Origin of the sequence: Alcanivorax sp. 1008, from assembly GCF_020667895.1 — a bacterium.
In the GTDB taxonomy this organism is placed as follows: domain Bacteria; phylum Pseudomonadota; class Gammaproteobacteria; order Pseudomonadales; family Alcanivoracaceae; genus PGZG01.
This window is the reverse complement of record NZ_JAFMPS010000001.1, coordinates 171,591-286,180: the sequence shown is the minus strand read 5'-3', so window position 1 is coordinate 286,180 and position 114,590 is coordinate 171,591. Positions and strand designations below refer to the sequence as shown.

The following is a 114,590-nucleotide window of genomic DNA, read 5'->3' as shown; positions in this document are numbered from 1 at the left end:
ATCCTTCTGATTGTTAAAAAAGTGTGAAGCAGGCGTCATTATGACATCACTGACAGGTGCACAATCTCGCGCGGCTTAACCCCTGATACCTGCGGGCAGTGGTTTTCAGGGACACTCAATAATGGATTACGGAGTATTCATGGCGTCTGAGCCATCCCTGTCGGCACTGCCGCAATGGCCGGCCTTTGCCGGTATCGCCAACGCCTCAATGTCATCCCTGAGTCGTATCAGCGGAGCTATGCAGTGGCTGCTGGCCGAGCCCAGCGAGCCGCACCAGGCTCGTGTGCTGCTATGTAGTGGTGAAGGGCCACTGGAGACTGGCAGCCAGCTGCCTCGCCCTGTGAGCCCAGTGCAACCACTGGGTAATGGCACCCTGATCAGCCTGCCTCTGGGTAACGACCGTGAACCAAAGGGCTATCTGGGCATCTGGCACATCGATATGGAAGGTAGTCAGGATGCTTTTTTCCCATTGCTTGAGGCCAAAGCCGGGCTTTTCAGCGCCCTGCTGGACGAACTGCAACGCAGCCGCGCATTGTTGGCCGAGCTGGAACGGGCTCGTCTGGATGCGGAAACTGACGTACTTACCGGGCTGCTCAACCGGCGCGGCTGGAATCGCCAACTAGCTCGTGAAGAAGCCCGTTGCCAGCGCTATGGCCACATTTGCACCCTGCTGGTCGTGGATCTGGACGACCTCAAGACGGTCAATGACGACAGCGGTCACTGCGCGGGCGACAGACTGATCAGGCACATCGGTCGCCTGCTGGCAGACACCGTACGCCAGCCGGATATCGTTGCCCGGATTGGCGGGGACGAGTTCGCCATCCTGCTTGTTAACACCGATGCACTGAATGCCCGTGGCTTCGAAAAGCGTCTGGCCCAGGCATTCGCCGAGTCCGGCATCCAAGCCTCCACGGGCCGGGCCAGCTGGCAGCCGGGAGAGGCCCTGCAGGACACCCTATGCAGGGCGGGTCGCGCAATGTACGCCAACAAGCCGGTGCACCGCACAAGTCAGGCCTGAACCCTTGTTGAATTGTTGTCTTCACGCTGTTGATGCATTCTTCACCAACAAGCGGTCATGATCTGGCCATTCACGTGGAGAGGATCAACATGGCTCAGTCCCTGCAAAATCTGTCACTGCTACTGGTGGAAGACCATCGCCAGCTAGCCCAGAGCGTTCTGGAGTTTCTCGAACAGCAAGGTGCCAGCGTGGATTACGCCGGCGATGGCCGACTGGCGAGAGAGTTACTACGTGAGCATCACTACGACCTGATCCTGCTGGATATCATGCTCCCCGGCGAAGATGGGTACTCTGTTTGCCAGTATTTGCGCAAAGAGTTGACCCTCACCACGCCGGTCATATTCCTGACCGCCCGTGACCATCTGGATGACAAACTCGAAGGCTTCTCTCAAGGTGGCGACGACTATCTGGTCAAGCCATTCGCCTTGCCGGAGCTGTTAGCACGTGTACAGGCTCAGGTACGGCGTAACCGTGGAGAAGTAGCTCCACATGTGCTCAGCGTTGCTGATCTGGAGCTGGACCCATCACGTCAGGAAGTGCGACGCGAAGGACAGGTCCTGAAGCTATCACCCACCGCTTTCCGCATCCTGCGCATTCTGATGCGCGAATCTCCAAAGGTTGTTAGCCGCGAGCAGTTGGAAAAAGAGTTGTGGGGTGATCTGGTGCCAGATTCAGATGCCCTGCGCAGCCATCTGTATAATCTGCGCAAGGTCATCGACAAGCCGTTCTCGCTGCCCTTGCTGGAAACCTTGCCTGGAGTTGGCTTTGCCGTCAGGCAGCCGGGAAAGGCCGCCTGATAAAGTCTTTTAGTGGCGTTGCCAGAAGGGGAACGTCACTCTTACGCTGGTGCCCTGTCCAAGGGCGCTGGCCACTTCAAGCTTCCACCGACAACGCTCACATAAGCGCTGCACAATGGCCAAGCCAAGCCCGTGGCCGCTTTCCCCCATGGTCTGACCTCGCTCGAATGGCTGCATCAAACGCTGTAGTTGTGACGGATCCATCCCCGGGCCCGTGTCTTGCACCACTAACGACCCCGCATCGATTGATATGGTCACATGGCCGGAGCCGGTGTAGTTGATGGCATTGCGAATAAGATTGGTGAGCACCATAGTCAGCACAGTCTCCGGTGCCCTGAGCATCAACAGAACACTTTGCTCAACCCGCACACCAACATTTTTTCGCTGGGCCAGCGCCTCCAGACGTTCAACCAGATTACACACCAGATCGTTAACAATAAGCTCCTCGTCCGGCAGCTCACGGCTCTCACTGCGGGCCAGCAATAACAGCGTTTCAATCAGCGCTTCCATATCGCCGACCGTATCTTCGATACGGCGCAACGCCTCCGGGCTGACCTGACGCCCGGATAGCAGCTCAAGATTGGCGCGAATCACCGCCAGCGGTGTGCGCAGCTCATGACTGGCATCCCGAGTAAACTGTCGCTCACGCTCGACAAAACCAACCAGTCGATTTGCATAGGCCTCAAGTGCTACTACCAGCACTGCCACCTCACTGTCCGCTTCTGCTTCTACCACAGACAAATCGGGGCGCGCGGCGCGCGGATCATTCACCGGAGTACGGCGCAGTAACTCTGCCAGCTGCACCAAAGGCGACACCAGCTTGCGTGATTTCCGCCAGGTCATAAACGAGCCGATATAAATTACCAGCAGTACGCCACTAAGCGGCAGAATGCCAAACACAAACGCCAACATGGAAACACGCTGCTCATCAAAAATCAGATACAGGGTTTCCTGACCGCGCCGCTCCGCATAAACAATAGGATGATTACCATCCAGCTCAACCCGGACAAACTCCCCAGGTGACAAGCCACGCAATGCCTGGGGAATAGCATCCCCACCGGGCCCATCGATCAGGCCGAGAAGATGTCGTGTATTAGGGCGCTGAATATCAGGTTGCTGTTCTCTGGCATCCCAGAAGTGCTCCGCCTCCATCACCAGAGCCTGTCGCACCAGCACCCGCTCGATAATCTGGGCTGTCACCCACACACCAAACAGGGTGGCAAAGCTGATCAACACCATCTGCAGCAGGTAGGCTCTGGTCAGGCGGTACTGAAGACCGGCGCGACGCATAATAAATTCCCGAACTATTATTCAGCGGCAAAAAGATAGTGGCCAACGAACCACTCTGTACCATCACCATAGCCGAACAACTCAGAGCAGGCCATGAAAAACATGCGCCAGCGCTGCAGCCATAGCTTCGCTTCAGCCTCGCCATAGGTGGCAGTCAGCACCGGCATAATCTGGCCCCTGCGAGCGTCCGTGTTATCTAGCCACGCTTCCAGAGTACGCGAGTAATGTTTGCCATTCACCTGCCAGGCCTGTTCAAGTTGATACCAGTCCTGACTGCGATCTAACAGGTCAAATGAGGGCATCACGCCGCCGGTAAAAAAGTAGCGGCCCATCCAGTTCTTCTCGCCTTCCACTTCAAACGGGTAGAACAGCTCTCGATGGCAAAAAATATGCACAAATAGCTTTCCACCCGGCTCCAACCAGGAATGGATTCGACGCATCAACTCACGGTGATTGCGCATGTGCTCAAACATCTCCACAGATACCACTCGATCAAACTTGCCGGGCGCAGCAAGTCCAGATACATCCGCAGTAATCACCGTCAAATTTTTCAGCCCGCGCGCCTTGGCTTGCTGATCAATCCAGTCTTTCTGGGAGGCAGAGTTAGAGACTGATACAAACGAGCTCTGCGGATAATGCTCAGCCATCCATAGAGACAAAGAGCCCCAACCGCAACCGAGCTCCAGCACCCGCTGCCCGTCCTTCAGTTCCGCCCGCTCACAAGTTAGCGCCAGCATGGCTGCTTCCGCTTCTTCCAAAGTACGGACACCCTCTCCCCAGTAGCCACTGCTATATTTCAAGTGCGGCCCCAGTGCCAACTGATAGAACTGGGCTGGCACTTCATAGTGCTGGTCATTGGCCTCTTGTTGAGCAACCGCCACAGGCCCGGACGCCAGCTCCGCCATCAGGCCCAGCTTACGCTCCTCAATGCTCTGCAACGCAGCACCATATTCACCGGCCAAACGCTGCTTCAGCAATCGCCGGATGCCGAAGCGGATCAGGCTGTCTGGAGCAATTCCATGCTCGGCAAGGGCAATCATCATGACTTTGATCTCCATGGAATAAATACGCTAGTTGAACGCTGATAATCGCGGTAATCCTCTCCGCGACTCTTCAATGCCTGCCGTTCGGTGTAAGGAATTCCTGTAACGAACCACAGAAACAAAAACATCATTATTGGCGCCAGCCACAACCACTGGGCACCAGCGGCACCAACCGCCATCAGTGGATAACTGAACCAATGAAGCCACTCAAAAAAGTAGTTGGGATGCCGCGAGTATCGCCACAGACCCTCACGGCAAGTTTTGCCACGATTAGAAGGGTTAGTACGAAACTTATGAAGCTGGCGATCTGCTAGCGCTTCACCCATCAGCGCCATCACACCAATAAGAAATCCAAGCCACAAAAAGAAAGTACTCCCGCCAGGATGGCTAGATAGTAGCCAATGGGGCAGCGCGAAAAGCCACGCCAGCAGCCCCTGGGAAAGAAAGAAGAATAAATGGAAGGCATTTACACGCTCACCAAAATGTTCGCGAATGGCTCGATACCGTCCCTCCTCTTCAGCCCCATGCACACGGCGCCAGATATGAGTGCCAAGTCGCACCGACCAGACGCCAATCAACAATGCGGCAAGCACGCGGTGCAAAAGGTCACCATCTGCCGGAAGCACCAGCAAATAAAACAATGCCGCCCCACCAACACCGAAGGTCCATATAACATCGACATGGCCAGCATTCCTGGTCACCGTCTGTCGCCACCATCCGGCCAGACAAACCACTGCTAACAGCACTGCAGATATAACCAGAGAATTCATGACTCCACCTGCACCGTCTGCTGGCGAGATTCATCTGCCAGCCACGCCAGAAATGGCACCAGCACACTCCAACCCAGCCCATAGGCTAACAGCAAGGGCAGCGTGCCCATGGGTGGCTGCGCAGCGCCAAAGCGCAACCCTGCATACATAGACATCACGCTTCCAATACCTCCAAACAGCGACGCCAGCACGAGTCGCTTGCGCATCCAGGCCATCGAGTAGAGAAAGCTCTGTGCGAAACCAGCCCACAGGCACAATATCCACAGTGGTGGCATATGCTGCCACCACTGTAGCTCGTAACGAATTAGTCCGCTGGACAGTAGCAGCACCTCAAACACCATACCGGTTGCCAGTCCGATCATCACCAGGCGGAGGTCGGCACGCAAGCACCCACCGGATAGCCGCGTCCATCCCAGAAGCGCCACTAACGCCAAAGGCGCTGGCCAGTGCAAGCCAGCCGCAGCGCCCAGCACCGCGGCGAACCAGAGCGCCTGGAATAGAACAAAGTTGCCGATAACGGCTGAAGCAGGGGAGTTTAGTTTCATCCGCCTACGTTAAGGATGTAGCTGTGAAACCATTGTGACGGGCAGCTTCACGCCTGATTGATTACCAATCCGCCATCTTGGCTCCCGTCAACAGGGAATTCTTACCAATGAAACAGTTCGCCGCCCTTTTCCTTTTATCGCTTGCCAGCATGCTGGCTGGTTGCGCCTCACACAAAGCAATCAGCTACGTAGATTCCTATGAGGAAGCTTTAATCCGTTTCCCGGGCAGCCCTGTTAGCAGCCGCCAGGTGGCGGAAGGCTTCAGCTCGCTGTATGCCAGTCTCAAAGGGCCGGATTTAGCTCGGCGGGTTGATGAGGTATATGCAGAGGATTTGTTTTTTGGCGACACCCTGCACACCTACCACTCTCGAGAGGAGTTACGGGATTACCTGCTGCTAACCGCGGAGCGGGTCGAAAATATCGAGGTAGATGTTCGCCATGTGCTGGTCGACGGTAATGATGTGTGGCTCAACTGGGGCATGAAAACCAGCGCAAAGGCGCTGGGCAGAACGATGCATGCTGAAACCATTGGCATGACTCACCTGCGCTTCAACTCTCGAGGCCAAGTGGTACTGCATCAGGACTATTGGGACAGCAGTGAGGGTGTGCTGATCCATATCCCATTTATCGGAGGCCTGGTCCGCTGGACCAGGAATCAATTATGAGAAGCCTGCTCCTTTCAGCTGTGCTAGTGCTGTTCTGTGGTCATGTGGGCGCTTCCAGCCAGCATCCGTCCACACTGGATACCGGCATCCGTCTTGACCAGTGTGGTTCCGCACCAGTTCAGGCCCTGCGCTTCATTGAGGTGGGTGTTGCCTCCCTTTGGCGTGATGGCTGTGGCCAACAGACCCGGTCGTTAACACCACCCTTACTGCTCGAGTTCACCTACCAACGCGAAGTCCCCGGCTCAGCGTTTAGCCGCTCAGCCACCGCCATGATCGAACGTAATGTGGGCGCCGCCACTTTCGCAAATCTGCAGCAGCGGGTGGAGGCCTTTAACAGTCACTACAGAGATATTGGCGACGGAGACAGCTACCAACTGCGCTATCTCAGCGATGGGCGCCTTGAACTGCTACTAAACAATGAGTTGCTCGTCAGCGAGCAGGGACATGAATTTGCCAATGCATACCTGCAAATATGGTTCGGCCCCAAGCCCTACTCAGAGCGTCTCAAGGAGCAGTTGCTGGCACTTAGGCCTTAGCCAGTGCCTGTCCCGCACGTCAAGCGTTAAACGTATAAAGACTGCCACAATTTTCTGCACCATAATCCGTTACCTTGGCGGCTAGCCGGGGTAAACTGTGCCCCGACAAGGAGCACCACACCATGCGCTTTTCTGACCGTCTTGCCACCGACAATGCCCTGACTCTGGTTCGCAGCATCGCCCGGCTGGTATTCGCTTTAATCACTTTTTTATATCTGTATCAGAGCGGCATCGACGTTGGCTCCTGGCTTTCTGCTGCAATCCTCGCCGGTTATGTTGTGCTACACGGTATGCTCATATGGCACGGCGCACTCTTCGCTGAGGTAGGGGGAATTCTGCTGGACATTGCCGCCATCGCGGTGGCCGTATGGCTTGATCCATCACCTATGCCTCCCGCTCTACTGCTATTTCTGGTTATGGTATTGAGTGGTGGGCTACTTCACGGACCAGCCCGTTTCAACGTGCTACTGGTTCTGAGCGCATTAACAGTGGCAGGCTTAATAAGCCTGGGAGAACGCCGCGTCGGTGCCGATCTGTCGGCCATGTGGTTTGCCGGCACCATTATGCTGGCTTGCGCGGTTTACGCCGGCATCCTGCTGTATCGTAATCAGGCCCACGAAAGGCTCGCCCGGGAAGCTACCTGGCGCGATCCACAAACGGGCCTTATCAGCCACCAGGCACTGATTTCCACCGCCGGCTGGCTATTGCCACTTCACGACCGGCTGGCATCCCACCTGACTCTGGTGCTGGTGCAGACTGGCCCAGATGAGAAGTTACCCGCACTGGCCGAAGCACTGTCCCAGCGACTCAGACGTAGCGATGTGGCAGCCCGCTATGGCGACAATACTCTGGCCCTGATGCTGCCGTGCACCACCGTTACCGCAGCTGAGAACTTACTCACTGATTTGCGTCAGCAGGGCTCTGATTTCCGTGCATCATTGAGCGGTGTGAGCAGCAGCACACAAAGTCTTGAGTCAGTGTTGCATCATCTTGAACAACAACTACAACGCGCCACCGATAGCAGCGGGCACTGGATGGTGCACGCCCCCACACTGCCCTGAGGCCATCCACTTAGCCAAGAGTCTTCAGTATGAAAATCCGCTACCTGCTGTTACTACCACTGACCACTATGAGCTTGGCCACAGAGGTGACGCCGAAAATCGTTGGCGGCGAGGATGCGGTTCAGGACTACCCTTGGATGGCAGGGCTGCACGAATATATTCCGGCAACCGGGGAGTATTACGTCGAGCCCTTTTGCGGCGGCAGCCTGATTGCCCCAGGCTGGGTTGTCAGTGCTGCCCATTGTTTTACCGACCCAGGCAGCGGCGGCAACCCAAGCAGCTATTCGCCACCCGCCGACGAACTGATTGTCCGCCTCGACAGCCCGGATCTGAGCGATGATCCGGAACATCTAGTGCAGCGCATAATCGCCCATCCTCAATATGGGGTAGCCGATGGCAGTGATGACTCCGATATCGTTCTAATACAGCTTTCCAGCAAAACTGTTTTTGATACCGTCAGTCTGGCCAATAACGCCATCATGAGCGAACTGGAAAGCTCCAGTTTGCTTGATGACGTGGTTCAAGCCATCGGCTGGGGAGTCTACGATGGTGAAGGCTTCACTGTTATAAAAGGCGCGGCCTCGGGCGACCAGCCAGACTTCCTGCAAATCGTGGCACTGGATTATCTGCCATTCAGTGAAAAAAAATGCCGCACTGCCTGGGATGGCCTGACAACGAACATGATCTGCGCATGGGAGCCACAGCCCGATGCAGATGATACCTTTGGTGAAGATGCCTGCTTTGGTGATAGCGGCGGCCCGCTGCTACTCCCGGAAAACACTCTGCTGTCCTCTGGGCGCACCAGCCATGAGTGGCTATTAGGCGCAACCAGTTTTGGCTCGGTAGCCTGCAACAGCATTAAAACTCCCGGCATTTATACCAGAATGGCCAGTTTTGAGAGCTGGATTGAAGGCACCACTGCAAACGCGGGTGATGCACTGGTGGACGTAGTGGCAACACTGGATCAGCCCGCCGCAGCGAGGCCGGCACAGGCATTCAATTTTGATGTTGGAATTGCCAATAACAGTAAACTGAACAGCGCCAGCGATGCCATCTTCGAAGTGACCGCCGCCAACACCACGTTAACGCCAGTAAATGCCACAGGCTGTAGCAACATTGCCAACGGCTGGCGCTGCAATGTGGCAACCCTGACTGCCGGACAACAGGTTCAGCGCACGTTTACCGCCACCTGGCTGGGCGCTGATGACAGCAGCTTGCAGACAGACCTGCAGGTTTTCGCCAATCAGGATGACTATCGCATCGGCAATAACACTGTCAGCGCCACCACCGACGTAACCTTCCTGCCGGACCCATTCCTGACAGCACCAGTAGTCAACCGCAACCGGGATGGCCGCGCCAGTATCACAGTTACCGCCGGCAACCTGTCGTCGATAAACAGCGTGACGGACGCAACCGTAATCGTTGAACTGCCCAATGACCTGGGCGCTACCGGCTATCCACCCTGCGAACTGGCAGAGGCCCCATCCCGGTTTATCTGTGACCTCGGCACACTGGACCCTGAAGATGAAGTCCTGCTCGACTTCGACCTGAAGGGCGTCGGCACTTTCCTGCTACCCATTACCCTGCAAAGCACCGGCGACATCCATCCGGGCGACACCAGCAAGACCCTGGAGATTACCCTGAAACGCAGCTCCGACAGCGGTAGCGCTTTACCATTGGTGGCACTCATGCTGCTGCTTTATCGACGCCGCAACTGGCGTAACCAGCCCAGCAATTGATCGCCATCTGATAGTGTCGCCCGGTAGGCCAGATGGCCATCCGGGCGCATCAGCCACAGTGCCGCCCCGCCGCCATAGCGGGCTGCAAACTCTCCGTTATGGTCGCTCAGCACGGACACATCAAAATCAGCCAGCTCCCGTAAACTTTCCACAGGCTCTGGGCCACTGATTACAATAGTGCTAACCCAGTCGGAAAATTCGGAGGGCACCCGGTCTGCCAATGCATAGGCGGTCAAAAGTTGCTGGGGGTCCGGCTCGGCGTCGAGCTGTATAAGCAAGTAGTGACGTGGGTCCTGCAACAAATCCACTAACGCCACTTCATCGCTGCCGAGCAAATGTGCATCCGGCATACGCTCTCCAGGCACAGGCCCATCCTTGCCACTTAACCAGCCACTTGGTCCCTGTGCCACCAGCGGGGAATCACGGTAAGCGATATCCAGCTGGCTGATACGACGCAACAAACCCGACGCCATTTTGGGGTGGCCATTGAGAAACTTCAGTACCCAGTCACGCCCCGTACGTAGCAGTAAGTTACGGGCAAAGGAGGAGCGCGACAGTATATCCACGGAGTAGAGCATCGCCCGAGCCACTGGCCGGCGTTCGCGCTCATAGCTATCGAGCAGCTGGCCTCCGCCTATGCCACGCAGGAACAGGGCAACTTTCCAAGCCAGATTAAAGGCGTCCGCAATACCGGTATTCATCCCCTGGGCACCCAGTGGGCTCTGGATATGGCAGGCATCGCCAGACAGCAGCACCCGGTTTTTGCGGTAATGGCTGGCCAGCCGGCGGTGAATAGTAAAGCGCGTCAGCCAGCGTGGCTCACCAAGCGGCGGACACTCACCCAGAGCTGCACTGAGCCGCTCACGGAAGGGCTCCAGTGTCACCTCCCCCTGCGTGTCTTCGCTGGCCGACTGATTAATCACCAAGCGCCAGCAATCCGGCATGGGCAACGCAATCAGACTGCCCTCGGGCAGCAGAAAACCATGGGAGCTGGTTGCCGAAAGGGACCAGCCAATGGCTAGATCAGCAATCAGAAAGTGATCCTTCTCAGTCACACCATCAAAACCGATACCTAGCTCATCACGAACCAGAGAGTGAGCGCCATCACAGCCCACCAGCAGCTCACACTGCAGCTGATGGCGCTCCCCGGCAACCCCCAAGTGGGCCTCCACACTATCACCCTGCTGAGTTAACGACTGCAGCGTAACTCCCCGCCAGATGCGCCCACCAAGCTCCTCAAAACGCTGGGCCAGAGCAGCTTCCACCTCGGTCTGGGGGCAGGACAATACCCATGGAAAGGGGGCGTCAAGTGTCGTCAAGTCGAGCGACAGCAGCGGGCCCTGATCATTGTGGATCATGACTCCAGTTTGCACGGTGCTACGTCGTCGTATGTCAGTTAACACGCCAAGCCCATGAAATATCTCCATGGTGCGAGCGTGCAAGCCCAGCGCCCGAGACCAGGGCATGGCCTCAGCCAGCTGATCAATCACCAGACAATCCACCCCCATCTGGCGCAACCGTATTGCTAAAGTCAGACCTGTGGGACCCGCACCGACGATTAAAACCGCCGAACGACGCGGCATCAGATTCATTCAACACTCCCTGCTATGATTGCCACCGGTACTTGGAATTTTTGCCTGCTTACAAGGCTAGCCAAAGCATGGCCACGACACCATCACGAAAAATCATCCATGTAGACTGCGACTGCTTTTATGCCGCAGTCGAAGTGCGTGACAACCCGTCATTACGGGGGCGCCCGGTGGCCGTGGGCGGCGACCCTGGCCGTCGCGGAGTTATCGCCACCTGCAACTATGTGGCTCGCCGTGATGGCGTGCGCTCGGCCATGGCCTCCGCTCACGCCCTGCGCATCTGTCCCGACCTGATCATTGTCAAACCGGACTTCGACAAATACCGGCGAGTATCCGAGCAAATCCACACCATTTTCAAACGTTTTACTGACCGAATCGAGCCGCTTTCCCTTGATGAAGCCTTTCTTGATGTCAGTGATTGCGAGCAGTTCCAGAACAGTGCCACCCGCATAGCCGAAGCGCTGCGTCAGCAAGTTCGAGGAGAAGTGGGTATTACCGTATCTGCGGGAGTGGCGCCGAACAAATTTCTTGCCAAGATCGCTAGTGACTGGCGCAAACCGGATGGCTTGTTCGTTATCCGCCCAGAGCAAGTCAATGATTTTATCGGCGCTCTGCCGGTGGAGAAGATCTTTGGCGTAGGCCGGGTCACCGCCGACAAGATGCATCAGCTTGGTGCGCGCCATTGCGCCGACCTGCAAACCCTGTCACGCTTGGAACTGGGCCAGCATTTCGGTAGTTTCGGTGAGCGCCTGTGGCACCTATGCCGCGGAGAGGACGACCGTCCGGTGCATAACAACCGGCGACGCAAATCCGTCAGTGTCGAGCGCACCTTCGAGGAAAACCTGCCAGCCCTGCACCACTGGCTAGCGGTCCTGCCAGCACTGGAAGAGGCCCTGACCCGACGCCTGACAAATCTGGATAATCACTATCTGGTTAATGGTCTGTATATCAAGGTGCGCTATGAAGACTTTACCAGCGCCACCTGTGAAACACCCGGCGGCATGGCAGATCGAGAGGTATTTGAAAATCTGATTCGCTCTCAGTGGCAACGGCGCCCGGGAGCGATTCGGTTACTGGGGATAGGCCTGCGCCTGAAGGACGCCCTGCCGGCGCGCCAGCAGGACCTGTTTCCGGAGGAAAAGCGGGCGGCGCTCGCGTTACAGCGCGCCAGCCGCCCGTGACATGTGCACCTGACTGCTGCGAGCAGACATCCAACTGGCGGCCCATAGGTCAAAGTCATCTGGCAAAAGGTGCTCCATAATCTCAAAGCCCTTTCGCTGCACCGGCTCCACCTGACCTGCCAAGTAGTCCTGCAGCACCGCCACGCAATCCATACAACGACCAACGGACTCATTATCCTGAGTCAATCGGGCGCGCTGTACAGCCCGGTCGAGATCGTTCAAATACTTGATCAGCATGACAAGCCCCTCTTTTCTGTTGACGCCAGACACCTTAAGTAACGGTGATTTGCCGAAACATGTCGGCAATACGGATGACCATAGCAATAAGCAGATGACAGGCGTAACCACGGGACGAAACGAAATTGTGACAAATTAATATGGAAAAGCAGAATGCCGGGGTGCGAGCCCCGGCATTCCAATAAAAAACAATAAAATCAATAAGATAGAATTATCGAGGCTGCATCCGAATAGCACCATCGATACGGATGGTTTCACCGTTAAGGAAACGGTTTTCAATCATATGGCAAACCAGTGCAGCATATTCCGGCGGGTGGCCAAGGCGCTTGGGGAACTGGGTCATATCGATCAGCGGCTGCTTGACCTTGTCCGGAGCTGCATTCATCAGTGGGGTATTAAAAATACCCGGAGCGATGGTATTACAGCGGATCCCTAACGGAGCCAGATCGCGGGCAATCGGCAAGGTCATGCCAACCACACCACCTTTTGTGGCCGCATAAGCCACCTGGCCCACCTGACCATCAAATGCCGCCACCGAGGCAGTATTAACGATTACACCACGCTCACCATCGTCATTGCCTTCGTTGCTGGCCATGGCCGCTGCGGCCAGACGCAGCACATTGAAAGTGCCAATCAGATTGATTTTGACCACCGTCTCGAACACGCCCAGATTATGCGGAACATTCTCGCGACCAACCGTCTTCATCGCGGAACCAACCCCTGCGCAGTTAACACAGACATTGATTGCACCAAACTTCTCCACGGTACGGGCAATGGCTGCCTGAACCGAATCTTCCTGAGTAACGTCCGTTTCTACGAAGGCGGCGTTAGCACCAAGCTCGGCAACAGTTTCTGCCCCACGCTGGGCATCACGGTCCAGAATCATGACCTTGCCACCCCGGGCTACAATGGCCTCTGCCGTAGCACGCCCCAATCCCGATGCTCCACCGGTAATAACTGCAACAACCTGACTGATTTCCATGATGACTCCCGTCTCGCCCAAACACTCATGAGGGCCGGGAGTATAGCAACCCCCTGCTGGCCAACGTCCATTACCGAAACGCTCAGTCGGTGCCGCTGACGGTCACCCGGAGAGCTAAATGGAATCCAAACCGATACCAATTGGCCATGGATATAATCAGGCGACCTTCTTATACTCGGTCACTTCGAAGACATTGCTCCGACAATCAGGGGGGAAGCAATGCTGGAAATGATCAGTGCCGCGCTGCGGCGCAAAAGACCACCCACACACAGTCTGTTCGATACGGTCTCAATGGAGTTCCGGGTTGGCCTGTTCGATATTGACCTGAACATGCACCTGAACAACGCCAAGTATCTCAAGTTTATGGATCGGGCCAGACTGGAGCATGCGGTGTCCACTGGCCTGCTCGACAAGATGCTGCAGGCCCGCTGTAACGTGGTGGTAGCGAATACTGAAATCGCTTACGTGCGTGAACTGCGTCCCTATCAGCAGTTTTCTCTTGAAACACGGGTATTGGGCTGGGATGACAAGTATCTGTACTTTGACCAGCGATTCATGTCACAGGGGAAATTGCACACCCATGCCCTGCTGCGCGTGGTACACCAGTACGGCGGCAAGCCAATCAGCCCGCAAGCCGTTCAGGAAATGACTGGCATGAACCTGCAATCACCAGCCTTGCCCGAATATGTAGAACAGTGGAAAAAGCTGTTAATGACCAAAAAGCGCTATACGGAAAACTGATCCACATAGCAGAAAAAGGGGCCTTTAGGCCCCTTTTTGGTTTGCTATTTCTTGGCTACTGGCAGCGGCTCATCAGGGCGCTCTTCCGGGAAAGTAAAGAACGGCGCCCAACGCGGCTCTTCATAGGATTCTCCCCCGTAATACAATCCCATTTCATCAAGGCGCAGATTTTTCAACTCACGCATTGCCACAGCTTCCGGCACCTGCTGCAGAGGTCCAGCCTGCATATACTGATCCGCATCAACTACCAGCTCTTCCAGTACCAGGGGCTTGTCTTCCGAGTAACGGAAGTAATAAACCTTACCGCCTTCAACCTCCATCGGTATCTGGAAAATGGTTTTCAGAAAAAGCATGCTGAGCGGTCGACGGGCGTAAAAGTCATAGCGACCACCGTGCACTTCCAGCCAGGAGTAAGCACCGCTCTTCAAACCGAAAATCTGGGTGCTGTCGATAAAGAAAGTCGGCGCCTGAATCTCTTCATAGCCCCACTGATTGGTAGGTCGGTACACATAGATCATCGCATTACGAGGATCAAGCGTATCCATCGGCTCGAACACCTTACCCTCGGCGGCCGCGAGAAAAGCTCCACTGGTGGTAGGCACACCAATCTTGACTCCCGCGCATGCGGATAGCATGAATAGTGCAGACACGGAAAGGACACCAAGGAAACGGGGTAACATCTTGTTTTCTCCGACTTTATTCTTATGGACCCCGGCGAGCGTGGTCAGGCGCTTACTATCGCCCATTTACCCCCGCGACTCAATGGCCGACAATCCACAACATATCCTAAATTCTTCCAGACACAGACCTGCGTCATGACCCTGAAACCCGTTGGCACCCCCTGCATTGGCGTCTGCTCCACAACCTTCGGCGACACTGTCTGCCGAGGCTGCAAACGCTTTCTGCACGAGGTGGTGGACTGGAACCGCTATCAGGACAGTGAAAAACGTACTGTCTGGCGGCGTCTGGACCAGCTGCTCTGTGTGGTGGTGGATAACTATCTGGAGGTCCGAGACGCAACGCTTCTACGTCAGCAAATGACCTACCAGAACCTGCGCCTGCAGCCTGAACTCTCTCCTCCGGGGTGGGTGCCCGAGCTACTCAAGGCGGCAGGCAGCAGGCAACTGGACTGGAACGCCTTTGGCCTGCAGCCGCGCCGTCAAGCTCAGGATCTGTCAGCGCGGCAGCTGTACGACCTGATCAGCGCCGAGTTTCACGCACTGTCCTGCGCTCATCACGAGCGCGCTCATCTGCGCATCAATAGCGAGGCCTCCTGACGGCTCAGGGGGCCACCACCAGCAGGCCATCCAGTGCGCTCAGCTGGTCTGCTGTCAGCACACCTGCCTGATAATAGAGGTTCAGCAAGTTGATCAGAAAGGCGAAACGGGAGCTGGCATAGTTGCGCTTGGCATCGGCCAGTCGGCTTTCTGCGTCGAGGACATCAAGAATGGTGCGTGTGCCCGCATCATAGCCATTGCTGGTGGCCACTCGCGCCAGCGCGGCAGATTCCACCGCCATGCCGAGCGCCTCCGCCTGTAACCTGTCCGCTTCAACCTCGCGATATAGCTGACGAATGCTGCGCTCGGTTTCCAAATCCAACCGCGCCAGCTGTGCCCGGGCTGCCTCATACTGGTACGACGCTTGGCGACTACGGGCACGCATCATGCCACCATTGACTAGCGGCACATTCAGCTCAAGGCCGACAACGGTATCGGTGCGTTCCTGTCCATCATCAAAATCGGTGGTGTCGTTGTACTGATATCTGGCTACCGCATCCAGGGTCGGAGAGTACGCTGAGCGACTGCTACTCAGCACAGACTTACTCACCTTCACATTCTCTCTGGCCTCACGCAGCACCAGGCTTTTGTCCCGAGCCAGCACAACCCACTCATCCTCAGAGACAGGATCGAGCTGAGGTAATACCGCGTCACTGCGTAACCGTGGCAAAGGCGCCTGACCATTGTTGGTAAGCTCATGCAACGCAGCACGGGCTGAAGTCAGGGCCACCTCAGCGCGCATGGTCTGAGCCCGGGCGAGATCGAAACGGGCCTGCGCCTCGCGCAGATCAGTTTCCGCCACCACGCCGGCCTGATGCCGGTTGCGGGTATCTTCCAGCGCCTTGGCCATGGACTCGCGCTCGGATAGCGCCAGCTCCAGATTCTCGATTTCCCGCAGCACACCGAAGTAGCGGTCTGCCAGACGCAGCACCAGAAGCTGAATACGATCCTGCTTGCCCACTTCCGCCAGCTCATCCAGCGCCTTGCCCTGCCGGCCTAACGCCAACCAGTCCCGGCGAAACAGGGGCTGACGTGCTTCCACCCCATAGGCGTACTGAGTACCGCTACTTTCCCCGGCACCGAACCCGGGAATATTACTGTCGTATTCGCTTTCACCATGATAGGCCCGCCCATAGGCATTCAGCTGCAGCAAGCGCTGTCCGGCCACCTGGCCGGAGTCATAGCGCTGAGCGTTGTAAATCGCCAGCGACTGCGGAATAGCAGGATCATGCTGAATAGCACGCTGGAAGGCGTCGGACAGGGTCATGGCAGCGGCTGGACCAGCCACGAACATCAGACTAACGGCTAACAAGGAAAACAGACTGCGCATACGGGTTCCTAGACGGCAAAGCATGGCTGGCCCGTAATAATGCAGAAAGTTAGCCGAGATGAGAATGACCGTCGGTTACCACTTGCTTGTGAAAAAGACAGTTAAAGCAGGAAGGGGGGGGTTATTTAAATGGTGCGCCAGGAGGGACTTGAACCCCCACGCCTCTCGGCACCAGAACCTAAATCTGGCGTGTCTGCCAATTTCACCACTGGCGCGCGGGTCGCATTGTAAGCACGGAGGCTGCCCATGACCAGCCCTTAAGGCGCAATGAAAAGGAAAATCAGCGGCCCATTTCCAGCATCCGGTACAGACTGCGGATATCGTTACTGGTCCGCTCCATACGTGCTTCAATTTCAGCAAGTCTGTCACGGCTGTCCATTTCACTGAGCGAACCGCTCATAGCTTCAACCTGGGGAGTCAGGGTCGCCAGCAAATTCTGTTGACTGGAGGTCACGCCCTCCACTTTGGCTGTGCGCGACTGCAGCGCAGCAAGCGCCTCTCGAACGGCGCTAAACTCCTCCTGCAAACGGACTGCCTCAATGTCCAGCTTACGCAATCTGGCATTGGCCTGAGCCAGCGCAGTTTGGCTAACGCTGTCACTACGCCCGCCCTCAGACACAACCACTGGCTGCTGCCCTAACTCCGCCAGGGTGTCAGCGAAACCCGCCAGCTGGCTCTCCAGTGACGCCATTCTGGCCTCCACTGGTGCCATATCAGCAGCCGGACCAAGCCCCGCAATCTCATCCTGCAGAGCATCGACACGCTCTTGCATCTTCAACAATGTCAGCGATACCACTCCAAGCAGTACCAGCATGACCACTGCCAAGCCTCCTAGCGCTAACGCAATACGGCCGCTACGGCCGGGAGCGTTAATACCCTGTAACGGGTCAGCCGCAGCGGCCCCCTGGCCAGAGCGCGGCACGCGAATGGAGTCCCGGGCCTGACTGGATGTCTGCGACACAGCCAATACATCCTGGTTGAGTGACATCAGACGCTTTTGCTTGTTTTCAGGAATATCGTTATTGCTCATCTTTACTCACCACTGCGGCAGCAAATGCTCAGGGAGCACCACCATCAAGCCGGTCCAGGCGAACATTCACCTGGCGCCTATGAGCATCAATCGCATTGATCGCTGCTTCTATTTCCGCCAACCGGTTGGCCAACCCCCCGCCGGCACTTTCTACCCTGACTAGTGACTGCATGGCAGGCAAAAGCTTGTTAAACGCTTCAACCTGCTTTTGCTGAGTGGCCACTCGGCTTTCAAGCTGCTTGACTGTTTCAGTCTGAACGCCAATCTGAGTCTGTAGCTGATTTTTCGCCACCGTCATCTGATCAGTGGATTTCTTCAGCGTGGCCAGCTCTGTTTTAAGCGACTCGATTGCCTTGTTTAGCTCGGCTCTCTGCTTGCCCAGCTGAGCAATATCTGCCTGATTTTTCTGGATCCAATCCCGATTACGCTTGTTGGAAACATCCCACAGTTTGCGTATTTCACTGTCATGGGTTGCCAGTGTTTCCTTGACCTGACCAGAAGACTGGGTGACGGACTCATCCGTTGCAGAAAGCTGTGACGCCAGCGAACCAAGCTGTTCTGTAGATTGCTCGAGACGATTATCAACCACCGCCTGGAGACTGCTGAGCTGACGAAAGAACCACGCACCCAGCACCAATATCAGCACCAACAAAAATGCGGTGGTCGCCATCCACACGCCGCTACCGCCGGTGTCTGCCGGCTTCCTGGCAACTGACTCTGGGAGCGGTCTATCAGCGATCTGATCCTGATCAGCAGAACCCCGTGGCTTCACTGCCATAGCCGGGTCAGCGTCCACATCCAGATCCTTGATATTGCCCAGCTTCAACTCGCGTTCGTCGTTCATGGTCCGCCGTAAGCCCCCTAAAAACGGCAAGTGTAGCAGCCTCGGGCCATCTCTGAATAACCCCCCATCGACATCACCACACGGGTTCGGTCTAATGCCACTTTTAAAAAGGAAGGGAGGACAATATGGGACGCTGGCTATTGCTGATATTACTGGCACCCGCCGTTTGCGTGGCCGATATACGCATGGAGAGCATGCTGCAGCAGGGTCTGAGCGCCTACGAAGCCGAGCACTACGATCAAGCCATGGCACACTTTAGCGCTGCCCTGACCCACAGTCTGGCCAACGACGAAAGCCCCATGTACCCGGCAGCCTACCTCTGTGCAATCTGGTACTTCGGCCGGGGAGTCAGCCCCGATGCTCAACGGGCATCGAATGCCTGTAAAGTGGTTCAGGGGCAGAAAAGCCGCTTCCAAACAAGCCTGTTCCAACAAGTGCTGGAAAGTAACAGCAACACCGATGCGGTGTTCCCGTTCCGCAAGGGCATGGCCGATGCGGCGAAGGCACTAGCCTGGTATCTGCAACAGACAGCGCCACGCAAATAGCTTGGTTACTTGGTCGCCAGCGGCGGGAAGATAGCTTCTTCCGACTTTTGGTAAACCAGTTCACCAAGAGCGTAATGGCCAGGCTTCTGCTCAATAAGGGGCTGGAACATGAGCCATGGACCGCGCCTGCGGTGGTCCACCGCCGCCCACACTCCGAAAATCACCTCACCATCTTTTGAAGTTGCCTGAAATGGCTTCAGGACAACCGCGGTACTGACATCGCTGTTATTTTCGGCCAGCTGACGTACTTCCAGAAATAGCGCCACGGCGAAGTCTTCTGCCTTCGGTCTGGCCTTGGGGTCACCGCGATAACCAACCACCTCCACCTGTTCATTCGCCTCGTTATACACCAGCGCGAATGGGTAGAAACGGCCACTTTTCTGGAGAAGCTGCAGGGCTTGCTGGATACCATTACTGGCCAAGGTTTCCATCTGAGTGATAGCCGGATCTTTGACTTTTTGTTGTTCTTGCTCTGCGTGCAGAGCCAATGGAAAGGTCACTAGCAGCATTATCAGGAATTTCTTCATCTGCTCCCCCCAGGGCTAAATAAAAAAGGGTGCCAGCATCATGCTGACACCCTTTCTGCGACCACAATCAGGCTGCGAAGTTCTTTGCCGCAAACTCCCAGTTGGCTAGCGCCCAGAAGCCTTCCAGATACTTCGGACGGGCATTGCGGTAATCAATGTAGTAAGCGTGCTCCCACACATCGCAGGTCAGCAGCGCAGTCTGGCCCGGGTTGGTTACGGTGGTGCCCGCGTCATCGGTATTCACGATGTCCAGGGAGCCATCGGCCAACTTCACCAACCAAGTCCAGCCAGAACCAAAGTTACCAACAGCTTTACCGTTGAAAGCTTCCTTGAACTTGTCAAAGGAGCCCCACTTGGCATTGATCGCATTGGCCAAGTCACCAGTGGGCTGGCCACCACCGTTTGGGCTCAGGCTGTGCCAATAAAAAGTGTGATTCCAGACCTGAGCAGCCTGATTGAACAGTACCCCCGGGCCTGCGGTTTTGATGATCTCTTCCAGTGACTGCTTTTCCATGTCGGTGCCAGCAATCAGCTCGTTGAGCTTGACCAGATAAGCGTTGTGGTGCTTGCCGTGATGGAACTCCAAAGTCTCGGCAGAAATATGCGGCTCGAGGGCATTTTTCGCATATGGAAGAGCGGGCAGTTCAAAAGCCATGATGGTTCCCCTGACGGTGACAGATTCAAAAAACAGGGCCCAGCGCATACCTGCGACGGGCGATGAACAGGCCCCGGATGATAGCAAGGGCGCCGCGGACCTGCCACCGAGGTTCGCCGATACCCTGTCATCACAGCGTGACTGTCATCAACTGCCGGCTGAGGTACAATGCGCGCCTTTTCTGTCCGCGCCAACAGGCGCCCGTACCGAGGGTTGAAGCATGAGCCAGGATCCAGTCGTCATCGTCAACGGTGCCCGTACCGCCATGGGCGGTTTCCAGGGCAGCCTGTCTGGTCTGACCGCAGCACAGCTCGGCGCAGCTGCCATCCGCGCTGCCGTAGAGCGTGCCGGCATCAAAGCAGATCAGGTCGAAGATGTAATCATGGGCTGCGTGCTACCGGCGGGCCTAAAGCAGGGGCCGGCTCGTCAGGCCATGCGTCTGGCCGGACTCCCTGACGCCACCGGCGCGGTCACCATCAACAAGCTTTGCGGTTCAGGCATGCGTGCCACCATGTTTGCCCATGACCAAATCGTGGCTGGTAGTAGCGAGATCATGGTAGCTGGCGGCATGGAATCTATGACCAACGCCCCCTACATCTTGGACAAATACCGCAATGGCGCCCGAATGGGGCACGGCAAGGTGTTTGATCATATGTTTCTGGATGGTCTCGAAGATGCGGAGACCGGCCGCTTGATGGGCTCTTTTGCCCAGGAAGTATCTGATCAGAAAGGTATTACCCGTGAACAAATGGATGACTTCGCCATTGAGTCTCTGAAGCGTGCCAATACGGCCATCAACAATGGCTGGTTCAAGAACGAAATCGTCCCGGTAAGCGTACCATCACGCAAAGGCGAACAAATTGTCGACACTGATGAGCAGCCCGGCAATGCCAATGTGGAAAAGATTCCGCAGCTGAAGCCGGCGTTTGCCAAAGACGGCACCGTCACCGCTGCCAACGCCAGCTCGATTTCCGACGGCGCTTCCGCCCTGGTATTGATGAAATCCAGTAAAGCTGCAGAGCTGGGTCTCGCTCCTCTGGCCCGCATCGTTGGTCACAGCACTAACAGCCAGCACCCGAGCGAGTTCACTCTGGCGCCCTGCGGCGCGATCAGCAAAATCCTGACGAAAACCGGCTGGACCGTGGCAGATGTGGACCTGTGGGAAATCAACGAAGCCTTCGCCATGGTAGCCATGCTGCCAATCATGGAGCTCGGCATTGACCACAGTAAGGTGAATATCCACGGCGGCGCCTGCGCGCTCGGTCACCCTATCGGCTCCACCGGCTCACGCATTATCCTGTCACTGATTCATGCACTGAAGCGTACCGGTGGCAAAAAAGGTATCGCCAGCCTGTGCATTGGTGGCGGCGAAGCCACTGCCGTGGCCCTTGAACTGCTGTGACCTGAGTTAACCGACAAGAAGGAGCCGTGCAAACGGCCCCTTCTTGCCTATCCCGCCCCTCTCAATTTCCAGCCTGCCTACCAGTCGATGCGGCGTACCAGAATATCTTTGAACATGACGAAATCACCAGCCAGGCTATAAAACGGATATTTAAAAGTTGCCGGTCGATTTTTCTCAAATACATAGTGGCCCACCCAGGCGAAACCGTAGCCCACCACCGGCAACGCCAGCAGCCACCAGCTGCTAGCACCACCTATCACTGCTGCAACAATGGTCAGCACAAATAGGGTGCCAAAGAAGTGCAATCTGCGGCAAGTCGGATTGCCGTGCTCCTGCAAATAGTACGGATAGAACTCTGCAAAGCTCTGGAAGTCAGCCTGTTTAATAGTATTCATCTTGTCCTCCGATATTGAGAGCGTATTCCAGCATAACCCAAGCAGCCGCTCTTTGGATGGCATGCTAGGCCAGATCAAAACCCAAGCCTTGTACGGAAATGACGACAGAATGCCCGGTTGGCCTTGTTATCGCTGCTATTGTCCCGACCAGTCATTGACCCATTTTTTCTGAAGCGCACAATCAGTTGCATCTTTTAGCTATGGAATACCTCATGCCAGCCTTGCCACTGCCGCGCCGTTTCCTGACACCGTCTCTTATTCCCCTGCCCAAGCGCCTGAGTGAAATCAGCGATCGCGGCAATGAGGCTCCGCCAGCAGCAGCAGGCATGCGTGAAGAGCAGGTAACCGCCATCTGGCGTTCCATGAAGAACCTGTATGCCACCGGGATGAGCCCTGGCATTGCCCTGTCGCTACGTCGCGGTGGCGAGCATTTCTTTGAGCGGACTCTTGGCTATGCCAGCCTGGAAGACCGTCAAGCACTCAGCGTAGACACTCCGATATGCCTTTTTTCTGCATCAAAAAGCGTTACCGCCATGCTCATTCACCATCTGGTAGAACGCGGAGAGCTGGAGCTCGGCAAGCCTGTCTGCCATTACTTGCCGGAGTACGGCTGTGAAGGCAAGGAACGTACTACCCTGATGCACCTGCTGACCCACCGAGGCGGCGTGCCACGCATTAATGACCCGGTAAGTACGGAAGACCTGTTCAATCCGGCACGGATTACCGAACTGATGCAAAAGGCGGTACCGCAAAACCCTGGCCGCAGACAAGCCTACCATGCCGCCACTGCAGGCTTTGTCCTCGGTGCGGTTATTGAGAGAGTGACCGGCCAGACTGTCAACGATCTCCTTGATGAAGTGATTCGCAAGCCCATGGGAATGCGCTATTTCCGCTTTGGTATGCAAGATGGCTCGCCGGCGAAAAACTATTCCACGGGCCTCTCTCTCGCTCCCGTCAATGCGTTTATAAAATATGCGGTAGGTGCCAACTTGCAAGAAGTCGTGGATGTGTCCAATGACCCACGCTTTCTCGACATTACCCTGCCCGCCGGCAACTTATACGCTACAGCAGAAGAAGCCAGTCGTTTTTTCCAGATGCTGCTTAATGGTGGCAGCTGGAATGGCAAACAGATTTTCCGCGCAGACACTGTGCGTCGTGCAATTTCCCCTATTGGTAAAGGCAGTCGGCTTGACCGCACCCTCATGATTCCGATGGAGTACTCACCAGGATTTATGCTTGGAGCCCGCACCCTCAGTCTATTCGGCCCGGGCACACAGCGCGCCTATGGCCATTTGGGCTTTATCAGCATCTATTGCTGGGCTGATCCACAGCGCGATCTTTCAGGCGCACTGCTGACCACAGGAAAAGGCGTTATTGGCCCGCACCTCCCGGCATTGGTAGCGCTGCAGATGCAGATCAACCGTCAAACCCTGAGTCGTTAAAAGTACAGCGCGAAGAAACACAGGCATAAAAAAGCCCCGGCGATTAACTCGCCGGGGCTTTTTTATGCTGATCACATATTGCCGAGAATCGCGTCCTTCACCGACGAAATATTGGCATCAATGGTCACCATGCGGCTATCGCCGCACTGCTTGATAGCAGTATCCGGATCTTTAAGGCCGTTACCGGTCAGGGTGCAGACGATGGTCGAGCCTTCCGGAATGCGGCCTGTCTTGATATCGCGCATGGCGCCACCAATGGAGGCAGCAGATGCCGGCTCACAGAAGATACCTTCGCGCTGGGCCAGCAGCTTCTGGGCAGCCAGAATCTCTTCATCGGCAAGCTCGTCGAACCAGCCACCGGACTCTTCCTTTACTTTCCATGCACGATCCCAGCTCTGCGGGTTGCCGATACGGATCGCCGTGGCAACGGTTTCCGGATTCTTCACCGCTTCGCCGCGAACAAAAGGCGCAGAGCCAGCTGCCTGATAACCAATCATAGCTGGCCGATTACCACCAATAATCGGGCCGCCTGCGTAGCGGCAATTGCCATCGCAGAACGCGCAAGACTCCGTCACCTTGGTACCTTTTTGCGCGGAATACTCGCAGTAACCAATCCAGTGCGCGGTGATGTTTCCGGCATTACCCACCGGCAAGCAGTGGTAATCGGGAGCACGACCCAGCTCTTCAACAATTTCAAAAGCAGCAGTCTTTTGACCCTGCAGGCGATACGGATTGACCGAGTTAACGATGGTCACCGGTGCCTGAAGTGCCACTTGCTTGACCAGCTCCATGCCTTCGTCGAAGTTGCCACGAATCTGGATTGTAACCGCGCCATACATCATCGCCTGAGCCAACTTACCCATGGCGATTTTGCCTTCGGGAATCAGCACGAACGCAGTGATACCAGCACGCGCTGCGTATGCGGCTGCAGCTGCCGAAGTATTCCCGGTAGAGGCACAGATAATGGCATTACTGCCCTCTTCCACCGCCTTGGTAACGGCCATAGTCATACCGCGGTCCTTGAAAGAACCAGTCGGGTTCAGACCTTCATACTTGACGTAAATTTCAACGTCCTTGCCAAGTAGTTTCGGAATATTTTTCAACCGGATCAGCGGCGTATTCCCTTCGCCCAAACTAATGATTCGGGTATCGTCGCTCACCGGCAGATGGTCACGGTAGCGGTTAATCAGGCCGGTATAGCGGTCGCGAAATGGCATGGCAGACTCTCTTGTTACGCTTTCAAAAGTTCAACACGAATACGGACGATATCGCCAAGCACAGTATCCAGTGCCGCGATTTCCGCCAGCGCATCATTAATATCACGCTCAAGTACCGAATGGGTCATCAGCATGATCGGCACCGGCTGATCGTCATCTACATCTTTCTGGAACATGGCTTCGATGCTAATACGATGCTGCGACAGGATGCGGGTAATATCCGCCAACACGCCAGTGCGGTCTTGCACAAGCAGTCTGATATAGAACGGACACACCACCCCATCAATGGGCAGTACAGGGTGGTCGGACAACACATCAGTATGAAAACCGAGATATGGCACCCGAAGCTCATGATCAATGGTCAGCGAGCGGCCCATTTCGATGATATCGGCAACTACCGCGCTACCTGTTGGGCCAGCGCCAGCGCCAGCACCATAGAAAAGCGTGGGCCCCACCGCATCACCATCAACCATCACCGCATTCATCACGCCATTCACCGAGGCCAGCAGCACCTCCTGCGGAATCAGGGTCGGATGAACACGCAGCTCAATGCCATTGCCGGTGTCTTTGGCGATACCAAGATGCTTGATGCGGTAGCCAAACTGCTCCGCCGCAGCAATGTCCTCACGAGTCAAACGACTAATACCCTCGGTGTAAACCCGGGAAAACTGCAGCGGGATACCAAAGGCAATAGAAGCCAGGATTGTCAGCTTGTGGGCAGCATCAATCCCTTCCACGTCGAAGGTCGGATCTGCCTCTGCATAGCCCAGCGCCTGTGCTTCTTTGAGCACATCAGCAAAGTCTCGACCCTTGTCGCGCATCTCGGTGAGAATAAAGTTACCGGTGCCGTTAATGATCCCCGCCACCCACTTGATGCGGTTGGCCGCCAGACCTTCACCGAGCGCTTTCAGAATAGGGACGCCACCGGCCACCGCAGCTTCAAAGGCCACATCGACGCCCTTGGCATGGGCTGCGGAAAAAATCTCGTTGCCATGCTCAGCAATCAGCGCCTTGTTAGCGGTGACCACATGCTTGCCATTGGCAATCGCCGCCAGCACTAGCTCACGGGCGGTAGTAGTGCCACCAATCAGCTCCACAACAATATCAATTTGTGGATCACGGGCGACATCCATCACATCACGGGAAACGCGGATACCTCTGGTATCGCAAGCCGGGTTATCACGCCGGGCACCGATATGAGCAATTTCAATCGGCCGGCCGACACGACGGGCAATCTCATCGGCATTACTGCGCAGAATATTGACCGTTCCAGAACCTACGGTGCCAAGACCGGCGATACCCACCTTAACTGGATTCACGACAACCTCACTTACAGCAACGGGCGGGGAATTCGGGACGGCACACCTTACTGACGGTGCCCCGCAACGTCAATCCGCTATCACCAGCCCGAGAGCCTTGGCCATGCGCGACGGCGCCAAATAGCCTCCAAGCTGGTCACCTTCTGTGGTGAACACGGCTGGGGTGCCCCGCACGCCAAACTGCTCGCCCAGCTCATACTGACTGGCCACCGGGCTATCACAAGCCTGGGGAGTCTGGCTGAGCGGTTTCTCCAGTTTGGCCTCTGTCATTGCCAGCTGACGATTCTCCGAGCACCAAATGTCGTCCATCACTCGCCCCGCAGCCGATGCCATGCCGCCGCGAGGGAAGGCCAGATAGTGGATAGTAATACCCAGACTATTGTAGTCAGCGACCTGCCGATGCAGCTGACGGCAGTAACCGCAGGAGACATCGGTGAACACATAGATTTCCGCCTGCTGCTGCTTGGCCGGGAAGGTAATCATCTGCGCTGGGTCCAGTGCCTGCAAGGCTGGCACCCGGACAGCCTTCTGGCGCTCCTCAATCAGGCTGACGGCACCCTCATTATCGCGCAACTCGAATACCTCTCCAGCAAAGACGAAGCGACCGTCTGCGGTGACATGCAGCCAGTCACCCTGCACCTGAATCATAAACATGCCAGGCACGATGGAGGGCTCAACAGCGGCCACAGGCATCCCGGGAAAGGCCTGTTGCAGTTTTTCCATGGCCAGAGAGCTGTCACCTGGCACGACTACAGGCTGGGCTTCTTTAGCAGCAGGTGGAGTCTGGTCGGCACAGGCCACATTCATCATCAATGCCATCATTACGACAATAAAACGCATGTTCATCTCCTCGATTCAGTTCCCCTTCGAACCCTCATCAGGCCGGTCAGTTCCGGCCCGCGGATGATGCTGGGCGTGAAGTTCGTGCAGCCGCTGACGGGCTACATGTGTGTAAATCTGCGTGGTGGAAAGATCGCTGTGACCAAGCAACATCTGCACCACTCTCAGATCAGCGCCATGATTCAGCAGATGTGTGGCAAAGGCGTGGCGCAGTGTATGGGGAGAAAGCGGTTTTTGCACCCCGGCGGTTAATGCCATCTGGCGGATCCTGTGCCAAAAGGTCTGGCGGGTCATGGGTTGACGACGCTGACTGGGAAAAACGATATCGTCTCCCTCGCCATCAATCAGCAGTGGCCTGCCGTCACGCAGGTAGCGCACCAGCCAGTCCTGAGCTTCCTCACCGAGCGGTACCAGCCTCTCCTTATTGCCCTTGCCCACAATCCTTACCAGACCCTGACGCAGGTTGATTTGTGACAGGGTCAGACCAACCAGCTCGGACACCCGCAGCCCGGAGGCATACAGCACCTCAAGCATTGCCCTGTCGCGCAACCCGAGAGTGGTATCCACGTCCGGCGCTGCCAGTAATGCATCCACGTCGGCCTCAGTCAGTGATTTTGGCAGGGGCCGACCGATTTTAGGTCGCGACACCAGCAACGTGGGATCCTCTGCCAGCAGCCTGTCCTGCAAAGCCCAGCGATAGAAACCGCGCAGGGCTGACATTTTACGGGCCACCGAGCGAGCGCTAAGCCCCCGCTGCATCAGAGCCCCCAGCCACTCCAGCACAGCAATGCGATCGACCTGCAGCAAGGCACTGCGCTGCTGCTGCAGCCACAGCGCAAATTGCTCCAGATCACTGCGATAGCTGGCCAGGGTTTTATCCCCCAAGCCCTTTTCCATCCAGATATGATCCAGCCAGCGCTCCAGCAGCGCCAGTTCACTGGTCGGCACAATGGCCTCGTTCATGCGGCTACACTTTGTTATCCGTGGTGCACAACATTAGACTGCAGACAGTAGCAGTTCGCCAGCAGAGACCCGGATGCAGCGCTTTTTAAGCAAGCTTAGCGACCAGACCGGTCGCCAACTGAACGCCTCGGAGGCCCGTCGTAGCGCCGTGGTGTGCTGGGTTGCGGCACCGGTTTTCGGTCTGCTGGGCCTGTGGGCACTGGTCAGCCACTTTGTCATCAAGGATCAGCAACTCTTCAACCACGCCATGATGCTACCCACCGCTGCCTACTCATTCGGTTGTGTGGCGCTGTGGCTAGCCCTTGGCAAGTACGGGCTATGGCTCGATCAGCGTCAGCAAGTATCACCGGTCTATACCAACATTACCCTGTGGGTCTATGCGATCACCTCAATTACGGCGTGCTATCTGATTGGTACCCTGAACGTGGTCACCGGACTGGTAATGATGGGCGCACCAATGCTCGGCCTTATCCTGTTCAGTATCCGTCAGGTGCTACTGATTTTTGTCGCCGGCCTCGCCATGATGCTGGCGCTAAGCCTGCTATCTGCACTGCAGGTTATTCCCTATGCACCGATACTTAATCAGCAGCAGGCAGCCTCCGCGCACCTGAATCTTTACTGGACCCTGTGCCTGATGCTGGCGGCCGGTTTCTATGTGGCTTATCAAACTGTGATTATGAGCGCCATGGTCAAGGCGTGGCACAGCCGCGAAGAGGACATCCGCGCCCTGTCTCAGACCGATGCCTTGACCGGCGTGGCCAACCGCCGCCATATTCTCGCGACCCTTGACCTGATTCTGTCAAATAGTCGAAAGGGTAATTTCCCGCTATCCGTGCTGATGGTAGATATCGACCACTTCAAGCAGATCAATGACGACCACGGCCACCTGATCGGCGACCGGGCGCTGCATGCGGCGGCCCATGCGTTACGGGACTGCCTGCGTCAGGAAGAAATCATCGGCCGCTACGGTGGTGAAGAGTTTCTGATTCTGTTGCCCGGAGCACAAAGCCATCACGCCATGGAAATTGCCGAACGCTGTAGACGGGCAATCGGCTCTCTGGTGATTGATGCCAAAGGCGTAGCCCTGCCGCTCTCTGCCAGCGTCGGCGTAAGCAGCCGGGTGCGCAGTGACATCAATGATAGCGACCACATCATTCATCTTGCCGATGAAGCGATGTACCAAGCAAAGCGCGCGGGTCGCAACCGGGTAGTATCTGCCTGAATCAACCTAATTGAGAGCAGCCCTGGACCTGCATCAGCGAGTGACGTTGTGGGACACCGCATCGGCCCGATAGGCGGCGCTGCGCTCTCGCTCGTAGTTACGCGCCGCTACTGCTACCGAGCCCGGGTCACCACTTTCCAGCCAGCGACGCAGCCGCCCTGCATCACCCACAGGGGTACGAGTCCCCAAAGAGTCGAGCAAAACCAGAACTGTCTGCTCACCGTTGATTTTCGACACCATGACCAGACAACGGCCGGCTTCAGACAAGTAGCCGGTTTTGCTCAATGCCACGTCCCAGCGCGAACTGCGCACCAGTGGATTGGTATTACCGTACTGCAGTGAATAACGCGGTTTGCGAAATGTCACCTGATGATAGGTTGAAGTGGTGACATCACGAATCAAGTCATACTGGTACGCGGCGCGCACCATCTTCACCAGATCCGCTGCCGTAGAAACATTACTTGGCGACAGGCCGGCCGGGTCAAAGAACACCGTATCCCGCATGCCTAATTCCGTGGCTTTGCTGTTCATTGCCTTAACAAAGGCTGGCAGCCCCCCCGGAAAATGTCGCGCCAAGACATCACAGGCAATATTCTCTGACGACATCAGGGCAATATGTAGCAAGTCTCTGCGCTTTGCCTGTGAGGCATTGCGCATACGCGTCCAGGCGGTCTTACCAAGCTGTTGCTGGCGCGGCTGAACAGTTAACCATTCATTCAGATCCTGCTGGGCATCGAGCACCACCATAGCAGTCATCAGTTTGGTAATTGAGGCAATGGGCACCTGTCGGTCAGCATGCTTGGCGACCTGCAACTCACCATCTGCCAGCCGAGCAACCGCAGCGTGCACAGATGCCAACTGGACGTCACCGGTCTGCCCAAGACTATGACCACTGGCACACAACAAAACGGCAGCCAGCCAAGGGGCCAGTCGTCGGATATTCATAATCTGCTTCCTTATCTGCACCGTCCCGGAGCGGTGCACTGACGTATAAATGGCATGGTACCCTGCTCCGCTGATATGAACAAAGCGTGCCTGTCAGTGGCATGACCTGCGTCACAGCCGCTATCCTTGCCCACCTGAATGAGCACACCCACCGGAGAAACCGCATGAGCCAGACCCTCACCCTGACCCGCCCGGATGACTGGCACCTGCATTTTCGCGATGGCGAACAATTACGCGGCACGGTGCCCGCCACTGCCGCAACATTCCGCCGGGCCATTGTCATGCCCAACCTGACGCCGCCGGTAACCACCGCCGAGCGAGCTCTGGCCTACCGCCAGCGAATTATGGCGGCGGCGCCGGCAGAGGCTGATTTCGAACCCCTGATGGTGATTTACCTGACCGATGCCACCAGTCCGGCTGACATCGCCGAGGCTGCCGCCAGTGGCATTGTTTATGGCGCCAAGTTGTACCCTGCCGGCGCAACGACTAATTCTGACAGCGGTGTAAGGGATCCGGCAGCCATCTATCACTTGTATGAAGCGCTGGAAAAACACGACCTGCCACTACTGCTGCACGGCGAAGTCACGGAATCAGAAATTGACATCTTTGATCGGGAAAAGGTGTTTATAGATCGTTACCTGAACGATATCCGGGAAAAATTCCCGGCCCTGCGTATCGTTCTGGAGCACGTTACCACCCGTGACGGCATCGAGTTTGTTCAGGCCCATCAGCGCCTGACCGCGGCAACTGTAACGCCGCAGCATTTAATGATGAATCGCAACGACCTGCTGGTTGGTGGTGTGCGACCACACAACTACTGCCTGCCAATTCTAAAGCGCCGCGAGCATCAACTGGCAATCCAGCAGGCTGTGCTCAGCGGTGACTCACGTTTTTTTCTAGGCACAGATTCGGCCCCTCATGCACAAGATAAAAAGGAGGCCGCCTGCGGCTGTGCCGGCTGCTACTCGGCTCCAGCAGCCCTGCCGCTGTATGCCACCTTTTTTGACCAGCACAACGCACTGGACAAACTGGAGGCGTTTGCCAGTTTCTTCGGACCGGACTTTTACCGACTGCCACGCAATAGCGATAGCGTCACGCTGATACGCGAGAGCTGGATTATTCCAGCGCACGTTGATGTGGGCGGAGTAACCATGGTGCCCTGGCAGGCAGGCATCGAGGTACCTTGGAAAATGGCAGACTGACTATTCAACGGCCTCTTCCTGCTGCTGCCGCCACAACCCGGCATAAACACGGTTGTTGCGCAGTAGCGTAGCGTGATCACCGGATTCGACAATCTGCCCCTGATCTAGCACCAGAATCTGCTCGGCATCACGGATCGTCGATAGCCTGTGAGCGATGACCAGTGTAGTTCTTTTCCGGGCAACTTCATTAAGAGCAGCCAGCACTGCCTGCTCAGCATGAGAGTCCAGCGACGAGGTTGCTTCATCCAACAACAGTATCGGAGGGTCCTTGAGTAACACCCGGGCAATGGCGATACGCTGCTTTTCCCCGCCAGAGACCTTCAAGCCCCGCTCACCCACCTTGGACTGAAAGCCATCCGGCAGCGCCGCAATAAAATCATCCAGATGGGCCAGTGAAGCGGCTCGCCGAATTTCCTCATCACTGGCATCCGGTCGCCCATAAGCGATGTTATTCCAGATGGTATCGTTGAATAGAACCGTGTCCTGTGGCACCACGCCAATGGCGGCACGCAGGCTGCTTTGGGTCAGATCGCGGATATTGATACCATTGATACGCACTGCGCCATCGGTGACATCAAAGAACCGGAATAGTAACCGGCCGATGGTCGACTTCCCGGCGCCGCTGCGGCCTACCACTGCCACCTTATGCCCCGCCGGCACGGTGAAGCTGACGTTTTTCAGTATTGGCCTAGCCTCCTGATAGCCGAATCCCACCGCATCGAACTCCAAGGCGGCAGGGCCTGCAGCCAAAGTTTGCGCATCGGGACTATCGACGATCATGGCCTTCTGCCCCAACAGACTGAACATGCGTTCGATATTGACCAGCGACTGACGTATCTCGCGGTAAATAAAGCCCAGTGCATTGAGAGGAATAAACAACTGGATTAAATAAGCGTTGATCATGGTCAGGTCACCCAGCGTCATGCTGCCACGCTGAACATCCGTGACGGCCATCCACATCATGGCCGTCATAGTCACTGCAATAATAAAAGCCTGCCCGGAGTTAAGCGCTGCCAGTGACAGACGATTCTTCATCCGTGCTGACTCCCAGCGCTTAAGGTCCTGATCATAACGCTGCGATTCGAACTCCTCATTGCCGAAATATTTTACCGTTTCAAAATTCAGCAGGCTGTCCACCGCACGGGTGTTAGATTGATTGTCCATCTCATTGGATTCGCGCACATAGCGGGTGCGCCATTCTGTCACCCGCACCGAAAACAGCACGTAGACCAATACGGCGACCACCACCAGCAACACATAGCCCGGGCGAAAAGCCGCCAGCAGGATCAGCGCCACCAGCAGAATTTCCAGCAGAGTGGGAACAATATTGAACAACATAAAGCGCAGCAGAAAGCTGACCCCGGTGGTGCCCCGTTCAATATCCCGGGACAGCGCCCCCGTGCGACGTGACAGGTGAAAGCCCAGCTCCAGCCGATGCAGGTGCTGAAAAACCTTCAGTGACACGCGACGCATGGCGCGCTCCGCCACTCGGGCGAAGACCGCATCACGCAACTCACCAAATAAAGTAGAAGCCAGCCGCAGGGCGCCGTAGGCCAGTACCAGTAGTAGCGGCGTCCACAATAACACCTCACTGCCACGGGCTTGCTCAACCGTATCAACGATGTACTTGAGAGCCAGTGGCATAGCCACCGTGGCCAACTTGGCGGCCACCAATAGCGCCAGGGATAACACCACCCTGCCGGGAAACTCGGTCAGATAGGGCCATAGGGAAGCAATAATGCGCCAGTTAGGGCGCTGATCCGGTGAGTAGTCGATCTGGCCGAGATTGCGCAAGGCAGGCTCCGTACTGGCAGGGGCGCCAAGAATAGCAGGCTGGCAGGCCAGATGGAGCAGTTGACAGCCACCGGGGCAACGTCATATTTTGTACTACATTAAATCAGAGGCCGGATAAAGCATGCCCTCCAAGACAGACAAAGCACCCCGCGGGCGCAAACCGGCGGCGGAAGACGAGCGCAAGGACCGGGTCATCCAGACGCGAGTGCCAAAGGATCTGGAAAGCACTTTGAAAGAGGCGGCCGAGCAGAAACGCATGACCGTGTCGCACCTGATCCGCAATGTGCTGGAAGACACCTTCAATCTGGTCGATGGCATCGTCGCCGACTCCAGTGCGCTGGTGGAGCATGTTACCCGCGATGCTCGCAAACTGGCCGCTACTGCTCGGGGAGAAACTCCGAGCAAGCCGCTGACGCCGGCAAAGCAGGGTGGTGCGCTGGCAAGTCAGCTTTTGGACAGCGTCGATGCCTGGCAAGACGTGATCGTTAACAAGCCCGGACAATGCATCGAGTGCGGCAAAGATCTATCACGGGGCGAGCGAGCTTTTCGCGGCCTGACCAGTTCAGCGGAAATACCCGCTGTCTGGCTATGCAACAACTGTATTAGCACGCTGTAGCAACAGCGTCAGCCGCGAGCCGGTAGCAGGCAGATTGTCGTTACCGGTTTTTTTATAAGCAAAAGTGTACTACAAAAAATGACAACCACTTTGAGGAGCACCACTATGCCGGCGACCCAAATCTCTGCCGTCACTCAATCCGAGCCACGTCAGGCAGCACGCCGCAACAACGGCTTGAAAACCTGGCTTACGGTGATGAATGCCACCCTTGGCGCCATTGAACAGACTGTCTGGCAGGGCCGTGAGCTGGCAGAAAAAGCACTGCGCGCCTGGCGCGAGATGCAAGCGGGCGCCGAGCTTGCCCGCGAAGAGTATGAGGCAATCGCTCAGGAAGCAGCGCAGTGGCCAGAACGTCTCAAGCGACTGTCCAAAACCGGCTGGATGCTGACCAGACTCACTACCAGCTATCGACTGTGGGGTACCCGCTCTGCATTTATGTCCCGTAGTCGCATGGCCAGCGCATTAGACGAGCTGCATCGTAAAAATGCACAACGCTTTGTAGAAACCTCACTACAGCAAGGCGGCGCCTTTCTGAAAATCGGCCAGCTGCTTTCCGCCCGCGGCGATATTCTCCCACAACCGTGGGTCGATGAACTAAAAGTGCTGCAGGATCGCGCTCATCCTGAAAATTTCTCAGCCATTCGCGAGGTGATTGAATCAAGCCTGCAGCAACCACTGGAAAAACTGTTTCTCGAATTCGATCCACAACCAATCGCTGCAGCAAGCATCGGCCAGGTACATAAGGCGGTGATGCATGATGGCCGCTGCGTTGCGGTCAAGGTGCAACGCCCAGGACTGTCCGAGGTCATTGACCTGGATATGGCTTTATTAAAGCTGTTTGTCGGTAGCATTGAATCACTACTGCCTCCCACGGACCTGGATACGATTACCGCAGAGATAGAACGAACCCTGCTCGAAGAGCTGGACTATCGCAATGAAGCACGCTGGATGAGCGATATTCGCTCCCGTCTGTCCGACGTCAGTGGCATCAAGGTGCCGCAATTGATTGCCTCCCATAGCAATAAGAAATTGTTGGTCAGCGAGTTTATCGAGGGGCGTAACTTTGGTAGCGAGTTAGAACAACGACGTGAGGCCGGAGATCATGCTGGCGTATCAGAATTACTCGGTCGTCTACTTGACCTCTACCTTCGTCAAGTACTGCAATTCGGTGTATTCCAGGCGGACCCCCATCCAGGTAACTTTCTCGTCACCGATAGCAACGAGCTGGTAATGCTGGATTTTGGCTGCACCATGGAACTTTCAAAGGCGTTTCGTAATGGCTACCAAAAGGTTCTCGGCGCCGCACTGGTAGACGACAGCGAAGCTATCGCCAACGCTCTGACGGAGCTGGGCTTCCGCACCCGCAGTGGCAAGCCAGATACTTTGCTGGCATTTTCCAATGCCTTGCTCAACCAAATCCGTAATGCCGCCATGAATATGGGCAGCGGCCGTATGATATGGCCCTCTACAGAAGACATGCTCGCTGAAGGAGAACGCCTTTTCCGTATGGCTGAGCAGGACCCAGTAGACAAGCTGCCGGCGGAGTTCATTATGTTGGCCCGGGTATTTACCACTCTTGGCGGCCTATTTGTTCACTACAAGCCAGATATGGACGTAAACCGCTATCTACTACCCCACCTGATTGGCCCTGCTTTTCAGGCAGTTCGCTAGACTGGTGGCAAGACAAAAAAGGGCGCCAAACAAGGCGCCCTTTTTTTATCAACCAACATGTGCAGGGTGACTATCACCAGGATTGATGATGTCCTGCTTCTTATCTCCCCACATGCTGCGTAAGGCCGCTAATTGTGCCTTGCGCCCTTCCCTCTCCAAGCGTCTTTTCAGCAGTGGATTAAAACGCTGCGCCGTATAGCCCAGAAAGCGAGGCCCCATAGTCAGCAGCGGAAACCAGGGCAGAATATTGCTTGGCAGGCCCAGCTTTTTCATCTGCTTGCGATTGAGGAAAAGACTGCTATTGCTCAGGTGCTTGTGATAGAACAACTTGCGCCAGACGTCCTGTAGCAATGGCACATACTTGCCCACGGGAAATTCGCGCTGCAGCGGCTCTTCTGCCAACGCTCGACCCAGTTCTGCGCTGGTCCAGTCTGCCCGGCTCTGGGTCAAAAATGTCTGATATAGCCGAACCAGACCGTCTCGCTCACCATCAACCAGCCATTTGTTATCCACCCCCATGGCCCAGGCTGCATATTTCCAAAGATGCATTACTGCTTTCGATTCATGGGGTGTCACAGGGATTCCCATGGCGCGCATACCCACCAGCATGATGGGGCCGAAGGCCAAATATGTAGCCAGCATATCCGTCTGATTTACCGGCAGGCCCCACTCGTTATTATCCCACTCTGGCCGAGTAGGCAGATGACGACGCACCATACCGTGCACCATTCGCACCCTCAAGGTGGTTTTGAAGCCAGCGCCAAATCGATTCAAACCACCGTGCTCGGTACAGTCGATCCACCACTTTCCTGTTTCCGCTATGCGTTGACCCGCGCCCCGATTCAACGCCCCAGTCATCACCAGTGCATGATTAAAACCGGAAAGCAGGTACCCGCCCATCAAGGCGAAATCCCGCAACACATACGGGCCAGCCAGCCCGGTGCGATGGATAAAGGAAACACCTTCTTCAATCAGCTGATGATCCACCCACGAGGGCGTGCGCTCTACCAAAGCAAAAAAATCGCGCAGCGGCTGAGGGGCGTCGTCAACACTGGCTATGCCCTGTTCTACCGCCTGCTCATAAAGCTTGCGACCTTCTCGCGGACCATACTCATACATCCAGTCAAGCAGAGCATCCATCGGCGCATCGCCCTGCCATAGTGCCGCCACGAGAGAGTTGTACTCATCTCGAGAGGGCGAGGGGTCACGCCCCATCATCACCTTCATAAAAGGCGTACGACGCAGCTGCGTGCCTTCAAAGGGGCGAACTCGTGTAGGTGCAGGTCGGACTTCAGCATTCATCGAACAGCTTCCGGTTGAGGCAACAGATGCTCACCATAGAAGTCAGCCCACGACCCGGCAATGACATAAGGTGACGCCCCAATGACACTCGCCATCAGGAAACAAAACACCCCCTTAATGGGTCCTGTCGGTAGAACAACATCAGCTGTTCGTATACCTGTGGCCAATGCTCAAACAACGATTCAGGCTGCATAAAGAAATGTTCGCTGAGCACCGAAAAAAACTCGCCGGGCTTCTCCAGCCCATAGCTATCGATGGGCACCGGGCGACCATGGCTTTGAGCTTTATGCGCCCACTCCCACGCCTCAGTCATAACCTCATGCCAACGGGCGGGCGACATACTGCGATGGAATGGCGGGGCACCATTGGCAGCACCACTGCGCATATCCAGCTTATGCGCAACCTCATGGATCACCACATTGTGAGCGCCGTGCCCCGGGCTAATGACATCTTCCCAGGAAAAAATAACCGGACCGCGCAATCAGGCTTCGCCACTCAGAACACGACGGCTATGGCTGACCAGGCCTGACTCATCCCGTTGCGCAAACGGAGGAATAAATGCCGTTTCATAGACAACAATGCTGTCCCAGTCGTCATACCAATGCAGACCGAGAGCTAGTACTGGCAGGGTGGCCTGAGCGGAAATACGCAGGCGCACTTCATCGGAAATAACAAACCCCGCCCCGGAATAGAAGTTCTTACGCAACAGAAAGCGCAACGTCATGTCCCGCCAGCGCTGTGTCATGACCGGTGCCAGCTGGGCTGCCGATGGGTAAGCCATGGCCTGCTGCCATTGCTGCTCAGACAGTTGAATCTTGGCAATCTGGCGATTCTCTCGCCATGCACGCCAGCGCCTTAACATGCTTCCAGCTTGGCCTTCAGGTTCGCTAGCGCCAGTGCGGATAGGCCACGCATACGTGGCTTCAGCAACCACGGCTCAATCAACTGCATTGCGCCTCGCACCTCATACTGAAGGCGACGATGGAACAATGTGCCGCCCCCCTGCGCCTTGAAGTCGTAATGAATGGTCAGTGCTCCATCGCGGGTTTCACCCCGGGCCTCCCACACTACCCCTGGCTCTGATAGCAGCACCATATAACGAGTCTGGCGTTCTACGGTCAGCGGCAGCGGAGACAATGGCTGTAGCTGAATCACCTCATCGAAATGATCTCCCACCGTCAGGACATCAACTTTTGCCTGCGCACTGCGAGAGCTTGGATGCCATTCATGCCAACACCAGGGCTGGGTGACATAGGCAAATACCTGCTCCGGTGGACAAGCGATAACAACGCTATTTTCCATCACCCGGGTAATCATGCCCTACTCCCCTTAGGTCGCCCATAAACTGCACTCTACGCTAATCATAACAATGGCGTCGGACGCGGTCAGCTTGCCGGGAAGCGTCCGGGATAGGGATAATGCCGCCTTCTTATCCGCCGGGTGCTGCATGAGCAAGAAAACAGACCGTCTTCGTCGCCAGCTGATCATCGGCCTGATGCGCCAGTTTCATCTGGAGCGCATGGAAAAACGGCTGCCGCCGGGGATGGCACTAGCCCTGTTCAACTTTTTCAACAGTGGCTTGAGTATCGGTCTGATCGCCGTGATCGCCCTGATCACCAAAGAGGCATTTATTTTCCCCTCTCTGGGCGCCACCGCCTTCATTCTCTTCTACCTGCCAATGACAGAGGTTGCCTCGCCACGCAACGTACTGAGCAGTCATCTGGTCGGTGCTCTGTGCGGCTGGGGAGTGCTTTGGATGTTCGGGCTGAATGATGCACCTAGTGCAATGGCCGCAGGAATGGATTGGCCGCACGCCTTTTCAGCAGCCCTGTCGATGGCGTCTACCGCCAGCTTGATGGCGCTGCTGCGCATTGCCCACCCTCCGGCAGCAGCCACCTCACTGATTGTGTCACTGGGCCTGATGCCACACCTGAATCAGATTCCGATCCTGATGACTGGCGTTCTGGTACTGCTGACTCAGGCCTTTGTACTTAACCGATTAGCGGGCATTCCCTACCCGCTTTGGTCTCTAAAACAGACATCCCGGAAACTGTAAATCCCTTCACTGTACGCGGCCAAATATTTCGAAAGAGGCCGCGTTGAGCCACAGGTGCATCAACACGCTGGCGATATAACCAAGCAAAATTACTGGCGCCCAACGCAGGTGGCCCATAAAGGTATAGTGCCCGCGCGCAGCCCCCATCAATGCAACGCCTGCCGCAGAGCCGATGGAAAGCAGGCTACCGCCCACACCCGCCGTAAGGGTGATCAACAGCCAGTGCCCATGAGACATTTCTGGCTGCATGGTCAGCACCGCGAACATCACCGGAATATTATCGACCACTGCCGAAATCATACCCAGAAAAATATTGGCTGAAGTGGCATCCCACTGCGTATACAGGGTGTGCGACATGAGTTGCAGATAACCCATAAAGCCAAGACCGCCAACGCACATCACCACCCCATAGAAAAACAACAGCGTGTCCCACTCTGCCCGCGCAACCCGGTTAAAAACGTCGAACGGCACCACCCCGCCAAGCCGGCGAAGTGCTTCTTCATCGCCGCGCTGCTGCGCCAGAGTACGCTTCTTTGCCAATGAACTTGGCAGGGTTTGACGCAGGAAATAACCAAAAAATTGCAGGTAGCCCAAACCAGTCATCATTCCCAGCACTGGAGGAAGGTGCAGGAACGAGTGACAAGCCACTGCGGAGGCCACGGTCAGCAGGAAAAGCACCAGAATACGACGCGCGCCGCGCTTCATTTCCACTTCTTCATAGACCACGCTGGGAGCACGATCCTCGACGAAGAAGCTCATGATGACTGCTGGTACGGCAAAATTGACGATAGCCGGGATTAGCAGCTCAAAGAACTCGTAGAACTTGATCATACCGGCCTGCCACACCATCAGTGTGGTGATATCCCCGAACGGACTAAAAGCCCCCCCCGCATTGGCGGCAACAACGATATTGATACAGCACAGGTTAATAAACCGGCTGTCGCCCTCTCCAACCTTGGTGACCACCGCACACATCAACAGGGCAGTAGTCAGGTTGTCGGCTATCGGGGAGATCACAAATGCCAGAATACCCGTCAACCAGAACAGCGTCTTATAACGAAAGCCACGCTGCAGCATCCATGCACGCAGGGCATCAAAAACCCCACGCTCATCCAATGCGTTGATATAGGTCATTGCCACCAGCAGGAACAGCATCAGCTCGGCAAACTCGAGCAGGGTCTCTCGGAAAGCCTCTTCGGACGGCCCGGGCATACCGTGATTGGCATAAACGATACCAATAATGACCCAGATAATACCTGCCGCCACCAGCACCGGTTTCGACTTGCGCAGGTGCAGCTTCTCCTCGCCCATCACCAGGATGTAGGCAAGGATAAACAGCGACAGGGCGATCATACCGGCGATGGAACTGGTCATGTCAATCGGGCCAGTGGCCGCCAGAGCAGGCGTGGACAACAACAGGCCAGGGAGTAGTACAGACAGAAAAAGTAGCAGCACGCGCATGTCAGGCTCATCCGCAGTGGAGTGGGAGAATCGGCGCGGATGCTACCAGATATCTTCTGTCATAGAGGACTCCACCTGCAATTTTATTGATTCATATCAGAGAACTCTCTTGGACTCGCCAGTCACGGACCTAACACCGCCTTCCCAACACCTTCCGGGAGCACGGCAACGCAGCGGGTTGTTTGCTATGATGGGGGGCCATGTTGTCCCCGAATCACCTCGGCAGTCATAGCTATGCGTCTTATTACCGGTGGTTTTCTATTGCTTGTGCTATCGTCGGCCGCCGCCGAGCAGGACAACGGCGCCCTGCTTGAGGAAGAGCTGCATGATGCGGCCAGTCGCCAGCATGAGGAGTTGCGCTCCAGAGAGGCCGCACTTGCCGAGCAAACCGAAACTGCTCAACAGCTTCTGCAACGCCAACAGCAATATATTGAACAACTTGAGGCGCAGATCCGTGCCCTGCAGAAATCCCCGGACAGCGATGACTGAGATACCGAGATGCTGAAGCAGGTCCTCCGTCTGTTCAGGCGCTCGAAGTCAGCCCATGCCGAGCCTACCGCCGCCATTGCTGCCGCTGCACATCCGACATCCGTTGCCAGCCCCGCGGCGGATGACGGCTTCTGCCTGCCTTTCGAGATACGCCCGATGCAACCAGGCGACGCAGCGGTGCTACGTAAGCTGTTCAAACAATCAATTGAACAAATCGGTGCGAAGCACTATGACGCTGAAGCCATTGCCGCCTGGTCTGCCAGTGCCGACCAAGACGATTTCATCCCCGGGCTTGAACAGGGCCTGACTCTGGTCGCCACCTTACATGGCGAACATGCCGGCTTTGCCCAGCTCCACCCGGCCAGTCACATTGAAATGCTTTATCTGTCACCGGATGCCAGCGGTCTGGGTATTGCCAGCCTGCTCTATCAATACCTTGAGGATGAGGCGCGTATGGCCGGCTGCCGGACTCTGACCACTGCGAGCAGCCTGACAGCACAGAGGTTTTTCGAGAGCGTGGGCTTCCAAGTAAGCAAAGAAGAGGTGGTAAAGCGCGGCAAGACAGCCATTAAGCGCCTGCGTATGCAGAAGATACTGGTCGCTGACTAAGCCAACAACCAGCCAATTATCAGCGAATCATGAACAGGCTTAACGACGGCACATAGGTAATCAGCAACAAAACCACCAACAGCACTAACATAAACGGGATGGTGGCACGGAACAGCTCGGTAATCGGCTTATGGAACCTGTAGCTGGCAATAAACAGGTTCATCCCAACCGGCGGAGTAATGTAGCCAATCTGCATATTGGCCACAAAAATAATGCCCAAATGAACCGGATCTATGCCATACCCCAAAGCCACTGGCAGAATTAGCGGCACCATAATGACTAGCGCAGCAAAGATATCTAACAGCGCACCCAATGCCAGCAAAACCAGATTCAACAATAGTAAAAAGGCCAGCTTACTTTCCACATGCTGCTGAATAAACGCAAACAGGGTTTCCGGGACACCGGCAAACACCAGATAATCCGAGAACGCCAGTGCCACGGCCAGAATAAGCAGAATGCCGCCTACCATCACCATCGATTCACGCATGATTTTAGGTAGCTTTCGTAACGGAATATCACGGTAAAGAAAGACTTCAGCGATGAGCACATACAAAGCGGTCACTGCGGCCGCCTCACTAATTACTAATACCCCTGAAAAAATACCCCCCAACACCACAAATGGCAGAGGCATCTCCCAACGAGCCTGCCACAAGGCTGCGCGCAATTCGGCAAAAGAGAATGCTTGCTTCGGCACCGGCTGCTTGCGCATGGCCCACAAACAATACAGGTACAAAGCAACCACCATCAGCAGCGCCGGAAGCAACCCAGCCAGATACAGATCAGTGATTTCCACCGATGGCATATCCAACTGCTGCGACATCTGCTGGGCAATGATGCCGTACACCAGCAACGGCACCGATGGCACCAGCAACAAGCCAAGACTCCCCGATGAGGTCATCAGGCCAAGATTAAACTTTTCCTGATACCCCGCTTTCGCCAGTGCGGGCAGTAACAACGCGCCAAGCGCAACGATGGTCACACCACTACCACCGGTCAGAGCAGTAAAGAATGCACAGGCAACCAACGCTACCAATGCCATACCACCAGGCAGCCAACCAAAGGCAGCCTGACTGAGACGCATCATCCGGTCCGCGGTTTTAGCCTCGCTGAGCAGAAAACCTGCGAAGGTAAATAGAGGCAAGGCCATCAGCACAACAGAGTCGGTGAGCTGATAGATGGTGATATGAAGCACCGCTAGCGGCGTTTCCATGGTAAGAAAGCCGATCGCCGCAGCGCCTAGAATAATCGCGAACAGGGGTGCACCAAATAGTGCCAGAACCAGCAGCAAAACTATTGCAGCCCAGATCATGCATGCGGCTCCTTCATGGGAGGACGCAGATGCATCAGATCAAGGAAAAACATTATCAAGTAACGCAATGAAATAACTGAAAAACCGACCGGGATCATGCTTTGTAAAATCCACGAAGGCATGCCCGGAAAAGCATTGCCGCCACCTTCCATCTCATCGAACAGAAATATCATGCTATGCCAGGCTACCAGCGCACAGATACCGCAGGTAAAAAGGTCTACGACCATGGCCAACCAACGCCGGCCGGCAGGCTTAAGATAATTATTCAGCAGGTCAATACGAATATGCTCGTCACGGCGGGAAGCAATCATGGCGCCGAGCAAACCGATCCACAGCACAGCATTTTGTAGAAGCGGCTCAACCCAGACCAGACTGCTGCTAAATACATTGCGCAGCACAATCTGATACACCGCCAGACCAATCATCATCAATAAAATGAAGACGATTAATCCGTCTTCAAAATGATTCAACCAACGAGCAAGACGGCGCATCAGCTGCTGCTGCCACGAAACTCGGTCAGCAGGCCATGCAATTGATCCAGTATTGCCTTGCTGATTTCGCCGTCCTCCACCAGCTGGGTGGTAGCCTTATCAGCGTATGAGCGCCACTCGGCCAACTGCTCATCCGTTGGTGCCACCATATTAAGGTTTTGCTGAATGGCCTGATAGGCCTGCAGGTTTTCCTCACGGCTGTCGCGGTCCATTTTGGCAAACGCATCACCGAGAATCTGCTCCACCGCTTGCTGATCGGCTGGTGTTAACGATGAGAAATACTTATTGCTGATACCAAGCATGCCATAGGTATAAAGCAGGGGAACTTCAGACATGTGCTTGACACGTGAGTGCCACTGCAGAGTCAGTGCCGCAACAGGCGGTGCCGCAAAAGCATCAATAGCTCCGGTCTGCAAAGAGGTCAGCACGGTCCCAACACTAAGCATGATTGGCGAGACACCAAATACTCTGGCCGCCTTTTCCGAGCCACTGTCATTGGCTGGCAACCACAATTTCTGCTGTCGCAGGGCATCTACGGAATCAACCTTGTTCTGGCTCATGACATAGGCGAAGCCGCCATCTACGGGACCGAAAACCACCCAGCCGTTATCGCGAAACCCTTTGCGGATTACCGGGTCCAGAGCTTTGCGGACATAGTCCACTTCATCATAGGAACGAAAGGCAATTGGCAGGTTGAGAACCTGGCTGTCACGATAGAAACGACTAAAGGCTCCACCCTGAGCCAAGGCACCGTGCAACTGACCAATACTTATCTTGCGCTGTACGGCACGATCGTCACCCATCACACCACCGGGGAAGATCCGCAGCGACACACGCCCCTCCGTCTGCTTCTCAATCTCGTCACTGGCCGCCCGCAATGCGGAAACCACGCTGGTGCCTTCCGGATAGAGGGTAGAAATACGCAACGTCATGGCCGAGGCCAACGCCGGCAAGCACAGTACGATGAGCCATACAATTCGCAGCATCTTTTCAATCCTTAATCGGAAAAACCAGCTTTAAAAAACGTCATTCAAAATAGTCCGCAGAGTCGTCACGCAAACGCCGGGCATCTCGCTGAGCCACAGTATTCTGCAGAGTCAAACCATGGACCTCAGGGTCCGCGGCGAGCACCTCGTCAAGCAGCCTGTCATGTAACTGCTGATCAAAAACCAGGCGCGCATAGCGTTCAGCATAGAGTGTCTGGGCCATGAGATTCTTTCCCTTGGACAACTTGATGGCTTGCTCAAAATGGAACTTGGCCTTCTCCGGTTGCCCTCCCAGAGATTCTGGCAGGATGCTATTAAGCACGCCCAGATACATATGGGCCTGCCCTTTTTGGTAACTTTCGTCTAGCTCAACCACTCGCTGCATAATCGCATCGACCCGACCCAACTCGCCCACCGCGCCCCAGTCCGCGCTGTTCAGCTGAATGTAGCCTGCCCAGGTAGTACCCAAGGTGAACAACACCGGCACCCGCTTGCCACCCAACTTTTGCAACCGCGACTCAAACTCGTCAATTGGCATACTACGCAGATCGCATAGCTGGCCATCCGCCGCACAGGCGGCGCGGAAAGCATAATCCAGAGCCCGCCCAGACAACTTGCGGGCGCGCTCAGCATCACTTACGAACAAGCCGGCGTAGGCGGAATACAGACTAGCACCACTACTGAGCAATGACTCACTCTCTGGCCAGTTCTCGATCAAGCCATCCACCATCAGCAGGTAAGTAGGCAGACCATCGCCAACCAAAGTGAGGTCATCATGATTAAGAACCCCGTAGGGCAGATTGTCCCCAACCCGGGTAACAGCACAGCCGGCCAGAGCGAGCAGGCATATAGAAACAGTCAGTAGGCGAACAAAAGCAGGCACAGAGCGCTCATTTATTGTGATTAATGGAACAGGGGCAAGCCGCAGCGGCATACAAGGCTTTATAACAGGCAGGCCGAGGCAACTCAAACCTCAGCGAGCATGCATTCGTCGCCATAGCCCGGTAAGCGCCCCCAGCAAACAGCCGGATAACAAGCCGGCAAAATGGGCTTCATTGGCAACAATATCTGTTAGCCCCACCCAGCAGATCACTAGCCAGGCAAGCATCAGGACCACCACAGGACGGGGTATGCCATAGCCAGCTGCGGGGTTCACCCGGCCGTACAGCCACAGATAGCCGAGCAGCCCATAAACCACCCCTGACAAACCACCGAAATTGGGACCACTGGCGACGAACTGGGCGTAGTTCGACAGCGCTGCAGTAACCAGCGTCACCGCCACAAGCTGGGCGGATGACTGGAACCGCTCAATAATGCCGCCCAGAGTTTGCCACCAGAGCAGATTGAAAATGATGTGCAGCAGACCGAAGTGTAACAACATCGGGGTAAACAAACGCCAGGGCTGCTGGGCCAGCACAGCACTGTCTGAAGCGAACATCAACGCCTCGTAGACACTGCCCTGCAAGACAATTGGCGACAGAAATACTGCCACACAGGCAGCGAAGACCACTTTGACCACAGGCCCAAGACCGCGCCACCAGCTACTCAGCAGGCCTCCCTGAGAGCGATCAGTGCGTATCGAGAAACTGGCACCGGAACGCCACGCAGAGGCCTGAAAGCGAGCGGCCAGAGGGTTACGGCCAAACTCCTCGAGCAGATCACGGGCCTCCTGAAAGCGTTCTGGATCAAGCAACAGCAAGGCCACCTCCTGCTGCTGCTCTCGCAGTTCGCTGGCTATGCCCTGATCGCGCAGCACCTGGGCAAATAATCTGGCGATCTGCATATGAGGAAAGCGGGTCAGCTCAATCATTCAGTCTCTCGGTAATGGCGGCTCGCTGTTCCGGCGAAAGCCGCGCCAGTTTCTTTACTTGCCGCCAGAAGCATGGCCAATTGCCGCCACACTCCAGCAGCGCCGCATCAAACAGCGGCACCTGATCATAATAATCACTGACCATATTTAGCTGAGCATTGTTCAATGGCCCGGCAAACCACTGCTGATAAACCGCCAAAGCCGGGGTCTGTTGCAGGGCTGTCTGGTACTCTTGACGAAGGCTGGCAAGGATTTGCTCCCTTGCCTGACGCATCTGCGCCGCCGGAAGACCGGAAGCATACAGGGCTTCGAGGCGCTGACGAGCGCTACCAACCAATACCAGAAACACTCTTTGGGCCTGATCACGCTGCTCCAGCACACGGACCTGAGCCGGGTCACCATGGGCCGCCAGCCAGCGCCGCACTCCCTCACGGGCAACCGCCGTGGCCAAACTCTCATTAAAGCGGGTATCGCCTTTGAGGTAATAGCGCCGGTGCACCAGCTCGTGAAAGATTAACTCGGCAAACCACACGTCATCGCCATCCAACATGGCGCTGGTCAGCGGATCGCTGAACCAACCCAGAGTTGAATAGGCGATTGCCCCAGCGCCAAATACCTGCAGCCCCTTTTCTTCCAACCGCTGCTTGTCTCGCTGGGCGCGAGTGGCGGAAAAGTAACCTCGGTAGCCAGCGCAGCCAATCAGCGGATAACACCACTGATGGGGCTGCAGAGAAAACTCCTCGGCGGCAAACAGATTCCAGACCACCCAGGCCTCAGGCAAGGCAACGTAGTGGCGATAGACCTTTTCAGTGGGCAGTGCCAACCGCTCATTTGCGAAGCTGAGCAACGCCTGACTAAGCTGCAACTGATGACGCTGGTGCTCAGTCAGAAGGTCGCCAGCCAGTGCCTCCTCAAGTGGTTGCCGGTGCCCCATCAGGCCCAAATGACCACCCACAAGGTGGGCGTAATAGCCAGCTTGGCAGCCGCCGAGAGAAAGTAGACAGAGCAGGAAAAAGAGCCTCATGGGCACTGAGTGCATGCCGCCTTCAGGTTGCAGGCTATTGCCATAACAGGCCTCCGCATAGTTGCCGCGATGCTACCGGACTACACAGATGGCGGAAAGCTAACTGCCCAACATGGCCAGAACAGCTCCGTGAGCCTGCCGGGCGAGCTGGTCACGATCTCCATTGGCGGCCATGGGCTCCCCCCAGCTGAGCCGCACAACAACCTGATCACGACGCAGCATCTGCCACAGATGCAGATGAAACTCATCATCACCAACGAAGGCCAATGCGGGATCAAGCTGGCCGTTGCTATCGAGATAGCGCAGCGCCAAGGGCTGGATTGGCACATCGGCCAACGTCGGCGCAGCAAACAACTGAGAAAAGAAGCGCTTTACCGAGCGGCCGTCCGTGGTAGTACCCTCCGGGAACACCAGAATAGTGCGACCAAGCTTCAGATGCTGCGCTATCTCAACACTTTTGCTTTGTGACTCACCACTGCCCCGACGAATAAACAAGGTGCCCACCGCCCGAGCCAACAGGCCAATCAGCGGCCAGTCACGTACCTCAGCCTTGGACAGAAAGTGCACCGACCGCTGCACTCCAATGAGCGGAATATCCAGCCAGGAAACATGGTTGCTAACCAGAAAAGCCGTTCCCTGCTGTGGCACGCCGTTGACCTCCATGCGCACAGCCAGAATATCCAGCAAACAGCGCAACCAGTGGCTGGTAGCTCGCTGCACCAGTGGCCGGTAAGGCCGCCAGAACGCGCCAATCACTGTGGCCAGTAGTAGCCCATAAAAAATATGCAGAACGATGCGCAACAGTCGCCAAAGCCGGCGTAGTTCCGGCCAGATGGCGAAGGCCTGAGGCGCAACCAGGGCGACCATCAGAGCGCCATCTTACTGGCCGGCGCGGGCTGCAGAAAATGCTGCACATACCGGGCGGGCAGATCAGTCACCGATAGCAAAATAAAGAAGTCGATGCAGTTGAAGTCCGGGTCCCAGCAAGGCTCGCCACACACCTGTGCGCCCATGCGCAGATAGGCCTTTAGCAAAGCAGGCATACGCTCTGAGCTATCGTCGCTAGCGCTCAACTGCCGCAGAGGCAAACGTGGTGTCACTCGGAGGCCCGGAGCACTGAGATACCGCTGACCAATCCGGGCGACCATGGCGCCAACATCGTAGCCCTCGTTCAACGCAACACTGGCACATCCAATCAGATGGTCGATTTGCTCCTCAATCATAAACTGCGCCAGCCTTGACCAAAGCACGGCAATTACCGCACCACCCCGATACGCAGGATGAATACAGGTGCGGCCAATCTCAGCCACTTGGCCCGGCAGCCGCGCCAGCATGGCCAAATCAAACTCGCTGGCAGAGTAGAAGCCACCCGCTCGACGGCTAGCTTGCAAGGTCAGTACCCGGGTATAACCAACCAGCTCCCCAGTCCGGGTATCCCAAACCAGCAAATGCAGGCAGTGCTTATCGAAGCGATCCCGATCCAGCCCAAATGGAGCCTTGATACTGGCCCCATACTCCTCAGAGAATATCCGGTAGCGCAGGCGCTGGGCACGGATGATATCGCGCCGCGAACGGCTAAACTCGGCTACAAATCGACTACCACTCTCTGAGACCGCTGGATCTTTTCCCTGAATCTGTAACTTTTCCGCACTGACCACAAACGGTCGAGCCAGAACACTGTTGAGTGCTTTGATCTTTTCCGCTGCCTGAGCAAGCATGCACTACTCCACATCCCCGTTTTCAGCAGTCTGTAAGGACATAGTTGCACCACGGTGAAGTTTGCATGACAGTTCGAGGACAGCCGCCGTTCAGGAGAGAACACCATGAGCCCAGACAGGATGGATAAACCGAAAGTCGCCAGTCGCACCCCCTTTCCTCTGGAAGTTGAGAAGGGTAAAGCCTATTTCTGGTGCAGCTGTGGCCTGAGCGGCAACCAGCCATTCTGTGATGGCAGCCATCAGGGCACGGGCAGAAGCCCGGTCAAATACACCGCTGAAAGAGATAAGATTGTGTTCTTCTGCGGCTGCAAACAGTCGCCCAACGGGCCGCTATGTGATGGCAGCCACAGCCGCCTGCCGCCCGATTCAGACCACTGAGGCACTACCGTGAGCCACTCTCAACGCCATCTCTGGGAAAACCCGTTTCGCCGTCAGGATCCTGCCACGGCAACTCTGGATGCGTGGCGCAACACGCCGTTACTCAGCGACATACCTGCCTCCGTCTGCAACAAGCTGGTCGAACGCACACACCTGCGTCACTACCAGCCGGGCGAGTACCTGTTCCGCGAGGGAGAAGCTGGCGTGTCTGCTGCGGTGATTATTTCCGGCAATATCGCCATCGAGAGCGATGAAAAACGCATTGCTGAACTGCAGCCCGGCGATTTTTTTGGCGAAAGTGCGCTGCTCCAGGATGCACCACGCTCAGCCAGCGCCATTGCTCTTAGCGAGGCCACGGTCTCTTTCCTGGTGCGGTTCCAGCTGGAAGAATTTGTCCGTCACCGCCCTGGAGCGGGCCTGGAAATAATGACAAATCTGGCCCGTCTTCTGGTAGCCCGATTACATCGCGGCAATCGCGGCACTGGAAAAATCAGCAGCGAGGGCGCTGATCAATGAAGCCATGGCTAACGCGCATGGCAATTGGCGTATTCATGGTCGCGGTTGCAGGATACCTGCTAATGCCACTATGGATTGCGGCGTTACTGTGCATCCTTTTCTACTTGATACTGGAGCCCATAGTTGCCAGCCTTCAAGCAGCCGGCGTGCGCAAAGATCTCGCCATTGCCACTGCATTATTGCCACCGCTCATTGCCCTGACTTACTTCGCAGTACATCTTGCGGATGTTGGCAGAGAGTACCTGCCACAACTGGGCCCAGACATTGAACAGTTGCAGCAGGGAATTACCCGCACCGTTGCCAGCTTTGACATACATCTTGAGTCAGCACTAGGCGTACAGCTGCAACTCGCTAATCAGGTTGCAGCGCTGGATTTACGCGGATGGATCCAACCGGAAAGACTACTCGCATCAACCTCCTGGCTAGCCAATGTATTGCTCAACCTGGTGCTAGTGCCTCCACTGGCCTGGTTTTTTCTGCGCGACTACCGAAGCTGGCGTGATCAGGCTCTAAGCCTGCTGCCTAATCACCAGTTCGAGCTGGGCTGGCTGATGTATCACCGAGTGTGCAACCGGCTGCAGGCTTACCTGCGCGGACTGGTACTACAGGCACTAATTCTGGCCAGTATCACTTCAGTTGGCTTCTGGCTGATTGGCATGCCATCACCAATGCTGCTGGGAGCATTAACTGGCATCGCCGGACTAGTACCCTATCTGGGGCCATTGCTGGCAATGATTGCACCGGTGATGATGATGATAGCCGGCCCTGGACTGGACCCCGGTACACTGATGGAAATTATTCTGGTGCTGGCCGTGGGCTTCGCTTTCGACAACGCCGTGGTCATTCCCTTCCTGCTCGCTGGCAGCGTCAATCTGCACCCTGCTGTGGCTATGGTGGCGGTGGTGGTTGCCGGTCATGTGGGCGGCATCACCGGCATGGTGCTGGTGATACCACTACTGGGAATGGTGCGAATCATTGTTGAGACCACATACCGTGGGCTGCAAAGCCCTTAAGGCCCGGCACGGCGCACACTACTGTGCCAGCCAAACTGATCGCCTTTCGCAGTAAGCAGGAAACACATTTGTCACTGTTGTATTGGCATCCGCCAGTGCTCTCTTGCCGCATCGACTGAGCCCACAGGCGGTGCGGTCAAGAGGTTATTGCTCAGCCCGCGCATAATCCGGGACGTTTTATCCACCCAGAGGACTAACCAATGGCCAAAGATGCAGTCGGCTACGCGCTCAGCTCCCTGAACAAGCTGGCCAGCTCCGGAGTACTGGACCGGATCGGTCTACGAAAGTTTGTCGAGCGGATGGCCTACACCCTGACCAAAACCGGGTTCCGCGTGATCACCACCAGCGCCCGCACTTTCAAGGCGTCGAAAAAACTCGACAAGCCGGAGCGGCTGACCGCGCCGGGACACACCACTGACCTGTTCGATCTGAACATCACCGAAGAGCAGCAAATGATCCGCGACTCGGTGCAAGCCTTTGCCCGCGACATGCTGCGCCCGGCCGGAGAAAAGGCCGATATGGCCAGCGCCACCAGCGACGAAACGCTGGCTGCTGCACTGGAGTTGGGGCTCAACTTCTTTGCCGTGCCCGAGTCACTGGGCGGAGCTGCCGGCGAGCGCTCTACTGTTACCGGCATGCTTGTAGCGGAAGATCTGGCCCATGGAGACATGGGGCAAGCAGTAGCCATTCTGGCGCCCATTGGTGTTGCTAACGCCCTCACCGCCTGGGGCAGCGCTGATCAGCAAGCCCGCTACTTGCCCGCCTTCACCGAAGACAAGCCACCCAAAGCGGCAATTGCAGTGGCAGAGCCAAGCCCTCTGTTTGACCCGGCCCAACTGGCCACCACGGCGAGCAAAGATGGCGACGACTACGTGCTCAATGGCAAAAAATCATTGGTACCCCTCGCCGCTGAGGCCGAGCTATTCCTTGTTGCTGCGCAGACCGATGATGGCCCCGCCGTATTTATCGTCGAGGGCGGCACCGCAGGACTGAGCTGCGGCGAAGATCCAACCATGGGGATTCGCGCTGCGGGCTGCCGACCCTTGCTGCTTGAGAATGTGCGCGTACCAGCAAGCAACCGACTGGGCGATACGGATTTTGATTACCGTGCGTTTATCGACTTGGGGACGCTGGCCTGGTGTGCGCTGGCTATCGGCGCCTGTCAGGGAGTGATGGATTATGTGATTCCCTACTGTAACGAGCGCAAAGCCTTTGGTGAGCCAATCAGCTACCGTCAGGCGGTGGCCTTTATCATCGCCGATATGGCCATCGAAATTGATTCCATGCGCATGCTCACCTACCGCGCAGCCTGTCGCGCAGAACAAGGCAAGTCGTTCCAGCGCGAAGCCTACCTGGCCCGCACCCTGGTAAAAGACAAAGCAATGAAAATCGGCACGGACGGCGTTCAACTGCTCGGTGGACATGGCTTTACCCATGAGTATCCAGTAGAGCGCTGGTATCGCGATCTGCGTGTGCTTGGTGTCGCCTTCGGCGGCTTGCACCTTTAATCACGGGAGACAGACGACATGAATATCGAAATCCCGAAGAAATTTCGCCCGATCATCAACAATGCCCATCAAGTGGCATTGAGTGTATTCCGGCCCATCTCGCGCAAATATGATCGAGCCGAGCACGAATACCCGAAAGAGCTGGATATGCTCGCCTCGGTACTTGATGGCTTCAACGAGGGAGACCCGGAATCCAGTGCTGGCGCCAGTCAGACTGGTAAGGGCCGAATCGCCGACGATGGTTCGGTAAAAAATGGTGCCAATATGAGCACCTGCCTTGGGGCACTGGAGCTCGCCTATGGCGATACTGGTTTCCTGCTGGCCATGCCCCGTCAGGGCCTCGGTAATGCTGCAATTGCAGCGGTGGCAAACGACGAGCAGCTTGAGCGCTTCAAGGGCAAGTGGGCGGCCATGGCAATCACCGAACCAGGCTGCGGCTCAGACTCAGCTGCCATTCGCACCACCGCAATCAAGGACGGCGATCACTATGTCCTGAATGGCGAAAAAATTTATGTCACCTCCGGTCAGCGCGCTGACTGCGTGGTGGTCTGGGCAACACTGGATCCATCACTGGGTCGTGCGGCGATCAAGTCCTTTGTCGTCGAGTGGGGCACCGAGGGTATGGAACTGGCCCGTCTTGAACACAAGCTGGGCATCCGTGCTTCCGATACTGCGGCTATTAACTTCACTGATTGCCGTGTGCCAGCGGAAAATCTGCTCGGCAACCCGGAAATTGATGTGGCCAAGGGTTTTGCCGGTGTCATGGAAACCTTTGACAACACCAGACCACTGGTCGCCTGCTTCGCGCTCGGCTGCTCCCGTGCGTCACTCGACCGCATCCGCGAACTGCTCAAGGAGCATGTCACGCTGAACTATGGCGCGCCGGTGGATAACACCAGTGCCATTGAGGCTGAGATCTACAAAATGGAAGCGGATTGGGAAGCCACCTACTGGTTGGCCGTCAAGGCAGCCTGGATGGCGGACAACAAAAAATCCAACTCCCTGGAAGCGTCAATCTCGAAAGCAAAAGCCGGCCGGGTGGGCAATTACATCACCCTGCGCTGTGTCGAGCTGGCCGGAACCATCGGCTATGGCGAAGATGAACTGCTGGAGAAATGGGCTCGCGACTCAAAGATTCTCGACATCTTTGAAGGCACCCAACAGATCCAGCAGCTGATTATTGCCCGTCGCCTGCTTGGCCTGTCGTCAAAAGAGCTGAAATAACAGCTTGTCTGAGCCGGGAGGGCGAGAGCCTTCCCGGTTTTTTGCCCGGCTTATAAGGCGACCCCTTCAAAAATAACGCACCCGAACCCGGATTGAGATATTTGTCATCCTTTCTTCTGTGATGAATCTGCCGCAGTTATTCTGCACAATGCCCTCGATAAAGCATTTCCCGAAGTCATGGAGAACAATAACAATGCGTTTGCCCCGCCGTACCATGCTATCAGCTTGGTTGATTCCTGCCTTGCTTAGCATGTCAGCGACTCTTTATGCCGCAGAAGGCACCGTAATCATTGCTCGCGACTGCGACTACGTGCTGCTTGACTCTCCAGAGGGACAGATCCTGATCAAGATGATCAAGGGTGAGCGCCCGAAGGCCGGAGATAAGCTGGCCGGCAAGCTGGAGCGCGGCTTTAGCGAGCTAACCAATAAGCGCACCTCCGAGACCATGAAAGTGTGGGTCGATCAAGTGGACCCCAGCGGCAGCAAGGCGTTAATGCACTACAGCCAGTACTGCGACAACTGACAAGATAAGTCGGCCATGGCAAAAATCCGCGCAAATAGAGCAGAACAGTGTCGCCACAATCAGCTGAGTTCGTCGTAATCAGTAAATCGGCGAGCTTGGAACTGTGCAGATCGTTTCGTCATACCAGCCTGCACGGCTTCAATCTGATTAGCCGATCCCAACAGCTTTTTCTGCAGCTCCTCCTCCAGCTCCAGTCCTTCCAGTGCTGCACCATGACGACTGTGCTCAAGTAAGTATTTGGCCAGGCTAACTGCCTCCGGATTACGCCCGGCAATTTCTCTAGCCATGGCCATGGCATCAGCTACCGGGTCCTCGCTAATCCGGGTAATCAAGCCAATACGGGCAGCTTCTTCCGCCTCGACAATCCGGCCTGTGAAAGTAAGCTCCTTGGCCACATCAAGACGGACCAGATCACGCAAGGTCTGCGAGCCTGACATATCCGGTATTAGCCCCCATTTAATTTCCATTACGGACATACGGGTATCCGGCGCTGCAATTCGTATATCTGCACCAAGTGCGATCTGAATTCCGCCGCCAAAAACCACTCCATGAAGCGCGCAGATCACCGGCACCGGCACCTGCTTCCACAGATAGCCCGGTTGCTGGTAATAGTTTGGCCAGAAGCCTGCCTTTTCGCCGTCAAAAAAGGCATTAATGAAATCCGGGCTGGAGAAGTTAGCCAGATCCAGACCTGCACAAAAACCACGCCCATTACCGGAAATGACCACTGCGCGCACTTCACGGTTCTGTTTCAGGGAGCTCGCAGCGGCAATAATGGCCTCAAACATGGCTGGACTAAGGGCATTCATTTTGTCAGGGCGATTCAGCACCACATGGGCAACATGATCTTCAATGGAAATCTGCACCAGCTCAGACATCGGTAACACTCCGGGTATGTCAGTTGCAGGCAAGTATGCCGCCGGCGCGAGATATAGGCATTGACCCGCCCCCTGACCGGAATGATCAGCGCCAGATACCAGCCCTCTGTTTAACGCCTTGATCCACATTCCGTTGTACAATGCCGCGTTTCAATGACTGGCGAGATTCTGATGAGCGCACAGGTGGCAGTAGTAATGGGCTCCCGCTCCGACTGGGAAACCATGAAGGAAGCAGTAGAAGCCCTGAAAACCTTTGGGATTTCCTACCATGCAGAGGTAGTAAGTGCCCACAGAACGCCTGAGCGTCTGTTCGAGTTCAGCCGCAGCGCCCATGGTGACGGCTATCAGGTAATTATCGCCGGCGCCGGCGGTGCTGCCCACCTGCCGGGCATGATCGCCTCCATGACACCACTGCCGGTTTTGGGCGTGCCGGTGCAGAGTAAAGCCCTGTCCGGCCTGGATAGCCTGCTGTCCATCGTCCAGATGCCCAAGGGCGTGGCTGTGGGTACCTTGGCTATCGGCTCCGCCGGCGCCTTTAATGCCGGCCTGCTTGCCGTACAGATTCTGGCTGCGACCGATCCAGTGTTACAGCAGAGTCTGGTGAACTGGAAACAGGCCCGCAATGACGAGGTGCGGGCCAACTGCTCGCTGGAAGATATCTAATGCACGTGTTGGTTATTGGCGCTGGCCAGCTCAGTCTGATGCTGGCCGAAGCAGGCTCACGGCTTGGCATTCAGGTGGACAGGCTCGACCCGTTTAGCGGTGACCTGCGCCATGGCACCAGCCTGGATGTGGCCAACTACGACCTTGACACCCTACTGGCCCGCGCCGACATCCTGACCGCTGAAATCGAGCATCTTCCAGATAATGCTCTGGTTCAGAAGCTGATGTCAGCACCGCGCTTTCCCGGGGCCCGAGCCCTGCGCCTGATCGCTGACCGACTGCCACAAAAACAACTGCTTGATGAGCTGGAAGTGCCAAGCGCTCCCTGGTTGAACTGCGACAGCGCCAGCGCGCTGGACCAAGCCACTGAAAGATTCAACGGCGAGATGGTGCTAAAGCGCCGTCGTGGCGGCTACGATGGCCGCGGTACTCTGTTGTGCGACTCTGACACACCACGCCCGGGCGATGACTGGATCGGCGATACCATTGTTGAGCAGCGCATTCCTTTTCTGCGCGAGCTATCCATCGTCGGTGCGCGCAACAACAAAGGCGAGTGTGTCTTCTACCCGCTCACCGAAAACCTGCATCGTAACGGCATCCTGCGCCTGAGCCTGGCGCCGGTGGCGGTACCCGAAGTCATGCAGCGCAGTGCAGAGGATTCACTGCGAAAGATCATGTCTGCACTCGACTATGTCGGCGTCATGGCGCTGGAGTGTTTCGATACCGGCGATCAGCTGCTCGCCAACGAAGTGGCACCACGGGTGCACAACTCTGGCCACTGGACTCAAGCAGGCACCGATATTTGTCAGTTTGCCCTGCATCTGCGAGCCCTTACCGGTTTACCGATGCCAACACCCACGGTGTTTGGTCCACACGCCATGGTTAACCTGATCGGCACCAGCTTTACCGATGCACTGCAGTATTCAGCTGGACACCGCCTGCATTGGTACGGCAAGGAACCAAGACCGGGCAGAAAGGTTGGCCATATCAATATGGAAAACCACAGTGCCGACGCATTGCGCCAGCACGCTCATGCGCTTTTGAATGAATTGCTTGAGCAAGACTGAAAATTAGAGGATTTTCCCGTCTGCGGGTCAGGGCTTGGCGGGAGATTCAAAAAACGTCCGCAGGCGCTCGCGCATTTTTGGATCAATGGCACAGAACATCTGCCGCCCTTGGCGGCTGGTGGTAATCAGCCCTGCATCCACCAGCTCCTTGATGTGGTGCGATACCGTGGGCGCACCAATATTCAGGCGTTTAATCCCCTCCGCCAGTAAGCAGCCCGCCGGGACTTGATCAACGGACGCCTCCCGTCCCTGCTCCCAGTAGCTGACGAACTCATGATAGATCGCCAGTCGGTTAGGGTGGGACAGCGCCTTGAAAGCCCGTGCCAGAGTATCGGAATCAGTCATGCAAGCCTCAGGTGGTTCAAATCTCGGTGGTCTGTCCGGGCCAATTACGGGCAAACCCCCACTTACGCCAGAATTTTAGTTTGACGGTTATCGAACGATAATATAGTTTGATCGTTATCGAATAGAATCCTACCCCCGCGCACCGCGTCGGGTAAACCACCAAGGAGACTAAAATGTCATTTGCTGAAACTCTGGGCCAACCCCTCACCCTACCCTGTGGCGTAACCCTGCCAAACCGTTTCGGCAAATCTGCCATGAGTGAAACCCTTGGCACCATCGACAATCACGCCACTGAAGAACTGGTGCGCCTGTATGGCCGCTGGGCGGACGGAGGCACAGGCCTGGTGATTACCGGCAACATCATGATCGATCAGCGTCACCTCGGTGAGCCGCACAATGTGGTGGTCGAGGATGAGCGTGATATGCAGATACTCAAGCGCTGGGCTGAGGCTGGCACACGCCAGGGGAATCAGCTTTGGGTGCAGCTCAATCATCCCGGTAAGCAGATTCCGAAAATGCTCGCCACCGGTGACACCCTAAGCCCATCGGCGATTCCATTTCGCAAGGAACTAAGCCCCCATTTCAAAGCTCCCCGAGCACTCACTGAAGAGGAAATCCTCGACATCATCGCTCGCTTCGCGCGCAGCGCCGCAATCATTAAGAAAGCGGGCTTCACCGGTGTGCAGATTCACGGCGCCCATGGCTATCTGGTCAGCCAGTTTCTATCCGGGCATCACAATCAGCGCCAGGATCGCTGGGGCGGTTCGCTGGAAAACCGGATGCGCTTTCCGCTGGAAATATATCGCGCCATTCGCGCTGAGGTAGGCAAAGACTACCCGATCAGTATCAAGCTCAACTCTGCGGATTTTCAGCGCGGTGGCTTTACGGAAGAAGAGTCCATGACTGTTGCCGAAACTCTGGCGAAGGAAGGTCTGGACCTGCTGGAAATTTCCGGTGGCACCTATGAGGCGCCCACCATGTCCGGAAAAGATGTGCGTGACTCCACTTTGCAGCGGGAGGCATATTTTCTGGAATATGCGGAAAAAATTCGCGCACGAGTATCCATTCCACTGATGGTCACCGGCGGCTTCCGCACGTCGGAGGGCATGGGTGCTGCGCTAGAAAGTGGCGCTACGGATATCGTCGGCCTGGCCCGACCACTGGCAGTGGAACCGGATCTGCCGAAACGAATTCTTGCCGGCGAGTCAGTACATAGTGTGGTGACGCCGCGACGCACTGGCATCAAGGCAATTGATGATATGGCCATGATGGAAGTGATCTGGTTTGCCCGTCAGCTACATCGCATGGGCAAGGGCAAGGAGCCTATTCGTAACGAAAGCGTGCTGATGGCCATGATCCGTAGCATGGTCATGGTAGCCATTCGCTCATCGCGGACCAAACGGATGCGGTTACGGGCCAATTGACAGTCTGCCGGTGCCCCTGACGGGGCATCGGCCTGACACTCACTTGCTTTGGTCTCTACTGATTAAAGGCTTGCGGCAAGTTCAGATCCCTGACGAATAGCACGTTTGGCATCCAGTTCTGCGGCCAGCTCAGCACCACCAATCAGATGATACTTTGTCTTGCCGTCGCTGTTCTCGCGATATAACTCACGCAGAGACTCCTGACCAGCGCAAATGACCACGTTATCCACTTCCAGCAACTGCGACTCACCACCTACCGTGATGTGCAGCCCCTGATCGTCGATGCGGTCATAGCTGACACCGCCAATCATTTCCACGCCCTTCATTTTCAGCACAGCGCGGTGCACCCAACCCGAGGTGCGCCCCAGATCCTTGCCCAGTGCAGAGGCCTTGCGCTGCAACAGATAAAGTTTGCGCGCTGATGGATGGGGCTCACCACGCTCCAGACCACCGGGTTGGTCGGAATGGAAACTAACCCCCCACTCCTGCATCCAGTCTTCCAGAGGTTGTGGCTGAGACTCGGTGGCGTCATGGGCAAGAAACTCACCCACATCAAAACCGATACCGCCGGCACCGATCAGCGCCACCCGATTACCGACGCTACGCTTGCCCAGTAATACATCGGTATACAGCATCACCATCGGATGATCGACGCCGGGAATGCCCGGACGTCGCGGGGTGACACCGGTGGCAACGATCACATCTTCAAAACCTTCCTTCTCCAGCTCGCCGTCGTTGATACGACGGTTTAACACCAGCTTGACCCCGGTCTTCTCGATACGTTTGCCAAAGTAGCGAATGGTTTCCCAGAACTCCTCCTTGCCAGGAATGCGCGCGGCCATATTGAACTGACCGCCAATACGATCACTGGCATCGAACAAAGTAACATCATGGCCACGCTCCGCCGCCACCGTGGCCGCTGCCAGACCCGCGGGACCAGCCCCCACCACGGCAATTTTTTTCGGCTTGCGCGCTTTCAGATAAACCAGTTCGGTTTCATGACAAGCCTGTGGATTAACCAGACAGGACGCACGCTTGAGACTAAAGGTGTGGTCAAGGCATGCCTGGTTGCAGGCAATACAGGTGTTGATTTCATCTACCCGACCTTCCGCGGCCTTGTTCACCCAATGGGCGTCAGCAAGCATGGGGCGCGCCATGGACACCATATCTGCTTTACCGTCGGCAAGAATCTGCTCCGCCACATCCGGCATATTAATCCGGTTCGAAGCAATCACCGGAATCGATACCACCTCCTTGACCTGCGCGGTGACATCGACGAATGCCGCACGTGGCACCGAGGTAACAATGGTCGGCACCCGTGCTTCGTGCCAGCCAATACCCGTATTAAGAATATTAACGCCTGCCTTCTCCAGCTCCTTGGCCAGCGACAGCACTTCCTCGCGGGTGGAGCCTTCCGGCACCAGATCAATCATCGACATGCGGAAAACAACGATAAAATCCTTACCACAGGCCTTCCGTACAGCTTCAACAATTTCAACTGGAAAGCGGCGGCGATTTTCACTGCTGCCACCATATTCATCCGTCCGCTTGTTGGAGCGTGGCGCGGTAAACTGGTTAATCAGATAGCCTTCGCTACCCATCAACTCGACACCGTCATAGCCCGCTTTTTTGGCAAGCTTTGCCGCATTGGCGAAATCCTTCACCGTCTGTTTCACCTGTTTGGTGGTCAACGCTTTTGGCTTGAACGGGTTGATCGGCGATTTGATCGACGAGGCAGACTTGGACCATGGCACATAGCTGTACCGTCCGGCATGCAGCAACTGCAAACAGATCTTGCCACCTGCGTCATGTACCGCCTTGGTCACCGGCCGATGACTGAGCGCGTCGGCCAGATTAATCATGCTGCCGGAAAATGGATAGAACCAGCCGCTGCGGTTCGGGTTAAAACCGCCAGTAATGATCAGGCCAACACCGCCACGGGCGCGCTCGGCAAAATATTCCGCCAGTTTACCGCGATGCCAGATACGGTCCTCCAGGCCAGTGTGCATAGAGCCCATCACTACCCGGTTTTTAAGGGTGGTAAAACCAAGATCAAGCGGAGCAAGCAGGTGTGGGAACGCGGTCATGAGCATCTCCATAACAGGTAACGTGGCCCGAGCCGGGCATCTGGACAGCGTCAAGATAGGAGGGTATCTTGACGCTGTCAAGTTTCATTGCCCAGCCACAGGAGTCCGCATGGCCAACCACAGCCCCTATCACCATGGCGACCTGCGCAGCGCCCTGCTGCAGGAAGCCAACGTGATGCTCAGGGAAAGTGGCATCGACGGCCTGTCCCTGCGTCAGCTGGCAGAGCGGGTTGGGGTATCGCGGATGGCGCCTTACCACCACTTCAAGGACAAACACGAGCTGCTCTGTGCGCTGGCCGCTGAGGGATTTCGCGAGCTGGACAAACTCATTGAGCAGGCCGCCCCGGCCAGCTCTTTAGAAACACAGGAGTTACACACCACATTGGCTAGGTTTGTCCGCGACTATGTGCATTTTGCGGTGGACAACCCGGACCGCTACGAGCTGATGTTTGGTCGACCGATCTGGAAAGGCGCCAACCCCAGCGCAGAACTGAAAGAAACCGCGTTTGCCTGTTTTCGCCATTATGCCGAGCGCATCGGCACCTTGATTGGCGAGCAGCGCCTGCCCAAGGGCAGCAAGCCGCTGCGCCTGGCTCAGGCCAGCTGGGCAACGCTGCACGGCCTGTGCCGCCTGATGATTGACGGCATCTATGTTAATCAGACCGATATGGAGGAAGTCAGCCATGAAGCGGTCAGGCTGATGCTCGCCGTACTGACGCCGAACCGGGGCTGAGGCTTTACCAGAGTATCCCGTGCACTGCACAATCGATCGATAGTCTCTCTGGAAGAAAAATGAAGCGACCCATACTGGCTCTACTGATTTTTGGCCTGCTTTTAGCTGCCTCGCTAAGCTGGTGGTACCGTCCCTGGGCAACCTACTCCCCTAACGTTATGACCCGCCTACTGGCCCCTGAATACCGGCTACACAACTTCCGCAAGATGGAGAGTGTATTTCCATTCCGGACGATTCCCGCCAGCAACGAACCTTTCACCTTCCCGAGTGGACAAGCCTCATTGCCACAGCAGTTCGTCCACGATGGACGGATGGTTGATACATTCGAGTTCATGCTGCGCACTCAAACCACCGGCCTGATGGTGCTGCATCAAGGCACCAATATGTTCGAGCAGTATTATCTTGAAGCCACTCAAAAGGATCGCTTCACTTCCTGGTCGGTAGCCAAGTCTGTTGTCGGCACACTGACGGCCATTGCTCTGAAGGACGGCCATATTGCCAGTCTCGACGATCAGGTGAAGCAGTATGTCAGTGAGCTGGATGGCGCCGCCTGGGGAGAGGTCCCCATCCGCGACTTGCTGCGCATGGCCAGCGGCATTCAGTTTGATGAAATCTACGATGAAAAATTTTCAGACATCAACATGTTGTTCTATCGCACCTTCCTGCTTGGCGAGGGAGTACGCGACGTCATTGCCGACCTGCCTGCAGAGGGACCGTCTGGAGAATCTTTTCACTACATCAGTCCGAACTCGCAGATTCTTGGCTGGGTGCTGGAGAGTGCCGTTGGCAAGCCCGTTAGTGAGTATGCAGCTGAGGCCCTTTGGCAACCTCTGGGCATGCAGGACGAAGCCATCTGGAATCTGGATCAGGGCGGTGTGGAGCTGGCCTTCTGCTGCCTCAACATGACGCTGCGCGACTACAGCAAACTTGGCCAGCTCTACCTGCAACAGGGCGTCTGGAAAGGCAAGCAGTTACTGCCCGAAGGTTGGGTCCAGCAAGCCAGTCATCGCCCGGAACCGTGGCTGGCCGCAGGTAATGGCTACCCGGAACGGGGCTATGGCTATCACCTGTGGGTGCCGAAAAATCCCGATGAGGAATTTTTCTTTAACGGCGTCTGGGGGCAGACCGTATGGGTGTCGGAAAAACACCATATCGTGATTACCAAGACCAGCGTTGACCCGCTATTTCGCGAACATATGGCAGAGGTGATTTCTTTTATGCGGGCGGTGAGCCAACACGTGTCGGGACAGGCAGAAGGGGGTCCCGGCTGACCCCCCTTAAACGATTGCTATAGACCGAACTGCAGCTCAGCCAGACGCGCATACAGCGGGTTGCTATGTAGTAATTCTGCGTGCGTGCCTACCGCCTGCACCCTGCCCTGATCCATTACTGCGATCCGCCCTGCCCCCGTCACTGTGGCAAGACGATGGGCAATCACCAGCGTGGTACGACCTTCCATCAAACGGTCCATGGCCTGCTGCACCAGATGCTCACTTTGAGCATCAAGGGCACTGGTTGCCTCATCCAATAAAAGAATCGGCGCATCCGCCAACACTGCCCGAGCGATAGCGATACGTTGCTTCTGGCCACCGGAAAGGCCGATGCCACCATCTCCTATGCGAGTCTGATAACCCTGCGGCAGCTGCTGAATAAATTCTTCTGCATTGGCAGCACGGGCGGCATCTTCAATTTCCGCCATGCTGGCCTCTGGCCGGCCATAGCGAAGATTATCTTCAATGCTGCCGTAAAAAAGAGCGGGCTGCTGCGGCACCATGGCGAAGCAGCGCCGCAAGTCTGCCGGGTTCAGCGTGCGGATATCCACACCATCAAGCAAAATCTGACCCTGCTGGGGATCAGCAAAACGCAGCAGCAAATCAAACAAGGTGGTTTTGCCCGCTCCGGAAGGACCGACCAAAGCCAGCGTTTCACCGGGCAATACCTTCAAGCTGACAGCATCCAACGCTGCCTGATCCGGTCGCCCGGGATAGAAAAAAGTCACCTGATCAAGCTGCAGACCTCCCTCAATTTCTGCTGGAAGATGTTGCAGATTCTGCGCCGGCGGGGCAATTTCACTACGCGATTGAAGCAGCTCGACAATGCGCTCTGCAGCGCCTGCAGCTCGCTGCAACTCACCAATCACTTCACTGATAGAGCCCACCGCAGAACCAACAATCACCGCGTAAAAAACAAACGCTGCCAGCTCACCTCCACTGATGCGCCCTTCAATCACGTCCATGCCGCCCACCCACAGCATGACGCCGACAGCCCCCAACACCAATACAATGACCACCACAATGAGCAGCGAGCGCTGCACGATACGGCGTCGTGCCACCGCAAAAGCGTCTTCAACCACGCCTGCAAACCGAGCCCGGTCATAGGGCTCATGATTAAACGCCTGAACGGTTTTAATCTGGCCAAGCATTTCACCAACGTAGCTGCCCACATCGGCCAAACGATCCTGACTACTACGGGAAAGACCTCGCACCCGGCGACCAAAAATAATGATCGGTGCCACCACCAGCGGCACGGAAACCATAACAATCAGGGTCAACTTAAGATTGGTGATAAACAGCCAGATAATGCCACCGACCATCATCAATGTGTTGCGCAGTGCCATCGATACAGAAGAACCGATCACCGATTGCAGCAAGGTGGTATCTGCGGTGAGTCGAGACTGAATTTCCAGACCACGATTCTGATCGAAAAAGCCGGGATGCAGAGTCAGCAAATGGTCAAACACCCGGCGACGTATATCTGCCACCACGCGCTCACCAAGCCAGGACACCAGATAGAAACGTGCAAAGGTACCGATGGCCAGAGCCACCACCAAAGCGAAAAAGATCAGCACAGCCTGATTGAGCTGGTCTGGGCGACCCGCTGCCAGGCCGTCGTCGATCAGCAGCCGCAGCCCCTGACCAATAGACAAGGTGATGGTGGCAGTAAACAGTAGCGCCAGCGAGGCACCGGCCACCGCCCAGTGATAGGGGGCTAGCCACTGCAGGGCGAAGCGGAACAGGCTCAACGGAGGAGTACGGGACTCAGGCATCTTCTTCAGGCTTATTCAGGGAGGCGAATTATGCCGCAATCAGGTCGAAATCGCGTGATCTTTTCCCCTGAAATTAAAAGGCCGGGCAAAGCCCGGCCTTTTAATAGCTGTGGGTGAGAAGGGATTACTTCTCAACGATCGCTGTCACGCCCTGACCGCCGGCGGCGCAAATCGAGATCAGCACCCGTCCTTTACCGGCTTCGTTGACCAGCTTGGCGGCATTAGCGAGGATCCGGCCACCGGTAGCAGCAAACGGATGGCCCGCTGCCAGCGAGCTGCCCTTGACGTTCAGCTTGCTGCGATCAATGGAACCCAGCGGCTTGTCACGGCCCAGACGCCCCTTGCAGAAGCTCTCGTCTTCCCAGGCTTTCAGGGTGGACAGTACCTGCGAAGCAAAGGCTTCATGGATCTCGTAGTAGTCAAAGTCCTGCAGGGTGATACCAGCCTTATCCAGCATGCGCGGCACAGCGTAGGCAGGAGCCAGCAGCAGGCCCTCTTTTTTCTTCAGGAAGTCTACAGCGGCAGCTTCACCGAAGGTCAGGTAAGCCAGTACCGGCAGACCCTTTTCCTTGGCCCACTCTTCCGAAGCCAGCAGCACTGCAGAAGCCCCGTCGGTCAGCGGAGTGGAGTTGGCGGCGGTCATGGTGCCACCTTCGCCGCCAAATACCGGCTTCAGAGTAGCCAGCTTTTCCAGAGTGGAATCACCGCGCATGTTGTTGTCGCGATCCAGTCCCTTGAATGGCGTGATCAGATCATCCTGCCAGCCCTCTGCATAGGACTTGGCCAGATTCTGGTGCGACTGCCAGGCCAGCTTGTCCTGCTCTGCGCGGGGAATGCCCCACTCGGCCGCAGTAATGGCCTGATGCTCACCCATGGATAGGCCAGTACGCGGCTCACCATTTTTCGGCACATCAGGCATAAACCACTTCGGGTTCAGCAGCTTCACCGCAAGCTTGGCTTTTTCACCGTTGGTTTTGGCCTTATTGATGGCCATGAAAATCTTGCGCTTCTCTTCATTGACACCGATTGGTGCATCCGACGTGGTGTCCACGCCACAGGCCACGGCACACTCTATCTGGCCAAGTGCGATCTTGTTTGCCACCAGAATAGCGGCCTCCAGGCCGGTACCACAGGCCTGCTGGACATCATAGGCGGGGGTTTCCGGCGCCAGTTTTGACCCCAGCACGCACTCGCGCACCAGGTTGAAATCACGGGAATGCTTCATTACCGCGCCACCAGCCACTTCCCCAAGAACTTCGCCCTTCAGGTTGAAGCGGTCTACCAGGCCGTCAATGGCGGCGGTCAGCATTTCCTGATTAGAGACGCCAAAGTACGCGGTATTGGAGCGGGCAAATGGAATACGGTTACCACCGATGATGGCTACCCTGCGAACACTTTTTCCTGCCAGCATGTCTTTTCTCCTGTGATGGGCGGCGTAAAATTGATCGCCAACTATACATTAAACGGCGGCAGTCTAGCGGCATCTGCCAAGGCGCCGGTTGGCTGTTCAGACGAGAGCGTGAAGGCCATCGGTCAATAACCGTTCAGCGCAGCAATGTTTCAATACGCGCCACTCGGGATGCTACAGTGCACCCCCCAACCCTCCTACACCGACTCAAGCCAGAGGTCATGAATATGAGCGACGTCTATCAGGCCATTGCCAATTCTTCTGTGGGCAACAAGATCTTAAGCTCGCTGAACCTGCCAATCCCGGCAATTCTCGACCGCTACGCGCCAGACCAGACCTCCTTCATCAAGGGCGATGTAATTGTGGGTGCCGCACCAGGCAGCAAGGCCATCACCACCGTACTGGCCACCCTGAAGGGGGCAACGGAAGCCAACCTGCACACCCTGGCCGGCCTTGCCGCCGAGGCTGACGTGCAAAAGGCGGCAGGCACTGCCGGTGTCAGCGTCAGCAACTACACGGCCAACAAGGAAGACTCACAAAGATTCAAAGGTCTGGTTTTTGACGCTACCGGCGTCAGCAACACCGCAGAGCTGCGCGCCCTGTATGACTTTTTCCATCCGCTGACCCGCAAGCTGGGCAGCTGCGGCCGGGTTGTCATTATTGGTCGCATCCCAGAGAACTGCTCGCTGGAGCAGCGCATTGCCCAGCGCGGCCTTGAAGGCCTGATCAAGAGCCTTGGCAAGGAAATCAAGAAAGCCTCAATTGCCAACCTGATCTATGTGGATGATGGCGCCGAGACCCAGATTGCTTCGCCGCTGCAATTCTTCCTGTCGCCCAAATCAGCCTATGTGTCTGGACAGGTAGTGCGCGTTGGTGCCGCTGATTTTGCCGCTGACGGCTTTAACTGGAACAAACCACTGACCGGCAAGACCGCACTGGTTACCGGTGCCGCTCGCGGCATTGGCGCTTCGATCGCTGAAGTGCTGGCCCGTGATGGTGCCAAGGTTATCGTGCTTGATATTCCACCCATGGCCGAGGACCTCAAAAAGGTAGCCAGTCAGATCGGAGGCATCGCACTGGAAGGTGACATTACCGCCGCCGATGCACCGACAAAAATTTCCGCTGCTGCCATGGAGCATGGCGGTCTGGATATCATAGTCCACAACGCCGGCGTCACCCGCGACAAGACCATGGCTGGCATGCCGGACAAGTTCTGGGACATGGTGATTGATATCAACATCGGCTCGGAAGAGCGTATCAATGCCCAGTTGCTCAAGGATGGTAGTCTGAAAGACGGCGGCCGCATCGTTTGCGTCAGCTCCATTTCCGGCATCGCCGGCAACATGGGCCAGACCAACTATGCCACCTCCAAGGCAGCGGTGATTGGTATGGTGCAGGGCATGGCTGCGGATCTGCTGGGCCGCAATATCACCATTAACGCAGTAGCACCAGGCTTTATCGAAACCCAAATGACCGCAGCGATTCCCTTTGCCATCCGCGAAGCAGGTCGTCGCATGAACTCCATGAGCCAGGGCGGTCAGCCGGTGGATGTGGCAGAGACGATTTCCTTCTTCGCCAGCCCCGCCTCGCAGGGCATGACCGGCAATATCGTTCGGGTTTGTGGCCAGAGTCTGATCGGCGCCTGATCATCATTAGGGCATAAAAAACGGGCGCCTCGGCGCCCGTTTTTGTTAGCAGACCCTGATCGGTCAGCTGCCAACCAGCTCAATACGATCATCTTGAATAACAATTCTGCCCTGCTTGTATAAGCCACCTATGGCCTTCTTGAAATTGCCCTTGCTAACACCAAACATGGCACTGATTTTCTCCGGCGGGCTTTTGTCGTTAAGGTGTAGCACCCCGTCATGCTCACGCAATTTAGCCAGAATCTGATCGGCCAGACTGCTCGCTGCCTGCTCACCAACCGCCTGCAAGCTCAAGCTGATCTTGCCATCGACCCGCAACTCCTTAATAAAACCGGGCTCGCGCATGCCACTACGAACAAACTTGAACAGCTCATTCTTGTGGATCAGCCCCCAGTGACGATTGTTGATAATCGCCTTGAAACCCATCTCTGTGGCGCTAACCAGCAGCAAATCCACCTGCTGGCCGACCCGGTAGCGTGCAGGCTCCTGATCCAGATGGCGGTCCAGCCGAGCGGTGGCGGTAATCCGACCTTTGCGCTTGTCGAGGAATACATAGACGACACAGTAGTCCCCCACCTGAAGCGGACGCTGCTCCTCCGAGTGAGGCAACAACAGGTCCTTGGGTAGGCCCCAATCCAAAAACAGGCCAACCGAATTGATATCCACCACCTTCAGACTGGCAAACTCGCCAACCTGCACTTTGGGAGTTTCAGTGGTTGCCACCAGACGGTCTTCGCTATCGAAGTAGACGAACACATCAAGCGAATCACCTGGCGCACAGGGCTGATCATTGGGGATATAGCGGGATGGCAGCAGAATAGAGCTGTCGTCATCACCAGCAAGGAACAGACCAAAGTCACTGCGCCTGATAACCTGCAAGCGATTCATTCGTCCAACGGCAACCATGATAATCTCTCCGCAGCGGGGCGACAGTTTAACCAGAATATTCGGCGATTACCCAATGACATACACATCGGTGCAGACAGAAAAATGCCCGTGCCAAGTCAGATCATGCGCTTCGTTACGTATCTTGCTAGAGTCTTAATCTGTGCAAAAGGCATTATGCACCCCTTTTCGGCAAGATAGAGATCAGAAACTGTCAGGAGCTGTACACAATGATTGAGGCCGTCTGGCTGACTTTCGCCTTTACTATGGGCATGTTGGTGCGAGCAGTTGGCCTGCCACCGCTGGTTGGCTATTTAGCGGCTGGGTTTGCACTCGCCGCAGCCGGACAATTTATTGATGTGCCGCTGGAAAACGGCAAGATTCTTCAGCACATTGCTCACCTCGGCGTATTGCTACTGCTGTTTACCGTCGGCCTGAAGTTAAAGCTGAAAAGTCTGATTAGTGCCGAAGTTATTGGCGGCGGCCTGCTCCACTTCACTATCACCACCGCCATATTCACCCCGGCACTTTGGCTGCTGGCAGATCTGGACCTGCGCACCAGCATACTGCTGGGTATCGCACTATCTTTCTCAAGCACGGTACTAGCCGCCAAGGTGTTGGAAGCAAAGCGAGAACTACGCGCGTTTCACGGCCGCGTAGCCATTGGCATCCTTATTGTTCAGGACCTGATCGCCCTGCTGGTTATGAGTATCGCCGGAGGGGCAACTCCCTCTGCCTGGGCACTGTTGGTATTTCTAATCCCTCTTCTACGGCCACTGCTATACCGCCTGCTGGACTCCAGCGGCCACGAGGAACTGATGCTGCTGTTCGGTCTGTTGCTTGCGCTGGCAGCCGGCGGCTATGGCTTTGAGTCAGTGGGCCTGAGTTCTGAGCTTGGCGCCCTGCTATTTGGCGCACTACTGGCAAATCACCCTCGGGCCAAAGAACTGTCAGACTCTCTGTGGGGAATCAAGGAAGTTTTTCTAGTTGGCTTTTTCCTGCAAATTGGCATGGGTGGCCTGCCCGATGGCAAGGCCATGATCATGGCACTGGCCTTTGCTCTGGTGCTGCCATTGAAAGGCATATTGTTCTTTTTCCTGCTGCTGTTCTTCCGGCTGCGTTCGCGCAGCGCCTTTCTGAGCAGCCTCACCCTGACCAACTACAGCGAATTTGGCCTCATTGTTGCCAGTGTCGTATTACCTGAATGGATGGTTCCTCTGGCCCTGACAGTAGCTCTGTCATTTATGGTGTCGGCGCCCTTAAATCGTATTGCCCACCCACTGTATGAGTCTCTGGCAGATCGACTTTCACCCTTTGAACGCAACCTGCATCACCCCGACGAACAGCCAATCTCACTGCCCAATACCAGAGTGCTGATTATGGGTATGGGGCGCACCGGTAGCGCCGCCTATGACCACATCAAGGAACTGGAGCCACGGCTTATGGGGCTCGATTCAGACCCTTCAAAAATGCAAACACATGAAGATAACGGCAGAGATGTTTTCTTTGCCGATGCGGAAGACCCGGTATTCTGGGAGCGACTGAGCATGCCGCAGGTGGAAGCGGTCATTTTGGCAATGAGCGATATCGAAGCCAAGGTGATTGCCGCACGTAAATTACGCGAATGTGGCTTCAAGGGCTTGATCGTTGCCCATACCATGTTTCCCGATGAAGCAGAGGCTATTCGTCATGCCGGTGCTGATCATGCCTACCTGACTTTCAGCGAAGCTGGCGTTGGTTTGGCCGAGCGGGTACGTTACCAAATCGAATCCAATGTTCAGAACTCGGGCAGCGCAACATGACATCACTCTATTTGAGCGATATTCACTTCCACGCCATTCTGATCACTGCGCTATGCACTATCGCCACCGTGCTGGCCCATTACGAAACGCTAATTGCACTGATCAAGCGGGGCCGCTTATTCAGTAACTACGGAAGACGGCATATTCTGACGTTGGTGTTCGGCCTGCTTGCCTCCCACCTTGTTGGTATGGCCATTTTTGGTGTCGGCATATTTGCTTTACTGCAGTTCCCGGAAGCCGGGTTCCTCATGGGTGCCCAAGACCAATCACTGATGGAATGCATTTACTTTGCAGCCATTAGCTACTCCACCCTTGGTTATGGAGATGTCACCCCTCAGGGACCAGTCAGGCTGATTGCTTCAATCACTTCCCTGACTGGCTTTATGATGATCACCTGGTCTGCCTCTGCCACTTTTCTGGAAATGCAGCGACGTTGGTGACGACTTGCAGACTACTGACTATCGAACCGTCAGCCCCTGATCACCGATGTCCTGAGGATCCAGCAAGGACAGAAACTTGACCACATCCAGTTTGCTACCCTTGAGCTGCACATCACCACTGGCGATGCCACGTAACAGACCAGCCTCTCCGGCCAGGACACGATCCAGGAATGCTTTTTCCATACTCAAGGTGGCACTCACGGGCAGCTCCTCCGCCACATTTTCATGCACCTGAGCGACACCACGGCGCACCTCCACCGCGTGATAGGCATTGATATCGGTAAATTCAAAAGCCACCACCAACTCGGTATCTTCTGCCTTATCAGCATCCAGATGCAGCGCCATGCCGTTCAGCCATACCATCGGCGGGAAGTTCTGCATCATGGTGATCGACATAAATGGTCGTTTCATACCTTCTGCCAACGCAGCCACGTCCAGCTCGCCTTCAAGCTCCATGGCCGAAGTCAGATACCAGTTGCGCCAGTTGATATTCATGCTGGCATAACCAAGCTTACGCAGGGCTGCGGCCTTGATCCGCCGCGCTTCCATATCATCGTGATTAATCCGCACCACAGGTGTCAGCAGCTCCGCAGCCCACTGGTAATCGCCCGCAGAAAATGCGTCATTGGCAGCCTGCATCACTTGATCCCGGCCGCCCATCATGGCCACCATGCGTTGCGCTTTTTCCAGTGGCGGAGTGGGGTCAAGCGTGGTTGGATCACCATCGAACCAACCCAGATAGCCATTGTATATCTGCCGCACAGCATGCTTCACCGTGCCGTAGTACTCACGCAGGTAGGGACCGTAATCACGCAGATGGGGAGGGAACTTCACCAATTCGACCAGCTCGTCGGGGGTGTAGCCCTTGTTCATATAGCGAATGGTCTGATCATGGATATAGGCAATGCCATCGCGGGTCATGCGCAATACTTCTTCAACTTTTTCTGCGCCGATGACAGGCTGGCCATGGGCAGGCACCATCGCCTCTGCACGGAAACTGCGCAAAGTGTCCAATGCCTTCACCCACTGCACCGGATCACGGAACTTTGTTCCGCGCAGGGTATGTATGTTCGGTAGAGTCGGCCCCTGGATGACCTCCGCAGACAACAGGATGTTCTCCTCCGGCAGCCAGATGGCAATTTCATCCTCCGCCTCTGAGGGCACATGCACCATCTGCATCAGCACGCCAGCGATGCGTAGCTCAACCTCGTCAGAGAAAGTGCGGGTTGGCGGAATAAAGGTAGAACCGGGATCATTTTCCAGATCCACTACCGGCGTTGGACCAATACCGCCATTCATGCCCACCATTTCATCCGGGCTCTCGATTGCCAAAGCGACGCCGAACGAATAGCCAGAACGTAGCGACAGGATCGGCCCAACCGTAGCGCCCTGCATCACCACATGCTCCACCAGACTTTCGTGGGCAATGATCTCAACTTCGCCACGCTCGACCTGCTCCGCAGAGACAAAAGCAGCGGTGCCGTTAATATGGTCCGGGTGGTGGTGGGTGTAGATAATCGCCTTCACCGGCTTATCGGTAATACGCCGGAACTCTGCCATGACCTGCTCAGACTGGGGTGTGGACTCGCCCACATCAATAATGATCAGACCATCGTCGCCCTCGATCATGATGGTGTTGGCAAGGTTCCAGCCAACCGCGGAATAGATTCGCTCGCCGATCTGATATACCTGCTTATCAAAATGACGTGTATGTTCCGCCAGCTCCGGGTGCAGCTGGTATTCCTGAGATATCGGCGGCGGTGCCTGATCGCAGCCGGACAGGGCAGTAGCAGCCATCAAGGTGATGAGCAGTGAGCGTGTCATGACAGTGTCTCCAATAATGTCTCTGCACAGTCTGTACCCATTGCCACCCAGTCATCCAATGCATTATTTGTTTACTTTTAATGCGTAATGCGCATTATAAAGTGATGGATACCCGCCAACTTCAGCACTTTCTTGCCCTGCTCGAACACAGCAACTTCGCCCGCGCGGCGGATGCGGTACACCTGTCGCAGCCAGCCTTCAGCCGCAGCATCCAGCAACTGGAGCAGCAACTTGGCGTCAGTCTGTTTGACCGCGGCCGCCATGGCGCCTCTCCAACCGTGTATGCCCGCGCCGCCCTGCCCCATGTGCGCGCCCTGTTTGCCGCGCGAGAAGCATTGATGCAGGAGATTCAGGCAGTACAGGGACTGGAAACCGGCGAGCTGGCAGTGGGTACCGGCCCCTACCCCGCCATCGGCCTGATGGACCATATTGCCGCTGGATTTGTCGACCGCTACCCGGGGATTCGTTTACGACTACATACCGCCAACTGGGAAGCATTACGCCACGACCTGCTGGCCCATGAGATCGAACTGTTTGTTGCCGACACCCGTGAACTCAGCGAGGACCCGGCGCTGACCATCACTCCCCTACCTCAACCCGCCGGGGTCATATTCTGTCGCCACGATCACCCGCTAGCCGGGCGAGGTAACCTGCAGTGGTCTGCCCTACTGCAGTTCCCGTTCGCGTTGACCCGGCTGCCGGATGCCATCGAAGCAACCCTGCAACAATTAAGCGCACCCCACGGCGGTCTGACCCGGCGCATCGAATGTGACAACGTCGCCATGCTGGTGGCCATGGTGGCTGGCAGTGACGCCATCAGCATGGCCCCGGTCAACGTCATCCGCACACAACTGGCGGCGGGCTCACTGATTGACTTGCCAGTACAGGGAGTTGAGCAGATACAAACCCGTTACGGCCTGGTCCACAGGCGCGAGCGCCAGCTGTCGCCAGCCGCCTCGGCATTCAGGCAGTTATTACTGCAGGCCGCCACAGACACGGCGGCCTGAGATCACTTCACGTCCTCGTCGGACTTCAGCTTGCGATACTCAATCGGCGTCATGCCGACCCAGCGTTTGAAAGCACGATAAAACGTGCTCGGCTCGGAAAAGCCAGTCAGATATACGATCTCATCAATATTTTCATCTGTGCCCGCCAACAGCCGCTTGGCCAACTTGCAACGATACTCCGCCACCAACTGGTTAAAGTTGGTACCGGCATCCGCCAGACGGGTACGCAGCTGACGCGGCTTGATGCCCAGACGCGCGGCGACCTCTTCCAGATTGGCATGGCCACTTTCAAGCAACTCGGCTACAAGTCGACTGACCTGGTAAACCAGATCCTGCTTTTCCAGCCGCGCCATCTGCTCGCTGGCCAGCCGCTCATGCAGCTGCAGCAACTCAGGCTCATGATGCGCGGATGGCAGATCCATTAACTTGCGATCAAAGAAAATACCCACATCCCGCATTTCAAATTTAACCGGGCAGCCGAACACCCGCTCGTACTCACGCTGGTCAGCATGTCGTGGATGACTAAAGTGCACTTCGATGGGAATGAAGGCGCCATCGGTGACAAAGCTGAAAAACTTGATTACGCCGACAGATGCACATTCGTTCAGATGGGCCAGCTTTCTGCTCCACAGCATTTGCTTGAGGAACATCCGCTCGCCGTGATCCACCAATTCTGCGTTGGCCGCATCAGATAGCAGACGCTGATAATCCAGCGCCCGCTTAAGCCCCTCGCCAAAGGTGGGGCTGGACAGAAACAGATACTCCAGCACCTGACCTTTAAAGATCGGCATATGCGGGCCGATATGCAGGCCCACATGGGGGTCTCCGGAAACTTCTTCCATGGCCTGCCAGAACCACTCCTGCGCATCATGGGGGGTGCGCAGCTCCGGCAGGGTCAGAATGGATTTGTCGAGGCCTACCTTGGCCAGAACTGCATCCGCGTCGACGCCCGCATTCTGCATCGCCTTATAAGCCATGCGCAGCAGCACACCGGAGTCAGTCAGAGTGGTCATCGGCAGGTGGTTTCCCGAGGTATACAAGAGCGCCGAATGTATCACAGGGCACCCCCGCACCGGAACCGCAGGGCGCGCCGGCCAATCGCCTTCTCAGGATGCCTGACTATACTTTGCGCCAATCTACTGCAGGGGAGCTGCCTCCATGACCGAACTCGCTATCCGTGACCTGCGCAATGCGCCATCCATGCTGCCGCTATTTGCCAAGGCGGTAATTCGCGCCGGCGTCAAGCCAGGCAAGAACCCGGAGCTGCCGGCGATCGGCGCCAGACTGAGTGACCTTGTGCTGGACCCGAAACATTTGGCTGCCTATCGCAAGGTGTGCGGCTTCAACAGCAAGGGCACTTTGCCGATCACCTATCCGCACATGCATGCCCACCCACTGTTTATGACCCTGCTACTGGATGAACGCTTCCCGTTCCCAGCCATGGGGCTGGTTCATGTGCGTAACCGCATCACTCAGTTCCGTCCAATCCAGGAACGTGAGCAACTGGACGTGGAATGCCGCTTCGGCGCTTTGGAGAAACGGGAGTCCGGTTACGAGTTTTCCATTCTCACCAGCGTCAGCACTGCCGGTGAACAGGTCTGGGAAAGCGAGTCCTTCATGTTGTTCCGCACTGGTGGCGGTGGCAGCAGCAAGAAAAAGGACACACCTCAGGCTGAGCCAGTTACCGGCGCCAAGGAATGGTCTGTGCCTGGTGATGTGGGTCGTCGCTATGGGGCCGTATCCGGTGACCGCAACCCGATCCACCTGTACCCGCTAACCGCCAAGCTGTTCGGCTTCAAGCGCCAGATTGCCCACGGCATGTGGTCAAAGGCGCGCTGCCTGGCAGAGCTGGAAGCACAGTTCCCGCAAACTGCTTTTAGCGTCGACGTCAGCTTCAAGCTGCCGCTATTTATTCCCGCCAAGGTGAAGTTTGCGCAACAGGAAGTCGCCGACGGCATGGACTTCCGTCTGCTCGGCGCAGATGGCATCAAGCCACATCTGGCCGGTGAGATCCGCACCATCGAAAACTGATTTTCATTATGCTGAAACCGGACTTGCGCCGGCCTCTGCACAAACAAAAACAGCGGCGCTGTCAGCAGCGCCGCTGTTTTTTGTCAGCATGATGCCTGTAGCAATCAGCTCTGGTCAGATTTCTTCACAGTTTCACGGGCGTCTTCCGCCACATCCATGACGTCATCGGCAAAACCGCCTATCTCAGCAGTAATATCACGCACCAGCTGATAGATGGTGTCACGATCCACTTCCTTGTCCTCCTGCTCAATAAACCCGCGAGCATAGTCCACGACCATATTATGAATATTCTCAACCCGCACCGTGCCTGACTTCACTGTACTTTCCAGCACGCTACGCACGGTATCGATTATCTTGATCATTCTGCTCTCCGGTCAGGCTGTTGCCAGCTCCGCTTTCGGCTTGCCATTCGGCAATGACAGACGCATTACCTTACGCAGCACCGAACCGAACTGACGGTGTAACGGCTTGCTGTTGTAAGGCAAACCATACTTTTTACAGATGGCCTGCACCTCAGCGGATGCCTCAGCATACCGGTTGCTGGGCATGTCTGGAAACAGGTGATGCTCCATCTGGTGGCTAAGGTTACCGCTCATGATATGCATCAGCTTGCCACCGGAGATATTGGCCGAGCCCAGCAGCTGGCGCAGATACCAGTGCGCCTTGTCCTCGTTCTCCACATCTTCCGGCAGGAAGTCCTCGACACCGTCCGGGAAGTGGCCACAGAAGATAATCATGTAAGCCCACAGGTTACGGATCAGGTTGGCAGTAATGTTGCCCGTCAATACCGGCAGGAAGAAGGGGCCGGCCAGCAGCGGGAACAGGACATAGTCCTTTACCACCTGCTTGCGAACTTTCTTACCGATATGTTTCAGCTGACCCCACGCTTCCTTGACGCTTTTTTCGCCCGTGCGCACACGCTCGAACTCCACATCATGAAGAGCAACCCCCCACTGAAAGAAAGTGGCCAGCATGGCGTTGGTCACCGGCTGAGCCAGATGGGCGGGATGCCAAGGCTGCTTCTCGCTCATCCGCAAAATGCCGTAACCCACGTCGCGATCCATACCCACCACGTTGGTCCACTTGTGGTGCATATAGTTATGGGAATGCTGCCACTGGTCAGACGGGCAAACATTGTCCCACTCCCAAGTAGAAGAATGGATCTGCGGATCACGCATCCAGTCCCACTGACCGTGGATAACGTTATGACCAATTTCCATGTTTTCCAGAATCTTGGCCACCCCCAGCATGGCCGTGCCAGCCAACCAGGCTGGCGGCAGAATGCCGGCAAATAGCAGGCCGCGACCACCTACTTCAAGGGCACGCTGTACCTTGATCATACGGCGAATATAACGGGCATCGTTTTCGCCCAGACTATCCATAATTTTCTTGCGAACCGCCTCAATCTCGGCGCCAAACTGCTGCACCTGAGCATCAGTCAGGTCCACCGGCAAACGGCGTGCACGAGCTTTCTCAATCAGGCTGGAATCGATTTTCATTGCTGCAGTCATGATGGCTCTCCTTACAATTCGAGGGTAACGTTGCCGGCTGCGGCACAAACACAAATGCGCACCATATCGCCGCTTTCTCCAAATACTTCGCCGCTGGTCAGATCACGCACCTGGCCTTCTTTCAGGGTCACCAGACAACCCTGACAAATGCCCATGCGGCAGCCATGCTTGGGCATTAAGCCGGCCTGTTCGGCCACCTCCAGCAGAGGCTTGTCGCCGGCGCCTTCGGCAACCCGTTCGCTATTCCAAAAACGCACTTCGCCGCCAGCGCCGGCAGCAACTGTTTTCAGCACCGGGCGGAAATTCTCCTGCTTTAGCTGGTCTGCCAGACCGGCTTGCTGCCAATGGGCCGCCGTCGCATCCATCAATGCTGCGGGGCCGCAGGCATAGGCCAGACGCTCTGCCCAATCCGGGCACAGCGCATCAAGCTGCGCTGCGGAAAAATGCTGATCACCACGGCTGCGGGTAAGCTGGTCCAGTGTTTTCCAACCGTGAGCCAGAGACAGGCCACGGCGCTCCTCGGCAAACAGATTGTGGGCGTCATCCGGGCTGTAGTGCAGATGCACTACATCTGCCATCTGACCGCTGGCCGCCATGGCCCGCAGCATGCCCATTACCGGGGTAATGCCACTGCCGGCAGTGACAAACAGCAGCTTGGGCAGCTCCCCCTGCGGCAAAACAAAGTCACCAGCCGCCTGGTCAAGCATGACCACCATGCCCACCTGAGCATTGCAGTTCAGCCAGGTGGACACCTGTCCACCATCAATCGCATTAACGGTGATCGTGAATGTATCGTTGCGACCGGCCTTAGCCGAGCTCACCGAGTAGCAGCGCCAGTGACGCACACCATCCACATCGATGCCGAGACGAACATACTGGCCAGGACGCGCGCCCTGCCATTGGTGATTTGGCCGGATTTCCAGTGAAACAGCCCGATCAGACTCGCGAACCAGACGCTCAATACGACCACGCAGACCAGCGCCAAGCAGCGGATTAATTAGCTCAAGATAGGATTCCGGCAGCACAGGAGTGGCTATCCAGTGGCCGATTCGGGTCAGTGGTCGAAGCGCTGAAATCATCGTCTTGTCACCATGAAAGTTAACATGTGTGCACAATAATGCCCGACCACATATAAAGTCAACGACTGTTCACAAAATATATATATATCTTTGTAATTCATTGGGTTGCAGGAATGGCAGAGAATTTCACTGTGGTTACAGCTGTGTTTTCCGGTACAATCACCCACAATTTGAGGCTATCGGACATGGGCATGACCAGAGTGACCCGGCGTCGCAGCCGCCATGAAGAAGAAGAAAACGACACCGGACGCCGGGACATGCGCAAGCAGCGTACCCGTCGTGCCCTGCTGGATGCTGCCCTGGAGCTAATGCAAGGTGAGCAGAGCTTCAATAGCATCAGCCTGCGGGAAGTCGCCAGAAATGCCGGCGTCGTACCCACCGCCTTCTATCGCCACTTCCGCGATATGGACGAGCTGGGACTGACTTTGGTGGAGGAAGCCCTGCGCGCCCTGCGCCAGATGATGCGCGAAGCCCGCAGCGCGCCTCTGCCGGCCACCAGTTTGATCAACCGTTCGGTGCAGACCTATATCGGCTACGTTCAGGCCAATCGTGACTACTTCCAGTTTCTTGCCAAGGAACGCTTCGGTGGCAGCCGCGCCCTGCGCACCGCTGTTCGTCAGGGCACGGCACTGTTTATCAGTGAACTCGCCACCGATCTGGCGCGCTTCCCGACAGCCAACCGGCTGAGCACCGAAGAGTTGCAGATGATCTCTTCACTGATCGTCAACATCATGATCTCCACCACTGAGCAGCTGCTCGACCTGCCTCCGGACAATGACGCCGAGGTAGACTGGTTGCACGATCAGGCGGCCCAGCAGATGCGCCTTGTATTCCTCGGTTCCATGCAGTGGAAACCGAAGAGTGAACGGGAAAAGCAAAAGGCACTGGCGCAAGGCTGATACTTCTTGATGCAACGAATCACCGATTACCGTCGTCTTTTTCTTGACCAGGTGCCCATGCTGGATGTGCGTGCTCCAGTTGAATTTTCCGGTGGTGCCTTCCCCTATAGCGATAACATCGCTCTGCTCAATGACGACGAACGCCACCGCATTGGCATTTGCTACAAACAGCATGGCCAGCAAGCGGCAATAGAGCTAGGCCAGCAACTGGTTGGCGGTCAGGTCCGTGAAGCCCGAGTATCCGCCTGGAAGGAGTGGATCAAGCAGCACCCCGATGGCGTGCTGTACTGTTTTCGCGGCGGCCTGCGTTCCCAGACAGTGCAGCAGTGGTTACATGACGATGGCGTTGATATCCCGCTGGTTCACGGTGGCTATAAAGCAATGCGGCGCTTTTTGCTGACCGAGCTGGACAACCAGATCAAACAATTGCCTTTGCTGGTTCTGTGCGGCCCAACCGGCAGTGGCAAAACCCGAGTCATTGAGAAACTGGATAACAGTATTGACCTGGAAGGCATTGCCCATCATCGCGGCTCCGCTTTTGGCCGTCGCCCGGGGGGGCAACCGGCTCAGATCGACTTTGAAAACACCCTGTCCGCAATCATGCTGAAGCAGTCCATCGCCAACCATCGCCAAATCATCCTCGAGGATGAGAGCAGACTGATTGGCCGTTGTTACTTGCCACTCCCCCTGCAAGAACGCATTCGTGATGGCGCCAGAGTACTGATTGAAGAGTCCCTGGACAGCCGGGTAGAAGTCACTCTGGAAGATTATGTGCTTGGCCCATTGGCGGAGTATCGCCATTGGTTTGCTGATCAGGCCGAAGAAAAGCTTGGCACAGAACTACTCGATAGCATTGACCGTATCCGCCGCCGTCTGGGTGGCGCCCGCCACCAACAGTTGCGCGGCCTGCTGGTAGAGGCGCTAAAGCAACAGCAGAGCAAAGACGATACCAGCCTCCACCGGCTGTGGATTAAGCCGCTACTACGCGACTATTACGACCCGATGTATGACTATATGCTGCAGCAACGGACCGGCCAGATTTTGTTTCAGGGCAGCCGGGAAGACGTGCAGCAGTGGTTACAGGCAGCACACTAGAAGCATCATCCGCCCCATGTCTTGCCGGACACATGGAATCAGGCGGCACAGTCCGGTGTTTCTCCCCATTGAACGGAGAGCAATATGAACAAGCGATTTATGGCCGCCATGGTGGTCCTGTGTACAGCATTTTCCATTGCAGCCTGCAGCCCCTCCAGCGAAGAAAAGCCGGTGCTGGTTTTCAGCGCCATACCGGATCAGGACGAGGCACGCCTGATGACTCGCTTCAATAAAGTGGCGAACTACCTGAGTGATGCCCTGGAAATTGAAGTGCGCTACGTCCCGGTTAAATCCTACTCTGCTTCTGTTACTGCATTTCGCAATAACGAAATTCAGTTAGCCTGGTTTGGCGGACTATCGGGCGTTCAAGCCACACAGCTGGTACCTGGCAGCTATGCCATCGCTCAAGGCGTGGAAGATCCTCAGTACGTCAGCTACTTTATTGCCCACGCAGACACCGGGTTACAGCCCAGTGAGGGCTTCCCCGAGGGTATAGAGGGACGCAGCTTCACTTTTGGCTCCAAAAGCTCTACTTCCGGCCGGTTGATGCCAGAGTTTTTCTTGCGTGAGCAATACGGCAAATCGCCAGAGGAAATTTTCAGCCGGGTAGGTTTCAGCGGAGACCACAGCGCCACCATCGCATTGGTGCAAAGTGGTGCCTATGAGGTGGGTGCACTGAGCTATCAGGTATGGGACAGGGAGCTGGCCGAAGGCAAGGTCGACCCGGATAAAGTACGTGTTATCTGGACCACGCCTCCCTATCCGGATTATCACTGGGTAATTCGCGGCGATGTCGAGCAGAAATTCGGCGAAGGGTTTGCTGACAAGGTCCGTCAGGCCCTGCTTGATCTGGATGATCGCGATGTACTGGACAGTTTTCCAAGAGAAAAATTTATTCCGGCCAGCAATGAGGACTTTCTTCCCATTCTGGAAACCGCCCGCAGTCTTGGCCTAATGGATTAATTGGCGGAGACGTTAACGTGTTTCAGTTTAATCAGCACACCCTGCAAAGACAGGGTGTGACTGTACTGCAATCACTTAACCTGACTATTCAGCAAGGTGAAAAAGTCGCCTTGCTGGGTGTCAGTGGCGCGGGCAAGTCCACCCTGCTGGAAGCGCTGCGCCTGCAACAGCCAGATCAGGTTGCCTGGTGCCCACAGCAGGGCGCTCTGGTCCCCATGCTTAGTGTGTTTCACAACATTTATATGGGCGCACTGGAACGTCATGCCGCCGTGTATAACCTGATTAATCTGATTCGACCGCTGCGCCGCGAGCTTGAAGCCGTGACACAGCTGGCAGCTGAGTTGGGCATCAGTGAAAAGTTACGTACTAGTGTCGACCGCCTGTCCGGTGGCCAGGCACAGCGTACTGCACTGGGCCGTGCGCTATTCAGCCAACGTCCTGTGCTGCTGGCTGACGAGCCGGTTTCCAGCGTCGATGAACACCATGCACAGTCACTGCTCATGCTGGCGCTGGCACGCCACGACACCGCCGTGGTTGCTCTGCATGATCGTCAGCTGGCGCTGAATTGCTGCGATCGAATTATTGGCTTGAAAAGCGGCCAGATTGTTATCGATGGCGCCAGCAACCAGTTGTCGAAGCATGATCTCGACATACTTTACCAACGCCGATGAACACCACTGCCAGTGGTTTTCGTCGCACCACCTTATGGCTTGGACTGGCAGGCCTGCTGGCTCTCTTTGTTGCAGATATCAGCATCACTACCCGCGACCCGGGCATGGAGCTGGGCCGTATCAGCAGCGGCTTTCTCAGTCCTGACTTTTTTGCTACCGAGCAAATTGGTAGTGCGCTTGGCTATACCCTTTCGTTTGCTGTTCAGGGTGTGACGCTGGGTTTTGTCAGCGGCTTTTTACTGGCTCTACTATGGCGCTGGCGAATGATTCGCGCCTTCAGCGCTACTATCCGGGCCGTTCATGAGTTGTTTTGGGGACTGCTTTTTCTACAGGTTTTTGGGCTTTCCGCCCTAACCGGCCTATTGGCAATTGCCATTCCCTATAGCGGCATTTTTGCCAAAGTCTTCGGCGAGTTCCTTGAAGAAGCAGATCGCGCTCCTGCCCTCGCCCTGACGCCCCGCAGCGATGCCTTCAGCGTATTCCTGTACGCCCGATTGCCTCTGGTCTGGCAGCATATGAAAACCTACGGTGCCTATCGACTGGAGTGTGCCGTTCGAGCATCGGCGATTCTTGGCTTTATCGGCTTGCCCACCATCGGCTTTCACCTGGAGACCGCCTTTCGACAGGGTGATTACAGCAGTGGAGCCGCACTACTGTATTTGTTTCTTGGCATAATTCTGTCCATACGCTGGTGGTTCAGACCATCACTTCTCCCCCTGTGGATAGCCGCCGCTCTGCTCTGGGCGCCACCGCGGGCAAACTACACCGAAGGCGCACTGAGTCGATTTCTCACTGAAGATATTATTCCCGCACCAATGCGTCAGAATGACTGGCAATGGCATCAGCTGACTGACTGGCTATTAATGCTCGCCCGGGAACAGATTCTGCCGGGGCTGGGCAATACTCTGATACTGGGCATGGCGGCCATGTTGATGACTGGCATCATCGCCCTGTTGCTGTTCCCGTTGATTTCATCCCAGTTCGGTAACCGGTTTAGCCGTGCCGGTGGCCATGGACTATTGGTGATCTTCCGCACCTTGCCGGAGTTTCTGCTGGCTTTTGTCTTTGTACTACTGCTTGGCCCGTCCATGTTGCCCGGCATCCTGGCTCTTGCTCTGCATACTGGCGCCATCGTCGCCCACCTCAGTGGCCGCTTCACAGACAGCCTGACTTTACGCAGCGACGCCAGTGGCGGCTTGAATCGTTATGCATTCGAGGTGCTACCAAGAATCTACCCCAATTTTCTTGCATTTTTGCTTTACCGCTGGGAAATCATCATGCGCGAAACCGCAATCCTCGGCATTCTTGGCATAACCACACTGGGATTTTACATTGACTCCGCCTTTAGCGAGCTACGGACCGACCGAGCCGTGGTGCTGATTGCCGCTGGCGTGGCTCTCAACCTTCTGGTTGACGGAATTTCCCGCCGCCTGCGCAGCCACCTGCGACTGCGTAATGGACTTGCTGATCAAAACTGAGGAACCCTTTCTTGCTACCGTCGTCGAACCGGCAACTACTAACCCAGCAATCTGGATTAAACATCATGCGTAATGCTCTGAGTCTGGCCCTGTGTCTGACTAGCTTTGCCACACCCTTGAGCGCTACCGAATTAGCCGATGAAGACGATGTCAGTCTGGCGGTTCCAGCGCTGGAACAGCCGGTGGCTGTCAGCGACGCCATTCCGCTGGAGTTACGGGGAGCGCTGGAGCTTCTTGGTGGCGAAGTGTTACCGGGAGAGTTCGGCACGCTTTATTGGAGGCCAGTGCAGTCCTTCCAAAGCATCGACACGCCGGTGCCGGTACTGGTGGCCCACGGCGAGAGTCCCGGCCCCCGGGTCTGCCTGACCGCAGCGATTCATGGCGATGAGCTGAACGGAATCGAAATGGTGCGCCGCCTGATGTACCAACTTGAACCCGCCAGCATGAGTGGCACGGTTATTGGCATTCCCATAGTCAATCTGGATGGCTTTCGACGCAGCAGCCGCTACCTCTCCGACCGGCGCGATCTCAACCGGCATTTTCCCGGTAGCCCTACAGGCAGTGCAGCGGATCGAACCGGTCATTCCCTTTTCAATCAGGTGATTCGCCAGTGCCAGTTCCTGGTGGACTTGCATACCGGTTCATTGCAGCGCACCAACCTTCCCCAGATCCGCGGAAACCTGAAAGACGAGCACGTTTTTGATTTCAGCCGTCAGTTTGGTGGCATCACCGTACTGCACGGAGTTGGCGCTAAAGGCACCCTGCGTCGGGCAGCGAATGATGTCGGCATTCCAGCCGTCACAATGGAAGCCGGCGGCCCACATCAGCTTGATGAGCAGGCTGTCGACGCTGGCGTGCAGTCCATCGAAACCCTGCTGGAAAATCTTGGCATCCAGAAGAGCAAGCGCTTCTGGAGCGCACCCCAGCCTGTGTTCTATCAATCCGACTGGGTACGAGCAAACCAGGGCGGCATCCTGATGTCGAAAGTCAAACTGGGCGATAAGGTGCGCGAGGGTCAGGTGCTGGGCTCTGTGATTGATCCGGTAACCAATTCCGGCAGTGCGATTCTGGCGCCATTCGATGGCAAGATCCTCGGCATTGCCTTTAATCAAGTGGTACAGACCGGCTTTGCCACACATCACATTGGCGTCGAAAAAGCCGCGCAAGCTGTGCAGGAAGATGCCATAGAAAGAGACCTGACACTGCAGCCCCCTGCTGCGACGCTCAGTGACTGTGTTGCGCAAAGCTCAGCAGAAACCGAGACACAGGAGGGCTCTAGAGAAGCCACCAGCGAATGCTAATCAGCGCGGACGCCATTGCGGCTCCGCACTGTCATTAATACGATTCAACGTACGCGCCAGCACAAACAGAAAGTCAGACAGCCGGTTCAGCCAGCGCAGCGACGTGGCGCTGTGCTGCTGATCACGGACAGCGGCAACCAGAGCACGCTCCGCCCGCCGTGCCACTGTGCGGCACAGGTGGCAAAGCGCAGCGTCAGGATGGCCTCCCGGTAAAACAAATTCGCGCAGTGGTGGCAGCTGCTCGTTTAACTGCTCCACTGCAGCTTCAATCTCGCTCACATCTGCATCCGTCAACCGAGTGGTGCCGGGCACTGCCAGCTCCGCGCCCAGATCGAACAGGCGCTGCTGGACAGTGTCCAGCAGCACAAACTGATCAATAGCCAGGCGGCTACGCAGCATGCCGATCATCGCATTCAGCTCGTCCAGATCACCCAATGCGGCAATCACCGGAGCATCTTTTGGCCAGCGGCTACCATCCGCCAAACCGGTCTCACCACCATCACCTGAGCGGGTTACTACACGGCTGATGCGATTCTTCTCGGTCATTACCAATCCACTCCAACAGACACCATCGTATGACGATCCGGTAACGGGTAAGCATTGTAAACCCCCGGACTGAAACTGCTACTAACGCCATAATCAAATACGGTTTTATCTTCCAGGTTATATACACCGGCACGCATCCAGTAGCCCTTTGGACTAGCCATCTTAAGTTGCAGATCGGAACGCCGGTATGACGGAATTCGCTGGCCAAAGGTATTGCTCTGGTCGTTATCAAAATACTGTCGACCGACATAGCGCTGCGCAACGGACAACGACAACCATGACATCGCCTGCCAGTCCAATCGAGCATAGCCGCTTTGTCGTGGCACCAGAGGCACCTCGTTATCCTTGTATGCACCCTGACTAAAGCGAGCCCGTTGATAGCTGCCATTGACGGTCAGCCAGAGCGATTCTCGTACCTGCCAACGACTGTTCAGTGATGCCCCGTACCGCCGCGTCGGATCCAGATTGATGTTCTCAAAAGCATTGGCGTCATAGTGGATTTCGTTGCGGAAATCACCTTCCCAGAACGTCAACACAGCTCGCTGCCCCGCTTCATGCCAGCCGATTCCTGCGCTGGCCAGGCGCCCAGTTTGCACTTCTAGCGGATCCAGAGAGGTTACAAATAACACCGGGTCTAGCTCGAAAAACTCATCCACCGAAGCAAAGCGCGCGCTTTTTTCAAGATTAGCAAATAACGAAAACTGGTCGTTGATATACTGCCGCAGCCCCAAATTCCACATCTCTGCCGTCTGGCTAATATCGAATGGCTGTGCCTCGGCATCACCACAACAGGGCACCGTGGGAGCGGTCGGGTCATAACGATCTTTTGCCGTGGTATACATCCATTCATGACGGAACCCGGCACTAAGCAATGTGGAGTCGGTCAGTGCCATACTATCCATCAGGTACAAACCCGTATTGCGCTGGACGATATCAATCTGATGGATGGGCTGGTTAAACGAGTTCTTATCCAGCGACACATCCCGCTGGAACTGACTGTCATAGAAATCCAGACCAAGGGTCCACTGATGGGCTACTGCGCCGGTCTGTGAATTACCGGCCAACCGGGGATTTACACTGAAGTGAACAGTTTGCGCTTCCGTGTAACTGGTGTAGCCAAAGCCACCATCAATAAAGTATTGCTGAAGTTTGATGCGCCAGCCGCCATCAACATGTAGCCGCACCGTATCACTCACCTCGAAAACGACACCGGGCAGAATCTGCAAACCTTGCTGATCCGCCCAGTCATTCGGTGTACTTGCACCGCTGGGATCATCTTTCGGTTCATTTATACCGTTTAGCGGGTCGACGCGACGGGCGCCCGGTAACTGCAGCTGCTGGTTGTCTGCCAGAAGCGTCAGTGCGGCATCAACCTCCGCCGTATCTACCCGCCAGTCAGCGAAGGCCGTCTGCTGCTGACTGCGATTATGGTCGCGGTAGCCGTGACTATCGAAAGCCTGCACAGCGGCAAACATACTGTGCTGCTCTTCGCTACGGCCTCCGTAAAGACGCCCACCAACGGTGCCATAATCCCCTGCCAATAGTTCTACCCCGGCACCGGTCTTGTGGCGTTGGCGCGTGACGATATTAATGGCACCACCTACGGCTCCATTGCCGTAGAGCACGGCACCACTAGCTGGAAGAATTTCAATTCGTTCAATAGCGGTGAGCGGAATAGATGAAAAATCCACCGCCGAAAGATCGACATCATTGAGCCGGCGGCCATTCAACAGGATCAGGGTATTCTGAGTGCCAGTGGCGCCAAAGCCGAGAAGGTCGACGCCACTTTCTGCGCCATTGATTCCATAAAAACGACTTCCATTGACGCCGGCCACCGTATCCAGCACATCAGCCAGATTATTGGCAGGAATATCCGCCAGCTCCTGTTGCCCCAGAATAATCGTACCTACCGGCAAAAGATCCGCCACAGGAGTTAGTCGCGACGCACTGATCACCACGTCATCTAGACGCTCGTCAGCAGCCGAAGTTGAAACCAGAAACAGTGCGCAAAGTGCTGCGCCTGCGTAACGCAGAGGGTGTGTGAACATGATTGTCCTCCCGAGTGCACCCGCCGTACATCGGATGCGGCACAGTGAACATTCACCTGCCGCACATTTGCCTCGGGCCGGTATCCGGGCTCCCGGTGTGATCTTGCCAGGTCACCGCCTTCCCATGTTTGCACACAGTGGCATATGGTGACCCATCACCGGTTACCGTTGCGGGGGCAGCGCAGGCATCTCACCTGCTTCCCGTTTAACGCTGGACTTCTTGCGAAGCGGAGCGCACCTCAAGGCGCGGCCACATTAGGGATTCATAGCTGGCAGGTCAAGGATTGATGCGCGGGCAGCGCCAACCCCAACCGCTGGGCCCGGCGTAACAGGTAGCCATTAATAAAATGCAATTCGGTTTCCCTGCCAGCCAAAACATCCGCCAGCATGGACGAGGTATTGGCCGCCGTCTGCCGGGCAATATCCCGACTGCGCTGCAGGGTATCCATGGGCCAGTCCGGGTAACAAGCAGATAGCAACTTATCAACTTCCGATGCTAGCTGTGCCATCTTCTGCTCCCGCTCGGCGCCATCAAGCAGCTCGCCGTTACGGCAGCGATGCAGCGCGGTCAGCGGATTAATCACTGCATTAACCGCCAGTTTCTGCCACTGCGCCCGTTCAATGTCCTGACACCACTTTAGCCCTGGCCAGTGTGGCAAAAGATCAGCTAGCCAACGTGGTGGTATGTCGCCACCATCGCCGATCAAGGTGTCATTCTCGGCGACAACGTGAATATCTTCTGCACTGCGCCAGGCTCCGTCGGTGGTCACCAGATGCAGCACCCGCACCGATGCAGGCACAGGCTCCTCATCCAGAGAACCCATACCGTTCTGCAGGCGCAATATCTGTGCATCTGAACATAGACGAGGTAGCAACGGTTGCAGCGCTAAACGGGTATCTCCGGCCTTCACTGCAACCAGTAAACGTCGGATTGACTCATCCCCGGCGGCCGGCAAAGTGACCCCTTGCTGGCGGCCATCTGCCCATCGCAGCCTGCGCTGCAGAGACCGCCCCTGACGACTGATCACCCGCACATCAAAACCAGCCGCCAATAACCTGCTGGCAGCAAGCGTGCCCATGCTGCCAGCACCAATCAGGTGCCAAATATCAGCCGGCAATCGCCTGCTCGGTGATCCGCTTGCTATCACGGGACGCATCCAGACCACGCATAGAGCGCGTCAGCATCAGCTCCGCATCGATTTCGTCTTTTTCCAAAGCTCGAATCAAGCTGGCGCTGACTGACATCTGGAAAAAGCCACCAGCGGTTTTATAGGCTCGATGGTTAAGACCATCATAGAGTCTGCGAAAGCTGCCCGGTGTGGCATTGGCCGCCTCCGGTTGATGGGTAATCAAACAGAAATGATCAGGGGTAATACGTGCCAGAATATCCATTGGCCGCACCAGCTGACGCAACCGACGACTAAACGCCAGCACCAGCTGCTGCATCAACGCCTTACCATGACGCGATTCATGCTCCGCATAATGATCGATACGAATCATCAACACACAGGCGGCACCACCGCGCTGGCGGGCCTGGCGCAGGGCATCATCCAGACGACGTAGCGCATAATGACGATTGCCATAGCCGGTGAGCGGATCAATGGTGGTTTGTTTACGCAATCTGGCATTGGCATCAATCAATCGCTGATTTTCGATCAGCACCCTATTGTGCAGCCGGGTAATGCGCTCCGCTGCCATCACTCGAGGCAGCAGCTGATCGTTCATTGCTGATTTATTGACGAAGTCGTCCACGCCTTCATCAAACGCGGTTTTCAGGGCGGATACCCCTTCCCTCGCAGTGAGCAGAATCACATAGGTGTAGCGGTTAGTGGACTCATCCAGCTGACGGACGCGCCGGGTAAGTTCCAAACCGTCCATTTCCGGCATCAGCCAATCAGCCACCAGCACTGCAACCGGCCGCTCTTCGAGCAGCTTCAACGCTGCACTGGCGGAAGATGCATGACGAATATCGGTATAGCCGGCCGCTTTCAGGGTGCGCCCGACCACGGCGCTGGAAAACTTGGCGTCATCGACTACCAGAATGCTGACATCGCGGTCATTCATGGGGGAATCAGGATCCTGTTCTTGTTTTTGTCTTGTTCAAGACTATAGCGGTTTGCGGCCGGACTCGTCACCCCGCTTTTCTTACCAGCCAGCACTGTTGCTTGTTATCCACGGCACAAATGCAGACTATATCGGCTTGTTGAATCCCCGGCATGGCAAGACTGGAGCAGTAATTATGTGGATCACCCTGCGCGATGCATGGCTGGCCTATAGTCAGCCCCGGGTTTTGATCATGCTGCTGTTCGGGTTTTCCGCTGGCCTGCCCTTCCTGTTGGTATTCTCCACCCTGTCCGCATGGCTGCGAGATGTCGGCATTGAACGAGCCACCATAGGCTACTTCAGTTGGGTCGGCATACTATTCTCGATAAAAGTACTGTGGTCACCCGTGGTCGACCAGCTACGTCTGCCGTTTCTGAACCGCTGGCTAGGCCAGCGACGTAGCTGGCTGCTGCTTGCCCAGGCAGGCATCATCACCGCCCTGTTGCTAATGACGGCTACCGGCCCGGTCGGCCATCTCGAACGTTTTGCCTGGCTAGCATTGCTGGTGGCGTTCTGCTCCGCCACCCAAGACATCTGCGTGGATGCCTACCGCATTGAATCTGCGCCGGAGGAATTGCAAGGCGCTATGGCCGCCGGCTACATCTTCGGCTACCGGCTGGCGCTACTGGTGGCCGGTGCGGGAGCCTTCTATCTGGCCGAATACTGGTCCTGGGCGATCGCCTATCAGGGCATGGCTGTCTGCATGCTGGTTGGCATAGTCACCACACTTCTGGTTAGAGAGCCAGATATCCCGTCACGGGAGTTCCTCAGTCACGGTGTGGCAGCCTGGCTGCATCAATCGGTGGCCATGCCCTTTATCGAATTCTTCAACCGTTTTGGCCGCCATGCGGCGGTGTTGCTGCTGTTTATTTCGATCTACCGGATCAGTGACATCACCATGGGCGTGATGGCTAACCCCTTCTATCTCGACATGGGTTTCGCCAAGGACGAGATTGCCAACGTGGCCAAGGTTTTCGGATTTTTTATGACCATCGCTGGCTCAGCCATCGGTGGCATTGTGGTGGTTCGCTATGGCATCGCTCGACCACTGATTGTCGGTGCAGCGATGGTTGCAGCCACCAATGTGCTGTTCGCCATAATGGCCGCCAGCACCCCCAACCTGACATGGTTGGCAGCGGTCATTAGTGCCGATAACCTCAGCGCAGGCTTCGCCAATGTTTGCTTTATTGCTTATCTGTCCAGTCTCACCAGCCGCCAGTTCACCGCCACTCAGTACGCCCTGTTCAGTTCATTAATGACCCTGCCGGGCAAGTTCATCGGCGGTTACAGTGGCGAGGTGGTGGATCAGTTCGGCTACCCGATCTTCTTCAGCTACGCGGCCATACTAGGTGTGCCGGCGGTGCTGTTGTCCTGGTATGTCTGGCGGCGCTCAGAGGAAAGCAGCATAGCGACGCATGTCGACTCGACCACCGATGACGATCACTCCCTCCGCCACTAGCCTCGTCAGCTGTCGCTCAGCCGCCGCCCCGGTCATCCCGGAGCGGCCATCGCTGCGAATCACCCGCCACCACGGCAGCTTCGAGCCCTTCGGCAAGGTGCCCATCAAACGACCAACAAAGCGAGCATGGCGGGGAAACCCCGCCTGCGCCGCGATAGCGCCGTAGCTGGCCACTTTGCCCGGCGGGATCGCCGCCATGATCTGATACACGGCGTGAGCAAACTCAGATTGCGGATCGACGGCTACCGGCATAAGGCTTAGCGCAGACCGCCATCCAGATCGATGCAACGACCGGTGAAATAGTCGTTCTCGAAGATAAACAACACGGTCATGCCAATGTTTTCCGGCTCACCAAGACGCTTCAGCGGCACCGCACTGATCAGGCGATCACGGGCTTCCGGCTTCATCGCCGCCAGCATGTCGGTGTTAATGGTGCCCGGCGCCACGGCGCCGGTACGGATGTTGTAGCGCGCCAGCTCCTTTGCCCAGACCTCCGCCAGTGCTGCCACGCCGGACTTGGCGGCTGAATAGTTGGACTGGCCAAAGCTGCCCTGACGGGCCAGCGAGGAAATATTAACGATCACACCTTCTTCAACACCCAGGCGAATCATGTGGGCTGCTGCCTCGCGGCCACACAGGAACACGCCGGTCAGGTTGACATCGATGACCGCCTGCCACTGCTGCAGGCTCATGGTGCTGATTTCACCGTCTTTGGCCTTGACCAGCAGGCCATCGCGGGTGATGCCGGCGTTGTTGACCACACCATGCAGAGCGCCAAAATCGGCAACCACGTCATTGAAGAGCTTGACCACGTCTTCTTCTTTGGCAACGTTGGCAGTATAGGATTTGCCATCGCCGCCAGCCGCCTTGCACTGGGCCACGGTTTCGTCGAGATCAGCCTGATTCAGGTCCACGCAGGCGACTTTGGCGCCCTTGCTGGCAAACATTTTGGCAATGCCCCGGCCCAAACCACGGCCAGCGCCGGTTACCACTACTACCTTGTCTTGCACGTTCATGTTGCTCTCCCGAATCAGATCAGACGAAGCGGCGATTATGGTCAGCGAAGCCCGCGCTTGCCATGACAGGATCGCTCATCCCGGGTTGTCATCGCGGTAGCTTGCGGTTATCAACCAGAAGATTGAGGTAGTGATCTTCTCCGGTCAGAGGGGCTGTTACGGGTTGCCGGGACACGCCGTGAACCCATCCCTGGGGGCTTGCGTTCGGCATCCATGCCTCACACAGTCCCGGCAACCCGTAACAGCCCCTCTGACCTCACTCTTTACTGTTTCCAATCATTGAAAACGTCCGCAAGAAGTAAGATGCAGGCCCTCTGCCGTGGTTGCCCCTTGCCGGGACCATCGAAGCCAGGGATGGCTGAGATGAGCTACAGGGACGTACTTGCCGCGTGTCCCGGCAAGGGGCAACCACGGCAGAGGGCCGGAAAAGATCACTGCCACATCAGCCGCCCCCTTGAAACCCACCACTAACGCCCCCATCAAGCCCTCCACTGGCGAACCCCATTGACTCGGCCAACCGGGTCACTATGATTGGCACTCGCCAAGGCCGAGTGCTAACACTCCCCAGACAGGAGTGCTAACCCGGCCACCCGGCGGACCCTTAAGTCCCCGCCGGTTTCCCGTTGCGAAACATCAACAAGGAGAAACACCGTAATGAACATCCGTCCTTTGCACGATCGCGTGCTGGTACGCCGCGAGGAGGAAGAAACCAAAACCGCCGGCGGTATCGTTCTGCCAGGTTCCGCAGCCGAGAAGCCGAGCCGCGGTGAAGTTATTGCTGCAGGCAAGGGCAAGATCAATGACAAGGGCGAAGTACGCCCACTGGACGTAAAGGTCGGTGACAAAGTCATCTTCGGCCAGTACGCCGGTAGCACCGTCAAGGTGAATGGTGAAGAACTGCTGATTATGAGCGAGAACGAAATTCTCGCCGTTGTCGAAGGCTGATACCACCATCTCCGTTTAAAGCTTAACCAAGGGAAGAATGACCATGGCTAAAGAAGTAATTTTTCGTGACGAAGGCCGCGCCCGTATGCTGCGTGGCGTCAATATCCTTGCTGATGCAGTAAAAGTCACCCTCGGCCCAAAGGGCCGCAACGTAGTATTGGACAAATCCTTCGGCTCACCGCTGATCACCAAAGACGGCGTTACCGTTGCCAAGGAAATTGAACTGGAAGACAAGTTCGAAAACATGGGCGCGCAGATGGTCAAGGAAGTCGCTTCCAAGGCCAATGATGACGCTGGTGACGGTACCACCACTGCCACCGTTCTGGCACAAGCCATCGTTACCGAAGGCCTGAAGTCAGTCACCGCTGGCATGAACCCCATGGACCTCAAGCGCGGCATCGATAAAGCCGTGGAAGCCGTTGTTGAAGAGCTGAAAAAGCTCGCCACTCCGGTAAAAGACCGCAAGGCCATTGAGCAGGTTGCTACCATCTCCGCCAACTCCGATACCAGCGTAGGCAACATCATTGCCGACGCCATGGAGCGTGTTTCCAACCGTGATGGCAAGTTCACCACCGACGGTGTAATCACTGTCGAAGAAGGCCGTGGCCTGCAGGACGAGCTGGAAGTGGTTGAAGGTATGCAGTTCGACCGCGGCTACCTGAGCCCGTACTTTATTAACAATCAGGAAAAAATGTCGGTGGAGCTTGAGCACCCGCACATCCTGCTGGTGGACAAGAAAATCTCCAATATCCGCGAACTGCTGCCAGTACTGGAAGCCGTTGCCAAATCTGGTAAGCCGCTGCTGATCATCGCTGAAGACGTTGAAGGCGAAGCACTGGCCACTCTGGTGGTTAACAACATGCGTGGCATCATCAAGTGCTCTGCGGTTAAAGCACCGGGCTTCGGCGACCGCCGCAAGGCCATGTTGCAGGATATCGCCATCCTGACCGGCGGCACCGTGATCTCCGAAGAAGTTGGCCTGAGCCTGGAGAATGCTTCTCTGGCCGACCTCGGCACCGCCGAGAAGGTCAATATCGACAAGGAAAACACCACCATCGTTGGTGGCGCAGGCAAAGCGGAAGACATTAAATCCCGCGTCGAGCAGATCCGTGGCGAAATCGAGAAGTCCTCTTCCGATTACGATCGCGAGAAGCTGCAAGAGCGCGTTGCCAAGCTGGCCGGCGGTGTTGCCGTGATCAAAGTTGGCGCAGCCACCGAAGTCGCCATGAAAGAAAAGAAAGCACGCGTTGACGATGCTCTGCACGCTACTCGTGCGGCCATTGAAGAAGGCGTGGTACCTGGCGGCGGTGTTGCTCTGGTTCGTGCTCTGGCCAACATGGGCAAGCTCAAGGTCGACAACGAAGACCAGAACGTCGGTATCGCTCTGACCACCCGCGCACTGGAAGCGCCGCTGCGTCAGATTGCTGCCAACGCTGGCGCAGAAGCCTCAGTAGTTGTGCAAACCGTGAAAAACGGCAAGGGCAACTATGGCTTCAACGCTGCTAACGGCGAATACGGCGACATGCTGGAACTGGGCATCATCGACCCGGCCAAGGTGACCCGTACCGCCCTGCAGGCAGCAGCCTCTATTGCTGGCCTGATGATCACCACCGAGGCGATGATCGCTGACAAGCCAGAGCCGAAGGGCGCTGGTGGCGGCATGCCAGATATGGGTGGCATGGGCGGTATGGGTGGCATGGGCGGCATGATGTAAGTCGTCTGCTCATCTGCACTAAAGAGAACCCCGCTTCGGCGGGGTTTTCTTTTTCCGGCCTTCACAGCGCATTGTTTGCCGGTGCTTCATTCTTGCACCCATCATATTCAAGGAGCTCCATCGTCATGCGTGTACTGCTACTTGCCATTATGGTGATGACGCTCGGTGGCTGCCAAAGTCACCGCCACGATCCCATCAGTCTGGCGGAAAATGTGGATATTCCGCGCTTTATGGGCGACTGGTATGTAATTGCCCATATACCGCTGCCGCCAGAACGTCAGGCGTGGAATGGTATCGAGCGATATGACCTGAATGATGATGGCTCCATCGCCACCACCTTCACCTTTCGCCTTGGTAGCGCAGAAGGGGAAAAGAAGCGCTACACGCCCACAGCCTGGGTAACCGACGACCCTTCCAATGCCGTGTGGAAGATGCAATTCCTGTGGCCGTTTAAAGCAGACTTTCGCATTATCTGGCTGGATGACGATTATCAGACCACCATCATAGGCAGGCAAAAGCGTGATTATGTTTGGGTGATGGCCCGGCAACCTGAAATTGATGAAAAAACCTATCAGGCCATGCTCAATTTTTTGAAGCAGGAAGGGTATGAACTATCAGACCTGCGCAAAGTGCCGCAGCAATGGTAACTGTCAGGCGCTGGCCACGCTGTCCAGATTGGTCTCGCAAACAACGCGATTACGGCCGCCTTCCTTGGCTTTATACAGACACCCATCGGCACGGTTCAGCGCCTCGTCAATCTGCTCACCCATGCGGTACTCGGATACGCCGATGGATACGGTCACCCGCAGCTCTGGATGGAGATCGGTAAACAGCTGCTTTTCCAGACTAACCCGCAAACGCTCTGCCACCTGCCAGGCTTCCTCCAGTCCGGTCTGACTCAGCACCAGCACGAATTCCTCTCCGCCCAGACGACCGGTGTAATCGGCCTCACGCAGCGAGTCATGTACCAGACGAGCGAAACGGCGTAGCACCTGATCACCAACACCATGGCCGTAGGTGTCATTGATCGGTTTAAAATGATCAAGATCCAGATAGCAAAGGCAGAAGCGATATCCTCCGGAATCAGCCAAAGCCTGCTGCTGCTGCAGGATTTCCATAATATGGCGTCGGTTGAACAGGCCGGTCAGTTCGTCGCGAATGGCCATTTCCCGAACCATTTCCAACGCCTTACCCAGCTCCTCGTTTTTGCCAGACAAACTACTGCGCAGTGCATTGATACTGGCACCAGTAACAACGAAGGCACCGGCCGTCATGGAAAAAATAAGCCACTGCAGCCACTCGACAGTAAAGCTTAAACGGATACCGTGATCAGAGAACGCCAGTAGCAGTACCAATGCATAGCCACCTGAGGCATATAACGCCAGCACCGTGAGCTTCCAGAAATTCAGGCGGAAAGAAGCCAGCAGCATGGCAGCAAAGAACACCATCATCACACTGATACGAAATCCATCCGTGGAGACGGCGCCAAACACACTGCTCTGCTCCGGCGTTTCAACAAAATAGATGCTGATCAGGAATCCGGTGGTTAGCCACAAAGCCAGACTCAGAGACATGCTCGGATCACGAAATGTCTTGGTCCAGCCGCTACGCACAGCCATTAACAAAATTACGTTACCCAGCCACACGCAGCCAAAAAGGCCGAGAAAAACTGGCACCGTGGCAGAGAAATATCCCCCCCAAAGATAAAATGCACAAATGGTGGTATGCACCAGGCTAGTAGCCACCGCCAGATTCACATGGCGTCGAACAAGCCGCTGCTCGTTTACCGCCAATTGTCGTGCACGATCCAGATCGGCAATCATGCCGACTCCTCCGAAGCCAGACAGACGCGATTGCGTCCTCCATGCTTGGCACGATACAGCGCCGCATCCGCACGGGCCAGCAGCTGATCCACAGATTCTCCCGCTTTGAATTCAGCGGCACCGAGAGAAGCGCTCATTTTCAAGCCGGGAGCCGACGGGAAATTTAACTGGGTAACCGCATCACGCAGTTTCTCGGCCATAGCCAATCCCTGCTCCCTGTCGGTTTTTACCAGCACCACAAGAAATTCCTCACCACCCAGACGGGCGGCGAAGTCCCGGCCGCTTAAAGAATCCCGGACCATTTTGGAGAACTCGCGCAGCACTTCATCACCGACGTGGTGGCCATGGTTATCATTGACCCGCTTGAAGTGATCCAGATCGACATATAGCGCCATAAAGCCAAACGCATTCCGATTGCCCATTTCGCGAATCTTGCTTAATCGCTCCGTGGCATGGCGGCGGTTATACATCCCTGTCAGCTCGTCACGAATCGCCATATCCTGAATGCGGTCGACAATCTTGCCGAGTTGATCATTACGCTCAATCAGCTGGCGCCGGATGCTGGAAATTTCATTCGCCACCAGCACCGCACCCACAGTAATCAGGGTGAACGCTGACCACTGGATCACTTCAGCAGTGACATCAATAGCTTCAGGGTAGACTGCCGCCACCTGCCAGATGATGGCTGCATAGCCTGCCACGCACAGAGTGCTAACAGTGACAAAGCTACGAAACGAGAGGCGGAATACTCCGGTCTGCAAAATGGCAAAAAACAACACCATCACACACAAGCGCACCTGATCGACAAAGTAGGCGGAAACCAGCAAACCGAGTACAGACCAGAGCACCACCAGTAAAGACATGATCTGGTCCTGCAGGCGCTGGCTCAGACCGCTGAGTAACACTAACGCCATGAATCCATGGCCCAACCAAATCAGCCCGAAAAGCTGATTGAACGCCGCCGTGGAGCCGCGAAAAAAATCCAACTGCAAGGCAATCCAGCAGACAGCTGTATGAGCCAACGCACCAAGCAACGCCGTGACGACCAAACGCCAAGGGCGAGCTGCATGCTCCGTGTGCTCCAACTGCGCCGCTGTTGCGACATTTGTCCCTTGCATGGTGTCTGCTCCTGTTCCCTGCCCCATCAAGGCTTCGGGAAAGTACCAGATGGATATGGGCCTCAGTTCAGCCTGACTAGTCCTCTGGATTGGTACTACTAAAGTACTACTTAGGCTAATCCTATCTTATTACATCACGTGACGTACATCACAACTTTTATCTGCCCTAACAGACCGTTTGTCCGTGATACTAACCTGCTATCAGCGATTCTCCACACTCTCACACACCCGCGCCACCGCGCGCCGCCAGCCTGCATGGCGTTGCTGGCGGGAACGCTCATCTAATGATGAAGCGAAACTGCGCTCGCACTGCCAGCGCCCGGCAACCTCCTCCAGGGAGGAGAACAATCCGACCTGCAGGCCCGCCAGATAGGCCGCACCCAATGCCGTGGTTTCAGTGACCACTGGCCGATCGACCCGAATACCGAGGATGTCCGCCAACGTCTGGGTCAGCCAGTTATTCACCACCATGCCACCATCCACCCGCAGGGCAGTCGGCCGGGCACCGGCATCGGCCCCCATGGCCTCCAGCAGGTCGAGGGTCTGGTAACACACGGATTCAAGACCAGCGGTAACCACCTCGGCGATCCCCGTGTCACGGGTCAACCCCAGTAACGCTCCGCGAGCATGAGGATCCCACCAGGGCGCTCCCATTCCGGTAAAAGCAGGCACCAGATAAACGCCTTTGGCGCTACCGACGCTACGCGCCAACGCCTCAGTCTCACTGGCGTGATTGATCAGCCGCAGACCATCGCGCAGCCACTGGATGGCCGCGCCGGCAACAAAGATCGAGCCTTCCAGTGCGTAAGTTGTTTCACCATTGAGGCGATAGCCAACGGTGGTCAGCAGGCGATTACGCGACTGCACAGCTGTGCTCCCCGTATTCAGTACCATAAAGCAGCCGGTGCCATAGGTACTCTTGACCATCCCCGGACTGAAACAGGCCTGACCGACCAAGGCCGCCTGCTGATCGCCAGCAATACCCGCCACGGCGATGGAACCACCAAAAAGAGCTGTATCGGTATGACCATAATCAGCCGCACTATCACGCACATCCGGCAATAGCGCGGCAGGAATGCGGAACAAGGCCAGCAACTCCTCATCCCAGCACTGGCGGTGAATATCAAACAACAGAGTGCGCGACGCATTGGTGGCATCTGTGGCATGTACCTGACCACCAGTCAGGTTCCACAGCAACCAGCTATCGATGGTGCCAAACGCTAATTCGCCCGCCTCTGCGCGCTGTCGAGCGCCCGCCACATGATCCAGCAGCCATGCCAACTTGGTGGCGGAAAAATAGGGGTCCAGCAGCAGGCCGGTGCGTTGCTGCACCAGCTCCTCTTTGCCCGCTGCCCGCAGCTCGTCACACAGGTCAGCAGTGCGTCGATCCTGCCAAACAATGGCCGGAGCCACAGGCGTGCCAGTGGCCCGATCCCACAACACAGTGGTTTCCCGCTGATTGGTGATACCGATTGCAGCCACCTCGCTGGCTGTCTTGCCAGCTTCCTTGAGCACCTCTCGGCACAGTTGCAAACAGTCCTGCCAGATCTGCGTGGCATCATGCTCTACCCAGCCATCTTCCGGGTAATACTGACGAAACTCACGCTGAGTCTGCGCCAACCGGTTGCCGTTGCCGTCAAATAAAATTGCCCGGGAACTGGTGGTGCCCTGATCAATAGCAAGCAGGCAAGACATTTTACTCTCCCTCAATATCGCCATCCGCTCAGTCTGGAGACCGGCAGATTAAAACGCGAAAGAGTAACGCAAAGTGGTGCGGCTGTACCCCGTCGTTTATGTAAGTGAACGCGGCGTATCGGGACAAAGACAGGCCCGGCGAGCTGCACCATCCATGGCGCAAGGGGAGATCAGTCACAGTCAGCCGGGTGGTGGTCGCAGTGGGAAGCTGGGCTGTGTGCTCACCGGGAGAACAAGAGTACTGTACATAAAGACAGTACGCAACAATAAAAAAAAGCCTGCCGGTGCAAGGCAGGCTTTTCAATGGTCACATCCAAGGAGTCAGGGTCACACTCGATTGCTACACGGACAGTATTAAGCAAAACCGGCGCCCGGTCTGTGGCGGCTTTGTCAGAGGGCTGTTACGGCATGTTATCCGCTTGACCAAGAACGTGGGCAGCGCTGCGCGGCTGGCGCGGCCAGGTCATGCTAAACAGAGCGCCGCCCATGACTCCTTCCTGCACTGTCACGCCGCCGCCATGCCACTCGGCAATACGCTGAACAATAGACAAGCCCAGACCATAACCGCCACTTTTCCGCTGACGGCTTTCATCCAGCCGGGCAAAGGGTTTGAAAATCCTCTGCCGGTCTGAAGGTGCTATTCCCGGGCCATCGTCCTCTACTTCCAGCACTGCCAGCTCTCCATCCACCCGATAACGTAATGTCACCTTACTGGAGGCATAACGCAGGGCATTAGTCACCAGATTCTGCAGCACACGGTGCAGGTAACGCTCACTGCCAAACGCATACTCGTCTTCCGGCGACAGCGCCGCCAACGCATGTTCGTCAATGTTGATGTCAATGCCACCACTGATTGTGATCAACTCATCATGCAAACGCTCAAGCAGCGCCGGCATCATCACCCGGACGAAATCAAGCGACGGACTGCCCTCTTCCAGCCTGGCAAAAGTCAGGATTTCATCAATCAGCTCATCCAGCTGATCAATATCCCGATCCAGCGCCTCCACCTTACTACGCCGCTCGTCACCATCATCAATGTCCGCCAGCATTTCCAAACCGAAGCGTAGCCGCGCCACAGGAGTGCGCAACTCATGGGACACGGCCCGGGTCATCTCGCGCTGAGACTCAATCAACCGACGGATGTGTGCAGTCATACCGTTAAAGGTTGCCGCCAAGTGGCCAATGGCATCTGGACTGCCGGCATCAGCACGAACATTAAGATTGCCGCGGCCCAGCTGCTCAACAGCGGAGCCAAGTCGAAACAGTCGGTTTTGCAGGGGGCGCACCAGTAAATAGGCGGCAAGCCCCATGGCCAACAAGCCAAGGCCGCCAACCACCAGTAGCATTTGCACAGGGTACTGATCAAACAAACGCATCGGCCCCAGCACCAGCACCTTGCCGGTGCTGCCCACCGGCGCATAGACCTGCACCGAGGATTGTGTCCGACTGGCGCTGTCATCAATCGCCAGCACCACCTCACGACGCTCCAGCCGCAGTAACTGCTCACGATCCAGATTCAACTGCTCGAATGGCACCCGATTGAGCGGGTACCCAAAGTGCCTTTGAATCCGGGCAAACTCGTTATCCCACTGATTACTGGGAAACTGCGACAACTCATCAAGAATAAGTAACGCGGTAGCCCGGGCTTGCTGTTCTGACACCCGGGTCATGCGAGTGGACAAATAGCGCTGCTCGCCAGGCAACTGAAAGTAGATGTCAGCATAGCCCTCGCTGTCGTTGAGGCGCATCAGCACCCGGCCGGCCTCAAGGCGGCCCAACTCCTGCTCAGTCAGATCAAGCTCCGCCGGCACCAGCACCTTAATGTCCGCCGACATCAACCGCCCCAGCACCTGCCGCCAGCGCTCCAGCTCCTCCGGCGTCTGCTGACGCTGCAAACCACGCGCCATAAGATAGAACGTGCCGCGTGCCATCTGCTCGCGATACTCATCTGCGCGATAACTGTTAGCCAGCTGTACCGCACCATAGGCGATAAGGCCAACCACCAGAATCGCCGCCAGCATGCCGCCATAGATACGTAGAAAAATACTATTCAAGAGCGGCCCACTCAGCCTGCGTTAATATCGGCGACGAATAGATAGCCCTTGGAACGGACCGTCTTGATCCGTCGCGGGTTATCCGGGTCATCGCCAACTTTGGGGCGGATGCGGGAAATACGCACATCAATAGAACGATCCTGACCATCGTACTGAATACCACGCAGGCGCTCGAAGATGGTTTCCCGGGACAGCACCGTGCCGGCATGGGATGCAAGCAGCCACAGCAAGTCGTACTCGGCGCTGGTCATCTCCACCGACACACCATCAAGAATTACTTCTCTGGCAGAGTTGTCGATAATCAGATTGCCAAACTCGAGACGCGAAGGCGGGCTATCCGTATCCGGCTCAATACGGCGCAGCAGCGCGCGCACACGAGCCAGCAGCAGACGCGGTTTCACCGGCTTGGCAACATAATCATCCGCGCCCATCTCCAGACCAAGAATCTGATCCATATCGTCGGTGCGCGCCGTCAGCATCAGAATCGGGTTTCGATAATGACGCCGCACCTCACGGCATACGGTCAGTCCATCCGCTCCCGGTAGCATCAAATCAAGCACCACCAGATCTGGCTGCTCCGCCGGAATCCGGCGAATCGCCTCGTTACCGTTGGAAACGACACTGACCGTCAGGCCATTGGCAGTTAAATAATCACTGGTCAGGGTGGCGAGGCGCTCATCATCCTCGACAATCATCACCCGCGGAGCATTGTCCACACTGTTCTCCTTGAGAATCGACCGCTGTTGACAGGCAATGCAGGCTTTATACGCATCCCCCCGTTGGCCGGCAACCGGGACACTGTGGTGTCCTTGTTACTGAACCCCCCAAGAATAGCCGGCGCAGGCCGCAGAATGTTCCCTAAGGAAACACTTTCTTTGGCAACGACACACCATATATTGTGTTTACTCCTTCGCGCCATCTGATACGCAGGAAGCACACAGGTTATCCACAACATTTCCCCCGTAGCAAACTCTTGCAATGCCGGCGACACCGCTATAACTTGTACCCAATCGGGCAAACCACCCCTATATGTTGGGTTTTATTACCGCTTCAGTGCACCTTTTACGTGCATAAAAAAGTCCATCCAGGCAGCCTGTTGGCCAGCTTAAATGGCAAAAAGCGGAGTAAAGGGCGGCCATGCCAGACACCAAGGCAACACTACATATAGTGTTGTCGGCATTTAAGGCGGCGGAGCTCAGGGAAGATGCACAGCAACACACTATTAACTCCAGCAGCGACCATCACCCTGCCCTGACCATCAGGCGGGTGATGGATTCGTTGTTTGACTAACGGCAGCAACACCAAAAAAAACAGCAACACTCACGGAGACGGGCCATGCACACGGAAACACACAGCCAAGCCGGTTCGGCACCCCAAGCGGGCAGCAGCGCCATCGAAGACAGCAGCCTGAATGCCACCGCACCGGGGCAGCTGCGCGTCATCAAGCGCAACGGCAAGGTCGTTCCCTATACCAACGACAAGATCATCGTTGCCATTACCAAGGCCTTTCTGGCCGTAGAAGGTGGCAATGCGGCTGCCTCCAGTCGCATCCATGACACCGTCGGCCGGCTGGCTGATCAGGTCACCGCTATCTTCAAGCGCCGTCTGGTATCTGGCGGCACTATCCATATCGAAGAGATTCAGGATCAGGTTGAGCTGGCGCTGATGCGTGCCGGTGAGCACAAGGTGGCCCGCTCCTACGTGCTGTACCGGGAAGAGCAGTCGCGCAAGCGCGCCGCGGAAAGCGCTGCCCTGCCCACCGCCAGCCGCGAAGTGAATGTCAATGTGACCATGGAAGACGGCACCCTGCAGCCGCTCGACATGGCCCGTCTGGAGCACCTGATCCGTGAGGCCTGCCTTGGCCTGGCCGATGTCGATGCTGACAAGATCATCGACGAAACCATCAAGAATCTGTACGACGGCGTCTCCCTGCGCGATGTGAACACCTCCATGGTGATGACCGCCCGCACCATGATCGAGCTGGAGCCCAACTACTCTCAGGTCACCGCCCGCCTGTTGATGGATAGCCTGCGCGCCGAAGCCCTGCAATTCCTCGGTGTTGCCAAACTTGCTGATCAGCAGGAAATGGAAGCGCTCTATGGTCAGGCGTTTGCCACCTATATCCAGCGCGGCGTTGAACTGGAATTGCTTGATCCGGAGCTGGCACGCTTCGATCTGGCCAAGCTCGGTGCCGCTCTGAAAGGCAGCCGTGACATGCAGTTCAACTACCTCGGTCTGCAAACCCTGTACGACCGCTACTTCCTGCACAGTGACGATACCCGTATCGAACTGCCACAGTGCTTCTTCATGCGTGTCGCCATGGGCCTGTCCGCACGGGAGCAAAACCGAGAAGAACGCGCCATTGAGTTCTACGACCTGCTGTCCAGCTTTGATTACATGGCCTCCACGCCAACCCTGTTCAACGCCGGCACCCTGCGCCCGCAGCTGTCCTCCTGCTACCTGACCACGGTACCAGACGACCTGCACGGTATTTACGGCGCCATTCAGGACAACGCCATGCTGTCCAAGTTTGCCGGCGGCCTTGGTAACGACTGGACCCCGGTGCGGGCTCTGGGCGCCTACATTAAAGGCACCAACGGCAAATCCCAGGGCGTGGTGCCGTTCCTGAAAGTCGTTAATGACACCGCTGTAGCGGTGAATCAGGGCGGCAAGCGCAAAGGCGCGGTATGTGCCTATCTGGAAACCTGGCACATGGACATCGAGGAATTCCTCGAGCTGCGTAAGAACACCGGTGACGATCGTCGTCGCACCCACGACATGAACACCGCCAACTGGATTCCGGATCTGTTTATGAAGCGGGTTCTGGAAGAAGGTGAATGGACCCTGTTCTCGCCAAACAACGTACCGGAGCTGCACGACCTGTACGGTCAGGACTTCGAGAAAAAATATCTCGAGTACGAAGCCAAAACCCGCGATGGCAGCTTGAAACTGTTCAAGCGCGTACCGGCTATCAACCTGTGGCGCAAGATGCTATCCATGTTGTTTGAAACCGGCCACCCGTGGGTGACCTTCAAGGACCCATGCAACGTGCGCAGCCCGCAGCAGCACGTTGGTGTTGTGCATAGCTCGAACCTGTGCACCGAGATCACCTTGAACACCAGCAAGGACGAAATCGCAGTATGTAATCTGGGTTCGATCAATCTGACCCACCATGTTAGCGAAACCGGCCTGGACGTTGCCAAACTGGAACGCACCATCAAGACCGCTGTGCGCATGCTGGATAACGTTATCGACATCAACTACTACTCGGTGCCGGCAGCGCGCAACTCCAACCTCAAACACCGCCCGGTTGGCCTTGGCATCATGGGTTTCCAGGACGCGCTGTACATGCAAAAGATTGCCTATGCTTCGCCGCAGGCGGTGGAATTTGCTGACCGCTCCATGGAAGCTGTGAGCTACTTTGCCATTCAGGCGTCCAGTGACCTGGCCCTTGAACGTGGCAGCTATTCCAGCTACGAAGGCTCGCTATGGAGTCAGGGTGTTTTGCCCATCGACTCCATCGAAATGCTGGCCCGCGAACGTGGCGAAGAAAAATATCTCAACATGGATCGCTCCCAGTCCATGGATTGGAACTCGCTGCGCAATAAAGTTCGCACTCAGGGCATGCGCAACTCCAACGTGATGGCGATTGCTCCCACCGCAACCATTGCCAACATCACTGGTGTTTCACAATCCATTGAACCGACGTATCAGAACCTGTATGTGAAATCGAACCTGTCCGGTGAGTTCACCGTGGTTAATCCGTACCTGGTGCACGAGCTGAAGGCTCGCGGTTTGTGGGACAACGTTATGGTCAACGACCTGAAGTACTACGACGGTTCGGTACTACCCATCGATCGCGTGCCGGACGACATCAAGGAGCAGTTCCGCACCGCCTTTGAAGTCGAGCCACGCTGGTTGGTGGAGTCCGCCAGCCGTAGGCAGAAGTGGATTGATCAGGCCCAGTCGCTGAACCTCTACATTGCACAGGCAAACGGCAAGAAGCTTGATATCACCTACAAAATGGCGTGGCTCAGTGGCTTGAAAACCACTTACTACCTGCGCGCCATCGGCGCCAGTGCAACGGAGAAGTCCACCATCAGCGACGGTCGCCTGAACAGGGTGTCGTCAGGTAGCGAAGAAGCCGCCGCGTTCAGTCAGGCAGCAGAAGTGCCAAACGCCTGCTCGATCGACAACCCGGACTGCGAAGCCTGCCAATAACACTGTATGAGCGGCTGCAGGAACCACCCTCAGCCGCGCTAAAAAAATTGTAGGAGAGAACAATGCTCAACTGGGATGAATTCCATGCCGAGGAAAAAGCGTTCCAACCGCCCGTTGCAGACCGTGCGCCACAGGAATCAGAGCCGACTGCAGCGCCGGCGCCAGCTGCTGCTGCGCCAGCGCCGGCGCGAGCAGAACCTGCTGTCGAGCGAGCCAACGCTGCTCCCACCAATACCCCTGCTGCCGGAGGAGATGCCGTAGCACGGGCCAAGGCCAGCGTCGCGCAGATGGATGTCAGCGAGGGCGTAGCCGAACTTGAGGGCGCTTCAGGCCGTGTGCAAGTAGATGAGAAGCGCATGATTAACTGCCGCGCTGACCTGAACCAGCTGGTACCATTCAAATACGACTGGGCCTGGCAGAAATATCTGGATGGCTGTGCCAACCATTGGATGCCGCAGGAAGTGAACATGAATGCGGACATCGCCCTGTGGAAAAATCCGGAAGGACTGACCGAAGACGAGCGTCGCATCGTCAAGCGTTCACTGGGCTTTTTCTCCACCGCGGATTCACTGGTCGCCAACAACCTGGTGCTGGCCGTCTACCGGCTGATCACCAATCCTGAGTGCCGCCAGTACATTCTCCGTCAGTCGTTTGAAGAAGCGATCCACACCCACGCCTACCAGTACTGCATCGAATCACTGGGCATGGATGAGGGCGAAATCTTCAACATGTACCGCGAGCTGCCAGCGGTGGCCAGAAAAGCCCAATGGGGCATTCAGTACACCCGCGAGCTGTCGGACCCGGAGTTCAAAACTGGCACCGTCGAAACCGACAAGGCGCTGCTGGAAAACCTGATTGCGTTTTACTGCGTGCTGGAAGGCATCTTCTTCTATTGCGGCTTCACCCAGATCCTGTCCATGGGGCGCCGCAACAAGATGACCGGTGTGGCTGAACAGTTCCAGTACATCCTGCGTGACGAATCCATGCATGTGAACTTTGGCGTCGATGTGATCAACCAGATCAAAATCGAGAATCCGCATCTGTGGGATGCCCAGATGCGCGACAAGGCCACCCAGATGATCCTGGAAGGCACAGAGCTGGAGATTCAGTATGCCCGCGACACCATGCCGCGTGGAGTGTTGGGCATGAACTCCAATATGATGGAAGAGTATCTGCAGTTTATTGCTAACCGTCGTCTGGCCCAGCTCGGTCTGCCAGAACAGTTCAAAGGCGTAACCAATCCATTCCCGTGGATGAGTGAGATCATGGATCTGCGTAAGGAGAAAAACTTCTTCGAGACCCGTGTCACCGAATATCAAACGGGTGGTGCGTTGAGCTGGTAAACCAGCAGGTAAAGACAAGGGCGCCTTTCGGCGCCCTTTTGTTTTTTTGGCTTTGCTTTGGTAGTGAACTTCACCGGTCGAAGCAGGTGTCAGGGGCTTCCGGGACGCGCCGGAAGCCCCTGACACCTGCTCCGACCTCACATCCTGCTTCTTTCCAGCTCCTATCTTCACCCCTGACTCGCGTCGGCACGGTATCCCAATTAGGCCTGAACGCCACCATATCCGGAGGGTGACTGAGTGCAGCGCAGCGAAACGGTCACCCCGGAGGATATGGCGGCGGTTGCGCTCTGGCACGATAGTGATAGTCAGGCATATTTTTCTTCGACAACAGAAAAAATCACAGGCACACTCAAAGTCGTGGCAAAACAAAACGCCATATCCCACTCCGATGACGAGGAACGCGACGTGAGCGAACCACTCGATCTGGACCCGGAAGACCTGCTCGGCACCATTGAGCAAGTAGAAGAAACCCTGACCATCATGACCACTGTGGTCAGCCAACTGAAAGAACAACTCATGGAACAACTCGGCGTGGTGGACAGCCGCGACATGAGCGTCGAAGAGTTTCTTGAGATCTGCGAAAACAGCGATGGCATTGTGCACTAGGCACTAACCACACGCGCTGGGCAGAGACTGACTGGCAGCCACCAGGCTGCCCCGGGCACTGCCAACCTCAAACGGTGTGCTATACGGCATCGCAGGGCTCTTTACCCCTGTATCATTGAGGCCACTGAGTCACTTGGCTCGGGGCCATATTCGTCAACCTGTAACATCCGCCCGGATCATGTTTCGTAACCGCCATAAAAGGCTATAGTGTCAGCCCATGTACCATTGCTGAGACGGAGCCACACATGAAAGCCTCGGACCTGTTTGTCCGCGCCCTGGAAGCAGAAGGCGTTGAGTACGTGTTCGCTATTCCAGGTGAAGAAAATCTAGATTTGCTGGAATCCCTGCGCGGATCAAAAATCAATCTGGTGGTCACCCGTCATGAACAGGCAGCAGGTTTTATGGCTGCTACCTACGGCCGTCTCACTGGCAAAGCCGGAGTCTGTCTGGCCACTCTCGGTCCGGGCGCCACCAACTTCGTCACAGCAGCGGCTTACGCCCAGCTCGGCGCCATGCCGATGGTCATGATCACCGGACAAAAACCGATCAAGAGCTCCAAGCAGGGTCAGTTCCAGATTATTGATGTGGTTGACATGATGCGCCCCCTGACCAAGTTCACCCGGCAGATTGTCAGCGGTGACAGCGTGCCTTCGCGCATCCGCGAAGCCTTCCGCATGGCTCAGGAAGAACGCCCCGGCGCCACCCATCTGGAGTTACCGGAAGACATTGCCCGCGAACACTCCCCCATGCCGGTGCTACAACCCAGCAATGCCCGCCGCCCGGTACCGGAAGAGAAAGCCATCCGCCTGGCAGCAGAAGCCATCAGCGCCGCACGTAAACCCCTGCTACTGCTAGGTGCCGCCGCCAACCGTAAGCTGACCGCCAAGATGGTTAAGGCCTTTATCGACAAGCTGGGCATTCCGGTGATCACCACCCAGATGGGTAAAGGCGTCATTGATGAGAACAGCCCCCACTTTATTGGCAACACCGCCCTGTCTGATGGTGATTTCGTACACCGCGCCATTCATCAAGCGGATCTGATTATCAACGTGGGCCACGACGTGGTGGAGAAGCCACCATTCTTTATGCGCCCGGGTGGCGCCGAAGTGGTCCACATTAACTTCAACTCCGCACAGGTCGATCCGGTTTATTTCCCGCAAATCGAAGTGATCGGCGATATCGCCAATAGCCTGTGGCAGCTGAAGGAGCACCTGCAGCCCCAAGCACACTGGAGCTTTGCTGACTTTCTGCGTATTCGAGAAGCACTGCAGCAGCACATCCATCAGGGCGCAGAGGATGACCGTTTCCCCATGCTGCCCCAGCGGGTGGTGCGCGAGCTGCGCGAAGCCATGCCCGACAACGGTATCATCGCGCTGGATAACGGCATGTACAAAATCTGGTTTGCCCGCAACTACCCGGCCCACAAACCGAACACGGTACTGCTGGATAATGCCCTCGCCACCATGGGCGCCGGCCTGCCTTCAGCAATGGCGGCCAAGCTGGTTTACCCGGATCGCCGCGTGGTAGCTATCTGCGGTGATGGCGGCTTTATGATGAACTCGCAGGAAATGGAAACCGCAGTGCGACTTGGTCTGGATCTGGTGATCCTCATCCTGCGCGATGACGGCTACGGCATGATCAAGTGGAAACAGGCCCATATGGCCTTCCGTGACTTCGGTCTGGACTTCGGCAACCCGGATTTTGTTGCCTATGCACAGTCCTATGGCGCCCACGGCCATCGTCTGGCAAGTACTGCGGAGTTCAAGCCCATGCTGGATAAGTGTTTTGAAACCGGCGGTGTTCACCTGATCGATGTGCAGGTCGACTATAGCCAGAATCATCAAGTCCTGAACGAGGATATCCGCGAACTGGCCGCCAAACTCTAACTGCGGCCGATTAGCCAAGGAGTATCACTATGCTGAAAGAAGCCTATCCCTACTATCTGGCCAACGAACCGGTATACGACAACGCGGACCTGGATGTTACAGACAAGTTTTCCGGGGCGGTCGCTACCCGTGTCGCGCTAGCTGATGCCAGCGCCATTGATCAGGCCATCGCCGCCGCCGTGGCTGCAGAAGCGCCCATGGCCGCCATGCCCCCTTATGAGCGTCAGGCCATCCTCTATCACTGCGTAAAACGCTTTTCCGAACGAGCCGAAGAGCTGGCCGACGCCCTGTGCATTGAGGCCGGCAAGCCAATCAAGGATGCCCGTGGTGAAGTCACGCGACTGATTGATACCTTTCGCGTAGCAGCGGAAGAGTCTGTGCGCATTGGCGGCGAAGTACTTAACCTGGAAATTGCTCCGCGGGCAAAAGGCTATCGCGGCTTCACCAAGCGTGTTCCTGTGGGCGCCTGCTCGTTTATTTCACCCTTTAATTTTCCCTTGAATCTGGCTGCTCACAAAGTTGCACCAGCAATTGCTGCTGGCTGCCCCTTTGTTCTCAAGCCGGCCAGCCGCACCCCTATCGGCGCGCTCATCATTGGCGAAGTTCTGGCGGAAACGGATCTACCCAAGGGCGCATTCTCCATTCTGCCCTGCCACCGAGACGGCGCAGACCTGTTTACTGAAGACGATCGGCTGAAGCTGCTCAGCTTTACCGGCTCACCTGCGGTAGGTTGGGACCTGAAAGCACGTGCCGGCAAAAAGAAGGTGGTACTGGAACTGGGTGGCAATGCCGCCTGTGTTGTCGATGAGAACACCAATCTGGATGATGCGGTTGCTCGTATTATTTTTGGCGCCTTCTACCAAAGCGGCCAAAGCTGCATCGGTGTGCAACGTATCTACGGTCATCGTAGTCAGTACGCCGAGCTGAAACAGCGCCTTATAGAAAAGACCAAACAACTGAAAATGGGCGACCCGAAAAAAGAAGACACCTTTATCGGGCCCATGATTTCAGAGGGTGAAGCCAAGCGCCTGGACAAGTGGGTTCAGGAAGCCATCGACGCCGGCGCCACCTTACTGTGTGGTGGCAAGCGTAATGGCGCCATGCTCGAAGCCACCCTACTGGAGAACGTACCCAACCACTGCGCAATCTGCACCGAGGAAGCCTTCGGCCCGGTGGCTGTGTTGGAGCCGTTTGATGACTTTGATGCGGTACTGGAGCGTGTCAACGACAGTGCCTTCGGCCTGCAGGCCGGCATCTTCACCCGCGACCTTTATCGCGCCCAGAAAGCCTGGGATGTACTGGATGTGGGTGGTGTGGTGATCGGTGATGTACCCAGCTGGCGAGTGGACAATATGCCCTATGGCGGGGTTAAGGATTCCGGACTTGGCCGTGAGGGCATTCGCTGGGCCATTGCCGATATGACTGAAGAGCGGCTGCTGGTGATTCGGACACCCTGAGCCCCTGCAGAGTGCAAGAAGGATTGCAGGAGCGGCATCAGCCGCTCCTGCAATGATCAGAATGGCAGTTCGCGCTCAGAGAGCTTACCAACGATACCCGGCATAATGCGTTTCGCCAGATACATGCCCCAGGCCTCTGGCGACACTGGCTGCACCGCAACATTCTTGCGCACTGCCTCCAGCACCACCTCTGCCACCTGCTCCGCTGTGTAGTTACGCTTCTGATAAAACTTCATGACTTTTTCATGGCGCTCCGCATTATCCATGCTGCCTTCCATGATGGAGTTGGCCACAATCGGCGTATTGATAATACCGGGACAGATCGCCGTGACCCCGATATCGTGCTTCGCCATATCACCGCGCAAGGCCTCGGTAAAACCACGCACTGCGAATTTACTCGCCGCATAAATCGGCATGTCCGGCGCCGCAATAAAAGCTGCGGCGGAAGCAGTATTGATAACATGGCCACCCTGCCCTCGCGCCACCATATTGGGCAAAAACGCATGGCAGCCATACACCACGCCCATCAGGTTGATATCCATCACCCGGCGCCAGGTTTCCAGCGTGGTATCAAGAAAACGCCCGGCGCTGCCGATGCCCGCATTGTTCATCAGAATATCCAGCGACTCGACCTCAGCATGGACCTGATCCGCCATCGCCTGCACCGAAGCCGCATCAGCAACATTACACTGCAAGGTGCGCACCAGCACACCGCGTTCGCGGGCCAGAGCCGCAGTCTGCTCATTACCGTCCGCATTGATATCGGACAGCCACAAACGCGCGCCACGAGCAGCGAATGCAAGGGCTGTGGCGCGGCCGATACCACTACCAGCGCCGGTGATCAGCACTTCCTTATCCTTGAACTGTTTCATCTATGCGGCTCCAGACAATGTGGGATGGTGGCGACTATGCCTGCCGAGCGAGCGATGCAACATGGCATTTCGCGCCAACAGAGATAGCTGACTCAACTGTTGGAACTGGGGCCTGACGCAGGCTCGACTTCCACAACCGGCTGGCTAGTGCTGGGGCAAGGCTGCTCAACCGGACTATCTGTTTCAGCCTTCATGTTCTGCCAATGATTCAGCGCCCGCAGCCACTGCTCCGCCAGCCGGCGCGATAAACTGCACATCTGCAGGGCAGAGTCGAGACTGGCGCGGCTGATCTGCCCAGCCAATGCTGACTGCAATAGTTTGAGCTTGACCTGCTCGTAAGCAGGAGCCAACACCACAAAGTCCAAAGACCCCTCGGTACCACACAGAATTGACTGAAGGTGCTCGGAAACACTGGCAAACCAGCTTTCCAGCGGCTCCCTGATACGTTGGTAATCGGGGCTTTTGCGTAACGGCTCGCCAAGGTTATCAAGCTGCATGAGTGTCTCGTCGGCATACAGCAGGTTGTGCTGAATACGCCAACCATCGGAGAAAAAACCAGCCGCATCGGCACTGATCGGGTAACGGGATGCCTCGACAAAAAAGTCACCGATAGCTTCCAGTCTCTTGTGTCGAATGCCATTAGCTTTGCGACGCTCAGGATCTGCCTCAAGCAGTCCTGCGACAGTGCCGGGGTACTCGCCCAGTAACGGCTCGAATTCGCGGCATAGTGCCATCGGCACAGCATCCGGCACGGATGCCACGTTACGATCCAGATAACGTAAGGCGACACCCTGCTCTTCAGCAACCACAAAGCGGGTCATTAAAAAGCGACTCATGAGCGGCTCAAGTGGCCACATCAATACAATTCCCAGCAAATTAAAAATACTATGGAACAGCGCCAGCATGGTGACCGGTTCATTGCCATAGCCACTGATATAGCCAAGCCACAATACCAGCGTTAAAAGTGGGCCGAGCAAAACCAGCGCCACTGCGCCAGTCAGCAAGTTAAAGAAAACGTGGGCCATGGCCAGCCGCTTGGCACTACTGGTTGCCCCCAGTGTGGCAAGTAACGCTTTGGTGGTGGTGCCAATATTGGTACCAATCACCACTGCCGCCGCATCAGAAAAACCAACCAGACCACCGGCCAAGGCAGTCAACACCACCGCAACTGCGGCACTGGAACTCATCATCAGGGTAGTCAGAACAAAGCCGATAACCACCATGGCAATCACACCATAGCGCTCGTCATCCAGTGACACCTGCTCGCTCAACGAACTGAAGCCGCCGGACAGGGTTTCAATACCCAAAAACAAAATACCAAACCCGGCCAGCGCCATGCCGAAAGAACGATAACGGTCCGACGGTGCGAAAATACGCATCAACGCGCCCATGCCAATAATTGGCAAAGCAAACGCATCAATTTTCAGCTTGAAACCAATCAGCGCCACCAACCAAGCTGTCAGGGTGGTACCCAGATTGCTTCCAAAAATAACCCAGACCGCACGTTGGAAAGAGATCAGGCCGGCATTGACGAAGCCGATAACAGCCACAGTGACAACACTGGATGATTGCACCACTGCGGTCAGAAAAGTCCCTGCCAGCAGCCCACGACGCTTACTCGACGTCCAGCTCGACAGCAATGCCTCCAGAGAGGAACCGGCGGCCAGCCGTAGCCCCTCTGTAATCAGCCACATGCCTAATAGAAAAAGGCCAATACCGCCAAGCCCGGTGGACAGATATTCCATCATCAAAACTCGTGTGCTGACTCAGGCTCAGCGATGGTTACCGAGTGCCCCTGGGTTGTTAACTCATGGGCTAAAGCAGTCAATGCCTCGGATTCGCCATGCACCAGACGCAGCGCCGGGTTGCCAGAGATCGACGCCGCCCACTTGAGCAAACCGTCGCGGCCCGCGTGGGCAGAGAACCCGCCCAGCGTATGAATAGTGGCATTTACCGCATACCGTTGACCGAACATGCGGATCCACTTGGCACCATCAACAAGTTGCCGCCCCAATGTGCCACGGGCCTGAAACCCGGCGAAAATAACATGGGTATTTTCCTGCCAGATGCGGTGCTTGAAGTGATGGCGGATACGTCCACCATTACACATGCCGGCGCCGGCGATGATGATGGCGCCGTGATCCAGCTTGTTCAAAGCGATGGAGTCCTCTGTGGATGCGGTCAGCGACAATACTGGCAAAAACTCCTCCAGCGAGCGGGCGCTGAAATGATCCATGGCGTATTGATCATTCTCATCCCACTGATCAAGCCACTGGTCATAAAGCTGAGTCACTTCGATAGCCATGGGGCTATCCAGATAGACTTTCCAGCCCTCCAGCTTGCCCAGCTGCCAGAAGCAACCCAGATGGAACAGCAACTCCTGAGTCCGGCCCACAGCAAAGGCCGGTATCAGCACTACCCCGTTACCCCGGCGCGCCTCCTCCAGCACAACCTCCAATTCGATCAGCGTATCTGACAGCGGCTTATGATCACGATTGCCATAGGTCGACTCCATCAAAACCAGATCAGCCTTGGGCGGAACCTCCGGCTCATGCATCAAGGCACTTTCCGGGTTACCAATATCACCGGAAAACACCACAATCTTTTCGCCGCCGTCCTCCCGGCAAAGCAACTCCACCGATGCCGAGCCGAGAATGTGCCCGGCGTCATAGAAACGCAGCCGCAGATCACTTTCGATCTGCACCTCTTGGCCATACTCCACTGGAACACACTGCTTTAGAACCTGGAGCACGTCCTTCATTTCATACATCGCCGCCACAGGTTTCTTGCCTTCGCGACGATTGCGCATATTTGTGTGTTCAAGATCCCGAAAATAAATATTAGCGGAATCCTCCAACATGATGGCGAGCAACCCCCTGGTCGGGGCTGTGCAATAAATTGGCCCTTTAAAGCCACGCCGCACCAACTTCGGCAACAACCCGGAATGATCCAGATGAGCATGAGACAGGATGACCGCTTCAATACGCCGTGGATCGAACCCAAAGCGCTCCTTGCGCATGCGGGACACAGCGTCGCCGCCCTGATGCATGCCACAGTCCAAAAGATAACGACGGCCATTGAGCTCCAGCAAATGGCACGAGCCAGTGACTTCCTGGGCAGCTCCATACGAAGTAATAACAGGCATTCAGGTCTCCGATTAAAGTCATCGGGCGGATGAGATTTTTCGCCCGAAAATCATAAATATTATTTTTCTGAGATATTTTTCCGCTTCAAGAGCCAACAAGACTGGCACACCAGCCATGATAACCAGCACACCATCTTCCAGTGTCACCGGCCGGGAATCGAAAAAACGGTGCATAAATGGGGCATAGGTAAACATCACCTGCAACACTACCACCAGCCCCACAGACACCAGAACCACTGGCGTTCCCATCACCCCACGCAAAGTGATTGAGGTGCTATCCAGATAGCGTACCGCGAACAGGTAAAATACTTCCATGACCACAAGGGTATTGACTGCCAGAGTGCGAGCCATGGCGATGTCATGTCCATGGTGAATCGCCCATCTGTACATGGCGAAAATACCAGCAACA

General features: G+C 56.2%; 108 protein-coding genes, 1 tRNA gene, 1 pseudogene and 1 riboswitch (1 of these 111 only partly in view). Of the genes and pseudogenes, 51 read left to right on the top strand and 59 right to left on the bottom strand.

Annotated features, from left to right (window positions below; all coding sequences use genetic code 11):
- Positions 1-139: 139 nt before the first annotated feature.
- Together J1C54_RS01420 and J1C54_RS01415 are read left to right on the top strand one after the other, a co-directional pair.
- On the top strand, positions 140-1,018 hold the full coding sequence (locus J1C54_RS01420) for a GGDEF domain-containing protein (RefSeq protein ID WP_229144044.1): 879 nt from the start codon (positions 140-142) through the stop codon (positions 1,016-1,018).
- A gap of 110 nt (positions 1,019-1,128) precedes the next feature.
- Complete coding sequence (locus tag J1C54_RS01415) at positions 1,129-1,815, top strand: response regulator transcription factor (RefSeq protein WP_229144327.1); 687 nt, start codon at positions 1,129-1,131, stop codon at positions 1,813-1,815.
- Positions 1,816-1,824: 9 nt separating this feature from the next.
- Here the strand turns inward: J1C54_RS01415 and J1C54_RS01410 are convergent, their stop codons facing one another.
- From J1C54_RS01410 to J1C54_RS01395, 4 genes are read right to left on the bottom strand one after another with little or no spacing between them, the layout of a single operon-like run.
- Complete coding sequence (locus tag J1C54_RS01410; RefSeq protein WP_229144043.1) at positions 1,825-3,105, bottom strand: HAMP domain-containing sensor histidine kinase; 1,281 nt, start codon at positions 3,103-3,105, stop codon at positions 1,825-1,827.
- A gap of 17 nt (positions 3,106-3,122) precedes the next feature.
- The gene (locus J1C54_RS01405) at positions 3,123-4,148 is read right to left on the bottom strand and encodes a cyclopropane-fatty-acyl-phospholipid synthase family protein (protein ID WP_229144042.1); all 1,026 of its coding nucleotides are present in this window, start codon (positions 4,146-4,148) and stop codon (positions 3,123-3,125) included.
- Positions 4,145-4,918: a DUF1295 domain-containing protein gene (locus J1C54_RS01400; protein ID WP_229144041.1), complete on the bottom strand. Its 774-nt coding sequence runs from the start codon at positions 4,916-4,918 to the stop codon at positions 4,145-4,147. The genes J1C54_RS01405 and J1C54_RS01400 overlap by 4 nt, the downstream gene beginning before the upstream one ends.
- On the bottom strand, positions 4,915-5,463 hold the full coding sequence (locus tag J1C54_RS01395; RefSeq protein ID WP_229144040.1) for a DUF2878 domain-containing protein: 549 nt from the start codon (positions 5,461-5,463) through the stop codon (positions 4,915-4,917). The genes J1C54_RS01400 and J1C54_RS01395 overlap by 4 nt, the downstream gene beginning before the upstream one ends.
- A gap of 107 nt (positions 5,464-5,570) precedes the next feature.
- Between J1C54_RS01395 and J1C54_RS01390 the strand changes: the two genes are divergently transcribed.
- The 4 genes from J1C54_RS01390 (at position 5,571) to J1C54_RS01375 (ending at position 9,464) form a co-directional block, all read left to right on the top strand.
- Entirely contained in the window at positions 5,571-6,128 is a 558-nt protein-coding gene (locus J1C54_RS01390) for a nuclear transport factor 2 family protein (protein ID WP_229144039.1), read from the top strand.
- Positions 6,125-6,664 (top strand): chalcone isomerase family protein, encoded by a 540-nt coding sequence (locus J1C54_RS01385; RefSeq protein ID WP_229144038.1) that lies wholly within the window; start codon positions 6,125-6,127, stop codon positions 6,662-6,664. Before J1C54_RS01390 ends, J1C54_RS01385 begins: the two co-directional genes overlap by 4 nt.
- Positions 6,665-6,786: 122 nt before the next feature.
- Complete coding sequence (locus J1C54_RS01380; RefSeq protein ID WP_229144037.1) at positions 6,787-7,725, top strand: diguanylate cyclase domain-containing protein; 939 nt, start codon at positions 6,787-6,789, stop codon at positions 7,723-7,725.
- A 29-nt stretch (positions 7,726-7,754) separates the two neighbouring features.
- Positions 7,755-9,464, top strand: a complete 1,710-nt coding sequence (locus J1C54_RS01375; RefSeq protein ID WP_229144036.1) for a trypsin-like serine protease — start codon at positions 7,755-7,757, stop codon at positions 9,462-9,464.
- Here J1C54_RS01375 and J1C54_RS01370 read toward each other — a convergent pair.
- Entirely contained in the window at positions 9,425-11,056 is a 1,632-nt protein-coding gene (locus J1C54_RS01370) for an FAD-dependent monooxygenase (protein ID WP_229144035.1), read from the bottom strand. The genes J1C54_RS01375 and J1C54_RS01370 overlap by 40 nt on opposite strands.
- 68 nt (positions 11,057-11,124) lie before the next feature.
- Between J1C54_RS01370 and dinB the strand changes: the two genes are divergently transcribed.
- Positions 11,125-12,234, top strand: a complete 1,110-nt coding sequence (gene dinB, locus J1C54_RS01365; RefSeq protein ID WP_229144034.1) for a DNA polymerase IV — start codon at positions 11,125-11,127, stop codon at positions 12,232-12,234.
- Here dinB and J1C54_RS01360 read toward each other — a convergent pair.
- Positions 12,211-12,471, bottom strand: a complete 261-nt coding sequence (locus J1C54_RS01360) for a hypothetical protein (protein ID WP_229144033.1) — start codon at positions 12,469-12,471, stop codon at positions 12,211-12,213. The genes dinB and J1C54_RS01360 overlap by 24 nt on opposite strands.
- A 211-nt stretch (positions 12,472-12,682) precedes the next feature.
- Entirely contained in the window at positions 12,683-13,453 is a 771-nt protein-coding gene (locus J1C54_RS01355; RefSeq protein WP_229144032.1) for a 3-hydroxyacyl-CoA dehydrogenase, read from the bottom strand.
- A gap of 219 nt (positions 13,454-13,672) precedes the next feature.
- Here J1C54_RS01355 and J1C54_RS01350 point away from each other — a divergent pair, with 219 nt between their 5' ends.
- Positions 13,673-14,194, top strand: a complete 522-nt coding sequence (locus J1C54_RS01350; protein WP_229144031.1) for an acyl-CoA thioesterase — start codon at positions 13,673-13,675, stop codon at positions 14,192-14,194.
- 44 nt (positions 14,195-14,238) lie between these two features.
- Here J1C54_RS01350 and J1C54_RS01345 read toward each other — a convergent pair whose 3' ends face one another.
- Positions 14,239-14,940 (bottom strand): DUF2846 domain-containing protein, encoded by a 702-nt coding sequence (locus J1C54_RS01345; RefSeq protein ID WP_229144030.1) that lies wholly within the window; start codon positions 14,938-14,940, stop codon positions 14,239-14,241.
- Between the two features lie 69 nt (positions 14,941-15,009).
- Between J1C54_RS01345 and J1C54_RS01340 the strand changes: the two genes are divergently transcribed.
- Positions 15,010-15,471, top strand: coding sequence for a DUF1289 domain-containing protein (locus J1C54_RS01340; RefSeq protein ID WP_229144029.1), 462 nt, complete (start codon positions 15,010-15,012; stop codon positions 15,469-15,471).
- 4 nt (positions 15,472-15,475) lie between these two features.
- On the opposite strand, the gene J1C54_RS01335 is transcribed toward J1C54_RS01340, so the two are convergent.
- From J1C54_RS01335 to J1C54_RS01320, 4 genes are all read right to left on the bottom strand, one after another.
- The gene (locus J1C54_RS01335; protein ID WP_229144028.1) at positions 15,476-16,801 is read right to left on the bottom strand and encodes a TolC family outer membrane protein; all 1,326 of its coding nucleotides are present in this window, start codon (positions 16,799-16,801) and stop codon (positions 15,476-15,478) included.
- Between the two features lie 130 nt (positions 16,802-16,931).
- Positions 16,932-17,016 (bottom strand) — tRNA-Leu (locus J1C54_RS01330).
- A gap of 65 nt (positions 17,017-17,081) precedes the next feature.
- Complete coding sequence (locus J1C54_RS01325) at positions 17,082-17,831, bottom strand: hypothetical protein (protein WP_229144027.1); 750 nt, start codon at positions 17,829-17,831, stop codon at positions 17,082-17,084.
- A gap of 28 nt (positions 17,832-17,859) precedes the next feature.
- On the bottom strand, positions 17,860-18,675 hold the full coding sequence (locus J1C54_RS01320; RefSeq protein WP_229144026.1) for a hypothetical protein: 816 nt from the start codon (positions 18,673-18,675) through the stop codon (positions 17,860-17,862).
- A 125-nt stretch (positions 18,676-18,800) separates the two neighbouring features.
- Between J1C54_RS01320 and J1C54_RS01315 the strand changes: the two genes are divergently transcribed.
- Positions 18,801-19,220, top strand: coding sequence for a hypothetical protein (locus J1C54_RS01315; RefSeq protein ID WP_229144025.1), 420 nt, complete (start codon positions 18,801-18,803; stop codon positions 19,218-19,220).
- A 5-nt stretch (positions 19,221-19,225) separates the two neighbouring features.
- Here the strand turns inward: J1C54_RS01315 and J1C54_RS01310 are convergent, their stop codons facing one another.
- Complete coding sequence (locus J1C54_RS01310) at positions 19,226-19,747, bottom strand: hypothetical protein (protein WP_229144024.1); 522 nt, start codon at positions 19,745-19,747, stop codon at positions 19,226-19,228.
- A gap of 67 nt (positions 19,748-19,814) precedes the next feature.
- Positions 19,815-20,402 carry a superoxide dismutase gene (locus tag J1C54_RS01305; RefSeq protein ID WP_229144023.1) on the bottom strand — a complete coding sequence of 196 codons (588 nt, stop codon included), beginning with the start codon at positions 20,400-20,402 and terminating at the stop codon, positions 19,815-19,817.
- Positions 20,403-20,622: 220 nt separating this feature from the next.
- On the opposite strand from J1C54_RS01305, the gene J1C54_RS01300 reads away from it, so the two are divergent.
- Complete coding sequence (locus J1C54_RS01300) at positions 20,623-21,804, top strand: acetyl-CoA C-acyltransferase (RefSeq protein WP_229144022.1); 1,182 nt, start codon at positions 20,623-20,625, stop codon at positions 21,802-21,804.
- Between the two features lie 77 nt (positions 21,805-21,881).
- On the opposite strand, the gene J1C54_RS01295 is transcribed toward J1C54_RS01300, so the two are convergent.
- Positions 21,882-22,199 (bottom strand): DUF962 domain-containing protein, encoded by a 318-nt coding sequence (locus J1C54_RS01295; protein ID WP_229144021.1) that lies wholly within the window; start codon positions 22,197-22,199, stop codon positions 21,882-21,884.
- Between the two features lie 212 nt (positions 22,200-22,411).
- On the opposite strand from J1C54_RS01295, the gene J1C54_RS01290 reads away from it, so the two are divergent.
- Positions 22,412-23,641, top strand: a complete 1,230-nt coding sequence (locus tag J1C54_RS01290) for a serine hydrolase (RefSeq protein WP_229144020.1) — start codon at positions 22,412-22,414, stop codon at positions 23,639-23,641.
- Positions 23,642-23,712: 71 nt separating this feature from the next.
- On the opposite strand, the gene thrC is transcribed toward J1C54_RS01290, so the two are convergent.
- From thrC to xerD, 4 genes are all read right to left on the bottom strand, one after another.
- Complete coding sequence (gene thrC, locus J1C54_RS01285; protein ID WP_229144019.1) at positions 23,713-24,858, bottom strand: threonine synthase; 1,146 nt, start codon at positions 24,856-24,858, stop codon at positions 23,713-23,715.
- 14 nt (positions 24,859-24,872) lie between these two features.
- Positions 24,873-26,177: a homoserine dehydrogenase gene (locus J1C54_RS01280; protein ID WP_229144018.1), complete on the bottom strand. Its 1,305-nt coding sequence runs from the start codon at positions 26,175-26,177 to the stop codon at positions 24,873-24,875.
- Between the two features lie 69 nt (positions 26,178-26,246).
- On the bottom strand, positions 26,247-27,017 hold the full coding sequence (locus tag J1C54_RS01275) for a DsbC family protein (protein ID WP_229144017.1): 771 nt from the start codon (positions 27,015-27,017) through the stop codon (positions 26,247-26,249).
- 15 nt (positions 27,018-27,032) lie between these two features.
- Complete coding sequence (gene xerD / locus J1C54_RS01270) at positions 27,033-27,965, bottom strand: site-specific tyrosine recombinase XerD (RefSeq protein ID WP_370635599.1); 933 nt, start codon at positions 27,963-27,965, stop codon at positions 27,033-27,035.
- An 88-nt stretch (positions 27,966-28,053) separates the two neighbouring features.
- Here xerD and J1C54_RS01265 point away from each other — a divergent pair, with 88 nt between their 5' ends.
- A complete protein-coding gene (locus J1C54_RS01265; protein ID WP_229144015.1) occupies positions 28,054-29,202 on the top strand; it encodes a GGDEF domain-containing protein in 1,149 nt (382 codons plus the stop codon).
- Positions 29,203-29,235: 33 nt separating this feature from the next.
- Here J1C54_RS01265 and pbpG read toward each other — a convergent pair whose 3' ends face one another.
- Positions 29,236-30,147: a D-alanyl-D-alanine endopeptidase gene (gene pbpG, locus J1C54_RS01260; RefSeq protein ID WP_229144014.1), complete on the bottom strand. Its 912-nt coding sequence runs from the start codon at positions 30,145-30,147 to the stop codon at positions 29,236-29,238.
- A gap of 164 nt (positions 30,148-30,311) precedes the next feature.
- On the opposite strand from pbpG, the gene pyrC reads away from it, so the two are divergent.
- The gene (pyrC, locus tag J1C54_RS01255; RefSeq protein WP_229144013.1) at positions 30,312-31,349 is read left to right on the top strand and encodes a dihydroorotase; all 1,038 of its coding nucleotides are present in this window, start codon (positions 30,312-30,314) and stop codon (positions 31,347-31,349) included.
- Here the strand turns inward: pyrC and J1C54_RS01250 are convergent, their stop codons facing one another.
- Entirely contained in the window at positions 31,350-33,143 is a 1,794-nt protein-coding gene (locus J1C54_RS01250; protein WP_229144012.1) for an ABC transporter ATP-binding protein/permease, read from the bottom strand.
- 121 nt (positions 33,144-33,264) lie between these two features.
- Between J1C54_RS01250 and J1C54_RS01245 the strand changes: the two genes are divergently transcribed.
- Positions 33,265-33,759, top strand: a complete 495-nt coding sequence (locus J1C54_RS01245) for a hypothetical protein (protein ID WP_229144011.1) — start codon at positions 33,265-33,267, stop codon at positions 33,757-33,759.
- Between the two features lie 105 nt (positions 33,760-33,864).
- Entirely contained in the window at positions 33,865-35,430 is a 1,566-nt protein-coding gene (locus J1C54_RS01240; protein ID WP_229144010.1) for an AarF/ABC1/UbiB kinase family protein, read from the top strand.
- Between the two features lie 48 nt (positions 35,431-35,478).
- Here J1C54_RS01240 and J1C54_RS01235 read toward each other — a convergent pair whose 3' ends face one another.
- From J1C54_RS01235 to J1C54_RS01225, 3 genes and pseudogenes are all read right to left on the bottom strand, one after another.
- Positions 35,479-36,732 (bottom strand): oxygenase MpaB family protein, encoded by a 1,254-nt coding sequence (locus J1C54_RS01235; protein ID WP_229144009.1) that lies wholly within the window; start codon positions 36,730-36,732, stop codon positions 35,479-35,481.
- A 94-nt stretch (positions 36,733-36,826) separates the two neighbouring features.
- Positions 36,827-37,594 (bottom strand): annotated as a pseudogene (locus tag J1C54_RS01230) (zinc-dependent peptidase).
- On the bottom strand, positions 37,588-38,049 hold the full coding sequence (locus J1C54_RS01225; protein ID WP_229144008.1) for an SRPBCC family protein: 462 nt from the start codon (positions 38,047-38,049) through the stop codon (positions 37,588-37,590). The pseudogene J1C54_RS01230 and the gene J1C54_RS01225 overlap by 7 nt, the downstream one beginning before the upstream one ends.
- Positions 38,050-38,179: 130 nt before the next feature.
- On the opposite strand from J1C54_RS01225, the gene J1C54_RS01220 reads away from it, so the two are divergent.
- On the top strand, positions 38,180-38,788 hold the full coding sequence (locus J1C54_RS01220; protein WP_229144007.1) for an HPP family protein: 609 nt from the start codon (positions 38,180-38,182) through the stop codon (positions 38,786-38,788).
- A gap of 6 nt (positions 38,789-38,794) precedes the next feature.
- Here the strand turns inward: J1C54_RS01220 and nhaD are convergent, their stop codons facing one another.
- Complete coding sequence (nhaD, locus tag J1C54_RS01215; RefSeq protein WP_229144006.1) at positions 38,795-40,249, bottom strand: sodium:proton antiporter NhaD; 1,455 nt, start codon at positions 40,247-40,249, stop codon at positions 38,795-38,797.
- 234 nt (positions 40,250-40,483) lie between these two features.
- Here nhaD and J1C54_RS01210 point away from each other — a divergent pair, with 234 nt between their 5' ends.
- A complete protein-coding gene (locus J1C54_RS01210) occupies positions 40,484-40,738 on the top strand; it encodes a hypothetical protein (RefSeq protein WP_229144005.1) in 255 nt (84 codons plus the stop codon).
- Positions 40,739-40,747: 9 nt separating this feature from the next.
- Positions 40,748-41,347, top strand: coding sequence for a GNAT family N-acetyltransferase (locus J1C54_RS01205; protein WP_229144004.1), 600 nt, complete (start codon positions 40,748-40,750; stop codon positions 41,345-41,347).
- 19 nt (positions 41,348-41,366) lie between these two features.
- Here the strand turns inward: J1C54_RS01205 and J1C54_RS01200 are convergent, their stop codons facing one another.
- From J1C54_RS01200 to J1C54_RS01165, 8 genes are all read right to left on the bottom strand, one after another.
- Positions 41,367-42,656, bottom strand: coding sequence for a TRAP transporter large permease (locus J1C54_RS01200; protein WP_229144003.1), 1,290 nt, complete (start codon positions 42,654-42,656; stop codon positions 41,367-41,369).
- Positions 42,653-43,147 carry a TRAP transporter small permease gene (locus tag J1C54_RS01195; protein WP_229144002.1) on the bottom strand — a complete coding sequence of 165 codons (495 nt, stop codon included), beginning with the start codon at positions 43,145-43,147 and terminating at the stop codon, positions 42,653-42,655. The genes J1C54_RS01200 and J1C54_RS01195 overlap by 4 nt, the downstream gene beginning before the upstream one ends.
- Positions 43,147-44,133 carry a TRAP transporter substrate-binding protein DctP gene (gene dctP, locus J1C54_RS01190; protein ID WP_229144001.1) on the bottom strand — a complete coding sequence of 329 codons (987 nt, stop codon included), beginning with the start codon at positions 44,131-44,133 and terminating at the stop codon, positions 43,147-43,149. Before dctP ends, J1C54_RS01195 begins: the two co-directional genes overlap by 1 nt.
- A 40-nt stretch (positions 44,134-44,173) precedes the next feature.
- Complete coding sequence (locus J1C54_RS01185) at positions 44,174-45,016, bottom strand: TRAP transporter TatT component family protein (protein ID WP_229144000.1); 843 nt, start codon at positions 45,014-45,016, stop codon at positions 44,174-44,176.
- Between the two features lie 90 nt (positions 45,017-45,106).
- A complete protein-coding gene (glpG, locus tag J1C54_RS01180) occupies positions 45,107-45,943 on the bottom strand; it encodes a rhomboid family intramembrane serine protease GlpG (RefSeq protein ID WP_229143999.1) in 837 nt (278 codons plus the stop codon).
- Positions 45,936-46,967 (bottom strand): aminopeptidase, encoded by a 1,032-nt coding sequence (locus J1C54_RS01175; protein WP_229143998.1) that lies wholly within the window; start codon positions 46,965-46,967, stop codon positions 45,936-45,938. The genes glpG and J1C54_RS01175 overlap by 8 nt, the downstream gene beginning before the upstream one ends.
- A 99-nt stretch (positions 46,968-47,066) precedes the next feature.
- Positions 47,067-47,834 carry a 1-acyl-sn-glycerol-3-phosphate acyltransferase gene (locus J1C54_RS01170; RefSeq protein WP_229143997.1) on the bottom strand — a complete coding sequence of 256 codons (768 nt, stop codon included), beginning with the start codon at positions 47,832-47,834 and terminating at the stop codon, positions 47,067-47,069.
- Complete coding sequence (locus J1C54_RS01165; protein WP_229143996.1) at positions 47,834-48,685, bottom strand: GNAT family N-acetyltransferase; 852 nt, start codon at positions 48,683-48,685, stop codon at positions 47,834-47,836. Before J1C54_RS01165 ends, J1C54_RS01170 begins: the two co-directional genes overlap by 1 nt.
- 105 nt (positions 48,686-48,790) lie before the next feature.
- Between J1C54_RS01165 and J1C54_RS01160 the strand changes: the two genes are divergently transcribed.
- The 6 genes from J1C54_RS01160 to J1C54_RS01135 all read left to right on the top strand — a co-directional run bounded on the left by J1C54_RS01160 (position 48,791) and on the right by J1C54_RS01135 (position 53,847).
- On the top strand, positions 48,791-49,063 hold the full coding sequence (locus tag J1C54_RS01160) for a CDGSH iron-sulfur domain-containing protein (protein WP_229143995.1): 273 nt from the start codon (positions 48,791-48,793) through the stop codon (positions 49,061-49,063).
- Between the two features lie 9 nt (positions 49,064-49,072).
- Positions 49,073-49,579, top strand: coding sequence for a cyclic nucleotide-binding domain-containing protein (locus tag J1C54_RS01155; RefSeq protein WP_229143994.1), 507 nt, complete (start codon positions 49,073-49,075; stop codon positions 49,577-49,579).
- Positions 49,576-50,592: an AI-2E family transporter gene (locus J1C54_RS01150; protein WP_229143993.1), complete on the top strand. Its 1,017-nt coding sequence runs from the start codon at positions 49,576-49,578 to the stop codon at positions 50,590-50,592. The genes J1C54_RS01155 and J1C54_RS01150 overlap by 4 nt, the downstream gene beginning before the upstream one ends.
- Positions 50,593-50,792: 200 nt before the next feature.
- Positions 50,793-52,100, top strand: a complete 1,308-nt coding sequence (locus J1C54_RS01145) for an acyl-CoA dehydrogenase family protein (protein ID WP_229143992.1) — start codon at positions 50,793-50,795, stop codon at positions 52,098-52,100.
- 18 nt (positions 52,101-52,118) lie between these two features.
- Positions 52,119-53,324, top strand: coding sequence for an acyl-CoA dehydrogenase family protein (locus tag J1C54_RS01140; protein ID WP_229143991.1), 1,206 nt, complete (start codon positions 52,119-52,121; stop codon positions 53,322-53,324).
- A gap of 193 nt (positions 53,325-53,517) precedes the next feature.
- On the top strand, positions 53,518-53,847 hold the full coding sequence (locus J1C54_RS01135; RefSeq protein ID WP_229143990.1) for a hypothetical protein: 330 nt from the start codon (positions 53,518-53,520) through the stop codon (positions 53,845-53,847).
- A 59-nt stretch (positions 53,848-53,906) separates the two neighbouring features.
- On the opposite strand, the gene J1C54_RS01130 is transcribed toward J1C54_RS01135, so the two are convergent.
- A complete protein-coding gene (locus J1C54_RS01130; RefSeq protein WP_229143989.1) occupies positions 53,907-54,725 on the bottom strand; it encodes a crotonase/enoyl-CoA hydratase family protein in 819 nt (272 codons plus the stop codon).
- 171 nt (positions 54,726-54,896) lie between these two features.
- Between J1C54_RS01130 and purE the strand changes: the two genes are divergently transcribed.
- Both purE and J1C54_RS01120 read left to right on the top strand, forming a co-directional pair.
- On the top strand, positions 54,897-55,388 hold the full coding sequence (purE, locus tag J1C54_RS01125) for a 5-(carboxyamino)imidazole ribonucleotide mutase (protein ID WP_229143988.1): 492 nt from the start codon (positions 54,897-54,899) through the stop codon (positions 55,386-55,388).
- A complete protein-coding gene (locus J1C54_RS01120) occupies positions 55,388-56,455 on the top strand; it encodes a 5-(carboxyamino)imidazole ribonucleotide synthase (protein ID WP_229143987.1) in 1,068 nt (355 codons plus the stop codon). The genes purE and J1C54_RS01120 overlap by 1 nt, the downstream gene beginning before the upstream one ends.
- Before the next feature lie 27 nt (positions 56,456-56,482).
- Here the strand turns inward: J1C54_RS01120 and J1C54_RS01115 are convergent, their stop codons facing one another.
- Positions 56,483-56,800, bottom strand: coding sequence for a helix-turn-helix transcriptional regulator (locus J1C54_RS01115; protein ID WP_229143986.1), 318 nt, complete (start codon positions 56,798-56,800; stop codon positions 56,483-56,485).
- A 173-nt stretch (positions 56,801-56,973) separates the two neighbouring features.
- On the opposite strand from J1C54_RS01115, the gene J1C54_RS01110 reads away from it, so the two are divergent.
- Positions 56,974-58,224 (top strand): NADH:flavin oxidoreductase/NADH oxidase family protein, encoded by a 1,251-nt coding sequence (locus J1C54_RS01110; RefSeq protein WP_229143985.1) that lies wholly within the window; start codon positions 56,974-56,976, stop codon positions 58,222-58,224.
- Positions 58,225-58,286: 62 nt separating this feature from the next.
- On the opposite strand, the gene J1C54_RS01105 is transcribed toward J1C54_RS01110, so the two are convergent.
- Positions 58,287-60,317, bottom strand: coding sequence for an FAD-dependent oxidoreductase (locus J1C54_RS01105; RefSeq protein WP_370635598.1), 2,031 nt, complete (start codon positions 60,315-60,317; stop codon positions 58,287-58,289).
- Between the two features lie 103 nt (positions 60,318-60,420).
- Here J1C54_RS01105 and J1C54_RS01100 point away from each other — a divergent pair, with 103 nt between their 5' ends.
- Both J1C54_RS01100 and J1C54_RS01095 read left to right on the top strand, forming a co-directional pair.
- Positions 60,421-61,044, top strand: coding sequence for a TetR/AcrR family transcriptional regulator (locus J1C54_RS01100; RefSeq protein ID WP_229143983.1), 624 nt, complete (start codon positions 60,421-60,423; stop codon positions 61,042-61,044).
- A gap of 59 nt (positions 61,045-61,103) precedes the next feature.
- Positions 61,104-62,315: a serine hydrolase gene (locus J1C54_RS01095; RefSeq protein ID WP_229143982.1), complete on the top strand. Its 1,212-nt coding sequence runs from the start codon at positions 61,104-61,106 to the stop codon at positions 62,313-62,315.
- 17 nt (positions 62,316-62,332) lie between these two features.
- Here J1C54_RS01095 and J1C54_RS01090 read toward each other — a convergent pair whose 3' ends face one another.
- Positions 62,333-64,090: an ABC transporter transmembrane domain-containing protein gene (locus J1C54_RS01090; protein WP_229143981.1), complete on the bottom strand. Its 1,758-nt coding sequence runs from the start codon at positions 64,088-64,090 to the stop codon at positions 62,333-62,335.
- 124 nt (positions 64,091-64,214) lie between these two features.
- On the bottom strand, positions 64,215-65,501 hold the full coding sequence (locus J1C54_RS01085; RefSeq protein ID WP_229143980.1) for an acetyl-CoA C-acetyltransferase: 1,287 nt from the start codon (positions 65,499-65,501) through the stop codon (positions 64,215-64,217).
- Positions 65,502-65,725: 224 nt separating this feature from the next.
- On the opposite strand from J1C54_RS01085, the gene J1C54_RS01080 reads away from it, so the two are divergent.
- Positions 65,726-67,144, top strand: a complete 1,419-nt coding sequence (locus J1C54_RS01080; protein WP_229143979.1) for a 3-oxoacyl-ACP reductase — start codon at positions 65,726-65,728, stop codon at positions 67,142-67,144.
- Positions 67,145-67,207: 63 nt separating this feature from the next.
- Here J1C54_RS01080 and J1C54_RS01075 read toward each other — a convergent pair whose 3' ends face one another.
- On the bottom strand, positions 67,208-68,050 hold the full coding sequence (locus J1C54_RS01075) for a S1 RNA-binding domain-containing protein (RefSeq protein ID WP_229143978.1): 843 nt from the start codon (positions 68,048-68,050) through the stop codon (positions 67,208-67,210).
- Between the two features lie 209 nt (positions 68,051-68,259).
- Between J1C54_RS01075 and J1C54_RS01070 the strand changes: the two genes are divergently transcribed.
- Both J1C54_RS01070 and J1C54_RS01065 read left to right on the top strand, forming a co-directional pair.
- On the top strand, positions 68,260-69,831 hold the full coding sequence (locus tag J1C54_RS01070) for a cation:proton antiporter family protein (RefSeq protein ID WP_229143977.1): 1,572 nt from the start codon (positions 68,260-68,262) through the stop codon (positions 69,829-69,831).
- Positions 69,828-70,271, top strand: a complete 444-nt coding sequence (locus tag J1C54_RS01065) for a potassium channel family protein (RefSeq protein ID WP_229143976.1) — start codon at positions 69,828-69,830, stop codon at positions 70,269-70,271. Before J1C54_RS01070 ends, J1C54_RS01065 begins: the two co-directional genes overlap by 4 nt.
- An 18-nt stretch (positions 70,272-70,289) precedes the next feature.
- Here J1C54_RS01065 and J1C54_RS01060 read toward each other — a convergent pair whose 3' ends face one another.
- Positions 70,290-72,095, bottom strand: a complete 1,806-nt coding sequence (locus tag J1C54_RS01060; protein ID WP_229143975.1) for an alkyl/aryl-sulfatase — start codon at positions 72,093-72,095, stop codon at positions 70,290-70,292.
- A gap of 104 nt (positions 72,096-72,199) precedes the next feature.
- Between J1C54_RS01060 and J1C54_RS01055 the strand changes: the two genes are divergently transcribed.
- A complete protein-coding gene (locus J1C54_RS01055) occupies positions 72,200-73,102 on the top strand; it encodes a LysR family transcriptional regulator (protein WP_229144326.1) in 903 nt (300 codons plus the stop codon).
- Positions 73,103-73,104: 2 nt separating this feature from the next.
- On the opposite strand, the gene J1C54_RS01050 is transcribed toward J1C54_RS01055, so the two are convergent.
- Positions 73,105-74,115, bottom strand: coding sequence for an AraC family transcriptional regulator (locus J1C54_RS01050; protein WP_229143974.1), 1,011 nt, complete (start codon positions 74,113-74,115; stop codon positions 73,105-73,107).
- Positions 74,116-74,260: 145 nt separating this feature from the next.
- Between J1C54_RS01050 and J1C54_RS01045 the strand changes: the two genes are divergently transcribed.
- Positions 74,261-75,133: a MaoC family dehydratase gene (locus J1C54_RS01045; protein ID WP_229143973.1), complete on the top strand. Its 873-nt coding sequence runs from the start codon at positions 74,261-74,263 to the stop codon at positions 75,131-75,133.
- A 104-nt stretch (positions 75,134-75,237) separates the two neighbouring features.
- Here J1C54_RS01045 and J1C54_RS01040 read toward each other — a convergent pair whose 3' ends face one another.
- Genes J1C54_RS01040 through J1C54_RS01030 form a run of 3 tightly spaced genes read right to left on the bottom strand, consistent with a single transcriptional unit; the run spans position 75,238 to position 77,723 of the window.
- A complete protein-coding gene (locus J1C54_RS01040; protein ID WP_229143972.1) occupies positions 75,238-75,495 on the bottom strand; it encodes a hypothetical protein in 258 nt (85 codons plus the stop codon).
- A gap of 12 nt (positions 75,496-75,507) precedes the next feature.
- The gene (locus tag J1C54_RS01035) at positions 75,508-76,644 is read right to left on the bottom strand and encodes an acyl-CoA desaturase (RefSeq protein ID WP_229143971.1); all 1,137 of its coding nucleotides are present in this window, start codon (positions 76,642-76,644) and stop codon (positions 75,508-75,510) included.
- Positions 76,645-76,655: 11 nt separating this feature from the next.
- The gene (locus J1C54_RS01030; RefSeq protein WP_229143970.1) at positions 76,656-77,723 is read right to left on the bottom strand and encodes a ferredoxin reductase; all 1,068 of its coding nucleotides are present in this window, start codon (positions 77,721-77,723) and stop codon (positions 76,656-76,658) included.
- Positions 77,724-77,914: 191 nt separating this feature from the next.
- Here J1C54_RS01030 and fabR point away from each other — a divergent pair, with 191 nt between their 5' ends.
- From fabR to J1C54_RS01000, 6 genes are all read left to right on the top strand, one after another.
- Positions 77,915-78,622, top strand: coding sequence for an HTH-type transcriptional repressor FabR (gene fabR / locus J1C54_RS01025; RefSeq protein ID WP_229143969.1), 708 nt, complete (start codon positions 77,915-77,917; stop codon positions 78,620-78,622).
- A gap of 9 nt (positions 78,623-78,631) precedes the next feature.
- Positions 78,632-79,717: a tRNA 2-selenouridine(34) synthase MnmH gene (mnmH, locus tag J1C54_RS01020; RefSeq protein ID WP_229143968.1), complete on the top strand. Its 1,086-nt coding sequence runs from the start codon at positions 78,632-78,634 to the stop codon at positions 79,715-79,717.
- A gap of 84 nt (positions 79,718-79,801) precedes the next feature.
- Positions 79,802-80,680 (top strand): putative selenate ABC transporter substrate-binding protein, encoded by an 879-nt coding sequence (locus J1C54_RS01015; protein ID WP_229143967.1) that lies wholly within the window; start codon positions 79,802-79,804, stop codon positions 80,678-80,680.
- Positions 80,681-80,697: 17 nt separating this feature from the next.
- Positions 80,698-81,351: an ATP-binding cassette domain-containing protein gene (locus J1C54_RS01010; protein ID WP_229143966.1), complete on the top strand. Its 654-nt coding sequence runs from the start codon at positions 80,698-80,700 to the stop codon at positions 81,349-81,351.
- Positions 81,348-82,829 (top strand): ABC transporter permease, encoded by a 1,482-nt coding sequence (locus tag J1C54_RS01005; RefSeq protein WP_229143965.1) that lies wholly within the window; start codon positions 81,348-81,350, stop codon positions 82,827-82,829. The genes J1C54_RS01010 and J1C54_RS01005 overlap by 4 nt, the downstream gene beginning before the upstream one ends.
- Positions 82,830-82,894: 65 nt before the next feature.
- Positions 82,895-84,130 (top strand): succinylglutamate desuccinylase/aspartoacylase family protein, encoded by a 1,236-nt coding sequence (locus tag J1C54_RS01000; protein ID WP_229143964.1) that lies wholly within the window; start codon positions 82,895-82,897, stop codon positions 84,128-84,130.
- On the opposite strand, the gene J1C54_RS00995 is transcribed toward J1C54_RS01000, so the two are convergent.
- The 4 genes from J1C54_RS00995 to J1C54_RS00980 all read right to left on the bottom strand — a co-directional run bounded on the left by J1C54_RS00995 (position 84,131) and on the right by J1C54_RS00980 (position 88,788).
- Positions 84,131-84,676 (bottom strand): cob(I)yrinic acid a,c-diamide adenosyltransferase, encoded by a 546-nt coding sequence (locus J1C54_RS00995; RefSeq protein WP_229143963.1) that lies wholly within the window; start codon positions 84,674-84,676, stop codon positions 84,131-84,133.
- Positions 84,676-86,724, bottom strand: a complete 2,049-nt coding sequence (locus tag J1C54_RS00990) for a TonB-dependent receptor (RefSeq protein WP_229143962.1) — start codon at positions 86,722-86,724, stop codon at positions 84,676-84,678. Before J1C54_RS00990 ends, J1C54_RS00995 begins: the two co-directional genes overlap by 1 nt.
- Before the next feature lie 57 nt (positions 86,725-86,781).
- A riboswitch (cobalamin riboswitch) is annotated at positions 86,782-86,981 on the bottom strand.
- A gap of 6 nt (positions 86,982-86,987) precedes the next feature.
- Positions 86,988-87,842, bottom strand: coding sequence for a ketopantoate reductase family protein (locus J1C54_RS00985; RefSeq protein WP_229143961.1), 855 nt, complete (start codon positions 87,840-87,842; stop codon positions 86,988-86,990).
- Positions 87,832-88,788, bottom strand: coding sequence for a response regulator (locus tag J1C54_RS00980; RefSeq protein ID WP_229143960.1), 957 nt, complete (start codon positions 88,786-88,788; stop codon positions 87,832-87,834). Before J1C54_RS00980 ends, J1C54_RS00985 begins: the two co-directional genes overlap by 11 nt.
- Before the next feature lie 175 nt (positions 88,789-88,963).
- Here J1C54_RS00980 and J1C54_RS00975 point away from each other — a divergent pair, with 175 nt between their 5' ends.
- Positions 88,964-90,286: an AmpG family muropeptide MFS transporter gene (locus J1C54_RS00975; RefSeq protein ID WP_229143959.1), complete on the top strand. Its 1,323-nt coding sequence runs from the start codon at positions 88,964-88,966 to the stop codon at positions 90,284-90,286.
- Here the strand turns inward: J1C54_RS00975 and J1C54_RS00970 are convergent.
- A complete protein-coding gene (locus J1C54_RS00970) occupies positions 90,218-90,538 on the bottom strand; it encodes an MGMT family protein (RefSeq protein WP_229143958.1) in 321 nt (106 codons plus the stop codon). The two genes, J1C54_RS00975 and J1C54_RS00970, sit on opposite strands and share 69 nt — an antisense overlap.
- A gap of 5 nt (positions 90,539-90,543) precedes the next feature.
- Positions 90,544-91,302, bottom strand: coding sequence for an SDR family oxidoreductase (locus J1C54_RS00965; RefSeq protein ID WP_229143957.1), 759 nt, complete (start codon positions 91,300-91,302; stop codon positions 90,544-90,546).
- A 654-nt stretch (positions 91,303-91,956) separates the two neighbouring features.
- Between J1C54_RS00965 and J1C54_RS00960 the strand changes: the two genes are divergently transcribed.
- From J1C54_RS00960 to J1C54_RS00950, 3 genes are all read left to right on the top strand, one after another.
- Positions 91,957-92,247 (top strand): co-chaperone GroES, encoded by a 291-nt coding sequence (locus J1C54_RS00960; protein ID WP_229143956.1) that lies wholly within the window; start codon positions 91,957-91,959, stop codon positions 92,245-92,247.
- 43 nt (positions 92,248-92,290) lie between these two features.
- Complete coding sequence (gene groL, locus J1C54_RS00955) at positions 92,291-93,961, top strand: chaperonin GroEL (RefSeq protein ID WP_229143955.1); 1,671 nt, start codon at positions 92,291-92,293, stop codon at positions 93,959-93,961.
- 125 nt (positions 93,962-94,086) lie between these two features.
- Positions 94,087-94,608, top strand: a complete 522-nt coding sequence (locus J1C54_RS00950; RefSeq protein WP_229143954.1) for a lipocalin family protein — start codon at positions 94,087-94,089, stop codon at positions 94,606-94,608.
- Between the two features lie 3 nt (positions 94,609-94,611).
- Here the strand turns inward: J1C54_RS00950 and J1C54_RS00945 are convergent, their stop codons facing one another.
- The 5 genes from J1C54_RS00945 to J1C54_RS00925 all read right to left on the bottom strand — a co-directional run bounded on the left by J1C54_RS00945 (position 94,612) and on the right by J1C54_RS00925 (position 101,346).
- Entirely contained in the window at positions 94,612-95,784 is a 1,173-nt protein-coding gene (locus J1C54_RS00945) for a diguanylate cyclase (RefSeq protein WP_229143953.1), read from the bottom strand.
- A complete protein-coding gene (locus J1C54_RS00940; RefSeq protein ID WP_229143952.1) occupies positions 95,781-96,902 on the bottom strand; it encodes a diguanylate cyclase in 1,122 nt (373 codons plus the stop codon). Before J1C54_RS00940 ends, J1C54_RS00945 begins: the two co-directional genes overlap by 4 nt.
- Before the next feature lie 201 nt (positions 96,903-97,103).
- Positions 97,104-98,597 (bottom strand): glycerol kinase GlpK, encoded by a 1,494-nt coding sequence (glpK, locus tag J1C54_RS00935; RefSeq protein ID WP_229143951.1) that lies wholly within the window; start codon positions 98,595-98,597, stop codon positions 97,104-97,106.
- Positions 98,598-98,998: 401 nt separating this feature from the next.
- Positions 98,999-100,651, bottom strand: coding sequence for an ATP-binding protein (locus tag J1C54_RS00930; RefSeq protein WP_229143950.1), 1,653 nt, complete (start codon positions 100,649-100,651; stop codon positions 98,999-99,001).
- An 11-nt stretch (positions 100,652-100,662) separates the two neighbouring features.
- A complete protein-coding gene (locus J1C54_RS00925) occupies positions 100,663-101,346 on the bottom strand; it encodes a response regulator (RefSeq protein ID WP_229144325.1) in 684 nt (227 codons plus the stop codon).
- A gap of 442 nt (positions 101,347-101,788) precedes the next feature.
- Here J1C54_RS00925 and J1C54_RS00920 point away from each other — a divergent pair, with 442 nt between their 5' ends.
- From J1C54_RS00920 to J1C54_RS00895, 6 genes are all read left to right on the top strand, one after another.
- Positions 101,789-101,941 (top strand): hypothetical protein, encoded by a 153-nt coding sequence (locus tag J1C54_RS00920; protein ID WP_229143949.1) that lies wholly within the window; start codon positions 101,789-101,791, stop codon positions 101,939-101,941.
- 45 nt (positions 101,942-101,986) lie between these two features.
- Entirely contained in the window at positions 101,987-104,872 is a 2,886-nt protein-coding gene (locus J1C54_RS00915; protein ID WP_229143948.1) for a ribonucleoside-diphosphate reductase subunit alpha, read from the top strand.
- A 62-nt stretch (positions 104,873-104,934) separates the two neighbouring features.
- Positions 104,935-106,215 carry a ribonucleotide-diphosphate reductase subunit beta gene (locus tag J1C54_RS00910; protein WP_229143947.1) on the top strand — a complete coding sequence of 427 codons (1,281 nt, stop codon included), beginning with the start codon at positions 104,935-104,937 and terminating at the stop codon, positions 106,213-106,215.
- A 237-nt stretch (positions 106,216-106,452) separates the two neighbouring features.
- The gene (locus J1C54_RS00905; protein ID WP_229143946.1) at positions 106,453-106,821 is read left to right on the top strand and encodes a hypothetical protein; all 369 of its coding nucleotides are present in this window, start codon (positions 106,453-106,455) and stop codon (positions 106,819-106,821) included.
- Between the two features lie 245 nt (positions 106,822-107,066).
- Complete coding sequence (locus tag J1C54_RS00900) at positions 107,067-108,707, top strand: acetolactate synthase large subunit (protein ID WP_229143945.1); 1,641 nt, start codon at positions 107,067-107,069, stop codon at positions 108,705-108,707.
- 29 nt (positions 108,708-108,736) lie between these two features.
- Positions 108,737-110,164, top strand: a complete 1,428-nt coding sequence (locus tag J1C54_RS00895; protein WP_229143944.1) for an aldehyde dehydrogenase family protein — start codon at positions 108,737-108,739, stop codon at positions 110,162-110,164.
- 56 nt (positions 110,165-110,220) lie between these two features.
- Here the strand turns inward: J1C54_RS00895 and J1C54_RS00890 are convergent, their stop codons facing one another.
- The 4 genes from J1C54_RS00890 to J1C54_RS00875 form a co-directional block, all read right to left on the bottom strand.
- Positions 110,221-111,036 carry an SDR family NAD(P)-dependent oxidoreductase gene (locus J1C54_RS00890; RefSeq protein ID WP_229143943.1) on the bottom strand — a complete coding sequence of 272 codons (816 nt, stop codon included), beginning with the start codon at positions 111,034-111,036 and terminating at the stop codon, positions 110,221-110,223.
- Positions 111,037-111,128: 92 nt separating this feature from the next.
- Complete coding sequence (locus J1C54_RS00885; RefSeq protein WP_229143942.1) at positions 111,129-112,784, bottom strand: Na/Pi cotransporter family protein; 1,656 nt, start codon at positions 112,782-112,784, stop codon at positions 111,129-111,131.
- Complete coding sequence (locus tag J1C54_RS00880; protein ID WP_229143941.1) at positions 112,784-114,181, bottom strand: MBL fold metallo-hydrolase; 1,398 nt, start codon at positions 114,179-114,181, stop codon at positions 112,784-112,786. The genes J1C54_RS00885 and J1C54_RS00880 overlap by 1 nt, the downstream gene beginning before the upstream one ends.
- 18 nt (positions 114,182-114,199) lie before the next feature.
- Positions 114,200-114,590 carry the end of a cation-transporting P-type ATPase gene (locus J1C54_RS00875; protein WP_229143940.1) on the bottom strand. It continues 2,336 nt past the right edge of the window, so 391 of the gene's 2,727 nt are visible here — the last part of the coding sequence; its start codon lies beyond the right edge, outside the window; its stop codon occupies positions 114,200-114,202.

Excerpts from the sequence above, each read along its gene's own strand:
- J1C54_RS01420 (WP_229144044.1), top strand. The coding sequence starts at position 140 with ATGGCGTCTGAGCCATCCCTGTCGGCACTGCCGCAATGGCCGGCCTTT.
- J1C54_RS01410 (WP_229144043.1), bottom strand. The coding sequence starts at position 3,105 with ATGCGTCGCGCCGGTCTTCAGTACCGCCTGACCAGAGCCTACCTGCTG.
- J1C54_RS01405 (WP_229144042.1), bottom strand. The coding sequence starts at position 4,148 with ATGATGATTGCCCTTGCCGAGCATGGAATTGCTCCAGACAGCCTGATC.
- J1C54_RS01400 (WP_229144041.1), bottom strand. The coding sequence starts at position 4,918 with ATGAATTCTCTGGTTATATCTGCAGTGCTGTTAGCAGTGGTTTGTCTG.
- J1C54_RS01395 (WP_229144040.1), bottom strand. The coding sequence starts at position 5,463 with ATGAAACTAAACTCCCCTGCTTCAGCCGTTATCGGCAACTTTGTTCTA.
- J1C54_RS01390 (WP_229144039.1), top strand. The coding sequence starts at position 5,571 with ATGAAACAGTTCGCCGCCCTTTTCCTTTTATCGCTTGCCAGCATGCTG.
- J1C54_RS01385 (WP_229144038.1), top strand. The coding sequence starts at position 6,125 with ATGAGAAGCCTGCTCCTTTCAGCTGTGCTAGTGCTGTTCTGTGGTCAT.
- J1C54_RS01380 (WP_229144037.1), top strand. The coding sequence starts at position 6,787 with ATGCGCTTTTCTGACCGTCTTGCCACCGACAATGCCCTGACTCTGGTT.
- J1C54_RS01375 (WP_229144036.1), top strand. The coding sequence starts at position 7,755 with ATGAAAATCCGCTACCTGCTGTTACTACCACTGACCACTATGAGCTTG.
- J1C54_RS01370 (WP_229144035.1), bottom strand. The coding sequence starts at position 11,056 with ATGAATCTGATGCCGCGTCGTTCGGCGGTTTTAATCGTCGGTGCGGGT.
- dinB (WP_229144034.1), top strand. The coding sequence starts at position 11,125 with ATGGCCACGACACCATCACGAAAAATCATCCATGTAGACTGCGACTGC.
- J1C54_RS01360 (WP_229144033.1), bottom strand. The coding sequence starts at position 12,471 with ATGCTGATCAAGTATTTGAACGATCTCGACCGGGCTGTACAGCGCGCC.
- J1C54_RS01355 (WP_229144032.1), bottom strand. The coding sequence starts at position 13,453 with ATGGAAATCAGTCAGGTTGTTGCAGTTATTACCGGTGGAGCATCGGGA.
- J1C54_RS01350 (WP_229144031.1), top strand. The coding sequence starts at position 13,673 with ATGCTGGAAATGATCAGTGCCGCGCTGCGGCGCAAAAGACCACCCACA.
- J1C54_RS01345 (WP_229144030.1), bottom strand. The coding sequence starts at position 14,940 with ATGGGCGATAGTAAGCGCCTGACCACGCTCGCCGGGGTCCATAAGAAT.
- J1C54_RS01340 (WP_229144029.1), top strand. The coding sequence starts at position 15,010 with ATGACCCTGAAACCCGTTGGCACCCCCTGCATTGGCGTCTGCTCCACA.
- J1C54_RS01335 (WP_229144028.1), bottom strand. The coding sequence starts at position 16,801 with ATGCGCAGTCTGTTTTCCTTGTTAGCCGTTAGTCTGATGTTCGTGGCT.
- J1C54_RS01325 (WP_229144027.1), bottom strand. The coding sequence starts at position 17,831 with ATGAGCAATAACGATATTCCTGAAAACAAGCAAAAGCGTCTGATGTCA.
- J1C54_RS01320 (WP_229144026.1), bottom strand. The coding sequence starts at position 18,675 with ATGAACGACGAACGCGAGTTGAAGCTGGGCAATATCAAGGATCTGGAT.
- J1C54_RS01315 (WP_229144025.1), top strand. The coding sequence starts at position 18,801 with ATGGGACGCTGGCTATTGCTGATATTACTGGCACCCGCCGTTTGCGTG.
- J1C54_RS01310 (WP_229144024.1), bottom strand. The coding sequence starts at position 19,747 with ATGAAGAAATTCCTGATAATGCTGCTAGTGACCTTTCCATTGGCTCTG.
- J1C54_RS01305 (WP_229144023.1), bottom strand. The coding sequence starts at position 20,402 with ATGGCTTTTGAACTGCCCGCTCTTCCATATGCGAAAAATGCCCTCGAG.
- J1C54_RS01300 (WP_229144022.1), top strand. The coding sequence starts at position 20,623 with ATGAGCCAGGATCCAGTCGTCATCGTCAACGGTGCCCGTACCGCCATG.
- J1C54_RS01295 (WP_229144021.1), bottom strand. The coding sequence starts at position 22,199 with ATGAATACTATTAAACAGGCTGACTTCCAGAGCTTTGCAGAGTTCTAT.
- J1C54_RS01290 (WP_229144020.1), top strand. The coding sequence starts at position 22,412 with ATGCCAGCCTTGCCACTGCCGCGCCGTTTCCTGACACCGTCTCTTATT.
- thrC (WP_229144019.1), bottom strand. The coding sequence starts at position 24,858 with ATGCCATTTCGCGACCGCTATACCGGCCTGATTAACCGCTACCGTGAC.
- J1C54_RS01275 (WP_229144017.1), bottom strand. The coding sequence starts at position 27,017 with ATGCGTTTTATTGTCGTAATGATGGCATTGATGATGAATGTGGCCTGT.
- J1C54_RS01265 (WP_229144015.1), top strand. The coding sequence starts at position 28,054 with ATGCAGCGCTTTTTAAGCAAGCTTAGCGACCAGACCGGTCGCCAACTG.
- pbpG (WP_229144014.1), bottom strand. The coding sequence starts at position 30,147 with ATGAATATCCGACGACTGGCCCCTTGGCTGGCTGCCGTTTTGTTGTGT.
- pyrC (WP_229144013.1), top strand. The coding sequence starts at position 30,312 with ATGAGCCAGACCCTCACCCTGACCCGCCCGGATGACTGGCACCTGCAT.
- J1C54_RS01245 (WP_229144011.1), top strand. The coding sequence starts at position 33,265 with ATGCCCTCCAAGACAGACAAAGCACCCCGCGGGCGCAAACCGGCGGCG.
- J1C54_RS01240 (WP_229144010.1), top strand. The coding sequence starts at position 33,865 with ATGCCGGCGACCCAAATCTCTGCCGTCACTCAATCCGAGCCACGTCAG.
- J1C54_RS01235 (WP_229144009.1), bottom strand. The coding sequence starts at position 36,732 with ATGAATGCTGAAGTCCGACCTGCACCTACACGAGTTCGCCCCTTTGAA.
- J1C54_RS01225 (WP_229144008.1), bottom strand. The coding sequence starts at position 38,049 with ATGATTACCCGGGTGATGGAAAATAGCGTTGTTATCGCTTGTCCACCG.
- J1C54_RS01220 (WP_229144007.1), top strand. The coding sequence starts at position 38,180 with ATGAGCAAGAAAACAGACCGTCTTCGTCGCCAGCTGATCATCGGCCTG.
- nhaD (WP_229144006.1), bottom strand. The coding sequence starts at position 40,249 with ATGCGCGTGCTGCTACTTTTTCTGTCTGTACTACTCCCTGGCCTGTTG.
- J1C54_RS01210 (WP_229144005.1), top strand. The coding sequence starts at position 40,484 with ATGCGTCTTATTACCGGTGGTTTTCTATTGCTTGTGCTATCGTCGGCC.
- J1C54_RS01205 (WP_229144004.1), top strand. The coding sequence starts at position 40,748 with ATGCTGAAGCAGGTCCTCCGTCTGTTCAGGCGCTCGAAGTCAGCCCAT.
- J1C54_RS01200 (WP_229144003.1), bottom strand. The coding sequence starts at position 42,656 with ATGATCTGGGCTGCAATAGTTTTGCTGCTGGTTCTGGCACTATTTGGT.
- J1C54_RS01195 (WP_229144002.1), bottom strand. The coding sequence starts at position 43,147 with ATGCGCCGTCTTGCTCGTTGGTTGAATCATTTTGAAGACGGATTAATC.
- dctP (WP_229144001.1), bottom strand. The coding sequence starts at position 44,133 with ATGCTGCGAATTGTATGGCTCATCGTACTGTGCTTGCCGGCGTTGGCC.
- glpG (WP_229143999.1), bottom strand. The coding sequence starts at position 45,943 with ATGATTGAGCTGACCCGCTTTCCTCATATGCAGATCGCCAGATTATTT.
- J1C54_RS01175 (WP_229143998.1), bottom strand. The coding sequence starts at position 46,967 with ATGAGGCTCTTTTTCCTGCTCTGTCTACTTTCTCTCGGCGGCTGCCAA.
- J1C54_RS01170 (WP_229143997.1), bottom strand. The coding sequence starts at position 47,834 with ATGGTCGCCCTGGTTGCGCCTCAGGCCTTCGCCATCTGGCCGGAACTA.
- J1C54_RS01165 (WP_229143996.1), bottom strand. The coding sequence starts at position 48,685 with ATGCTTGCTCAGGCAGCGGAAAAGATCAAAGCACTCAACAGTGTTCTG.
- J1C54_RS01160 (WP_229143995.1), top strand. The coding sequence starts at position 48,791 with ATGAGCCCAGACAGGATGGATAAACCGAAAGTCGCCAGTCGCACCCCC.
- J1C54_RS01150 (WP_229143993.1), top strand. The coding sequence starts at position 49,576 with ATGAAGCCATGGCTAACGCGCATGGCAATTGGCGTATTCATGGTCGCG.
- J1C54_RS01145 (WP_229143992.1), top strand. The coding sequence starts at position 50,793 with ATGGCCAAAGATGCAGTCGGCTACGCGCTCAGCTCCCTGAACAAGCTG.
- J1C54_RS01140 (WP_229143991.1), top strand. The coding sequence starts at position 52,119 with ATGAATATCGAAATCCCGAAGAAATTTCGCCCGATCATCAACAATGCC.
- J1C54_RS01135 (WP_229143990.1), top strand. The coding sequence starts at position 53,518 with ATGCGTTTGCCCCGCCGTACCATGCTATCAGCTTGGTTGATTCCTGCC.
- J1C54_RS01130 (WP_229143989.1), bottom strand. The coding sequence starts at position 54,725 with ATGTCTGAGCTGGTGCAGATTTCCATTGAAGATCATGTTGCCCATGTG.
- purE (WP_229143988.1), top strand. The coding sequence starts at position 54,897 with ATGAGCGCACAGGTGGCAGTAGTAATGGGCTCCCGCTCCGACTGGGAA.
- J1C54_RS01120 (WP_229143987.1), top strand. The coding sequence starts at position 55,388 with ATGCACGTGTTGGTTATTGGCGCTGGCCAGCTCAGTCTGATGCTGGCC.
- J1C54_RS01115 (WP_229143986.1), bottom strand. The coding sequence starts at position 56,800 with ATGACTGATTCCGATACTCTGGCACGGGCTTTCAAGGCGCTGTCCCAC.
- J1C54_RS01110 (WP_229143985.1), top strand. The coding sequence starts at position 56,974 with ATGTCATTTGCTGAAACTCTGGGCCAACCCCTCACCCTACCCTGTGGC.
- J1C54_RS01105 (WP_370635598.1), bottom strand. The coding sequence starts at position 60,317 with ATGCTCATGACCGCGTTCCCACACCTGCTTGCTCCGCTTGATCTTGGT.
- J1C54_RS01100 (WP_229143983.1), top strand. The coding sequence starts at position 60,421 with ATGGCCAACCACAGCCCCTATCACCATGGCGACCTGCGCAGCGCCCTG.
- J1C54_RS01095 (WP_229143982.1), top strand. The coding sequence starts at position 61,104 with ATGAAGCGACCCATACTGGCTCTACTGATTTTTGGCCTGCTTTTAGCT.
- J1C54_RS01090 (WP_229143981.1), bottom strand. The coding sequence starts at position 64,090 with ATGCCTGAGTCCCGTACTCCTCCGTTGAGCCTGTTCCGCTTCGCCCTG.
- J1C54_RS01085 (WP_229143980.1), bottom strand. The coding sequence starts at position 65,501 with ATGCTGGCAGGAAAAAGTGTTCGCAGGGTAGCCATCATCGGTGGTAAC.
- J1C54_RS01080 (WP_229143979.1), top strand. The coding sequence starts at position 65,726 with ATGAGCGACGTCTATCAGGCCATTGCCAATTCTTCTGTGGGCAACAAG.
- J1C54_RS01075 (WP_229143978.1), bottom strand. The coding sequence starts at position 68,050 with ATGGTTGCCGTTGGACGAATGAATCGCTTGCAGGTTATCAGGCGCAGT.
- J1C54_RS01070 (WP_229143977.1), top strand. The coding sequence starts at position 68,260 with ATGATTGAGGCCGTCTGGCTGACTTTCGCCTTTACTATGGGCATGTTG.
- J1C54_RS01065 (WP_229143976.1), top strand. The coding sequence starts at position 69,828 with ATGACATCACTCTATTTGAGCGATATTCACTTCCACGCCATTCTGATC.
- J1C54_RS01060 (WP_229143975.1), bottom strand. The coding sequence starts at position 72,095 with ATGACACGCTCACTGCTCATCACCTTGATGGCTGCTACTGCCCTGTCC.
- J1C54_RS01055 (WP_229144326.1), top strand. The coding sequence starts at position 72,200 with ATGGATACCCGCCAACTTCAGCACTTTCTTGCCCTGCTCGAACACAGC.
- J1C54_RS01050 (WP_229143974.1), bottom strand. The coding sequence starts at position 74,115 with ATGACCACTCTGACTGACTCCGGTGTGCTGCTGCGCATGGCTTATAAG.
- J1C54_RS01045 (WP_229143973.1), top strand. The coding sequence starts at position 74,261 with ATGACCGAACTCGCTATCCGTGACCTGCGCAATGCGCCATCCATGCTG.
- J1C54_RS01040 (WP_229143972.1), bottom strand. The coding sequence starts at position 75,495 with ATGATCAAGATAATCGATACCGTGCGTAGCGTGCTGGAAAGTACAGTG.
- J1C54_RS01035 (WP_229143971.1), bottom strand. The coding sequence starts at position 76,644 with ATGACTGCAGCAATGAAAATCGATTCCAGCCTGATTGAGAAAGCTCGT.
- J1C54_RS01030 (WP_229143970.1), bottom strand. The coding sequence starts at position 77,723 with ATGATTTCAGCGCTTCGACCACTGACCCGAATCGGCCACTGGATAGCC.
- fabR (WP_229143969.1), top strand. The coding sequence starts at position 77,915 with ATGACCAGAGTGACCCGGCGTCGCAGCCGCCATGAAGAAGAAGAAAAC.
- mnmH (WP_229143968.1), top strand. The coding sequence starts at position 78,632 with ATGCAACGAATCACCGATTACCGTCGTCTTTTTCTTGACCAGGTGCCC.
- J1C54_RS01015 (WP_229143967.1), top strand. The coding sequence starts at position 79,802 with ATGAACAAGCGATTTATGGCCGCCATGGTGGTCCTGTGTACAGCATTT.
- J1C54_RS01005 (WP_229143965.1), top strand. The coding sequence starts at position 81,348 with ATGAACACCACTGCCAGTGGTTTTCGTCGCACCACCTTATGGCTTGGA.
- J1C54_RS01000 (WP_229143964.1), top strand. The coding sequence starts at position 82,895 with ATGCGTAATGCTCTGAGTCTGGCCCTGTGTCTGACTAGCTTTGCCACA.
- J1C54_RS00995 (WP_229143963.1), bottom strand. The coding sequence starts at position 84,676 with ATGACCGAGAAGAATCGCATCAGCCGTGTAGTAACCCGCTCAGGTGAT.
- J1C54_RS00990 (WP_229143962.1), bottom strand. The coding sequence starts at position 86,724 with ATGTTCACACACCCTCTGCGTTACGCAGGCGCAGCACTTTGCGCACTG.
- J1C54_RS00980 (WP_229143960.1), bottom strand. The coding sequence starts at position 88,788 with ATGAATGACCGCGATGTCAGCATTCTGGTAGTCGATGACGCCAAGTTT.
- J1C54_RS00975 (WP_229143959.1), top strand. The coding sequence starts at position 88,964 with ATGTGGATCACCCTGCGCGATGCATGGCTGGCCTATAGTCAGCCCCGG.
- J1C54_RS00970 (WP_229143958.1), bottom strand. The coding sequence starts at position 90,538 with ATGCCGGTAGCCGTCGATCCGCAATCTGAGTTTGCTCACGCCGTGTAT.
- J1C54_RS00965 (WP_229143957.1), bottom strand. The coding sequence starts at position 91,302 with ATGAACGTGCAAGACAAGGTAGTAGTGGTAACCGGCGCTGGCCGTGGT.
- J1C54_RS00960 (WP_229143956.1), top strand. The coding sequence starts at position 91,957 with ATGAACATCCGTCCTTTGCACGATCGCGTGCTGGTACGCCGCGAGGAG.
- groL (WP_229143955.1), top strand. The coding sequence starts at position 92,291 with ATGGCTAAAGAAGTAATTTTTCGTGACGAAGGCCGCGCCCGTATGCTG.
- J1C54_RS00950 (WP_229143954.1), top strand. The coding sequence starts at position 94,087 with ATGCGTGTACTGCTACTTGCCATTATGGTGATGACGCTCGGTGGCTGC.
- J1C54_RS00945 (WP_229143953.1), bottom strand. The coding sequence starts at position 95,784 with ATGATTGCCGATCTGGATCGTGCACGACAATTGGCGGTAAACGAGCAG.
- J1C54_RS00940 (WP_229143952.1), bottom strand. The coding sequence starts at position 96,902 with ATGCAAGGGACAAATGTCGCAACAGCGGCGCAGTTGGAGCACACGGAG.
- glpK (WP_229143951.1), bottom strand. The coding sequence starts at position 98,597 with ATGTCTTGCCTGCTTGCTATTGATCAGGGCACCACCAGTTCCCGGGCA.
- J1C54_RS00925 (WP_229144325.1), bottom strand. The coding sequence starts at position 101,346 with ATGATTGTCGAGGATGATGAGCGCCTCGCCACCCTGACCAGTGATTAT.
- J1C54_RS00920 (WP_229143949.1), top strand. The coding sequence starts at position 101,789 with ATGCCAGACACCAAGGCAACACTACATATAGTGTTGTCGGCATTTAAG.
- J1C54_RS00915 (WP_229143948.1), top strand. The coding sequence starts at position 101,987 with ATGCACACGGAAACACACAGCCAAGCCGGTTCGGCACCCCAAGCGGGC.
- J1C54_RS00910 (WP_229143947.1), top strand. The coding sequence starts at position 104,935 with ATGCTCAACTGGGATGAATTCCATGCCGAGGAAAAAGCGTTCCAACCG.
- J1C54_RS00900 (WP_229143945.1), top strand. The coding sequence starts at position 107,067 with ATGAAAGCCTCGGACCTGTTTGTCCGCGCCCTGGAAGCAGAAGGCGTT.
- J1C54_RS00895 (WP_229143944.1), top strand. The coding sequence starts at position 108,737 with ATGCTGAAAGAAGCCTATCCCTACTATCTGGCCAACGAACCGGTATAC.
- J1C54_RS00890 (WP_229143943.1), bottom strand. The coding sequence starts at position 111,036 with ATGAAACAGTTCAAGGATAAGGAAGTGCTGATCACCGGCGCTGGTAGT.
- J1C54_RS00885 (WP_229143942.1), bottom strand. The coding sequence starts at position 112,784 with ATGATGGAATATCTGTCCACCGGGCTTGGCGGTATTGGCCTTTTTCTA.
- J1C54_RS00880 (WP_229143941.1), bottom strand. The coding sequence starts at position 114,181 with ATGCCTGTTATTACTTCGTATGGAGCTGCCCAGGAAGTCACTGGCTCG.